Annotated in this window: 119 protein-coding genes, 1 other RNA gene, 2 pseudogenes and 1 riboswitch (2 of these 123 running past the window's edge); of the genes and pseudogenes, 43 read left to right on the forward strand and 79 right to left on the reverse strand. The window is 68.4% G+C overall.

The window, feature by feature from the left end:
- The 8 genes from BW733_RS02475 to BW733_RS02510 all read left to right on the forward strand — a co-directional run.
- A protein-coding gene (locus BW733_RS02475) for an integrase catalytic domain-containing protein (RefSeq protein ID WP_152024495.1) crosses the window boundary here: on the forward strand, nt 1–708 show its 3' portion. Its footprint begins 549 nt before the window's first position; 708 of the gene's 1,257 nt are visible here — the last part of the coding sequence; its start codon lies off the left edge, out of view; the stop codon is at nt 706–708.
- Between the two features lie 193 nt (nt 709–901).
- Nucleotides 902–2,305 carry an FAD-dependent oxidoreductase gene (locus BW733_RS02480; RefSeq protein ID WP_077347606.1) on the forward strand — a complete coding sequence of 468 codons (1,404 nt, stop codon included), beginning with the start codon at nt 902–904 and terminating at the stop codon, nt 2,303–2,305.
- A gap of 53 nt (nt 2,306–2,358) precedes the next feature.
- Nucleotides 2,359–4,215: a 2-oxoglutarate dehydrogenase, E2 component, dihydrolipoamide succinyltransferase gene (gene sucB / locus BW733_RS02485; RefSeq protein WP_077347608.1), complete on the forward strand. Its 1,857-nt coding sequence runs from the start codon at nt 2,359–2,361 to the stop codon at nt 4,213–4,215.
- A gap of 106 nt (nt 4,216–4,321) precedes the next feature.
- Nucleotides 4,322–5,053, forward strand: a complete 732-nt coding sequence (locus tag BW733_RS02490) for a DUF554 domain-containing protein (RefSeq protein WP_152024531.1) — start codon at nt 4,322–4,324, stop codon at nt 5,051–5,053.
- Nucleotides 5,054–5,060: 7 nt separating this feature from the next.
- Entirely contained in the window at nt 5,061–5,738 is a 678-nt protein-coding gene (gene lipB / locus BW733_RS02495; protein ID WP_152024532.1) for a lipoyl(octanoyl) transferase LipB, read from the forward strand.
- Between the two features lie 34 nt (nt 5,739–5,772).
- On the forward strand, nt 5,773–6,711 hold the full coding sequence (gene lipA, locus BW733_RS02500) for a lipoyl synthase (protein WP_077347610.1): 939 nt from the start codon (nt 5,773–5,775) through the stop codon (nt 6,709–6,711).
- Between the two features lie 12 nt (nt 6,712–6,723).
- Nucleotides 6,724–7,497: a DUF4191 domain-containing protein gene (locus BW733_RS02505; protein WP_077347612.1), complete on the forward strand. Its 774-nt coding sequence runs from the start codon at nt 6,724–6,726 to the stop codon at nt 7,495–7,497.
- Nucleotides 7,498–7,500: 3 nt separating this feature from the next.
- Nucleotides 7,501–9,261 (forward strand): ABC-F family ATP-binding cassette domain-containing protein, encoded by a 1,761-nt coding sequence (locus BW733_RS02510; protein ID WP_077347614.1) that lies wholly within the window; start codon nt 7,501–7,503, stop codon nt 9,259–9,261.
- Nucleotides 9,262–9,418: 157 nt separating this feature from the next.
- Here BW733_RS02510 and BW733_RS02515 read toward each other — a convergent pair whose 3' ends face one another.
- Nucleotides 9,419–10,699 carry a glutaminase gene (locus BW733_RS02515; RefSeq protein ID WP_077347616.1) on the reverse strand — a complete coding sequence of 427 codons (1,281 nt, stop codon included), beginning with the start codon at nt 10,697–10,699 and terminating at the stop codon, nt 9,419–9,421.
- A 355-nt stretch (nt 10,700–11,054) separates the two neighbouring features.
- Here BW733_RS02515 and BW733_RS02520 point away from each other — a divergent pair, with 355 nt between their 5' ends.
- Nucleotides 11,055–11,255, forward strand: coding sequence for a hypothetical protein (locus BW733_RS02520; protein WP_077347618.1), 201 nt, complete (start codon nt 11,055–11,057; stop codon nt 11,253–11,255).
- Between the two features lie 14 nt (nt 11,256–11,269).
- Here BW733_RS02520 and BW733_RS02525 read toward each other — a convergent pair whose 3' ends face one another.
- Entirely contained in the window at nt 11,270–12,079 is an 810-nt protein-coding gene (locus tag BW733_RS02525; RefSeq protein WP_077347620.1) for an aldo/keto reductase, read from the reverse strand.
- 61 nt (nt 12,080–12,140) lie between these two features.
- Here BW733_RS02525 and BW733_RS02530 point away from each other — a divergent pair, with 61 nt between their 5' ends.
- Nucleotides 12,141–13,283 carry an AAA family ATPase gene (locus BW733_RS02530; RefSeq protein ID WP_077347622.1) on the forward strand — a complete coding sequence of 381 codons (1,143 nt, stop codon included), beginning with the start codon at nt 12,141–12,143 and terminating at the stop codon, nt 13,281–13,283.
- Here BW733_RS02530 and BW733_RS02535 read toward each other — a convergent pair.
- Nucleotides 13,280–13,711, reverse strand: a complete 432-nt coding sequence (locus BW733_RS02535; protein WP_237268363.1) for an RDD family protein — start codon at nt 13,709–13,711, stop codon at nt 13,280–13,282. The genes BW733_RS02530 and BW733_RS02535 overlap by 4 nt on opposite strands.
- A gap of 209 nt (nt 13,712–13,920) precedes the next feature.
- On the opposite strand from BW733_RS02535, the gene BW733_RS02540 reads away from it, so the two are divergent.
- The 4 genes from BW733_RS02540 (at nt 13,921) to BW733_RS02555 (ending at nt 20,165) form a co-directional block, all read left to right on the forward strand.
- On the forward strand, nt 13,921–15,288 hold the full coding sequence (locus BW733_RS02540; protein WP_077347626.1) for a dicarboxylate/amino acid:cation symporter: 1,368 nt from the start codon (nt 13,921–13,923) through the stop codon (nt 15,286–15,288).
- A 148-nt stretch (nt 15,289–15,436) separates the two neighbouring features.
- On the forward strand, nt 15,437–16,858 hold the full coding sequence (gene glnA, locus BW733_RS02545) for a type I glutamate--ammonia ligase (protein ID WP_077347628.1): 1,422 nt from the start codon (nt 15,437–15,439) through the stop codon (nt 16,856–16,858).
- A 123-nt stretch (nt 16,859–16,981) separates the two neighbouring features.
- Nucleotides 16,982–19,135: an MMPL family transporter gene (locus BW733_RS02550; RefSeq protein ID WP_077347631.1), complete on the forward strand. Its 2,154-nt coding sequence runs from the start codon at nt 16,982–16,984 to the stop codon at nt 19,133–19,135.
- 58 nt (nt 19,136–19,193) lie between these two features.
- Entirely contained in the window at nt 19,194–20,165 is a 972-nt protein-coding gene (locus tag BW733_RS02555; RefSeq protein WP_152024533.1) for an MDR family oxidoreductase, read from the forward strand.
- On the opposite strand, the gene BW733_RS18135 is transcribed toward BW733_RS02555, so the two are convergent.
- The 3 genes from BW733_RS18135 to BW733_RS02560 are packed head-to-tail and all read right to left on the reverse strand — an operon-like array spanning nt 20,166 to nt 20,727.
- Nucleotides 20,166–20,315, reverse strand: a complete 150-nt coding sequence (locus BW733_RS18135; RefSeq protein WP_161490108.1) for a hypothetical protein — start codon at nt 20,313–20,315, stop codon at nt 20,166–20,168. It abuts the gene before it with no gap.
- Entirely contained in the window at nt 20,312–20,455 is a 144-nt protein-coding gene (locus BW733_RS18140; protein ID WP_161490109.1) for a hypothetical protein, read from the reverse strand. The genes BW733_RS18135 and BW733_RS18140 overlap by 4 nt, the downstream gene beginning before the upstream one ends.
- Nucleotides 20,452–20,727, reverse strand: coding sequence for a hypothetical protein (locus BW733_RS02560; RefSeq protein ID WP_077347633.1), 276 nt, complete (start codon nt 20,725–20,727; stop codon nt 20,452–20,454). Before BW733_RS02560 ends, BW733_RS18140 begins: the two co-directional genes overlap by 4 nt.
- 129 nt (nt 20,728–20,856) lie before the next feature.
- On the opposite strand from BW733_RS02560, the gene BW733_RS02565 reads away from it, so the two are divergent.
- Both BW733_RS02565 and BW733_RS02570 read left to right on the forward strand, forming a co-directional pair.
- Complete coding sequence (locus tag BW733_RS02565; protein ID WP_077347635.1) at nt 20,857–21,282, forward strand: Fur family transcriptional regulator; 426 nt, start codon at nt 20,857–20,859, stop codon at nt 21,280–21,282.
- A gap of 5 nt (nt 21,283–21,287) precedes the next feature.
- Entirely contained in the window at nt 21,288–22,769 is a 1,482-nt protein-coding gene (locus tag BW733_RS02570) for a catalase (RefSeq protein WP_269466371.1), read from the forward strand.
- A 53-nt stretch (nt 22,770–22,822) separates the two neighbouring features.
- Here BW733_RS02570 and BW733_RS18540 read toward each other — a convergent pair whose 3' ends face one another.
- From BW733_RS18540 to BW733_RS02585, 3 genes are all read right to left on the reverse strand, one after another.
- Nucleotides 22,823–23,809, reverse strand: coding sequence for an ABC transporter substrate-binding protein (locus BW733_RS18540; RefSeq protein ID WP_077347637.1), 987 nt, complete (start codon nt 23,807–23,809; stop codon nt 22,823–22,825).
- On the reverse strand, nt 23,806–24,630 hold the full coding sequence (locus tag BW733_RS02580; RefSeq protein ID WP_077347639.1) for an ABC transporter permease: 825 nt from the start codon (nt 24,628–24,630) through the stop codon (nt 23,806–23,808). Before BW733_RS02580 ends, BW733_RS18540 begins: the two co-directional genes overlap by 4 nt.
- Before the next feature lie 88 nt (nt 24,631–24,718).
- A riboswitch (FMN riboswitch) is annotated at nt 24,719–24,849 on the reverse strand.
- 48 nt (nt 24,850–24,897) lie between these two features.
- Nucleotides 24,898–27,807, reverse strand: coding sequence for a bifunctional [glutamine synthetase] adenylyltransferase/[glutamine synthetase]-adenylyl-L-tyrosine phosphorylase (locus BW733_RS02585; RefSeq protein WP_077347641.1), 2,910 nt, complete (start codon nt 27,805–27,807; stop codon nt 24,898–24,900).
- Between the two features lie 37 nt (nt 27,808–27,844).
- Between BW733_RS02585 and BW733_RS02590 the strand changes: the two genes are divergently transcribed.
- Nucleotides 27,845–28,267 (forward strand): sterol carrier family protein, encoded by a 423-nt coding sequence (locus tag BW733_RS02590; RefSeq protein WP_077347643.1) that lies wholly within the window; start codon nt 27,845–27,847, stop codon nt 28,265–28,267.
- Here BW733_RS02590 and BW733_RS02595 read toward each other — a convergent pair.
- Nucleotides 28,260–29,552: a glutamine synthetase family protein gene (locus BW733_RS02595; protein WP_077347645.1), complete on the reverse strand. Its 1,293-nt coding sequence runs from the start codon at nt 29,550–29,552 to the stop codon at nt 28,260–28,262. The two genes, BW733_RS02590 and BW733_RS02595, sit on opposite strands and share 8 nt — an antisense overlap.
- 110 nt (nt 29,553–29,662) lie before the next feature.
- Between BW733_RS02595 and BW733_RS02600 the strand changes: the two genes are divergently transcribed.
- Genes BW733_RS02600 through BW733_RS02625 form a run of 6 tightly spaced genes read left to right on the forward strand, consistent with a single transcriptional unit; the run spans nt 29,663 to nt 34,644 of the window.
- Nucleotides 29,663–30,496, forward strand: coding sequence for a DUF2510 domain-containing protein (locus BW733_RS02600; protein WP_077347647.1), 834 nt, complete (start codon nt 29,663–29,665; stop codon nt 30,494–30,496).
- 53 nt (nt 30,497–30,549) lie between these two features.
- Nucleotides 30,550–31,392: a DUF2510 domain-containing protein gene (locus BW733_RS02605; RefSeq protein WP_077347649.1), complete on the forward strand. Its 843-nt coding sequence runs from the start codon at nt 30,550–30,552 to the stop codon at nt 31,390–31,392.
- 55 nt (nt 31,393–31,447) lie between these two features.
- A complete protein-coding gene (gene map, locus BW733_RS02610) occupies nt 31,448–32,296 on the forward strand; it encodes a type I methionyl aminopeptidase (RefSeq protein WP_077347651.1) in 849 nt (282 codons plus the stop codon).
- Between the two features lie 50 nt (nt 32,297–32,346).
- Complete coding sequence (locus tag BW733_RS02615) at nt 32,347–32,868, forward strand: SigE family RNA polymerase sigma factor (protein ID WP_077347653.1); 522 nt, start codon at nt 32,347–32,349, stop codon at nt 32,866–32,868.
- Nucleotides 32,865–33,794, forward strand: coding sequence for a hypothetical protein (locus BW733_RS02620; RefSeq protein WP_077347655.1), 930 nt, complete (start codon nt 32,865–32,867; stop codon nt 33,792–33,794). The genes BW733_RS02615 and BW733_RS02620 overlap by 4 nt, the downstream gene beginning before the upstream one ends.
- Before the next feature lie 46 nt (nt 33,795–33,840).
- The gene (locus BW733_RS02625) at nt 33,841–34,644 is read left to right on the forward strand and encodes a transglutaminase-like domain-containing protein (protein WP_077347657.1); all 804 of its coding nucleotides are present in this window, start codon (nt 33,841–33,843) and stop codon (nt 34,642–34,644) included.
- 3 nt (nt 34,645–34,647) lie between these two features.
- Here the strand turns inward: BW733_RS02625 and BW733_RS02630 are convergent, their stop codons facing one another.
- From BW733_RS02630 to BW733_RS02640, 3 genes are all read right to left on the reverse strand, one after another.
- Nucleotides 34,648–35,598 (reverse strand): transglutaminase family protein, encoded by a 951-nt coding sequence (locus tag BW733_RS02630; protein WP_077347659.1) that lies wholly within the window; start codon nt 35,596–35,598, stop codon nt 34,648–34,650.
- Complete coding sequence (locus BW733_RS02635; RefSeq protein ID WP_077347661.1) at nt 35,595–38,081, reverse strand: circularly permuted type 2 ATP-grasp protein; 2,487 nt, start codon at nt 38,079–38,081, stop codon at nt 35,595–35,597. Before BW733_RS02635 ends, BW733_RS02630 begins: the two co-directional genes overlap by 4 nt.
- Nucleotides 38,082–38,197: 116 nt before the next feature.
- The gene (locus BW733_RS02640; RefSeq protein WP_152024495.1) at nt 38,198–39,454 is read right to left on the reverse strand and encodes an integrase catalytic domain-containing protein; all 1,257 of its coding nucleotides are present in this window, start codon (nt 39,452–39,454) and stop codon (nt 38,198–38,200) included.
- A 157-nt stretch (nt 39,455–39,611) separates the two neighbouring features.
- Between BW733_RS02640 and rnpB the strand changes: the two genes are divergently transcribed.
- From rnpB to BW733_RS19860, 3 genes are all read left to right on the forward strand, one after another.
- Nucleotides 39,612–39,975, forward strand: an RNA gene (gene rnpB / locus BW733_RS02650) — RNase P RNA component class A.
- A 67-nt stretch (nt 39,976–40,042) separates the two neighbouring features.
- Entirely contained in the window at nt 40,043–40,936 is an 894-nt protein-coding gene (locus BW733_RS02655; protein ID WP_077347663.1) for a hypothetical protein, read from the forward strand.
- Nucleotides 40,937–41,223: 287 nt separating this feature from the next.
- Nucleotides 41,224–41,469, forward strand: coding sequence for a VOC family protein (locus tag BW733_RS19860; RefSeq protein WP_335755094.1), 246 nt, complete (start codon nt 41,224–41,226; stop codon nt 41,467–41,469).
- On the opposite strand, the gene BW733_RS02665 is transcribed toward BW733_RS19860, so the two are convergent.
- Nucleotides 41,402–42,715, reverse strand: a complete 1,314-nt coding sequence (locus BW733_RS02665; protein WP_077347665.1) for a DUF222 domain-containing protein — start codon at nt 42,713–42,715, stop codon at nt 41,402–41,404. The two genes, BW733_RS19860 and BW733_RS02665, sit on opposite strands and share 68 nt — an antisense overlap.
- 237 nt (nt 42,716–42,952) lie before the next feature.
- Here BW733_RS02665 and BW733_RS02670 point away from each other — a divergent pair, with 237 nt between their 5' ends.
- Nucleotides 42,953–44,161, forward strand: a complete 1,209-nt coding sequence (locus tag BW733_RS02670) for an IS110 family RNA-guided transposase (RefSeq protein ID WP_202970148.1) — start codon at nt 42,953–42,955, stop codon at nt 44,159–44,161.
- 116 nt (nt 44,162–44,277) lie between these two features.
- On the opposite strand, the gene BW733_RS18780 is transcribed toward BW733_RS02670, so the two are convergent.
- The 9 genes from BW733_RS18780 to rplM form a co-directional block, all read right to left on the reverse strand.
- Nucleotides 44,278–44,649, reverse strand: coding sequence for a hypothetical protein (locus BW733_RS18780; protein WP_202970385.1), 372 nt, complete (start codon nt 44,647–44,649; stop codon nt 44,278–44,280).
- On the reverse strand, nt 44,565–44,807 hold the full coding sequence (locus BW733_RS19960) for an SDR family NAD(P)-dependent oxidoreductase (RefSeq protein ID WP_202970264.1): 243 nt from the start codon (nt 44,805–44,807) through the stop codon (nt 44,565–44,567). The genes BW733_RS18780 and BW733_RS19960 overlap by 85 nt, the downstream gene beginning before the upstream one ends.
- Before the next feature lie 317 nt (nt 44,808–45,124).
- Entirely contained in the window at nt 45,125–45,496 is a 372-nt protein-coding gene (locus BW733_RS18145; RefSeq protein WP_077347667.1) for a hypothetical protein, read from the reverse strand.
- Entirely contained in the window at nt 45,493–46,185 is a 693-nt protein-coding gene (locus tag BW733_RS02685; protein ID WP_077347669.1) for an ankyrin repeat domain-containing protein, read from the reverse strand. The genes BW733_RS18145 and BW733_RS02685 overlap by 4 nt, the downstream gene beginning before the upstream one ends.
- A gap of 13 nt (nt 46,186–46,198) precedes the next feature.
- Entirely contained in the window at nt 46,199–47,635 is a 1,437-nt protein-coding gene (locus BW733_RS02690) for an RNB domain-containing ribonuclease (protein WP_077347671.1), read from the reverse strand.
- Between the two features lies 1 nt (nt 47,636).
- Nucleotides 47,637–48,377 (reverse strand): zinc ribbon domain-containing protein, encoded by a 741-nt coding sequence (locus BW733_RS02695; RefSeq protein ID WP_077347673.1) that lies wholly within the window; start codon nt 48,375–48,377, stop codon nt 47,637–47,639.
- A gap of 63 nt (nt 48,378–48,440) precedes the next feature.
- Nucleotides 48,441–49,793, reverse strand: coding sequence for a phosphoglucosamine mutase (gene glmM / locus BW733_RS02700; protein ID WP_077347675.1), 1,353 nt, complete (start codon nt 49,791–49,793; stop codon nt 48,441–48,443).
- 105 nt (nt 49,794–49,898) lie between these two features.
- Nucleotides 49,899–50,420, reverse strand: a complete 522-nt coding sequence (gene rpsI / locus BW733_RS02705) for a 30S ribosomal protein S9 (protein ID WP_077347677.1) — start codon at nt 50,418–50,420, stop codon at nt 49,899–49,901.
- Between the two features lie 11 nt (nt 50,421–50,431).
- On the reverse strand, nt 50,432–50,875 hold the full coding sequence (gene rplM, locus BW733_RS02710) for a 50S ribosomal protein L13 (protein WP_077347679.1): 444 nt from the start codon (nt 50,873–50,875) through the stop codon (nt 50,432–50,434).
- 210 nt (nt 50,876–51,085) lie between these two features.
- Between rplM and BW733_RS02715 the strand changes: the two genes are divergently transcribed.
- Entirely contained in the window at nt 51,086–53,167 is a 2,082-nt protein-coding gene (locus BW733_RS02715) for an elongation factor G-like protein EF-G2 (RefSeq protein WP_077347681.1), read from the forward strand.
- Here BW733_RS02715 and coaBC read toward each other — a convergent pair.
- Nucleotides 53,128–54,354: a bifunctional phosphopantothenoylcysteine decarboxylase/phosphopantothenate--cysteine ligase CoaBC gene (coaBC, locus tag BW733_RS02720; RefSeq protein ID WP_077347683.1), complete on the reverse strand. Its 1,227-nt coding sequence runs from the start codon at nt 54,352–54,354 to the stop codon at nt 53,128–53,130. The genes BW733_RS02715 and coaBC overlap by 40 nt on opposite strands.
- Before the next feature lie 62 nt (nt 54,355–54,416).
- Between coaBC and BW733_RS02725 the strand changes: the two genes are divergently transcribed.
- Nucleotides 54,417–55,115: an NRDE family protein gene (locus tag BW733_RS02725; RefSeq protein ID WP_077347685.1), complete on the forward strand. Its 699-nt coding sequence runs from the start codon at nt 54,417–54,419 to the stop codon at nt 55,113–55,115.
- A 9-nt stretch (nt 55,116–55,124) separates the two neighbouring features.
- On the opposite strand, the gene BW733_RS02730 is transcribed toward BW733_RS02725, so the two are convergent.
- Nucleotides 55,125–55,508, reverse strand: coding sequence for a YccF domain-containing protein (locus BW733_RS02730; protein WP_077347687.1), 384 nt, complete (start codon nt 55,506–55,508; stop codon nt 55,125–55,127).
- Nucleotides 55,509–55,624: 116 nt separating this feature from the next.
- Here BW733_RS02730 and trmB point away from each other — a divergent pair, with 116 nt between their 5' ends.
- The 4 genes from trmB (at nt 55,625) to BW733_RS02750 (ending at nt 58,498) form a co-directional block, all read left to right on the forward strand.
- On the forward strand, nt 55,625–56,356 hold the full coding sequence (trmB, locus tag BW733_RS02735; RefSeq protein WP_077347689.1) for a tRNA (guanosine(46)-N7)-methyltransferase TrmB: 732 nt from the start codon (nt 55,625–55,627) through the stop codon (nt 56,354–56,356).
- Complete coding sequence (truA, locus tag BW733_RS02740; RefSeq protein WP_077347692.1) at nt 56,340–57,149, forward strand: tRNA pseudouridine(38-40) synthase TruA; 810 nt, start codon at nt 56,340–56,342, stop codon at nt 57,147–57,149. Before trmB ends, truA begins: the two co-directional genes overlap by 17 nt.
- The gene (locus BW733_RS02745; protein WP_077347694.1) at nt 57,146–57,742 is read left to right on the forward strand and encodes a class I SAM-dependent methyltransferase; all 597 of its coding nucleotides are present in this window, start codon (nt 57,146–57,148) and stop codon (nt 57,740–57,742) included. The genes truA and BW733_RS02745 overlap by 4 nt, the downstream gene beginning before the upstream one ends.
- A 144-nt stretch (nt 57,743–57,886) precedes the next feature.
- Entirely contained in the window at nt 57,887–58,498 is a 612-nt protein-coding gene (locus tag BW733_RS02750; RefSeq protein WP_077347696.1) for a superoxide dismutase, read from the forward strand.
- A 70-nt stretch (nt 58,499–58,568) separates the two neighbouring features.
- Here the strand turns inward: BW733_RS02750 and BW733_RS02755 are convergent, their stop codons facing one another.
- The 21 genes and pseudogenes from BW733_RS02755 to infA all read right to left on the reverse strand — a co-directional run bounded on the left by BW733_RS02755 (nt 58,569) and on the right by infA (nt 74,547).
- Nucleotides 58,569–60,479, reverse strand: a complete 1,911-nt coding sequence (locus BW733_RS02755) for an acyltransferase family protein (protein ID WP_077347698.1) — start codon at nt 60,477–60,479, stop codon at nt 58,569–58,571.
- Nucleotides 60,476–61,429 (reverse strand): acyltransferase family protein, encoded by a 954-nt coding sequence (locus BW733_RS19965; RefSeq protein ID WP_418361329.1) that lies wholly within the window; start codon nt 61,427–61,429, stop codon nt 60,476–60,478. The genes BW733_RS02755 and BW733_RS19965 overlap by 4 nt, the downstream gene beginning before the upstream one ends.
- A complete protein-coding gene (locus BW733_RS18155) occupies nt 61,357–61,971 on the reverse strand; it encodes an arylamine N-acetyltransferase (protein WP_161490111.1) in 615 nt (204 codons plus the stop codon). The genes BW733_RS19965 and BW733_RS18155 overlap by 73 nt, the downstream gene beginning before the upstream one ends.
- Complete coding sequence (locus BW733_RS02765; RefSeq protein ID WP_077347701.1) at nt 61,968–63,113, reverse strand: glycosyltransferase; 1,146 nt, start codon at nt 63,111–63,113, stop codon at nt 61,968–61,970. Before BW733_RS02765 ends, BW733_RS18155 begins: the two co-directional genes overlap by 4 nt.
- A gap of 82 nt (nt 63,114–63,195) precedes the next feature.
- A complete protein-coding gene (locus tag BW733_RS19665) occupies nt 63,196–63,486 on the reverse strand; it encodes an ABC transporter permease subunit (protein WP_250638007.1) in 291 nt (96 codons plus the stop codon).
- Nucleotides 63,487–63,532: 46 nt separating this feature from the next.
- Nucleotides 63,533–64,219 (reverse strand): annotated as a pseudogene (locus BW733_RS19865) (ABC transporter permease subunit); the annotation flags it as partial.
- Nucleotides 64,216–64,569 (reverse strand): ABC transporter permease subunit, encoded by a 354-nt coding sequence (locus BW733_RS19970; RefSeq protein ID WP_418361340.1) that lies wholly within the window; start codon nt 64,567–64,569, stop codon nt 64,216–64,218. The gene BW733_RS19970 and the pseudogene BW733_RS19865, both read right to left, overlap by 4 nt.
- Nucleotides 64,570–64,809: 240 nt before the next feature.
- Nucleotides 64,810–65,070: pseudogene (locus BW733_RS19975) on the reverse strand (sugar ABC transporter ATP-binding protein); the annotation flags it as partial.
- 249 nt (nt 65,071–65,319) lie between these two features.
- Nucleotides 65,320–65,733 (reverse strand): LacI family DNA-binding transcriptional regulator, encoded by a 414-nt coding sequence (locus BW733_RS18800; RefSeq protein ID WP_202970267.1) that lies wholly within the window; start codon nt 65,731–65,733, stop codon nt 65,320–65,322.
- A 46-nt stretch (nt 65,734–65,779) separates the two neighbouring features.
- On the reverse strand, nt 65,780–66,571 hold the full coding sequence (locus tag BW733_RS02785) for an ABC transporter ATP-binding protein (protein WP_077347703.1): 792 nt from the start codon (nt 66,569–66,571) through the stop codon (nt 65,780–65,782).
- On the reverse strand, nt 66,572–67,474 hold the full coding sequence (locus tag BW733_RS02790; RefSeq protein ID WP_077347705.1) for an ABC transporter permease: 903 nt from the start codon (nt 67,472–67,474) through the stop codon (nt 66,572–66,574). It abuts the gene before it with no gap.
- An 11-nt stretch (nt 67,475–67,485) separates the two neighbouring features.
- Nucleotides 67,486–68,484 (reverse strand): ABC transporter substrate-binding protein, encoded by a 999-nt coding sequence (locus BW733_RS02795; protein WP_077347707.1) that lies wholly within the window; start codon nt 68,482–68,484, stop codon nt 67,486–67,488.
- Between the two features lie 75 nt (nt 68,485–68,559).
- A complete protein-coding gene (locus BW733_RS02800; RefSeq protein WP_077347709.1) occupies nt 68,560–69,552 on the reverse strand; it encodes an ABC transporter substrate-binding protein in 993 nt (330 codons plus the stop codon).
- A gap of 124 nt (nt 69,553–69,676) precedes the next feature.
- Complete coding sequence (rplQ, locus tag BW733_RS02805) at nt 69,677–70,225, reverse strand: 50S ribosomal protein L17 (protein ID WP_077347711.1); 549 nt, start codon at nt 70,223–70,225, stop codon at nt 69,677–69,679.
- 40 nt (nt 70,226–70,265) lie between these two features.
- Nucleotides 70,266–71,285, reverse strand: a complete 1,020-nt coding sequence (locus BW733_RS02810; RefSeq protein WP_077347713.1) for a DNA-directed RNA polymerase subunit alpha — start codon at nt 71,283–71,285, stop codon at nt 70,266–70,268.
- A 117-nt stretch (nt 71,286–71,402) separates the two neighbouring features.
- Entirely contained in the window at nt 71,403–72,008 is a 606-nt protein-coding gene (rpsD, locus tag BW733_RS02815; protein WP_077347715.1) for a 30S ribosomal protein S4, read from the reverse strand.
- A gap of 27 nt (nt 72,009–72,035) precedes the next feature.
- Nucleotides 72,036–72,443 carry a 30S ribosomal protein S11 gene (rpsK, locus tag BW733_RS02820; protein ID WP_077347717.1) on the reverse strand — a complete coding sequence of 136 codons (408 nt, stop codon included), beginning with the start codon at nt 72,441–72,443 and terminating at the stop codon, nt 72,036–72,038.
- 43 nt (nt 72,444–72,486) lie between these two features.
- The gene (gene rpsM, locus BW733_RS02825) at nt 72,487–72,861 is read right to left on the reverse strand and encodes a 30S ribosomal protein S13 (protein WP_077347719.1); all 375 of its coding nucleotides are present in this window, start codon (nt 72,859–72,861) and stop codon (nt 72,487–72,489) included.
- 253 nt (nt 72,862–73,114) lie between these two features.
- The gene (rpmJ, locus tag BW733_RS02830) at nt 73,115–73,228 is read right to left on the reverse strand and encodes a 50S ribosomal protein L36 (RefSeq protein ID WP_073187875.1); all 114 of its coding nucleotides are present in this window, start codon (nt 73,226–73,228) and stop codon (nt 73,115–73,117) included.
- A 143-nt stretch (nt 73,229–73,371) separates the two neighbouring features.
- Nucleotides 73,372–74,181, reverse strand: coding sequence for a family 20 glycosylhydrolase (locus BW733_RS02835; protein WP_077347721.1), 810 nt, complete (start codon nt 74,179–74,181; stop codon nt 73,372–73,374).
- A gap of 144 nt (nt 74,182–74,325) precedes the next feature.
- Nucleotides 74,326–74,547 carry a translation initiation factor IF-1 gene (infA, locus tag BW733_RS02840; protein WP_068749455.1) on the reverse strand — a complete coding sequence of 74 codons (222 nt, stop codon included), beginning with the start codon at nt 74,545–74,547 and terminating at the stop codon, nt 74,326–74,328.
- Nucleotides 74,548–74,746: 199 nt separating this feature from the next.
- On the opposite strand from infA, the gene BW733_RS02850 reads away from it, so the two are divergent.
- Together BW733_RS02850 and BW733_RS02855 are read left to right on the forward strand one after the other, a co-directional pair.
- Nucleotides 74,747–76,003, forward strand: a complete 1,257-nt coding sequence (locus tag BW733_RS02850) for an integrase catalytic domain-containing protein (RefSeq protein WP_152024495.1) — start codon at nt 74,747–74,749, stop codon at nt 76,001–76,003.
- 131 nt (nt 76,004–76,134) lie between these two features.
- Nucleotides 76,135–76,416 (forward strand): YciI family protein, encoded by a 282-nt coding sequence (locus BW733_RS02855; protein WP_077347723.1) that lies wholly within the window; start codon nt 76,135–76,137, stop codon nt 76,414–76,416.
- A gap of 1 nt (nt 76,417) precedes the next feature.
- On the opposite strand, the gene BW733_RS02860 is transcribed toward BW733_RS02855, so the two are convergent.
- Nucleotides 76,418–79,573: a GH36-type glycosyl hydrolase domain-containing protein gene (locus tag BW733_RS02860; RefSeq protein ID WP_077347725.1), complete on the reverse strand. Its 3,156-nt coding sequence runs from the start codon at nt 79,571–79,573 to the stop codon at nt 76,418–76,420.
- A 112-nt stretch (nt 79,574–79,685) separates the two neighbouring features.
- On the opposite strand from BW733_RS02860, the gene BW733_RS02865 reads away from it, so the two are divergent.
- The 6 genes from BW733_RS02865 (at nt 79,686) to BW733_RS02890 (ending at nt 87,391) form a co-directional block, all read left to right on the forward strand.
- Nucleotides 79,686–80,675, forward strand: a complete 990-nt coding sequence (locus BW733_RS02865; protein WP_077347727.1) for a LacI family DNA-binding transcriptional regulator — start codon at nt 79,686–79,688, stop codon at nt 80,673–80,675.
- A 170-nt stretch (nt 80,676–80,845) separates the two neighbouring features.
- Entirely contained in the window at nt 80,846–82,138 is a 1,293-nt protein-coding gene (locus tag BW733_RS02870; RefSeq protein ID WP_077347729.1) for a sugar ABC transporter substrate-binding protein, read from the forward strand.
- 2 nt (nt 82,139–82,140) lie between these two features.
- The gene (locus BW733_RS02875) at nt 82,141–83,088 is read left to right on the forward strand and encodes a carbohydrate ABC transporter permease (protein WP_077347731.1); all 948 of its coding nucleotides are present in this window, start codon (nt 82,141–82,143) and stop codon (nt 83,086–83,088) included.
- Nucleotides 83,089–83,091: 3 nt separating this feature from the next.
- Nucleotides 83,092–83,922: a carbohydrate ABC transporter permease gene (locus BW733_RS02880; RefSeq protein WP_077347733.1), complete on the forward strand. Its 831-nt coding sequence runs from the start codon at nt 83,092–83,094 to the stop codon at nt 83,920–83,922.
- Between the two features lie 20 nt (nt 83,923–83,942).
- Entirely contained in the window at nt 83,943–85,481 is a 1,539-nt protein-coding gene (locus BW733_RS02885) for a glucoamylase family protein (protein ID WP_077347735.1), read from the forward strand.
- Nucleotides 85,482–85,582: 101 nt separating this feature from the next.
- Nucleotides 85,583–87,391 carry a glycoside hydrolase family 3 protein gene (locus BW733_RS02890; protein WP_077347737.1) on the forward strand — a complete coding sequence of 603 codons (1,809 nt, stop codon included), beginning with the start codon at nt 85,583–85,585 and terminating at the stop codon, nt 87,389–87,391.
- Here BW733_RS02890 and BW733_RS02895 read toward each other — a convergent pair.
- The 17 genes from BW733_RS02895 to BW733_RS02975 all read right to left on the reverse strand — a co-directional run bounded on the left by BW733_RS02895 (nt 87,388) and on the right by BW733_RS02975 (nt 100,835).
- Nucleotides 87,388–88,563, reverse strand: a complete 1,176-nt coding sequence (locus BW733_RS02895; RefSeq protein ID WP_077347739.1) for a neutral zinc metallopeptidase — start codon at nt 88,561–88,563, stop codon at nt 87,388–87,390. The genes BW733_RS02890 and BW733_RS02895 overlap by 4 nt on opposite strands.
- 10 nt (nt 88,564–88,573) lie before the next feature.
- A complete protein-coding gene (locus BW733_RS02900) occupies nt 88,574–89,530 on the reverse strand; it encodes a neutral zinc metallopeptidase (protein ID WP_161490112.1) in 957 nt (318 codons plus the stop codon).
- A gap of 284 nt (nt 89,531–89,814) precedes the next feature.
- Complete coding sequence (locus BW733_RS02905) at nt 89,815–90,177, reverse strand: DUF1707 SHOCT-like domain-containing protein (protein WP_161490113.1); 363 nt, start codon at nt 90,175–90,177, stop codon at nt 89,815–89,817.
- A gap of 21 nt (nt 90,178–90,198) precedes the next feature.
- Nucleotides 90,199–91,020 carry a type I methionyl aminopeptidase gene (gene map, locus BW733_RS02910; protein WP_077347745.1) on the reverse strand — a complete coding sequence of 274 codons (822 nt, stop codon included), beginning with the start codon at nt 91,018–91,020 and terminating at the stop codon, nt 90,199–90,201.
- A 9-nt stretch (nt 91,021–91,029) separates the two neighbouring features.
- Entirely contained in the window at nt 91,030–91,605 is a 576-nt protein-coding gene (locus tag BW733_RS02915; RefSeq protein ID WP_077347747.1) for an adenylate kinase, read from the reverse strand.
- Nucleotides 91,602–92,915, reverse strand: a complete 1,314-nt coding sequence (gene secY / locus BW733_RS02920) for a preprotein translocase subunit SecY (protein WP_077347749.1) — start codon at nt 92,913–92,915, stop codon at nt 91,602–91,604. The genes BW733_RS02915 and secY overlap by 4 nt, the downstream gene beginning before the upstream one ends.
- A gap of 180 nt (nt 92,916–93,095) precedes the next feature.
- Nucleotides 93,096–93,536 (reverse strand): 50S ribosomal protein L15, encoded by a 441-nt coding sequence (gene rplO / locus BW733_RS02925; protein ID WP_077347751.1) that lies wholly within the window; start codon nt 93,534–93,536, stop codon nt 93,096–93,098.
- Between the two features lie 2 nt (nt 93,537–93,538).
- Nucleotides 93,539–93,721, reverse strand: coding sequence for a 50S ribosomal protein L30 (gene rpmD / locus BW733_RS02930; protein ID WP_077347753.1), 183 nt, complete (start codon nt 93,719–93,721; stop codon nt 93,539–93,541).
- On the reverse strand, nt 93,721–94,320 hold the full coding sequence (gene rpsE / locus BW733_RS02935) for a 30S ribosomal protein S5 (protein WP_077347755.1): 600 nt from the start codon (nt 94,318–94,320) through the stop codon (nt 93,721–93,723). Before rpsE ends, rpmD begins: the two co-directional genes overlap by 1 nt.
- Nucleotides 94,321–94,340: 20 nt before the next feature.
- Nucleotides 94,341–94,724 carry a 50S ribosomal protein L18 gene (rplR, locus tag BW733_RS02940; protein ID WP_077347757.1) on the reverse strand — a complete coding sequence of 128 codons (384 nt, stop codon included), beginning with the start codon at nt 94,722–94,724 and terminating at the stop codon, nt 94,341–94,343.
- Nucleotides 94,724–95,266, reverse strand: coding sequence for a 50S ribosomal protein L6 (rplF, locus tag BW733_RS02945; RefSeq protein ID WP_077347759.1), 543 nt, complete (start codon nt 95,264–95,266; stop codon nt 94,724–94,726). The genes rplR and rplF overlap by 1 nt, the downstream gene beginning before the upstream one ends.
- Before the next feature lie 27 nt (nt 95,267–95,293).
- Nucleotides 95,294–95,698, reverse strand: a complete 405-nt coding sequence (gene rpsH, locus BW733_RS02950) for a 30S ribosomal protein S8 (protein WP_077347761.1) — start codon at nt 95,696–95,698, stop codon at nt 95,294–95,296.
- Between the two features lie 75 nt (nt 95,699–95,773).
- Nucleotides 95,774–95,959, reverse strand: a complete 186-nt coding sequence (locus BW733_RS02955) for a type Z 30S ribosomal protein S14 (RefSeq protein WP_077347763.1) — start codon at nt 95,957–95,959, stop codon at nt 95,774–95,776.
- Between the two features lie 12 nt (nt 95,960–95,971).
- On the reverse strand, nt 95,972–96,598 hold the full coding sequence (gene rplE / locus BW733_RS02960) for a 50S ribosomal protein L5 (protein ID WP_077347765.1): 627 nt from the start codon (nt 96,596–96,598) through the stop codon (nt 95,972–95,974).
- Entirely contained in the window at nt 96,598–96,969 is a 372-nt protein-coding gene (rplX, locus tag BW733_RS02965; RefSeq protein ID WP_077347767.1) for a 50S ribosomal protein L24, read from the reverse strand. The genes rplE and rplX overlap by 1 nt, the downstream gene beginning before the upstream one ends.
- 1 nt (nt 96,970) lies before the next feature.
- Nucleotides 96,971–97,339 (reverse strand): 50S ribosomal protein L14, encoded by a 369-nt coding sequence (gene rplN, locus BW733_RS02970; RefSeq protein WP_077347769.1) that lies wholly within the window; start codon nt 97,337–97,339, stop codon nt 96,971–96,973.
- Between the two features lie 214 nt (nt 97,340–97,553).
- On the reverse strand, nt 97,554–100,835 hold the full coding sequence (locus BW733_RS02975) for an ABC transporter ATP-binding protein/permease (protein WP_077352659.1): 3,282 nt from the start codon (nt 100,833–100,835) through the stop codon (nt 97,554–97,556).
- 155 nt (nt 100,836–100,990) lie between these two features.
- Here BW733_RS02975 and BW733_RS02980 point away from each other — a divergent pair, with 155 nt between their 5' ends.
- Nucleotides 100,991–101,380, forward strand: a complete 390-nt coding sequence (locus BW733_RS02980; RefSeq protein ID WP_077347771.1) for a phage holin family protein — start codon at nt 100,991–100,993, stop codon at nt 101,378–101,380.
- A 2-nt stretch (nt 101,381–101,382) separates the two neighbouring features.
- Here the strand turns inward: BW733_RS02980 and BW733_RS19750 are convergent, their stop codons facing one another.
- A complete protein-coding gene (locus BW733_RS19750; RefSeq protein WP_257787457.1) occupies nt 101,383–101,511 on the reverse strand; it encodes a hypothetical protein in 129 nt (42 codons plus the stop codon).
- Between BW733_RS19750 and BW733_RS18160 the strand changes: the two genes are divergently transcribed.
- Nucleotides 101,498–101,647: a hypothetical protein gene (locus BW733_RS18160; RefSeq protein ID WP_161490114.1), complete on the forward strand. Its 150-nt coding sequence runs from the start codon at nt 101,498–101,500 to the stop codon at nt 101,645–101,647. The two genes, BW733_RS19750 and BW733_RS18160, sit on opposite strands and share 14 nt — an antisense overlap.
- Before the next feature lie 95 nt (nt 101,648–101,742).
- Here the strand turns inward: BW733_RS18160 and rpsQ are convergent, their stop codons facing one another.
- The 14 genes from rpsQ to pflB all read right to left on the reverse strand — a co-directional run.
- Complete coding sequence (gene rpsQ / locus BW733_RS02990) at nt 101,743–102,021, reverse strand: 30S ribosomal protein S17 (RefSeq protein WP_077347775.1); 279 nt, start codon at nt 102,019–102,021, stop codon at nt 101,743–101,745.
- 2 nt (nt 102,022–102,023) lie between these two features.
- Nucleotides 102,024–102,257 carry a 50S ribosomal protein L29 gene (gene rpmC, locus BW733_RS02995; protein ID WP_077347777.1) on the reverse strand — a complete coding sequence of 78 codons (234 nt, stop codon included), beginning with the start codon at nt 102,255–102,257 and terminating at the stop codon, nt 102,024–102,026.
- Nucleotides 102,257–102,676: a 50S ribosomal protein L16 gene (gene rplP / locus BW733_RS03000; protein ID WP_077347779.1), complete on the reverse strand. Its 420-nt coding sequence runs from the start codon at nt 102,674–102,676 to the stop codon at nt 102,257–102,259. The genes rpmC and rplP overlap by 1 nt, the downstream gene beginning before the upstream one ends.
- A gap of 3 nt (nt 102,677–102,679) precedes the next feature.
- On the reverse strand, nt 102,680–103,489 hold the full coding sequence (gene rpsC, locus BW733_RS03005; protein ID WP_077347781.1) for a 30S ribosomal protein S3: 810 nt from the start codon (nt 103,487–103,489) through the stop codon (nt 102,680–102,682).
- 2 nt (nt 103,490–103,491) lie between these two features.
- Nucleotides 103,492–103,893 carry a 50S ribosomal protein L22 gene (rplV, locus tag BW733_RS03010; RefSeq protein ID WP_077347783.1) on the reverse strand — a complete coding sequence of 134 codons (402 nt, stop codon included), beginning with the start codon at nt 103,891–103,893 and terminating at the stop codon, nt 103,492–103,494.
- A 27-nt stretch (nt 103,894–103,920) separates the two neighbouring features.
- A complete protein-coding gene (gene rpsS / locus BW733_RS03015) occupies nt 103,921–104,202 on the reverse strand; it encodes a 30S ribosomal protein S19 (protein ID WP_077347785.1) in 282 nt (93 codons plus the stop codon).
- An 18-nt stretch (nt 104,203–104,220) separates the two neighbouring features.
- On the reverse strand, nt 104,221–105,057 hold the full coding sequence (rplB, locus tag BW733_RS03020) for a 50S ribosomal protein L2 (protein ID WP_077347787.1): 837 nt from the start codon (nt 105,055–105,057) through the stop codon (nt 104,221–104,223).
- Between the two features lie 33 nt (nt 105,058–105,090).
- Nucleotides 105,091–105,402 (reverse strand): 50S ribosomal protein L23, encoded by a 312-nt coding sequence (gene rplW, locus BW733_RS03025; protein ID WP_077347789.1) that lies wholly within the window; start codon nt 105,400–105,402, stop codon nt 105,091–105,093.
- On the reverse strand, nt 105,399–106,340 hold the full coding sequence (rplD, locus tag BW733_RS03030; RefSeq protein ID WP_077347791.1) for a 50S ribosomal protein L4, sunset domain variant: 942 nt from the start codon (nt 106,338–106,340) through the stop codon (nt 105,399–105,401). The genes rplW and rplD overlap by 4 nt, the downstream gene beginning before the upstream one ends.
- Nucleotides 106,337–106,993 (reverse strand): 50S ribosomal protein L3, encoded by a 657-nt coding sequence (gene rplC / locus BW733_RS03035; protein ID WP_077347793.1) that lies wholly within the window; start codon nt 106,991–106,993, stop codon nt 106,337–106,339. The genes rplD and rplC overlap by 4 nt, the downstream gene beginning before the upstream one ends.
- Before the next feature lie 11 nt (nt 106,994–107,004).
- Nucleotides 107,005–107,316 carry a 30S ribosomal protein S10 gene (gene rpsJ, locus BW733_RS03040; RefSeq protein WP_015071250.1) on the reverse strand — a complete coding sequence of 104 codons (312 nt, stop codon included), beginning with the start codon at nt 107,314–107,316 and terminating at the stop codon, nt 107,005–107,007.
- 308 nt (nt 107,317–107,624) lie between these two features.
- On the reverse strand, nt 107,625–108,308 hold the full coding sequence (locus BW733_RS03045) for a hypothetical protein (RefSeq protein WP_077347795.1): 684 nt from the start codon (nt 108,306–108,308) through the stop codon (nt 107,625–107,627).
- 54 nt (nt 108,309–108,362) lie between these two features.
- On the reverse strand, nt 108,363–109,229 hold the full coding sequence (pflA, locus tag BW733_RS03050; protein WP_237268277.1) for a pyruvate formate-lyase-activating protein: 867 nt from the start codon (nt 109,227–109,229) through the stop codon (nt 108,363–108,365).
- Nucleotide 109,230: 1 nt separating this feature from the next.
- On the reverse strand, nt 109,231–110,337 hold the 3' end of the coding sequence (pflB, locus tag BW733_RS03055; protein ID WP_077347797.1) for a formate C-acetyltransferase. The gene runs 1,164 nt beyond the window's last position; the window shows 1,107 of its 2,271 coding nt (coding positions 1,165–2,271); its start codon lies beyond the right edge, outside the window; the stop codon is at nt 109,231–109,233.

Consider the following 110,337-nt stretch of genomic DNA (forward strand, 5'->3'; position numbering starts at 1 on the left):
GACACCGTGGCCCACTGCGGCCCCACGCTGAAGGGCGAGTTCGCCCGCAGCGTGAACTTCACCGACATGCACACCGGCTGGAGCTTCACCTACTCCATCCGCAACAACGCCCACCTCCACATCCGGACCGCGTTCGACCACTTCATCGCCCAGGTCCCGTTCGCGGTCACCGGGATCGATTGTGACAACGGCTCGGAGTTCATCAACCACGACCTGATCGGCTGGGCCGGCCAACGAGAGGTGTTCTTCACCCGGTCGCGGCCTTACAAGAAAAACGATCAAGCCACCATCGAATCGAAGAACAACCACCTCGTGCGCCGCTACGGCTTCTACCACCGCTACGACACCGCCACCGAACTCGCGTTACTCAACCAGCTATGGCCGCTGGTCAACGACCGGCTCAACTTCTTCACCCCCACGAAGAAACCCGAAGGCTGGGCCACCGACACCGTAGGGCGCCGCAAACGCCTCTACGACAAGCCACGCTCCCCCTACCAGAGGCTCCTGGCCGCCGGGGTCCTCAACCCCGCCCAGGAAACAGAACTAGCCGCCTACAAGGCCACCCTCAAACCCGTCGCAATGCAACGACGCATCACCGAGATCCAACAGGAGCTCACCCGACTCGCAGGCCGAAAGACAGCCCGTCTCGAACAACACATCGCATGGAAGGCACCCGACCCCGCCGGCCTCAAAACCCGGGCCAGCTAACCCTTGTTTTCGCGGGGAAAAATATCTGAGGTAAGGCCTACCATTTCGCGGGGACTTGACAGTGAGGTACCACGGCCTCGGCGTGTCGTCTCATCAGGTGGCGACGGGCAAACGCTCAAGTTGGGGCGGCTTTCGCGTCCTGCCTGCTGGTCCACGGGCCGCACCCGCTGCCGGTGGGTGCGAGACTTGACCCATGACCAGCACCTTCGACGTCGCCATCCTCGGCGCCGGTTCTGCCGGCTACGCCTGCGCCCTACGCGCCGCCCAGCTCGGCCTGTCGGTTGCCCTCGTCGACGACTCCCCCCTCGGCGGCACGTGCCTGCACCGCGGCTGCATCCCCACCAAGGCCTGGCTGCAGGCCGCGAAGGTCAGGCGCACCGTCGCGAAGGCGGGATCGTTCGGGATCGGTGCCGAACTCACCGGGGTCGACGCCAAAGGGGTGCGCGACTATGCGGACGCGACGGTCGCCGGCCTGCACCGTGGCCTCAGCTCGCTGATCGCCTCGCGCGGAATCACGGTGATCACCGAGCGCGGCTCCCTCGTTCCAGACGACGGCCGCGGCCCCGGCATCGAGACCGGGGCGATCGTGCACCGGGCGAAGGCCGTGGTGCTCGCCACGGGGGCTGCCCCGATCACGCTCGGCCTGCCCGTCGACGGCCACAGGATCATCACGAGCGAGGAGGCGCTGCGACTGGAGGACCTCCCCAGCAGGGCGGTGGTCCTGGGCGGCGGGGTGATCGGCGTCGAGTTCGCCTCCATGTGGGCCGACCTCGGCGTCGAGGTGACCCTCGTCGAGGCCACCGACCGGCTGCTCCCCGCGGAGGAGCCTGGGCATTCGAGGATCCTCACGAAGGAACTGTCGCGGCGCGGCGTCACGGTGCTGCTCGGCAGCACCGTCACGGCGGCGGAGGCACGCGAGGACGGGGTGGCCGTGACGATCGGAGACGAGGAGGTCAGCGCCGACCTGCTGCTCGTCGCCGTCGGGCGAAGGCCCGTCACCGAAGGGCTCAGGCTCGAGGCGGCCGGGGTCTCGGTGAGCGCGGGCGGGCACGTCGCGGTCGACGCCAACCTGCAGACCGCGGCGCGCGGCGTCTACGCGGCGGGCGACCTGGTCGCCGGGCCACAGCTCGCGCACCGCGGCTACGCCCACGGCCTCCACATCGCCGAGCGCGTCGCGCAACTGCGGGGACGCCCCTCCAACGCCACCGAGCTGCCGAGGGACAGCGACATCGCGAGGGTGACCTATTGCTCCCCACAGCTCGCCTCGGTCGGGCTGACCGCGCAACAGGCCGGCCCGGACGCCGAGGTCGTCGACTACCACCTCACCGGCAACGGCAGGGCGCAGATCCTGAAGGGTGCCGGTGGGCGCGAGTCCGGCGTGGTCCGGCTGATCCGCAGGCCGGGCGGCGAGATCGTCGGCGTGCACCTGATCGGAGACGACGTCTCCGAACTGATCTCCGAGGGCGCGCTCCTCGTCGGCTGGCAGGCCGCCCCGGAGGACCTCTCCTCGATCGTGCATCCGCATCCAAGCCTCAGTGAGGCGATCGCCGAGGCGAACTGGGCCCTGGCGGGACGCCCGCTGCACATGCACCGCTGATTCACCTATAGGCTGGGCCACATTCAAGTGGTCAGCGAAGGAGCAATACTCACATGTCAACCGAAGTCACCCTCCCGGCACTGGGCGAATCCGTCACGGAGGGCACCATTTCCCGCTGGTTGAAGGCGGTCGGAGACACTGTCGAGGCCGACGAGCCCTTGCTCGAGGTCTCAACCGACAAGGTCGACACCGAGATTCCCAGCCCGGCAGCGGGCACCCTGCTCGAGATCCGGTTCAATGAGGACGACGTGGCCGAGGTCGGCGCGGTGCTCGCCGTCATCGGCGACGCGGACGAGTCCGGCGGCGCTACAGCCCCCACCGAGGTCGCAACCGAGGCTGAAGAGGCCGCGGCCGACGAGGCCTCCGACGCCTCCGAGGCCGAGGTGAAGCCTGCCCCGCAGCAGCAGGCCGAAGAGGCCGCAGAGCCGCAGGCCGAGGCCCCCAGGCAGGACGCTCCCACCGGTGCCGCAGCCTCCTCGGGTGTCGAGGTGACGCTGCCCGCGCTCGGCGAGTCGGTCACCGAGGGCACCATCTCCCGCTGGCTCAAGGAGGTGGGCGACACGGTCGAGGCCGACGAGCCGCTGCTAGAGGTCTCCACCGACAAGGTCGACACCGAGATCCCCTCCCCCGCCGCAGGCACCCTCCTCGAGGTCCGGTTCAAGGAGGACGACGTCGCCGAGGTCGGCGCAGTGCTCGCCGTCATCGGCGACGCGGCCGCCGCTGAGGAGGCAGCTCCCACCCCCGAGCCCGAGCCCGAGGTCGCCGCTGAGCCGGCACCCGAGCAGGCCCCCGCACCCAAGCCGGAGCCGGAGCCCGAGCCCGAGCCCGCCGCTGCTCCCGAGACCACCCCCGTCGCGAAGGCCGAGGCCCAGTCCGCTCCTTCCCCGGCCCCCGCGGCCGAGCCGAAGGCCCACTCCTCCGCGGTTGAGGACGCGGTCGCGCGTCGCGCAGCCGAGGCCTCCGGCGACGGCACCTACGTGACGCCGCTGGTGCGCAAGCTGGCCAAGGAGCACGGCGTCGACCTGACCTCGCTCAAGGGCACCGGCGTCGGTGGTCGCATCCGCAAGCAGGACGTCATCGAGGCCGCCGAGAAGGCCAAGCAGGCCCCCGCCCCGAAGGCGGAGGCTCCGGCGAAGGCTGAGGCTCCCGCTCCCGCGCAGGCGGCACCGTCGCCCGAGGCCCAGGCCGTGCGTGGCACCACGGAGAAGCTGACCCGTCTGCGCAAGACCATCGCCGCCCGCATGGTCGAGTCGCTGCAGGTCTCGGCCCAGCTCACCGCGACGGTCGAGGTGGACGTGACGGCGATCAGCCACCTGCGAGCCCAGGCAAAGGACGACTTCAAGAAGCGCGAGGGCGCCTCCCTGTCGTACCTGCCCTTCATCACGATGGCGGCGGTCGAGTCGCTCAAGCAGTTCCCGATCGTCAATGCCACCATCGACACCGAGGCCGGGACCGTCACCTACGCCGACGCCGAGAACATCGGCATCGCCGTCGACACCGAGAAGGGCCTGCTCGTCCCGGTGATCAAGAACGCGGGCGACCTCAACCTGGCCGGCCTCGCCAAGAAGATCGGCGACCTTGCCGCCCGCACCCGGGCGAGCAAGGTGGCACCCGACGAGCTGTCCGGTGGCACGTTCACCATCACCAACTACGGCTCGGCTGGCACGCTGTTCGACACGCCGATCGTCAACCAGCCCCAAGTCGCCATCCTCGGCACCGGCGCGCTCGTGAAGCGCCCCGTCGTCGCGGAGGACCGCTTCGGCACCGAGTCCATCGCCATCCGGCACATGATGTATCTGTCGATGAGCTACGACCACCGCCTGATCGACGGTGCGCTCGCCGCCCGCTTCCTCTCGGCCGTCAAGGCCCGCCTCGAGGAGGGCGACTTCGGCAGCGAACTCGGGCTCTGACCTGATCGCGGCGACGGCCCCGGGGACCTCGGTTCCCGGGGCCGTTCCACGTCTCACCGACGGCACACCAGCGGGCCCGCGGTGACGGATCTGGTTGGATGCTCGCGTGACCGTCGGCATGGGAACCATCGTCAACGTCGCCACGGTGGTGGTGGGCGCGGGCCTCGGAATCGTGCTCGGCAACAGGATCCCGGCGCGGACGAAGGAGACCGTGACCTCTGTGCTCGGCCTCTTCACGCTGGTGATCGGCGGCACCTCGGTCGTCTCGATGAACAGTGCCGCCCTGCGTGAGGAGGTCGGCTCGTTCGCGATGATCGTCGTGCTCGCCTCGCTCCTCGTCGGGGCGGTGGTCGGCTCGGGGGTGCGGATTGAGGACCGGCTCGAGCAGGGGGCGACCTGGCTGCGGGGCAGGTTCCGTGGCGCTGGCGACTCGGCGCGGTTCGTGGACGGCCTCGTGACCTCCACCCTCGTCTTCTGCATCGGCCCGCTCGCCATCCTCGGCTCCATCTCGGACGGGCTCGGCCGCGGCGCCGACCAGCTGTACGTGAAGGCGATCCTCGACGGCTTCGCCGCCATGGCCTTCGCTTCGACGCTCGGCTGGGGTGTGCTCGCCTCGGCGCTGGCGGTCGCCCTGATCCAGGGCTCGATGACGGCGCTGGGCTACTTCGCCGGAGACGTGCTGAGCGTCGCGCAGATCGACGCGCTGACCGCGGCGGGAGGCGTGATCCTGCTCGCGCTCGGCCTCAGGCTGCTCGGGGTCAAGCAGATCCCGGTCGGGGACCTTCTGCCCGCCCTGCTGCTCGCCCCCGCGCTCGTCCCGCTCGCCGCGCTCGTCTAGGAGTAGCATCGCGGACGTGCTGACGTTCGAGTACCGCGGTCTTGACGCGAACCCCCATCTCAGCGACTACCAGGAGACCTGGGACCACCAACGCGAGGTGCACGCCGGGGTCGCCGACGGCGCCCGCGAAGACCTGGCGATCTACGTCGAACACTGCCCCGTCTACACCGCCGGACGACGCACGAAGCCCTCGGACCTCCCTGCGGACGGCACGCCCGTCGTCGCCGTCGACCGTGGCGGCGAGATCACCTACCACGGGCCTGGCCAACTGGTCGGCTACCCGATCATCCGACTGGCGGAGGGCGTGGGCGTCGTGGACTACGTGCGCGCCCTTGAGGCTGCGGTGATCGCGCTGCTCGACGGCTACGGGATCGACTCCGGCCGGGTCGAGGGCCGCACCGGGGTGTGGCTCGCCGCCACCGACACCCTCCCGGAGCGCAAGATCTGCGCGATCGGCGTCCGCGTCGCCCGACGCACCACGATGCACGGCTTCGCGCTGAACGTGCAGAGCTCGGCGGAACGGTTCGGCAACATCGTGCCGTGCGGCATCTCGGATGCGGGCGTGACCTCGATCGTCGAGGAACTGCCAGGCACCTGGACCGTCGCAGGGGTCGCGCACGACCTCGAGCCCCATCTCGCCCTTGCACTGGCGCCCCTGCGAGCGGCGGAGAGCGCTTCGGCTTAGGGTCCACCCGTGGTCAGTGGGTACACTCGGCCGGGTGACAGCAGTGCAGCCTGACGGACGACGCCTCCTGCGCGTCGAAGCGAAGAACGCCCAGACCCCCATCGAGCGCAAACCGAGCTGGATCAAGACCACCGCGAAGATGGGTCCCAACTACAAGGACCTGCAGAACATCGTCTCCAGCGGCGACCTGCACACGGTGTGCCAGGAGGCTGGCTGCCCCAACATCTACGAATGCTGGGAGGACCGCGAGTCCACCTTCCTGATCGGCGGAGACAAGTGCACCCGTCGCTGCGACTTCTGCCAGATCGAGTCGGCAAAGCCCGAGGGCTACGATCCGGCCGAGCCGATGCGCGTAGCGGCCTCCGTGAAGAAGATGGGGCTGCGCTACGCGACGATCACCGGTGTGTGCCGCGACGACCTCGAGGACGAGGGGGCCTGGCTCTACGCAGAGACCATCCGCCAGATCCATTCGGCGAACCCCGGCGTCGGGGTCGAGATGCTCGCCCCCGACTTCACAGGCAAGCGCGAACTGCTCCAGCAGCTCTTCGACGCACGCCCAGAGGTGTTCGCACACAACGTCGAGACCGTCCCGCGGATCTTCAAGCGGATCCGCCCCGGCTTCCGCTACGCCCGCTCACTCGACGTGCTGACCATGTCGCGCGAGGAGGGCCTGGTCACCAAGTCGAACCTGATCCTCGGCATGGGCGAGACCCGCGAGGAGATCTCCCAGGCCCTGCAGGACCTCTACGACGCGGGCACCGAACTGATCACCATCACGCAGTACCTCCGCCCCAACCCGACCCTCCACCCCATCGACCGCTGGGTCACGCCCCAGGAGTTCGAGGAGCTGGATCAGGAGGCGCGGGAGATCGGATATTCTGGCGTGTTGTCCGGCCCTCTCGTGCGCTCCTCGTACCGTGCGGGTCGCCTGTACCGCACGGCGATGGACGCCCGTCAGAAGAACGAGAACTGAGAAAAACGAGCAATGGCAAAGTCCGAACGCGCTAAAGCCCTCGAGGCGAAGCAGAAGGCCGACGCAAAGGCCCTGAAGGAGCTCAAGAAGAGTTCAACGAACCCGTCCGACTGGGGCCGGTGGCGTCAACTCGTCGAGACCTACAAGGTCACGGCCGAGCATGACAAGGCGCTGCCGTGGCTGATGATCGGCGCCTTCGTGGTGCCCTTCGCGCTCGTGCTCACCCTCGGCCTGATCTTCGCGGGCGGCAGCATCCTCAGCGTCATCATGTGGATCGTGCTTGCCCTCTCGGTCGGCTTCCTCGGCGCCATGGCCGTGTTCGCGCTGCGCGCCCGCGCCGCCGTCTACAAGCGCTTCGAGGGCCAGGCCGGTTCCGGCGAGGTCGCCCTCGGCATGCTGCCCAAGAAGTGGACCTCCGAGCCCGTGATCGCCTTCACCCGCGAGCAGGACGTCATCCACCGCACCATCGGCCCCACCGGGCTGATCCTGATCGGCGAGGGCGAGCCCAACCGGCTCCGCCCGCTGCTGACGAAGGAACGCAAGCGCCACGAGCAGGTCGCCTACGGGGTCGACGTGCGCGTGATCATGATGGGAGACAAGGAGGGCCAGGTGCCCCTCGACCAGCTCGCCTCCCACATCAAGAAGCTCCCGAAGACGCTCAGCGACGACAAGATCGCCGAGGTCAAGAAGCGCCTCACCGCGCTCGGCACCCAGCGCACCCGGATGCCGATCCCCAAGGGCCCGATGTCCACAAAGGGCGCCCGGGCCTCCATGCGCGGCCGCTGATCCGTGGCGAACCTCGTCAACCTCGAGTCCGTCACGCACGGGTTCGGGACCCGCATCCTGCTCGACGACGTCTCGCTCGGCCTCGGCGCCGGTGACGTGATCGGCGTGGTCGGCCGCAACGGCGACGGCAAGACCACCCTCCTGCGGATCCTGACCGGCGACCTGGTGCCGGACAGCGGCCGGGTGACCATCGCCAATAACGCCTCGATCGGTGTGCTCAGCCAGGCGAACGTCGGCGACGACACGCAGACGGTCCGCGAGTGGATCGTCGACGGGGAGCCCGACCACGTCTGGGCGGCCGACGCGGGTCGTCGCGGGGTCGTCGAGGCTCTGCTCCCCGGCTTCGACCTCGACCGCAGGCTCGAGACCCTCTCCGGAGGCGAGCGACGCCGGGTCGGGCTCGTCGCCGTGCTGCTCGCCCCGCACGATCTGATCGTGCTCGACGAGCCGACCAACCATCTCGACGTCGAAGCGATCGCCTTCCTCGCCGAGTACATCCAGGGCCGCATCCGCGCCGGTCTCGCGATGCTGGTGGTCAGCCACGACCGCTGGTTCCTCGATGCGGTCTGCAACCGCATCTGGGAGGTGCACGACGGCGTCGTCGACCCGTACGACGGCGGCTACGCGGCCTACGTCCTGGCAAGGGTGGAGCGGCAGCGCCAGGCCGCAGCCAATGAGGCCCGACGCAGGAACCTCGCCACGAAGGAGCTCGCCTGGCTGCGCCGAGGCGCGCCCGCGCGCACCTCGAAGCCCAAGTTCCGGATCGAGGCGGCCAACGTCCTGATCGCGGGCGAGCCCGAGCCGCGCGACAAGTTCGCCCTGCAGCAGTTCTCCGTCACCCGCCTCGGCAAGGACGTCTTCGACCTGACCAACGTGGACTACCGGATCGAGGATCGCACCCTGCTCGACCGGCTGACCTGGTCGATCGGACCCGGAGACCGGATCGGGCTGGTCGGCGTCAACGGCGCAGGAAAGACCACCCTGCTCGACCTGCTCGCGGACAACCGCGAGCCAGACGGCGGGAAGATCAAGCGAGGCAAGACGCTGCGCCTCGGCTACCTCTCACAGACCGTCGGCGAACTCGATGACTCCGACCGGGTGCTCGCCTCCGTCCAGCGGCTCAAGGAGGAGACGAAGCTCGCCACCGGCCGCGAGGCGAGCTCCTCCTCCCTGCTGGAGGAGTTCGGGTTCACCGGCGACAAGCTGGTCGCCCGGATCGGCGACCTGTCGGGCGGTGAGCGGCGCAGGCTCCAGTTCCTGCGCCTGCTGCTCAGCGAGCCGAACGTGTTGATCCTCGACGAGCCGACCAACGACCTGGACATCGACACGCTCAACGTGATCGAGGACTACCTCGACGGCTGGCCGGGGACCCTGATCGTGGTCAGCCACGACCGCTACTTCCTGGAGCGGATCACCGACTACACCTACGCCATGCTCGGCGACGGCTCGGTCGCCCTGCTCCCCGGCGGGGTCGACGAGTACCTCGAGCGTCGGGCCGCTGCCAAGGCCTCGGCAAGCGCGACCCAACAGGCCCCGGCCACGGCGCCCAGGTCGGACGCAGCCACCCAGCGGCAGCGGAAGAAGGATCTGGCCCGCATCGAGGGCCAGCTCGAGAAGGTCACGAAGGAGATCGACTCGCTGCACGCCGAGATGGCCGACGCCGCCGCCGACTTCGAGCGGCTCGGCACCCTCGACTCAAGGCTCCGCGACGCCGAGGCCCGTCTCGCCGAGCTGGAAGAGGCCTGGCTGGAGGCCGCCGAATAGGCCAGGACGACCGGGTCGTGGGCTGTGGCCGTGGCGGCGACACACGCCGCCTGTGGGGAGCAACCATGGCCAAGCTCTACACCCTGCGGCGACCTCGGAGGTAACCGCAACGCCCGCATCTACGGGCGGCCCGACTGTCCAGCCGCGCTCGAGCTGCTCAGCTCTGACCTGGAAGCTGGCCGACGGACTCGACGACCGTGACCCTTCCACCGTCGCCCGGCTCGGGGTCGTCGATGATCCGCTCGGGGTCGACCAGGAACACCTCGCGGCCGTCGAGGGTCAGCCGGCGGACGACCTCGAGCAGCATCCTGCGCGCCGCGTCGTCGACCGAGTGGACAAGGGTCAGGTCGAACGCAACGTTCGGGGTGTCTACGGCGGTCTCGATGGCCTCCCGCACGGCCCGCTCGGCGCCCGAGAACCGGATCCCGCCCTGCAGCTCGATCACCCGCACGGCGTCGTCGCCCTCCCCCAGCACCCGGTTCGACCGGACGACCTCGAGGCCGGGCGCGGAGACCTCCATCAGGTGCATGCCCATGTCGGTGGAGAAGCGTTCGAAGAGCGAGACCCCCCGCACGCTGTTTCCGTGCCGGTCGAGCCGCGGCGAGAAGGTGGCGATGCCCAGCTGCCCTGGCAGCGCTCCGATCAGGCCACCCGCGACCCCGCTCTTGGCCGGGATGCCGACCTGGGTGGCCCAGTCCCCTGCCGCGTCGTACATGCCGCACGTCGACATCACGCTCAGCACCTGACGCACGACCGGTGCCGGGACCACCTGCTCGCCCGTGACCGGCTGGACCCCGCGGTTGGCGAGGGTCGCCGCCATCACGGCGAGGTCGGCGGTCGTGACAAGCAGCGAACACTGGCGGGTGTAGCCCTCGACCACCGCGACCGGGTCCTCCTCGAGGATGTCGTGGCTGCGCAGCATGTAGGCGAACGCGAGGTTGCGGTTGGCCGTTTCCATCTCCGAGGAGAACACGGCCTCGTCGACCTCGAGCCGTCGGCCGACGAAGGCGGAGAGGCCGTCGACGATCCGGGCGAGCCGGGCGGCAGGGTCGAGCCCCTTCTTCCCGGCAAGGGTGTGAGCGGCGATCGCACCTGCGTTGATCATCGGGTTGAGCGGCCGGCCCGTGTCGTCCTCGAGTGAGAGTTCATTGAACGCGTCTCCCGAAGGTTCGACGCCCACCTTCTCCAGCACCGCGTCGAGGCCGCGGTCGGCGATGGCGAGCGCGTAGACGAAGGGCTTCGAGATCGACTGGATGGTGAACGCGACCTCCGCGTCGCCTGCAGAGTACGTCTCCCCGTCGGCGGTGGCGAAGACGGCGGCCAGGCGCCCGGGGTCGGCGGAAGCGAGTTCCGGGATGTAGCCGGCGAGCTCACCGGAGTCGTCGTCACGCACCCCGTCGAGCGCCTCGGTCAGGTAGTCAGTAATGGGTGAGCGCATCGGCTTCCTCTCCGATCGGCCGTTGACTCCCGATTCAACCACGGCTCGGCCGATAACCGCAGGCCGGACGCATGGGTGCCCACTTCGTCACACTCGGAGGCGGCGGCTTCTCGATGGCGCAATCACCCCATGATCACCAGCACGGCCCGAGCTGACGCCGCCATCGCCGTGTCCCTCCTCTGCCTGCCGCGCTCAGCGGCTGCGCCGCCGTAGACGGCATGCTGCACAAGCAGGAGACCCGACGTCCGCGGAAAAAGCGGCCTTCGACGCGGGAACCAAGACGTCGGCCGACTGGCTGCGTGCCGACTCGACGGACACCACCGAGCGGCGCACGAGCGACAATTCCGGGGTCGCCGTGATCGTGCTGACCTCGAAGTCGGAGCTCCCCGACACCTGCGCGGAGCGACGCTCGGCACCCACCCTGAACATCGACGGCGCGCCCGACATCTACGGCCAGAAGAACACCGCGGCGCACGTGTGCGGCGACTGGACCGTGAGGAAGGCAAGCGACGGCTGGTACGGCTGGACGCCCAACGCCGAGGACAAGGCCGGCTGAGCTCCGGCGGCCTTTCAGTCCCTGTCGTCGGGGTGCGTTCCGGTGCGCTCGCCCGTCTCGAGGCGTGCGATGGCCGCCATGTCGGCGTCGGTCAGGTCGAAGCCGTAGACGTCGAGGTTCTCGCGCAGCCGCTCCGGGTTTGTCGACTTCGGGATCAGCGCGCCACCGAGTTGCAGGTGCCAGCGGATGATCACCTGCGCGGGCGAGACGCCCAGCCGGTCGGCGATCTGCCCGATCGTCGGGTCGGCGAGCAGCCTGCCCCTGCCGAGCGGGCTCCAGGCCTGCGTGATGATGTCGTTGGCGTCGTGGAAGGCGCGCAGTTCGTGCTGCGGCAGCCACGGATGCGACTCGACCTGGTTGATGGCCGGCACGACACCCGTCTCGTCGATGATCCGGCGCAGGTGTTCCTCGGTGAAGTTCGACACCCCGATGGTGCGCACCCGGCCCGCGTCGCGCAGTTCGATCAACCCGCGCCACGCATCGACGTACTGGTCCCGCTTGGCGCGGGGCCAGTGGATCATGTAGACGTCCACGTTCGTGCCGAGCGCCTTCTCCGTCGCGTCGAACGAGCGCATGACCGCGTCGCGCGACATCTCGTCGTCGCCCCAGAACTTCGAGGTCACGGTCAACTGCCCCCGGTCGACCCGCCGCAGCCCCGCCCCGACCTGCGGCTCGTTGTGGTAGAACTCGGCGCCGTCGACCAGGCGGTAGCCCGCCTCGACGCCTGCCACGATCACGTCCTCGGTCACCTCGGGGTCGACCTTGTAGAGGCCGAAGCCGATCGCGGGCAGCGGGTGGGAGTCGTTGAGCAGCAGATCGTCCATGCCCCCGATTCTGCCAGGCTCTGCCCCTGAGCTGTCCGTGGCCGCGGTTAGGTTGGTTGTCATGTATCGAACCCTCGCCGTCTCCGGCTACCGCTCCCTGCGCGACGTGGTGGTCCCGCTCGGAAAGGTCACGGTCGTCACCGGACGCAACGGAGCGGGCAAGTCGAGCCTGTACCGCGCGCTGCGCCTGCTCGCCGGCTGTGCCCTCGACGACACGATCGGCTCGCTCGCCCGCGAGGGTGGGCTCGACTCGGTGCTGTGGGCGGGCCCGGAGTCCCTCGCAGGGGCACGCCGCACAGGAGAGGTCCAGGGCACGGTGCGCTCCGGACCGATCTCGCTGCGGCTCGGGATCGGCGGCGACGGCTACTCCTACCTGATCGATCTTGGGCTGCCTCAGCCGAGCCACAGCGTCTTCTGCCGGGACCCGGAGATCAAGCGCGAGGCCGTCTGGGCAGGACCGATCATGCGCAGCGCGACTCTGGTCGCCCGCCGCAAGGGTGCCCGGGTCGAGGTGCGAGACGAGGGCCCGTGGCAGGAACTCCACTTCCAACTGCCCTCACACCGCTCGATGCTCGCGGACGTGCCGGAGGCGCGGGCCCTGCGCGACGACCTCGGCGCGTGGCGCTTCTACGACGCCCTCCGCACCGACCTCGGCGCCCCCGCAAGGCAGCCGAGCGTCGGCACCCGCACGTGGGCGATGGCCAGCGACGGCTCCGACGTGGCCGCCGCTCTGCAGACCATCGTCGAACGCGGGAAGGAGCCGGTTGACGAACTCATCGACGACGCCTTCCCGGGGTCGCGGTTCAGCGTCAGCGCGTCGACGGGGCTGTTCGACGTCACGCTCGTCCAGCCCGGCATGCTGCGACCGCTCGCCAGCGCGGAGCTCTCCGACGGGACGCTCAGATACCTGATGTGGATCGCGGCGCTGTGCGCCCCCGCCCGGCCGCCCCTGATGGCGATCAACGAGCCCGAGAACAGCCTGCATCCCTCGCTGATCGAGCCTCTTGCACGGCTGATCGCGCACGCGGCCCACGACACCCAGATCGTGCTGGTCACCCACTCCGATCCGCTGATCGAGGCGCTGGGGGCGGCCGTTGACGCCGACGACCTGTCCACCGTCGAGTTGGTCAAGGATCTCGGCGAGACGCTCGTCGAGGGGCAGGGCCTGCTGACGAAGCCCCGCTGGGAATGGGGTAAGCGCTAGGCGGAGGGCTCGCGGCGGCGGCTCACCACGACGGTGCCGAGCAACAGGTCGGTCAGCGCGCGCCGCTCGGGCCCGACCACAAGCGCGGGGATCACCAGGCACTTCATAGCGGTCCTGGCGAACGGTCGCCACCAGCCGAGCGGACCGCCGTCCAGCCGGACGATGCCGATCCGGGCGATCAGCTGGCCGAAGGAGGCACCGGTGAGAGCCGTCAGGACGCTGGCCTCGACGAAGTAGACCGCCATGATCATGAACGACTTCCAGCCGGAGCCGGTCATCACGTCCATCCCGAAGAGTCCGATCGCCACGATCATCGACGCGGCCCAGTCGCCGATCATGGCGCCGATCCGGGCGCGCCAGGTGGCGAGGGAACCGGGCCCCTTCTCGGGCAGCCCGATGCTCTCTCCCGGGTAGCGCTCAACAGTCACGTCCGACACGTCGGTGAGCCTACCAGCGCGGTCGGATTCAGCCCGTGGTGAACCCGGCGGGATCGATGCGACTCCCCGCCGCACGGTGTGCAAGGCTGTCGCACATGGAGCACTTCTACGGTCGACCCTGGGTCGATCTCAGGCGTCAGGCCAGCGCCATGTGTCGTCGCTGACCGCCTCGCCCGACCCCTCCTCCAGAAAGAACCTCCATGTCACAGACCACTCGTGAGCGCTCCGCCACGCCCGAATCCGGCCAGGAAAGGCCGAAGCCCTTCTACTCCAAGCTGTCCTTCCAGATCGTCGTCGGCCTGATCGCCGGGCTCGTGCTCGGCTTCATCGCCGTCGCGATCGGCAAGGTCGGCGAGGACGAGCCGAACTGGCTCACCACCGTGCTGACCGAGGTCGGCCGCGCCTACGTCTCGCTGCTGACGGTGCTCGTGATCCCGCTCGTGGTGACCGCCGTCATCTCCTCTGTCGCCCGCCTGCGCGAGGTGGCCAACGCGGCGAGGCTCGCCGTGCAGACCCTGATCTGGTTCGCGGTCACGGCGCTCGCCTCCGTCGTCGTCGGCATCGCCGTCGGCCTGATCTCGAAGCCCTGGCTGACCGCCGGGGTCAGCGCCGACGCCGCGAAGGACCCTTCCAACGTGGGCCAGTGGACGTCGTTCCTGACCGGGCTGGTCCCGTCGAACATCTTCGGCCTCAGCGTCAAGGTGACCGAGACCGACGCGGGCGCGATCACAGCGAGCCCCAGCTTCTCCATCCTGCAGATCCTGCTGATCTCCATCGCGCTCGGCGTCGCGGCGCTGAAGGTCGGGCCGAAGGCCGACACCTTCGTGTCGTTCGCCGAGTCGGCGCTGGCCGTCGTCCAGAAGGTCCTGTGGTGGATCATCCGCCTCGCCCCGATCGGCACCGCCGCACTGATCGGCAAGGCCATCGTCACCTACGGCTGGAGCTCGCTCGCCTCGCTCGGCGTCTTCGTGCTCGCCCTCTACGCCGGCCTGCTCGTCGTCTGGCTCGTCGTCTACCCCGCGGTGCTCAAGGCGAACGGGCTCGGCGTCGGCCAGTTCTACCGCAACGTGTGGCCGGTCATCTCGCTCGGCTTCGTCACGCGTTCGTCGATGGGCGTCATGCCCGTCACGCAGGAGGTCACCGAGAAGAACCTCGGCGTGCCCCGCGGCTACGCCTCGTTCGCCGTCCCGCTCGGCGCGACGACGAAGATGGACGGCTGCGCCGCGGTCTTCCCCGCGCTGGCAGCGATCTTCATCGCCCAGTTCTACGGCATCGAGCTGAACGTGACCCACTATCTGCTGATCGCCTTCGTGGCCGTGATCGGCTCGGCGGCGACCGCTGGCACGACGGGGGCAACCGTCATGCTGACCCTGACCCTCTCCACGCTCGGCCTGCCGCTGGCAGGTGTCGGCCTGCTGCTGGCCGTCGAGCCGATCGTCGACATGGGCCGCACCGCGCTCAACGTCACCGGCCAGGCACTCGTCCCGACCATCGTCGCGAAGCGGGAGGGCGTGCTCGACCGCGAGGTCTACGACGCGAAACCCTCCTTCTCGGGTGTGCCCGCCTGATCCGCGCGAATCCAGTCTCGGCCCCGCCTGACCACCCGGTCGGCGGGGCCGAAGTGTGTAACGTGGCTGAAACGAACGCGCAACTGCGGGGCAATGCCGCCCAGATAGCGTGTCCGCAGAGTTCAACCACTATGGAGGGTCACCCGCAATGTTCCAAGGCGCAGACGATCTCTTGGCCTACATCAAGGAAGAGGGCATCGAGACCATCGACGTCCGCTTCTGCGACCTGCCGGGCGTAATGCAACACTTCACCGTTCCTGCCTCGGCCTTCGGCCAGGAGGTCTTCGAGGACGGCCTGAACTTCGACGGTTCGTCGATCACGGGCTTCCAGAAGATCCACGAGTCGGACATGTCCCTCTTCCCCGACCCGACCACCGCGTACGTGGACGCGTTCCGCAAGTCGAAGACGCTCAACGTCAACTTCTTCGTGCACGACCCGCTGACCAAGGAGCCGTACTCGCGCGACCCGCGCAACATCGCACGCAAGGCGATGGCGTACCTCTCCTCCACCGGCATCGGCGACACCGCCTACTTCGCGCCTGAGGCCGAGTTCTACGTGTTCGACGACATCCGCTTCGACACCTCCGCGAACAGCTCGTACTACCACATCGACTCCGAGGCGGGTGCCTGGAACACCGGCCGCGTCGAGGACGGCGGCAACCGGGGCTACAAGGTCAAGTACAAGGGCGGTTACTTCCCGGTCGCCCCCGTCGACCACTTCGGTGACCTGCGCGACGACATCGTGCGCCACATGGAGCAGGCGGGCCTCGAGGTCGAGCGCGCCCACCACGAGGTCGGCACCGCCGGTCAGGCCGAGATCAACTGGCGCTTCGACGAGCTGCTCAAGGCCGCCGACGACGTGATGAAGTTCAAGTACCTGGTGAAGAACACCGCCTGGGAGGCGGGCAAGACCGCCACCTTCATGCCGAAGCCGATCTTCGGAGACAACGGCTCCGGCATGCACTGCCACCAGTCGATCTGGGAGAACGGGCAGCCCCTGTTCTACGACGAGAACGGCTACGCGGGGCTCAGCGACATGGCCCGCTGGTACATCGGCGGCCTGCTCAAGCACGCCCCCGCACTGCTCGCCTTCACCAACCCCTCGGTGAACTCGTACCACCGCCTGGTGCCCGGCTTCGAGGCCCCGGTCAACCTGGTCTACTCGCAGCGCAACCGTTCGGCCTGCATCCGGATCCCGATCACCGGCTCGAACCCGAAGGCCAAGCGCATCGAGTTCCGCTGCCCCGACCCGTCGTCGAACCCGTACCTGGCCTTCTCCGCCATGCTGCTTGCCGGCCTGGACGGCATCCAGAACCGGATCGAGCCGATGGCCCCGATCGACAAGGACCTCTACGAGCTGCCCCCGGACGAGCACGCCGAGGTTCCCACCGTCCCCGGCAACCTCGCAGCGGTCCTCGACGCCCTCGAGGCCGACCACGAGTTCCTGCTCGCCGGTGACGTGTTCACCCCCGACCTGATCGAGACGTGGATCGAGCTCAAGCGTGCCGAGATCCAGGCGATCGCCATGCGCCCGCACCCCTACGAGTTCGAGCTCTACTACGCGATCTGACCGACCGGTCCGAGCCGACCCCGGCGCCCCGTCTGCGGGCGCCGGGGTCGGCCCCTTATCACGCGTGATTTACGACACATCCCCGTCTACTTGAACGATCACACATGCCATAGACTGCAGCGCATGGCTAAATCCAGGGCGGCACGCATCCTGATCCCCGTCGCGCTGATCCTGGTCTGGCTGGTCGGAGCCGGAATCGGTGGGCCCTACTTCGGCAGGGTGAGCGAGGTCGCGCAGAACGACCGGTCGGCCTTCCTGCCCTCGAGCGCCGAGGCCACCATCGTCGGGGAGCGCTACCTGGACTTCGTCGGTGACGATCAGGTGCCAGCCATCGCCATCTTCGCCAGCGAGGAGAAGCTCACCGAGCAGCAACTGGGCGAGCTCGGCGCCCTCGCCGAGGCCTCGGGTGACCTGGAGGGCGTCGTCTCGGCCTCCCCCATCATCCCGTCCCAGGACGGGCTCGCGGCGCAGACCTTCATCGGCATCGACCCGGCGTCGGAGCTGGCCGACACCGTCGAGGCTATCCGCGCCGACATCTCCGCCGACCTTCCCGATGGGATCACCTTCCACGTCACCGGCCCGGCCGGCTTCTCCGCCGACCTGGTCGAGGCCTTCGGCGGCATCGACGGCCTCCTCCTGATCGTTGCCCTCGGCCTCGTGCTCGTCATCCTGCTGGTGGTCTACCGCGCGGTGATCCTTCCGTTCGCGGTGCTGATGACCTCCATGTTCGCCCTGTGCGTCGCGCTGCTGGTCAACTGGTGGCTGGCCAAGTTCGAGATCCTGACGCTGACCGGTCAGACGCAGGGCATCCTCTTCATCCTCGTGATCGGTGCCGCCACCGACTACTCCCTGCTCTACACGGCGCGCTACGCCGAGGAGCTCAAGCGCAACGAGTCGAAGGGCGCGGCCACGAAGGCGGCCATCAAGGGCGTCATCGAGCCGATCCTCGCCTCGGGCGGAACCGTCATCGCAGGCCTGCTCTGCCTGCTGCTGAGCGACCTCGGCTCGAACCGCTCGCTCGGCCCCGTCGCCGCCATCGGCATCGTCTTCGCGATGCTCTCGGCGCTCACGCTGCTGCCGAGCCTGCTCTACCTGCTCGGCCGCACCGCCTACTGGCCTCGGCGCCCCCTCTTCGAGCCTGGGCGCTCCGAGGATGAGCAGGTCCAGTCGGGGATCTACGCGAAGACCGGCGCCTTCGTCGCCCGCCGCCCCCGGACGGTGTGGATCGTGTGCACCATCCTGCTCGCGGCCGGCGCGGCATTCGCGCCTACTCTCAAGGCCGACGGCGTCGACACCAGCGAGTTCGTGCGCGGCCCCTCCGACGCGCGCGACGGCCAGGCGGTGCTCGGCGAGCACTTCCCCGGCGGCTCCGGTGCCCCCGCCTACGTGCTGACCCCCGAGGCCGAACTGAAGAACGTGGCAGACAAGCTGCTCGCCAACGACGGCGTCGCCTCCGTCAGCGTCGTGGCCGCCGACTCCCCCTCGGGTTCCGCGGCCGTGACCGCCGAGGGCATCCAGCCGCTCGGGCCCCCCGGAACCCCGGCCCCGGAGCCGACGGTCAGCGAGGGCGAGGTCATGCTGCTCGCCACGCTGACCGACGCCCCCGACAGCGACGCCGCGATCGACACCGTGCTCGACCTGCGTGGGGAACTCTCCGGCACCGCGGAGATCGGCGGCACGACGGCCACCGACCTGGACACCCGCACCGCCTCCGAGCACGACCGCAACCTGATCATCCCGCTCGTGCTCGTGGTGATCCTGGTCATCCTGATCTTCCTGCTGCGCTCGATCCTCGCCCCGGTGCTGCTGATCGCGACCACCGCGCTCAGCTTCGGCACCGCCATGGGCACCGCTGCGCTGGTGTTCAACCACGTGTTCGACTTCCCCGGCGCCGACCCCTCCGTCCCGCTGTACGGCTTCGTGTTCCTGGTGGCGCTTGGCATCGACTACAACATCTTCCTGATGACCCGCGTGCGGGAGGAGGCGCTCGAGCACGGCACCCGCGAGGGCGTACTGCGGGGTCTCGCCGTCACCGGTGGCGTGATCACCTCGGCGGGCCTCGTGCTGGCGGCGACCTTCGCGGCGCTCGCCGTCATCCCGATCCTGTTCCTGCTGCAGCTGGCCTTCATCGTCGCCTTCGGCGTGCTGCTCGACACCTTCATCGTGCGCACGCTGCTGGTGCCCGCCCTCGTCTACGACATCGGCCCGGCAGTGTGGTGGCCGTCGAAGCTGAGCAAGGTCACGGGCGAGAAGCCGCGCCACGCGGCCACGGACTGACCACCCGGGGCCCCGCCCCCGGGTGGGGCCACCCGCGCCGGGGCGTAAGCTGATCCACATGATCCAAGGCATTGTGGTGCGAGAGTCCGGCGTCGAGCTGGAGCAGTTTGACGAGTCCTTCCTGGGCGAGGGCGACGTCGTGGTCGACGTCGCCTACTCCGACCTGAACTACAAGGACGCGCTCGCCGTCACCGGTCGACCCGGTGTCGTGCGCACCACCCCGCTGATCGCAGGCATCGACCTCGTCGGCACCGTCGCCGAGTCCGACGACCCACGCTGGAGCGTGGGTGACTGGATCGTGCTGAACGGCGCAGGCCTCTCAGAGACCCGCAACGGCGGCTACTCGACGAGGGCTCGGATCGACGGCAAGCTGGCCGTCGCGCTGCCCGACGGCCTGTCCCCTGAGGCTGTCGCCTCGCTCGGCACTGCCGGCTACACCGCCGCCCTTTCGGTGATGCGGATCGTGATGGAGGGCGTCAACCCCGGCGATGGGCCCGTGCTCGTCACCGGTGCGACGGGTGGCGTCGGCTCCATCGCCACCATGCTGCTCGCCGCCGCAGGCTTCGAGGTCGCGGCGTCGACCGGACGCCTCGAGCGCTTCGGTGACTACCTGACCTCGCTCGGCGCCTCCCAGCTGGTCCCGCGGGCGGAGCTCGAGGGCGCAGGCAAGCCGCTGCAGAAGGCGCAGTACGCCGCTGTCGTCGACTCCGTGGGTGGAGAGGTGCTCGCCAACGCCATCGCGCGAACGCTCCCCAACGGCACCGTGACAGCCTGCGGGCTCGCGGGCTCGCACAAGCTCCCCTCCAGCGTGATGCCCTTCATCCTGCGCGGCGTCACCCTCGCCGGGATCGACTCGGTGTGGGCGCCGCTCGAGGACAGGGCCGACGCCTGGCGTCTGCTGGCCAAGGGTGTCGACACTACCCAGCTCGAGCTCATGACGTCGCGGATCGCGCTCGACGAGGTGATCGCCGCCGGTCAGCAACTGCTCGACGGTGAGCGCCACGGCCGCACCCTCGTCACGCTCTCCTGATCAGTCGGTGACGTTGCGGTAGCGGTAGGCCCCGCTGGTGTAGGCGTGGCTGCCCCACGTTCTCGTGCGCTCAACTGCGCGCGGCGGGGGCTCCTCGATCGTGTAGAACTGCGTCTTCGAGTCGTCGACCCACCCGGCGAAGATCATCACGTGCCCGGCGGCCCCTGCTGTGCCGCCCCCGCCCCGCCGCCGGGGCTCATCGAGGCGGAGAATCCACGGACCCCGCCCGCGGCATCGTCGAATGCGCCCGCGGCCTTTGCCCACGAAGCGGCGTCGAAGCTGATCGTCACTGCTGCTCCTCCATCTCGCGCACGAGGGATCTCAACTGGTCTCCGGTCAGGGCGGGCATGGTCGGCTGTGGTGCCTGCCGCAGAGCCGCCGCCTGCGCATCGAGCGCCGCGTTGGCCGCCTCGGTGAGCGCCTCCTGGAGGTCGTAATGCTGGGCCAGCGCCCTCCAGACGGGGCTGATCGTCACCTCTGTGACGGTGGCGCCCGTGAGTTCGACCTGAATGGCCGCGTTCGCCGACGAGCCGACCACCGGCGCGTTGCTGATGTGTTCCATGCCGACTCCCTCCGGACGCAACACTATGGCTGGCCCAGTTCATCACCACGCCCCGACAAGCACCCTCATCGCTAACTGGAGTAGTTCGTTTACTGGAAAAATACCAGATAACCGGCTAGGGTGGCGGGCATGGAGAAGGACTGGAACCACGACCTGCGAGACGCCGGTCTGCGCGTCACCGCCGGCCGGGTCGCCGTCCTGAGCGAGCTCGACGCCCACCCGCACAGCGGCGTCACCGAGCTCGCGGAGGCCGTCCGGTCGCGCATCGGCAGCACCTCGCTGCAGGCCGTCTACGACACGCTCTCCGCGCTGCACCGCTCCGGCCTGATCCGACGGGTCGAGCCGGCAGGCCAGCCGCCGCGCTACGAGATCCAGCACGGAGACAACCACCACCACCTGATGTGCCGTTCGTGCGCAGCGATGTTCGACGTCGCCTGCTCGGTCGGCCACTCCCCCTGTTTGTCCCCCAGTGACGCCCGGGGCTTCGTCGTCGACGAGGCCGAGGTCATCTACTGGGGGCTGTGTGCACAGTGCAACGAATCCCACGAGAGGTAGATCACATGAGCAACCGCGAAACCATGGGCGAACAGCAGCCCATCGGCGTCTCGACCCGACTGAACGGCGCGCCGGCCGAGTCCGATGCGCATTCGCTGACTGTCGGCAATGACGGCCCGATCGTGCTGCACGACGTCCACCTGGTCGAGCAGCTCGCCCACTTCAACCGCGAGCGGGTGCCGGAGCGCACCCCGCACGCGAAGGGCTCCGGCGCCTTCGGAACCTTCACCGTCACCAACGACGTGACCGCCTACACCAAGGCCGCCCCGTTCCAGCCGGGCGCTGAGACGAAGATGGTCGCGCGCTTCTCCACCGTCGCGGGTGAGCAGGGCTCCCCCGACACGTGGCGCGACGTGCGCGGCTTCTCGACGCGCTTCTACTCCACCGAGGGCAACCTGGACATCGTCGGCAACAACACCCCCGTGTTCTTCCTGCGCGACCCCATGAAGTTCCCCCACTTCATCCGCTCGCAGAAGCGACTCCCGTCCTCCGGCCTGCGCGACAACAACATGCAGTGGGACTTCTGGACCGCCTCGCCCGAGTCGGCCCACCAGGTGACCTACCTCATGGGTGACCGCGGCCTTCCGAAGTCCTGGCGACACATGCACGGCTTCTCCTCGCACACCTACATGTGGATCAACGCGGCGGGCGAGAAGCACTGGGTGAAGTACCACTTCCGCACGAACCAAGGCGAGGAGAACCTGACCGCGGCCGAGGCCGAGAAGATCGCAGGGGCCGACGCCGACTACCACCGTCGCGACCTGCATGAGGCCATCGAGCGCGGGGAGTTCCCGTCCTGGACCCTCCACGTCCAGGTGATGGCCTATGCGGACGCCGAGGACTACCGGTTCAACCCGTTCGACCTGACCAAGACCTGGTCGCAGAAGGACTACCCGCTGATCGAGGTGGGCGTCATGGAGCTGAACAAGAACCCGGACAACTTCTACGCACAGATCGAGCAGGCTGCCTTCTCGCCGTCGAACATCATCCCCGGAACCGGCATCTCTCCCGACAAGATGCTGATGGCCCGAGTCTTCGCCTACCCGGACGCGCACCGGGCGAGGATCGGCTCGAACTTCCACCAGCTGCCCGTTAACCAGCCGGTGACGAAGGAGTTCAACAACTACGCCGAGCAGGGGCACATGCAGTACCACCACACCGGTGACGCCCCCGTGTACGCCCCGAACAGCTACGGCCGGATGTTCTCCGAGGCCCAGGGCGTGGCCGAGGACGGCTGGGAGTCCGACGGCGCCCTCGTGCGCTCGGCCGCGACCCTGCACGCCGAGGACGACGACTTCGGCCAGGCGGGAACGCTGGTGCGGGAGGTCTTCGACGACGAGCAGCGCGACCGCTTCGTCGAGACGGTCTCCGGCCAGCTCCTCGGCGGACTGACCCCCGAGGTGCTGGAGCGCGCCTTCCAGTACTGGAAGAACGTCGACGAGACGATCGGCCAGCGCATCGAGGACGCGGTCCGCGCGGCGGGCTGACCCCGAAGCAGAAGAGGCGGTGGTCCCCCCGGGGGCCGCCGCCTCTTCGCGTCTCACAGGGAGATGTAGGGCGCCTCAGGCGGGGCCTCGATGATGCCCGCCTCGGTCAGGAACTCACCCATCCGCGCGAAGGCCGCCTCGTCGACGGAGACGTCGACCTTCCCGTCGCGCAGCCACATCTGCGTCGTGGCCTCGAGCACCTTGGCGGCCGCCTCGCGCTGCGTGGCGTCGGAGAGGGCGGGCACCTGCTTCGCCGTCGCCTCAAGCGCCGCCTGCGGGTCGTCGATCACCGCCTGCTGTGCCTCGGCCATCGCGTCGGCCATCCGCTTGAGGCTCGCATCCTCGAGTGCGCCGCCCCTGGTGATCAGGCTGGGCCCGACAAGGCTCGGCTCGCTCTCGCTGGTCACCGGAAGCGCGAGCGGCGTGCCACCCCTCAGCTGCAGCTGCACGAGCTCGTTGTTGATGAACCCGACGATGAAGTCGACCTTCCCGGCCTCGAGGGCACTGAGCGCCGTGTAGCCGATGTCCTGCAGTGTGACCTGCTGCTCCGTCAGCCCGGAGCGGTGGATGGCGCACAGCGCCGCGTAGTAGCTGGAGCCAAAGTGGCCGGGGATGCCGAGCGTGCGTCCTTCGAGGACGGTGAGCGGCTCGGGGGGAAGGGTGAGGGTGCCGTCGAGGCCGATCACGTTGAGCGGGTAGGTCTGGTACGACGTGGCGAAGGTGCGCAGGTCGTTGCCTCCTGCAGCCGCGACCATCGCCTCGTCTGCGGAGGCGAACACGACCTGTTCGCCGCCGCGAAGCAGGGCGCCGAACACGTCCTCCTGTTCTCCGTGGTGGCGTAGCGTCACGTCGAGGCCGTTGTCGGCGAAGATGCCGCGGTCGACGCCGAGGTAGAAGGCGCTGAACTGGACGTTGGGGATGTAGGTGAGGCCGACGGTGACCTTCCCGCCCTGCTCTCCGCCGCTCGTGCCGCAGGCGGCGAGGCCCACCGCGGCGCCGGCCGCCAGCCCGCCGAGCAGGAAACCGCGTCGGTCGATCATGAGGATTCTCCTTGGAGTCGGTTGACGGCGGCACGCTCCAGCAGCGTGACGAGGCCGTGCAGGATGAGGGCTGAGATGGAGACCCAGGCGACGACGGCGAAGACGCCCGCCGTGTCGGCCGCATCCCGGGAAAGGGTGAGCAGGGTGCCCATTCCGGTGCCGCCCATGACGAGTTCACCCACGACGGCGCCCGTCATGGCGAGCACGACCCCTCCGCGCACCCCTGCGAGGATCGCGGGAGCGGCCATGGGTGCCTCGATGTGGACGAGCCGCTGCCAGCCGCTCGCCCCGTCGAGCATCGCATTCTCGACCACGCGCATGTCGAGCGAGCGGAGTCCCACGACGGTGGTGGTGACGATCGGGAAGAACGCGACGATGGCGCACAGGACGGCGATGGGGACGGTCCCGTAGCCGATCCACAGCACGAGCAGCGGGGCGATCGCGACGAGTGGGACGGTCTGGGACAGCGCGACGAACGGCTCGACCACCGCGGCGAGCACCCGTGAATGGGCGATGCACACACCGAGCGGGAGTGCCACGAGCACCGCGATGACGGCGCCGAGCACGGCCGCGGTGAGGGTGGGTGCGAGGTAGCGCCAGGCGACCCCGGTGGCCGCCTGGTCAAGCATGCGGCCGAGCACCTCGCCAGGGCCGGGAAGCAGGTACGGGCCGATCAGGCCGGCGGCCGTCACCGCCCACCAGATGCCGACGATCAGCGACGCGGCGGCCAGCGCAGGCATCCAGCGGCCCTTCAGGGGTCGGGTGCGCGCCGTGTAGGCGGACCACAGCCCCAGGTGGGAGAGGCGCTGACGCCGGTTCATGGAACCCCGTTTCCATCCATGGCTCCGGGGCGGTCGCGACAACACCGCCGTCCAAGATGCGTGCGCACGCGCACGCCACGGCAGTGGCGCCGTGTTCCTCCCATCCAGACTCTCACTGTCGGTCTCGGAATTTCACCGAGTCAACCCTTCGGCCATGAGGCCTGGGGGGTCGCGGACTGTCACCGCCGGTTCGGACTTACACCGACCCCGGAACACGTTTGGCCACAGATTAGCACGCACCGACAGCCCGGCTCCCGCCGCGCCAGGTCAGGTCCAGAACAGCTCCTCGGTGACCTCGTGCGCCCTGCGCAGCAGGCGGCGGGTCTCGTCGTCGAGCCGTGAGGCCTGCCCCGTCGGATAGCCGAGGACGTCGGCGATCGCCGCGAGCTCGCGAGCGTCGGCAGGCATCGAGTCGCTCGCCCTCCCCCGTACAAGCATCATGGCGTCGCGCAGCTCGCTCGCTCGCCGCCAGGCCCCGGCCAGCCGACTCGCCTGCTGGGCGGTGACCAGGTCGAGCTCGGCGAGCGCGTCGAGCGCCGCCATGGTTGAAGGGGTGCGCAGCTCGACGTGTGCGTGCGCATGCTGGAGTTGGAGCAGCTGGACGGTCCATTCGACGTCGGAGAGGCCGCCGGGGCCGAGCTTGAGGTGCCTGTCCCGGGCAACCCCGCGCGGGATGCGTTCCTTCTCCATCCTGGCCTTCAGCTTGCGGATCTCGACCACCTGCTGCTGCGTCAGCCCACCGTCGCGATAGCGGAACCGGTCGGTGCTCTCCAGCACCCGGCCGGCCAGCTCCCGGTTACCCGCGCCCGGCCGGGCACGGAGCAGCATCTGCGCCTCCCAGGTGGAGGCCCACTTGTCGTAGTAGGCGATGTAGGAACCGACTGTGCGCACCTGCGGTCCGCCCTTTCCCTCCGGGCGCAGGTCGCTGTCGATCACCAGCGCGGGGTCGGGTCCAGGCTTGCCGACGATCTCCGCGGCGCGCCGCACGAGCGAGGTCGCCTTCGTGATCTCCTCCGGCTCGACGCCGTCCGGCACGACGAACATGCAGTCGGCGTCCGAGGAGTAGCTCATCTCGTAGCCTCCCCATCTTCCGAGCGCGATCACGCCGACATCGCAGGCGTCGATCTCGCGGCGGGCGAGGAACAGCCCCGCGTCGATGGTGGCCGAGGCCAGGTCGCTCAGCGCGGTGCCGACCGCAGTGAGGTCGGCGAGGCCGAGCACGTCTGCGAGCGCGATGCGGCAGAGCTCGGAGCGGCGAAGGGCACGGACCGAGGCGATCGCCTTGTCCAGGTCGTCGTGGCGCGAGGCGGCCCGCTGCATGGAGGTGGCGAGTTCCTGGGCCGAGCGGGGGCGCAACTCCTCGTTGCTGCCGAGCATCCGGATCATGTCCGGTGCGCGACTCAGCAGGTCGACCACGTAGCGGCTCGACGAGGCGATGCGGGCGAGCCGGTGCGCCATGTAGCCGTCGTCGCGCAGCGCCCGCAGGTACCAGGAGGCGGTGCCGAGCGCCTCGGAGAGCTGGCGGAAGGCGAGCAGCCCGAAGTCGGGGTTCGGACCTTCCGCGAACCAGCCGAGCATCGCGGGGAGCAGCTGGCGTTGGATCTCTGCTGCCCGGTCGGTGCTCCTGGTGAGGGCCTGGATGTGGCCCAGTGCCGCCTGCGGATCCTTGAACCCGAGGGCCCGCATCCGCGTCTTCGCCGCGTCGGCGGTGAGCTTGAGCCCATCGGTCGAGACGGCGCTGACCGCCTCGAGCAGCGGGGAGAAGAAGATGCGCTGCTGCAGGGCACGCACCTTGCGGGTCGAGTCGCGCCACTGCTTCATCAGGTCGTCGGCCTGGGTGCCCATCGAGCGGGCGATCTGGCTCAGCGCCGCGTCCTCGTCCGGGAGCACGTGGGTGCGGCGCAGCCTGCGCAGTTGCACGCGGTGCTCGAGGACGCGCTGGAAGCGGTAGGCATCTGCCATCTGGGCGCCGTCGCTGCGGCCGATGTAGCCGCTGTCGACCAGTTCCCTCAGCCCTTCGAAGGTGCCGCGCACCCGGATCCGGTCGTCCGCCCTGCCGTGCACGAGCTGGAGGAGCTGGACGGAGAACTCTGTGTCGCGCAGGCCGCCCTTGCCGAGTTTGATCTCGCGGTCGGCCTGCTTGCTCGGGATCAGCGAGATCACCCTCTCGCGCATCGCCCGCGCCTCGGACAGGAACTCCTGGCGCTCCCCTGCCTTCCAGACCATCGGCCACACGAGCTCGACGAAGGCCTCCCCCAGTTGCCGGTCGCCCGCCGCCGGGCGCGCCTTGAGCATGGCCTGGAACTCCCAGTTCTTCGCCCACTTCTCGTAGTAGACGCGGGCGCTGTCGAGGGTGCGCACGAGCGGGCCCGCCTTCCCCTCGGGGCGCAGCGCGGCGTCCACCTGGAAGATGGTGCCCTCGGCGGTGTGCGCCGAGCAGATCCTGGCCTGGGCCGCGGCCAGGCGTGCTGCGACCTGCATGGCGCGTTCGGTGTCGGCGCCGTCGACGGGTTCGGCGATGTAGACAACGTCGACGTCGGAGATGTAGTTGAGCTCCCGCGCCCCCGTCTTGCCCATGGCGAGCACGGCGATGCGGACGAGCTCGGAGTCGGCGACCTCGGCCCGGGCGTAGGCGAGCGAGATCTCGAGCACGGCGTCTGCGACCGCAGCGAGTTCGGCCGCGATGTCGTCGACGATGGTCGCCGGGTCGGAGGCACCCAGGTCGCGCGCTGCGATCTCGGTCAGCGCGATCCGGTTGGCGAGGCGCAGCGCATCCGCCCCGTCGGAGGGGACGCCGTCGACGAGGCCGACCCGGTCGGCGAAGAAGTTCAACCACCCCTCGGGGCCGCGGGCCCGCGGCTCCTCGCGGAGTGCGACGACCTCTGCCGGGTGCCGGACGAGGGTCTGGGCGAGCACGGAGGAGCCGCCGAGCACGAGCAGCAGGCGCCGCAGCCACGCCTCGTCGGCGATCACCTCGTCGAAGACCGGGTCGGCGGAGATGCGTTCGAGGCTGTCGAGCGCCTGGTCGCGGTCGGCGACCCCAGCGAAGAGGGCGAGATCGACCGGCGGCTCCTCACCGATCCTGCTCTGCCAGCGTTCCCAGACGCGCGCGGCGGACGTGGCCGACTCGAAGCCTCTGCGGGCGAACTCGGCGGTCGGGGACGTGTACCTGCTCACCCGGCCACAGTATCGCTCCGGCTATCCTTGCCAGGTCATGTTCAAGCCATCACCCAAGGTCGTCGCCGCGCTGCGCGGCAGGATCGACGACGCCTCCCTCGACGCGGAGCTGGCCCGGAAGCGTCCCGACCTCACCTCGCTGCTGCTGCGCGTGGCCCGCGACGAGGACGGCGACCTCGGCAGGGAGCTGACCGCCGCCGTCTGCCGGGCCGGCTGCGCCCTGCTCGGGGAGCGCCATCCAGGGGCGAGCATCGAGGTGCGGGTGCCGCCGTTCGCGGCCGTCCAGATCGGCTTCGGCAGCGGTCCGCGGCACACGCGCGGAACCCCACCAAATGTCGTGGAGTTCGAGCCGCAGACGTTCATCGACCTCGCGGTCGGCCGGACGGCGTGGGCGGCGGCGCCGAAGCGCGCGAGCGGCGTCCACGCGGATGAGGCTGAGGCGGCCTTCCCGCTCACATGACGCGGATGTGGCGCTCCAGTTCCCACGGGGTGACCTGGCGGCGGTAGGCCGCGAACTCCTCGCGCTTGTTGCGCAGGAAATACTCGTAGACGTGCTCGCCGAGGGTCTCGGCCACGAGCTCCGACTCCTCCATCAGGCGCACCGCCTCGTCGAGGTTGTGCGGAAGCTCGCGCACGCCGAGCGCCTTGCGCTCCCGGTCGCTGAGCCGCGACACCTCGTTCTCGCTCTCCTCGGGCAGCGGGTACTCCTCCTCGATGCCCTTGAGGCCTGCGTTGAGCAGGACGGCGTAGGCGAGGTAGGGATTGACGGCGGAGTCGACGGCGCGGTATTCGATCCGCGCCGAGGACGTCTTGCCGGGCGTGAACTGCGGGATCCTGACCAGCGCGGACCGGTCGGCGCGGCCCCAGCACGCGAACTGCGGTGCCTCGGACCCGGAGACCAGTCGCTTGTACGAGTTGACCCACTGGTTGGTCACGGCCGTGATCTCCGGCGCGTGGCGCAGCAGGCCGGCGATGAAGTGCTTCGCCGTCTTCGAGAGGTTGTACTCGTCCGAGGCGTCGTAGAAGGCGTTGGTGTCACCCTCGAACAGCGACATGTGGGTGTGCATGCCGCTTCCCGCGAACTCGGAGAACGGCTTCGGCATGAACGTGGCGTGGATGCCCTGGCTGACGGCGACCTCACGGACCACGACGCGAAACGTCATCACGTTGTCTGCCATGGTCAGAGCGTCGGCGTAGCGCAGGTCGATCTCGTGCTGGCCCGGCGCCGCCTCGTGGTGGCTGAACTCGACCGAGATGCCCATCTGCTCGAGCATGGTGATCGCGTCGCGGCGGAAGTCGGTCCCGTCGCCGAGCGTCGTGTGGTCGAAGTAGCCGCCCTCGTCGAGGGGCTCCGGAGGCAGCAGGTTGCGCAGCAGAAAGAACTCGATCTCGGGATGGATGTAGTAGGTGAACCCCATGTCGCTCGCCTTCTGCATCGCGCGCTTGAGCACGAAGCGGGGGTCGGCGTAGCTCGGGGACCCGTCGGGCAGCTTGATGTCGCAGAACATGCGCGCCGTCGAGCGGCCCGCCTGGCGCCACGGGAGCACCTGATAGGACGAGGGATCGGGATGGGCGACCATGTCGGACTCGTAGACGCGGGCGAAGCCTTCGATGGCGGAGCCATCGAACCCGACACCCTCCGCGATCGCCCCTTCGACCTCCGCAGGCGCGATCGCCACGGACTTCAGCGAGCCGAGCACATCGGTGAACCAGAGCCGCACGAACCGGATGCCGCGCTCCTCCATCGAGCGGAGGACGAACTCAGTCTGCCTATCCATGCCCGCAAGTGTGCCCGCCGGATGTTACAACCGCGTGACGACCGGAGCGTGAGACGAGGTCAACCTAGACTTGCCCCATGGCTCAGCCCGGCTGGTATCCCGACCCCGAAGGCGGCCCGACCCCGCGCTGGTGGGACGGCCGTTCCTGGGCACCACGACCTCACGGCTCCGGGCAGCCTCCGAAGGGACGCGGAGGCCTCATCATCGGCCTCGCGATCGGCGTCGTGTTCGTCGGCCTCCTGGCGGGGTTGCTGATCCTGCGTCCGTGGGACGGCACCGCCCCCGTCGGCACGGACACCCGCACCGCCCGGCCGACCGGGACGCAGTGGGACGAGCGCAAGACCTCCCCCGATCCCGACGAGGAGGGCTCCGAGCGCCCCTGCCCCATGGCCGAGGGGGACGACTTCGTGCGCGGAAGGGGCAACACGTTCACCTCGAGCGGGATGAGCTTCGACGGCGTGAGCGGATGGGAGGACTCGCTCGGCTGGTCGCTCGACTTCGCGACGCAGCGCACCGGCCAGGAGCAGTGGGTCGCCGAGGGCTGGGTCGCCGCGATCGCCATGGGCGGCCTCGACGTCGACGAGTACTCCTCCGATCCGCGCACCGCCGCGTCCCAGGTGGCCGACTGCATGTCGAGCTGGGTCTACGAGGGGCTGCTCGGCCGCAGCGAGCTGACCGACGACCGCGCCTACACGACAAGCGACGGCGTCGCGGGCTGGCTGCTGGAGTACAACTACTGGAACAACGACGACGTCGAGCTCGAGAACATCGAAGGCGACGTGGTGGTCTTCCTCGTGCTCGACACCGGCGACCCGCAGCGGCTGACCATCTTCCACTCGCAGGTCCCGATCGGCGACGATGCCCTGGCCACGAAGGTCGATGCGGCCCAGTCCTCGCTGCGTCGCGCCTAGCCGTGCGTGTCGCGTGCCGGGGCGGCGCTCCCACCGTCACCTAAACTGGCCCCATGGCACAGCCGGGTTGGTACGCAGATCCCACGGCGCCTGACGGTCGCAGGTACTGGGACGGTCAGCGCTGGATCGACCCGACCCCGCAGAAGAAGACGCCGGCCACCTGGTTGTGGCTGGGGATCGCGCTCGTCGTGGTTGCGAGCATCGTCGCCGCACTGATCCTGTGGCCCAGTGCCGGGAACCCCTTCGCAGCCACGCCCGAGGACACCCGCACCGCCCGACCGACCGGCACCCAGTGGGACGAGCGCCAGCCGTCGGAGACGCCGACTCCCACCCCCGTCGAGACGGGCTTCGGCGAACCGATCGACTGCCCCACCGCCGAAAGTTCGCCGCGCAGTGAGGTGAGAGACGGGAGGCTGTCGAGCGCGGGCCTGTCCATCGAGGCGCCGCGCGGCGAATGGACCGACTCTCCGGCCTACATCGACTGGATGCACGACGACAACTCGATGATCCGCTCGATCGCTCCCGGCTGGATCAGCAACGTGAACCTCGGCTACATCAAGGTCTCCGACGGCTTCTCCGACTCGCTGCCGCAGGCGGCCGAACAGTTCATCACCTGCATGGCCTCCTCCGGCATGTTCGAGAGCTTCGAGAAGCGCGAGGTGCTGCGCAACGAGGACTTCAGCGTCTCCGGCAGGATCGGCTGGCGGCTGACCTCGAACATCTACGTCAGCAACCAGCGCCACAACAACATCGAGGGCGACACCGTCGATGTCGTGCTCGTGCCGACCGAAGACAAGGACAAGATCGCCGTCTACGTCACCTGCGCGACGATCGACCTGAGGGACAATCAGGAAGAGACGAACCAGATGCTGCAGTCCCTGCGCTGGGACGGCTGACGACGGCGCTTCACCGCTGGGTGCTCCGCACACCGCAGCACTAGACTTGGGCCTCGTGAACCCAGTGACCGCGTACGACATCACCCCCATCCGCGACGTCCCCCGCTCCATCCGACGCCCCGAGTACGTGGGCCGTCCGGCGCCCGAGCGCTACACAGGCTCGGATGTGCAGAGCGACGAGGTGATCGAGAGGATGCGCGTCGCGGGTCGGATCGCGCACAGCGCGATGATGGAGGCGTCGAAGGCGATCGCCCCCGGAGTCACCACCGATGAACTCGACCGCGTGGCACACGAGTACATGCTCGATCACGGCGCCTATCCGTCGACGCTCGGCTACCGCGGGTTCCCCAAGTCGATCTGCACCTCCGTCAACGAGGTGATCTGCCACGGCATCCCCGACCTGCGTCCGCTCGAGGACGGCGACCTGGTCAAGATCGACTGCACGGCCTTCATCGACGGGGTGCACGGCGACAACTGCGGCACCTTCTTCTGCGGAGACGTCGACGAGGAGTCGCGGCTGCTCGCGGAGCGCACCCAGGAGGCGATGAACCGCGCCATCCGCGCGGTGAAGCCAGGCAGGCCGATCTCGGTGATCGGGCGCGTGATCGAGGCCTACGCGAAGCGCTTCGGCTACGGCGTGGTGCGCGACTACACCGGCCACGGCGTGCACACCGCCTTCCACTCCGGACTCGTGATCCTGCACTACGACGAGCCGCGCCTCAACACGGTGCTGCAGCCGGGCATGACGTTCACCATCGAGCCGATGCTCACCCTCGGCTCCGCCGAGACCGAGCAGTGGGACGACGACTGGACGGTCGTGACCGTCGACGGTTCTCGCTGCGCCCAGTTCGAGCAGTCGCTGGTGGTCACCCCCGACGGCGCCGAGGTGCTGACCGCCCCCTGAGCGGACAATTCCTCTCAACCAACCGGGGAGGGGAACCCGTAGTGGTGGGTATGAAAGGCACAGATGCAGACGAGGCGTTCAACGGCTTCGTCACCGCACACTCACCGGCCCTGCGCCGCACGGCGTACCTGCTGACCGGGTCGACGTCCGCGGCCGAGGACCTGCTGCAGGACGCGCTGGTCAAGCTGTGGCTCGCCTGGCACCGGGTGGAGGCATCCACCGCGAGCGCCTACACACGTCGGATCATGGTCAACCTGGCCACCGACCGTTGGCGGCGCAGGCGTTACGCGACGGTCCCCGTCGAGGAGGCCGAACGCTTCGCCGACCAGGGCGCCGCCCGCACCTTCGAGGCGAGCGAGGACCGCGCGTTCATCGTCGGCCAGCTCGCCCAGCTGTCTGCGAAGGAGCGCGCCATCGTGGTCCTGCGCTACTACCACGACCTCGCCGAGGCAGACGTCGCGGAAGCGGTCGGCTGCTCGGTCGGCACGGTCAAGTCCACCTGTTCCCGCGCGCTGGCCCGCATCCGTACCCGTGCCGAGGCCGCGCTGATCACCTCGAGGAGCACCTCATGACCCCCATGGATGAGAACGAACTGCGCCGCGAACTCGCGCAGGTCACCGTCCCGCAGCGTGACGACTCCGCCCTCACGGCCTCCGTCATCGCACGTGGACGCGGAATCAAGCGCCGAAGGGGCATCGTGGCCGCCCTGGCCGTCGCCCTCGTTGCGGTCGGCGGCATCGGGCTTGGCGTCTCGCTGATGCCCGGCGAGACGACCGCCCCGGCCACGGCGTCGCCTTCGCCCGCCCCGTCGCAGACGCAGGCCCCGACTGTGCAGTCGCCGTCGCTGCCTGCACCTTCCGCGTCGGCAAGTCCCAGCCCGACGGCGCCGGCCTTCACCCCCGTCTGGACCGACCCGGGAAAGCTGCCCGGCCAGATCGGGGACCTCGGCGGCTGGGTGCTCCCCCTCGACTCGCATGAGCCGGCGATCGCGGAGGAGAGCCTCGAGGCGCAGGACACCGAGGTGTTCTGCCTCCAGCAGCCGTTGACCTTCCCCGCCCTGACCCAGCTGACGGGTGGCCACACGATGGTGCTGAATGCGCCGACGTCGGTCGAGTGGCAGACGGTGCTGATCTTCCGCGACGAGGCCTCGGCGGTCGAGTTCATGACCCAGCTGAGGGAGCAGGGACAGGCCTGCCTCGATGCGGGGATCACCGAGCCGACCGTTGCCGATGGCATCGCTTATCGATCGGTCCCGACCTTCCGTGAACTGGAGGATCTGGGAGACGAGGGCATCGTGCTCGGCGGTTACTCGGAGGTCTCGCACGACGATCAGCGCAGTTGGGGGCTCGCCCCTGATGCCTCCGCGGGCTTCTGGGCACGGGAGGGCAACGTGGTCGGCGCCGCCTTCCTCGGCGGCGAGGCGGCTGGCGACATGGCGGTCAACGAGACCATCGGCAAGGAGCTCTTGGCGAACCTCGAGCAGATCCTCGAGGGCTGAGCCACCTGGGGCGACGGCGGTGCGCCGCAGCGGCTAGCCTGTTGCGGTGCACCGCCGACTCGTCTCAAGCAACCTCCGGATCCAGGTCTCCGCGACGGCCCAGCTCGTCTTCTCCGTGGCAGTCAGTGCCGAACATGAACCGGCGCAGGAACGACTCAGCCTCACGGTCGACGGGGACCCGATCGACGTCGAGGAGCTCCTTGCACCCAACGGTGGGCGGCTGCACCGCGCGGTGAACGTACCGGTCGGCCAGCTGATCGTCGACTACGCGGCGACGATCGACGGCCAGGCGCCGCCCGCGCCGCTGCAGGGCATCGACGAGGTGCTCTACACGCGCCCCTCGCGCTACTGCGACTCCGACCGGTTGGCCGCCCTCAGCGGCGCCCACTTCGACGGCCTCGAGGGAAGTGCGCTGGTGTCTGCGGTGCGGGCCTGGGTGCACGACAAGATCGCCTACCGCTCCGGGTCCAGCCGCGGCGTCGACGGCGCGCTCGACACGTATATTGCCCGCGCGGGCGTGTGCCGCGACTTCTCGCATCTGGCGATCGCCTTCCTGCGCGCCAGGAACGTTGCGGCCCGGTTCGTGTCGGTCTACGCACCGGGGCTGAAGCCGATGGACTTCCACGCCGTCACCGAGGTCTGGCTCGACGGGGCCTGGCAGCTGTTCGACGCGACCGGCCTCGCCCCGCGGCAGGCGATGGTGCGGATCTGCACCGGGCGCGACGCCGCGGACACGGCCTTCATGACCACGTTGGGCGGCCGCACCCAGCTCGAGTCGGTCCGCGTGGAAGCACAGATCGACGGGGACCTGCCGAGCGACGACGGCCTCGGGCTGAGCCTGCTGAGCTGAGGCTCAGAGCTCGAGGTCGAGCGTCTGCATCCGCGGCAGCCGGTCGCCGTCCATCTGCACCACGTCGACCCCGACGTCGAGCCGCGAGGTGACCGCCTCGGTCACGACGATCCCGCGCAGCGGGCTGACGTCGGCGAAGTCCCTCCCCCATGCCGTGACCAGGTAGCGCGAGTCGGCGAACTTGCCGTTGGTCGGGTCGATGTCGATCCAGGACCCGTTGGGCGCGAGCACCGAGATCCAGGCGTGGGAGGCGTCGGAGCCCTCCAGCTTCTCCTTGCCGGGAGGGGCGATGGTCTCGATGTAGCCCGACACGTAGCGGGCCGGGATGCCGAGGCTGCGCAGCACGGCGATGCCGAGATGCGCGAAGTCCTGGCAGACGCCCGCGCGCAGGTCGAGCAGTTCGTCGACGGTGGTCCGCACGGACGTGGCGCCTGGCCGGTAGGCGAAGTCGCGCCGGATCCCGCGGGTGAGCTCGCTGATGGCCTGGCCGAAGCCGAGGTCGGGGTCGAGGATGGTGTCGCTGTAGGAGGCGAGCCGGGGCGGCGCGGTCACGTGTCTGCTCGGCAGGCCGTAGACGGCGCGGTCGAGCCGCAGCGCCGGATTGCCGGCGATGGCCCGCGTGGCGGAGGCGAGGCTCCACGTGTCGAGCAGGTCGACGTCCACCTCCGGCCAGGCGACGTCGATCACCGCCTCCTTCACCACCTCGAACTGGGTGTGCGGGTAGTGGATCTCGAAGTAGTGGCTGAGGTTGCCGAACCGGTCGACGTGCTCGGTGTGCAGCAGCGGCTCGGGGAGGATGCCCGCGCCGTGGGCGACGACGCGCTGGCTAGGTGTCTCCCGCGGGCTGAGGAATCCCCGCTCGTGGCACATGGTGACAGCGTCGGAGTAGAAGTAGCTGGTGCGGTGCTTGAGGAAGTAGCGACGAGCCGTCAGGTTCTCCGGTAGCTGCCTCACGACGACTCGCCTCCGTCCGACCAGCCGCTGAGGATGGCCCGCCTCGGCGCGCTGCGGGTGAGATGGGTGCGGCTGAGCTCGTCCGCGATGCCGCGCAGCTCCTTCCTGATCTGCGCGAGGGTCGGCGCGAGGCTGCGGTCGATGACATGCCCCGCGAGGTCGGTCTCGCGGACCGAGTCGGCGAGACTCTCGACCCGACCGGCGAGCCCGTCGTCGCCGAGCAGGAGCAGGTCGTCGCCGAGCCGGTCGAGCTGGAAGGCCACGGCGCGCGGGTTGCTGCGGTCGGAGACGAGCAGCTGGGTGGCGGCGACGGTCGGCTTGCGGTGGGACTGGCCCGCCGCCGAGCGCCTGCGCTGCGTGATGAGGGACTCCCCCGCGTCGAGGACGGCGTCGACGAGCTGGTTCTCGACGACGGCGGCGTGGTCGGCGCCAAGGGTGGCCTCGACGAGGCCGAGCATCCGCTGGGCGCGCTCGAGCCGCAGGCCTGCGTCGAGGAAGGCCCAGGTGGCGTCGCGGGTGAGGCTTTCGGCCTGGATGCCCGCCAGGGCGAGGGTGCCGTCGATCAGGTCGTCGAGGACGCCCGCGAGGTCGCGCCGCCGTGCCGCATCGCCGACCCGGTCGTCGAGCTGGGCCAGCACGTGCCAGAGATCCCCGGACATCAGGTCGGGCACCTCGTGCGCCGCAGCGCTCAGCCGTCGGAGGCTGTGGGCGACCGAGCCGCGCTGGTCCGCCTCGGTGATCGCGGTGCGGATGCGCTTGTGGGCGACGGGCAGGTCGTCGACGCCGAGGTCGAGGCCCGTGATCTGCTGCCCTGCGCGCAGCATGGCCGCGAGCACCTGTGCCCCGCGGGAGGCCGGGCGGCGTCCGTGGTCGCGCGCGAGGTCGAGGCAGAGGCGCAGCAGCCGGATGGTGGAGTCGGCGCGCTCGGTGTAGCGGCCGAGCCAGACCAGGTTGTCGGCGACTCGCGGCGCGATGGACGCGCGCCCGGCCGCGACGACCCCTCCGTCGAAGCTGGTGGCCCAGGTCTCAGCGGCATCCTCGGGGTCGAGCACCCAGACGTCCTTGGCGATGGCGTCCGCGTCGTTGCTGATGGTGAAGCGGTCATCGGGGGCGACCCTGGCCAGGCCGCCCGGAAGGAACTCGTGGCCGCGGTCGACGCTGACGCCGAAGGTGCGCAGCACGATCCGCCGTGGGACGAGGCCGTCGTCGGTCACGACCGGGGCGGTGGAGAGGTGGACCGGCTCCTGCCCGCACCAAGCCCACGGTTCCGCCGCGATCCGAGCCCGCAGGTCGGCCCGGGTGGCGTCGTCGAGTTCCCGACCGGGCAGCGGGGCGATTCGTCGGGTGCGGTCGATCGGCTTGATCAGCAGGTCGTCGAGGTTGGCGAGCACATGGCCGCGGGCGGCGTCGTCGCCGCACCACCACGTCTGCGCCGAGGGCAGGAGGAGGTCTTCGCCGAGCAGTTGGCGGGCGAGGGTCGGCAGCAGGCCGAGCAGGGCCGGGTTCTCGAGCACTCCGCTGCCGATCGGGTTGACGGTGGCGACGTTGCCGAGCCGGGCGGCCTCCAGCAGGCCTGCGAGGCCGAGCTGGGAGTCGCTGCGGAACTCGAGCGGGTCGATCAGTTCGGAGGCCACGCGGCGCAGGATGACGTCGACGAGTTCGCGCCCGTCGGGCGAGTTGATCCAGACCTGGCCGTCGCGCAGCACGAGATCCTCCGCCTCGACGAGCGCGTAGCCGAGCAGGGTGGCGATGAAGCCCTGCTCGTAGGCGGTGGCATCGGAGGCGCCCGACCACATCAGCACACCCCTCGGCGTGTGTCCGTCGCGGGGTGCAAGCTGCTGGAGCGCGGCGCGCATGGCGGAGAAGTAGCTACGCAGACGGGCGGGCCGGGCGTCGTGGTGGAGATCGCCCATGATGCGCGAGGTGATCCGACGGTTGGCCATGGCGTAGCCGGCGCCCGCCGGGGTGCCGGTGCGATCACCGAGCACGGTCCACTCCCCCGTCGAGGAACGACCGAGGTCGGTTGCGACGAGCGGGAGCCAGGTCTCACCAGGAACGGGGATCCCGCACGCCTGGTGCAGGAACTCCTGATGCCCCCACACGATCTCTGCAGGGATCGCGCCCGAGGAGAGCAGCCGCTGGTCGCCGTAGATGTCGGCGAGCACGAGGGAGAGCAGCCGAGCGCGCTGGGCGAGGCCAGCCTCGAGCCGGTCCCACTCCTGGGCGGTGAGGATCACGGGCAGCGGGTCGATGATCCAGCGCCTGCCCGACTCCCCGCCGTAGAGGATGCCCTCGTCCCGGACGAGGTCTGCCATCTCCGCCCGAGCCACTACGAGGCCGTCGAGGCCGAGCGCCTCCATCGTCGCGGCGAGCGGCTCCTGGTCCGGACGGAGCCCGGACGTCGAGGTGAGCTCGTCCCAGTGCGCGGTGAGCCTGGCGCGGTAGGCGGCCAGCTCGTTGGTCGCGGTCGCCTCGGCAGTCACGGCGACAACCCTACTGCCGCCCGGCCGGGCACTCCACCGACTCGTGGTACCTCACTGTCAAGTCCCCGCGAAATGGTAGGCCTTACCTCAGATATTTTTCCCCGCGAAAACAAGGGTTAGCTGGCCCGGGTTTTGAGGCCGGCGGGGTCGGGTGCCTTCCATGCGATGTGTTGTTCGAGACGGGCTGTCTTTCGGCCTGCGAGTCGGGTGAGCTCCTGTTGGATCTCGGTGATGCGTCGTTGCATTGCGACGGGTTTGAGGGTGGCCTTGTAGGCGGCTAGTTCTGTTTCCTGGGCGGGGTTGAGGACCCCGGCGGCCAGGAGCCTCTGGTAGGGGGAGCGTGGCTTGTCGTAGAGGCGTTTGCGGCGCCCTACGGTGTCGGTGGCCCAGCCTTCGGGTTTCTTCGTGGGGGTGAAGAAGTTGAGCCGGTCGTTGACCAGCGGCCATAGCTGGTTGAGTAACGCGAGTTCGGTGGCGGTGTCGTAGCGGTGGTAGAAGCCGTAGCGGCGCACGAGGTGGTTGTTCTTCGATTCGATGGTGGCTTGATCGTTTTTCTTGTAAGGCCGCGACCGGGTGAAGAACACCTCTCGTTGGCCGGCCCAGCCGATCAGGTCGTGGTTGATGAACTCCGAGCCGTTGTCACAATCGATCCCGGTGACCGCGAACGGGACCTGGGCGATGAAGTGGTCGAACGCGGTCCGGATGTGGAGGTGGGCGTTGTTGCGGATGGAGTAGGTGAAGCTCCAGCCGGTGTGCATGTCGGTGAAGTTCACGCTGCGGGCGAACTCGCCCTTCAGCGTGGGGCCGCAGTGGGCCACGGTGTCGACTTCGAAGAACCCGGGTTCGGCTTCGACCTCGTCACCGGCTTTACGCACGGTGATCGAGTTTCGTAGCAGGCTGCCGGGCTTGGTGGCGGTCTTTCCTCGGATCGGGTCCTTCGCCCGCGCCGGTGCGAGGTACCGGTCGATCGTGGCCGCCGACATCGATTCCAGCTCGGCCCTGACCTCGGCGCTGTAACGGTCCTGGCTAGGCACCAGTTCGCCTTCGGCTTCCATCGCATCGATCAGATCGCTCATGGATGCGGCGAGGTACTGCCCGCAGCTGCCCCCCGAGGCCGCCCATACCCGCTGCAGGATCAGCCTGGCGTCGTAGGAGTACTTACACGCCTTGGTCTTGCGCCGATCGATCACCGCGACCGTCGCGGTGGCCCGTCCCGGGGCCTGTTTCAACCGGGCCACCAACTGCTGGCGGGCATGGTCACGGTTCCAGCCGGTGATCTCGACCACGTGGTCGAGGATCTGGGACTTGCCCTTCTTCGGGGCCGCGGCATAGGCCTTGGCGTACTTCTTCGTGATCTCGACTCGGGCTGCCATCGACAGCTTCTCTCCAACCTCCACACCCCATCGTGGCCGGTCACTGTTTCCCGGGGAAAAGTATGTGAGGTACGGCCCCTTCGTTCGCGGGGACTATGTATGAGTGTCGTCGCGACTTAGCGCCGCCGGGCACCGTAGGTCTACAATCGACGATGGACGAGACGGCCAGATGATCGCGGCTGGAGACAGCTGAGGAAAGTCCGGACTCCACAGAGCAGGGTGGTGGGTAACGCCCACCCGGGGTGACCCGCGGGAAAGTGCCACAGAAAACAGACCGCCTGGCGACAGGCAAGGGTGAAACGGTGGTGTAAGAGACCACCAGCACCCCAGGTGACTGGGGTGGCTAGGTAAACCCCACTCGGAGCAAGACCAAGAAGGTCGACCCTCGGGTCGGCCGCGGACGCCGCCTGAGCGCTGCTCGCGCGAGGCGCCCGGGTAGGTTGCATGAGCCCGTCGGCGACGGCGGGTCGAGATAGATGATCATCCGTCGACAGAATCCGGCTTACCGGCCGTCTCGTCCCCCAACTCTGGTCGTCCACTTCCATGGCGCCGCAACTGGCCGTGCCGACTGGCGTTAGCCTGGTCCTCATGCAGGATCCCGTTCCCTTCGCCGAGCTGGCCGACGCCAGTCTCGTGCTGGAACGCGAGTATCTGGGCGGAACCGCAGGGACCTCCGCCGATGATCCTCTTGCCTCGCTCCTCCCGGTAGGTAATCAGGGAGGCTTCCGCTACAAGGGCAGTCCCGCTCAGGGGACGGTTCAGTTGCTCGTGCTCTACACCTCTGGAACCGAAACAGACTGGCCCGACACGATCGATCCTGAGACCGGAGACTTCACCTACTACGGGGACAACCGACAGGCGGGTTCACTGCTCCACGAGACCCGCAGGAAAGGCAACCTGCTGCTCCGTGACATCTTTGAGTGGTCCCGCGGCGGCCCAGAGGATCGGGAGCGCATCCCTGTCATCCTTCTCTTTGAGAAGTCCGGGCGAGGCCGCGCGGTCCGGTTCCGCGGACTGCTAGTGCCCGGATCGCCGCGCTTGACCTCCGAGGAGGAACTCGTAGCGATCTGGCGCACAACACGCGATCATCGCTTCCAGAACTACAGGGCACACTTCACGATCCTGAATGAGGCTGTCGTGAGCCGTGCATGGATCGACCAGATCCTCGCGGGCGACCCCCTCGGCCGAGATTGTCCCGGGGCGTGGCGCCGCTGGGTACAGGCCAGAATCTTCGATCCGCTGGAGGCGCCACGGACAGTCGTCATTCCGACAAAGGACGAGCAATACCCTGCAACTGCTGCGTTCCCCCTCCTCGAGGCTGTCCATCAGCACTTCTCGGCGCGACCCGTGGCTTTCGAACACTTCGCCGCAGACCTCTGGGTCCACTCCGACCCCCATGTGGAGTCGATCGACGTGACCCGCCCGACCCGCGACGGAGGCCGCGATGCGGTAGGGACCTACCGGATAGGCCGCCGAGGTTGAGTCGGCGGCGCTTGAGGCAGAAGGCCGGGTCAGCGAGATCGAGGCTGTCACAGCCGTCGACCGGTCCTTCGAAGACCACGACTACAGCCCACGCCCTGAAGAGCACGCTGCTCCACGCAAGCAGGTGACGTGACGCAATCACCCGGCCTCTGGCGGTAGCGGCAACCGGTACATCGGCTGAGCGGCACGTGTGGGCGTCGAAGGCATGAAGGCCACCAGGATCACCACGGATCTTGCGGTCGACGACATCGGGGCCGCCCGATCCGCGCGACGAGACCGCGCCGGTGATGCCCGTGGGGTCCCTGCACGTCGACGACGTCGAGGCGTTCTACGAGCAGGCGGCGGCCCTCGGGCTGCAGATCGTGCACCCACTGACCACGGAGGCCTGGGGCGTGCGGAGGTTCTTCGTGCAGGCGCCCAAAGGGAATGTCTTCAACATCGTGGCCCTAGCCCGGACGAGCCGGACTATTCGAGGGAGCGGGTTCCGGACGGCGAGACCTCGTATCGGTATCCCAGCGGGCTTTCCCACATGATCTGGTCGATGGCCGCCTGCCTCGAGCGCCAGACGCCTGCCGTCTTTGCCCGGTGCGCCCGCCTGCTGAGCGGTGCGAGATTGCCGAGCCGGGTCTGGCCGCGCCGGCCGGGCAGGTACGGGACCGTGTGGTCGAGGTCGAACCGCTCGGCGCGGAGGTCTGAGTAGGGGAACAGCTCGTGGCGCAGCGCGTAACACACTGCACGCCGCAGCCCTGCGCTCGGCACGTAGCCGTCCTCCGCTGGGACGTTCGCCAGGTCGATCACCGGCCGCACGGTCACGTCCGCGTCTCCGAGCAGTTCCGTGAGGAGGCCGGTCGTGATCCAGCCGGCCTGCTCGACGCGGGCCAGGCCGGTTAGCCTGCCAACGGCATCGGAGTGGACGTGCACGGCGACGCTCACCTTCGGCCGCAGCCTGGAAAGCGGGGTGGTGACCGTGCCGCACAGCTCGCCAGGGCAGCCGTGCCGCTCGCCGTGCGCCTCGGAGCCCTCGGGCGGCAGTTCGGGCTGCGCGGCGCGCTGGAGCAGCGCAAGCGCCCGGGCCGGCTGGGCGAGGATGCCGAGCGCCTTGGCGCGCCGCTGGTCCTTCGTCAGACCAGGGTGGTCGCCCTCGATCACCTCGGCCATCCGCTCGACGGAGGCGTCGAGGTGGCGGGCGTCGAGCACGTCGAGGCGGCCGGTGAGATTCATCACGCCGTCCGAGAGTCCCCAGACGAACACGCCCCGGTCCTCCCGCGCTTTGCGCTCCTTCTCAGCCGCCGCCTCCAGGTCGGCCTCCTTGACGAGCTTGTCCAGGAGGTTGAACGACGCGGTCCAGCCGAGGCCTCCCTGGCGGAGGAACCATTCCTGAGTCACCCGCTCGGCGGCCGCCTGGCTCAGTGCGCCGCACCTCACGGCCGCCCGGAGGGCGCGGTCGGCGTCGATCTGGCAGCGCCGCACCGCCGCGAACAGCCCGGGGTGGCGATGCTTCAGGTTGAGCGCCTCGACGACCCGGTGGCCCGCCGCGGCGGGGGTGCAGCGGAGCAGTCCCGCCAGTTCGAGCATCAGGTACTCGGACACCCGAGGTGTGCCCTCCCCGCCGATCTGGATGCGGCGCTCGGCGAGCACCTCCAGCAGGTCCTCCGCGTCGACACGGTAGGCCTCGGCGAACTCACAGAGGCTGGACAGGAGGCCCGCCTCGGCGACCCGGCGCAGCGTCACGGCCGAGCGGAGGTCCTCCGCCAGTTCCCGCTGCGCCGTTGCTTCCATGACTCAACGCTACGGACACGGTCCGACATACATGATGGTAGGCGTCTTGGGGAGTCGTGACCCTGCCTCTGACTGGTGCCCTGCTGGGCTACCGACAAATTGATCCGTCCGGCTCTCCAAGGCATGGGTGACGACCGCCCGGCCATGACCTAATACGAGCCTGATCACGAGTCCGGTGTATGTCCTGTCTGACCAGACGGCCGTCACTCGACCCATCCCAGCGTTCAGGAGTAGGCCATGACCATCATGACAAATCCCGGCGACCATGTCGCCGGCATCGATTCACACAAGGACACCATCCACATCGCGGTGATCACCGCCACCGGCATCGAGGTCGCCGACCACGAGTTCGACACCACCACCGCGGGATACCGTCAGGCAGTGGCCTGGCTGGTCGCTCACGGCCCGATCACCGCTGTCGGCGTGGAAGGAACCTCCAGCTACGGGGTCGGGATCACCGCCACCTTGCGCCGCAACGGGATCGGTGTCGTCGAGGTCAACCGCACCCGCCCCGCCGAACGGCGCAAACAAGGCAAGACCGACCGGCTCGATGCCTACCGCGCTGCCCGGGCAGTCCTGTCCGGTGAGGCCACCACCGCCCCCAAGCACGACACCATCGAGCCCTTACGGGCGCTGGTGATCACCCGCCGCAGCGCGAACAAGGCCCTTCAGGCCTGCTGGCGTCAGATCAACAGTGTCCTGGTCAACGCCAGCCCCCGACTCCGCGACAAATACCGTGAACTGGGCCGCGACAAGCTTGTCGACCAGTTGGCCAGCACCCGCCCCGACCAGATCAAAGACCTCCACGACGCCACCAGCCTGCGTGCCCTGCGTAGCCTCGCCCGACGTCACCAGTTCCTCCGCGCAGAGCTCGATGACCTCGATACGCAACTCGACGAGCACACCACCGCCCGCAACCCAGGCCTGCGCGCTATCCACGGTATCGGCCCGGCACTGGCAGCGATCTTGCTGATCACCGCCGGTGACAACCCCGACCGGCTACGCAGCCAAGCATCCTTCGCTGCCCTCTGCGGCACCAGCCCCATCCCCGTCTCCTCCGGCAAAACCCAACGCCACCGCCTCTCCCGCGGAGGCGACCGGCAAGCCAACTGGGCACTGCACCAAGCGATCAAAGTCCGCATGTCCCAGGACCAACGTACCCGCGACTACCGCGACCGCCACCTCGCCACTGGCAAGACACTCGCAGCCGTCTACCGCAGCCTCAAACGCGCCCTCGTCAGAGAAGTCTTCAAAGCCCTCACGGGCCACTGCGAGATCCCCAACTACACCGACCTCAGACCAGCCCGACAAGCCAAGAACCTCACCCTCACCAACGCCGCCGAAGCCTGCCACACCTGGCCAGCACGCATCTCCGAAATAGAACTCGGCAAACGCCGAGACGACAACCTCGCCCACCGCTACCGCGAATGGCTCACCGCCGCTTGACACCACATAGGAGCATCATTTTTCGCAGCAGAACGGCCCGCTGACCAGGAATTTCTCCCGAGAACTCCCGACATTGCGGCCACAGACTCCTCCGCCGCCGTCGGGGAACCGCTCGATCATCTGCGGGACCCAGACACCTCGAACTGCACCGTTCCCACCCTCGATGCCTGCCCGAAGTCGCAGAACTCGGCGAGACACCCCCGCTGGTTGGCATCTTCGCCCTCGTCACGCTCGCCGTAGGACTCCCTTCGAGGTGCTGCGTGCTCACCCCAGCGACGAGAGTCGGGGTCGCGCCGGTAGTCCTCGATCCGTGCCTCCAGGACCGCCTCGAGTTGGGCGGGGGCGTCGTCCCCGACCACGAGCCGCAGCCGACCGTCTGCCCGGTCTGCGACGTGGGCGAGGATCACGGCCGCGACCTCGTCGGGTGTCGCACCGCCGCCGGTGCCATCGGAGTCGACCGGCCACGGCACCTCTTCGGTACCGAGCACCTCACGGCGGAGCCGGTCGTAGCCCGCATGCCCGGCAGCACGGCCCGGGTGAGCCAGAGCGCTCCGAAGAGGTCGGTGTCGATGATCGCGCGCGCCCCGTCCTCCGCGACCTCCTCGACGGCCCCGACGAGCCCGTAGCCGGCGTTGTTGACCAGCACGTCGACCGGTCCGACCTCCCCCAGCAGGGCGAAGGCGCCCGCACGGTCGCGACGACCCGGTGGCCGGCCGCGAGAGCCGCCTCCGTGAGGGCGCGGCCGAGGCCGACGGACCCGACCCGCTGACGATGGAGGGCATCACCGCGGAGACGGGAGCCGGAAAGCAGACCCTCTACCGGTCGTGGCCCGGCATCACGGCCCTGATTTCGACGCGCTGCTTGCGGAGTCAGCGGCACAAGCCGATGCCGCAGGCCGGGCACCGGGCGAGGTCATCGACGCCATCGTCGAACTCCTGGCCCTGTCGAGCGCACCCTCGCGGATCAGCGGTCGTAGACGGGCTCCCCCAGCGGCGCCTGGGCGGGGTTGGCCAGCACCCAGGTCACCGAGAGCTTCGTCAGCTCATCGATCGCCTTCCTGTCCATGCGGCCTCCGCGCAGCGTCGCGATCGCCGCGTCCGCCTTCTTCCTCGCCGAGTCGGTGAGGACGTTGCCGGAGCGGGTGTGCGCATCGAACGCGTCCAGCATCGCCTCGTGATCCGAGTCCCAGTTCGCCCCTGCGTTGCGCAGCAACTCGTCGCCCACCCGGCCGATGATCCGGATCACCTCTCCCTGCACCGTCCCGGCAGGGCCTCCCGCGGGGACGAGCAGGTCCCACAGCTCCGCGTAGCGCTTGTGCCACGTCTTCTCGGTCACGGTGATCGGATCGTCCGGCCCGAGGACCCGCGGCGGTTCCGGCTTCTCGACGCCGAGCAGCTCGAGGACCTCCTCGAGCGCCGCGACCGAGGCAGCAAGGTCACCGTTGCGCAGCTGCCACTTCCTTGCCTGGCGCAGCGTTGACCGCAGATGCCCCACCGGTCGCTCCCCCAGCCGCGCTCCGGTCTCCAGCAGCCGACGCACGACGCGGAGGGCCCGCTCCCCCCGTGCTCGGTCACGCCGAAGGCGGCGCAGTCGAGGGCGTTGTCGCCCCTGTAGCCGAACGAGTTCCTCGGATCGGCACCGGCGTCCAGCAGGACCTCGACGCTCTCCAGGTCGAGCTGCTTCGCGGCCACCTGCAAAGCCGTCTCGCCGCTCGACGGATGGGCGTCGACCGTTGCCCCCCGCTGGATGAGCAGGGCGACGATCCGGGGGCTGCGGTGACCTGCCCGCGTGGCCAGCGGTGCCTTCTGGAAGCGGCTCAGCGCCTCGAGATCGGCACCGTGGTCGAGCAGCCAGGTGGCCCCGGCAAGATCGACGGCCCGCATCGAAATGGCGGGCTCCTCGGAGTAGCCGCCCCGGGCGTTCACGTCGACGGTGGAGAAGATCTCCTCGAGTTCGGCGACGGTGTAGGGCTCGCGGACGCGCTTGTCGAAGCCATCGGGAAGCCGGTCTGCCTTGCCGTTCATGTCTGGCCTCGCCTCAGCGTCCCGTCCTGGAGAGCTCGACCCTTCCCTCGACCACGTCGACCTTGTCGATGCGGACCTCGATTTCGGTGCCGACCTCGTCCTGCTTCGCCTTGACCCGCAGTTCGACCGCGGGGTCCGCGATCTGGACTGTTCCCTGGGAGTTCTTCGGGTTCACGTCGGTGATCACGCCTGTGAACACCTCGCCGACCCGCGAAGAGAGCACGAGGGCCTCGGTGAGGTCGATCACGCCGCGCTCGTAGGCGTTGGCGCTGCGGCCCGCCTCGGCCATCTCCTCCGGCAGGACGTCAAGGCCCTCCGTCGCCCAGGCGGGCAGGGGAAGGCCGTTGATCAGCGCGTGGCAGATCTCCAGGACGTAACGGTCGACGAGGCGGCGCAGCGGGGCCGTGGTGTGCGCGTAAGGCGCGGCGAGCGCGCTGTGCTCGAGGTTGCCGTCGGGCAGTTCCCCGTTGAACGCGACGTAGCCCGCACCGCGGAACAGCATGGTGCACTTGGTCAGCACGGCCAGCTCGGCCGGGACGTCGGGCGAGAGCGAGCGGACGAAGTCCGGGTAGCTCATCCCCTTCGGCCACTCGACGCCGAGGGTGCGGGCGGAGCGGCGCAGCTTGTCGATCGACCACTTCTCCGCAGGGGGAAGCGTGCGCAGGATGCCGACCTTGCCCTTGAGCATCACGTCTGCTGCGGTGAACCCGGTCAGCAGCGAGATCTGCGCGTTCCAGTTCTCCACCGGGACGAGAGCGCGGAACTCGAGGTCCCAGGTGCCGTCGTGCTGGACGATCTCCTGTTCCGGAAGATTCAGCGAGACGCCGCCGCGTTCGATCTCCAGCTGCTCGCGCAGCCTGCCGACCTCCGGCAGCAGCTCGATGCTGCGGTGTGCCGTGCCCGCGTCGAGATCGGCCTGCACCTGCTCGTAGCTCAGCTTGGCGTGGTTGAGCACCATCGCCCGGGTGAGGGCCACGTCGACCAGTTCGCCCCTCGCGTCGAGCCGCAGCTCCCACAGCATCGCCGGGCGTGGCACGGAGTCAGCCAGCAGCGACGCCGCCCCCTCGCTCAGCACCGGCGGGTGCAGCGGAACGCGTGCGCTCGGGGCGTACTTGGTCTGGCCCCTCCGGTGCGTCTCCGCCTCGAGAGCGGTGCCCGGCTGGACGAAGTGGCCGACGTCGGAGATGGCGTAGCGGACGAGGAAACTGTCCCCGTCGCGTTCGATCTGCAGGGCCTGGTCGAGATCGGTCGAGCTGGCCGGGTCGATCGTCACGAACTCGATGTCGGTGCGGTCGACGTGGTCGTGCACCGGCAGCTCAGCGGCGAGCTCTGCCTCCTGCAGCACGTCCGCCGGGAACTCGTGGGGCAGTCCCAGCTTGTCCTGCAGCAGGGCGAGGCCCTCGCGCAGGTCGTGCGGGACCTCGGGTACCTCTACCCGGGTGGCCGGCATGTCACAGCCCCGATTCCGGCGTGCGGACCAGGATCCGATCGCATTCGGTGCAACGCAGGACCTGGTTCGCGGGGGCCCGCTTGTAGGAGTCGAGGTCGGCGATGGTCAGCTGGAGCTGGCAGCCCCCGCAGCGGCCCGCGCGCAGGGCTGCCGCGCCGAGCCCGGAGGTGGCGCGCAGCTTCTCGTAGACGCCCATCAGATCGGCCGGGATCTTCGCGGCGATCGGGCCGCGGGTGGCGACCAGATCGGCCGACTCCTGACGCAGCTTCTCGACGGCGGCGTCGCGGGCCGCGACCTCGTCGCGCAGCCGGGTCTCGACCTCGGCCTTCTGCCCCGCGATCTTGTCGCGGTGTGCGGTGGCCTCCTCGAGGCGCCCCATCACCTCGAGCTGCGCGTCCTCGAGCTCGGAGATGCGCCGCGTCAGGTGCGCCACCTCGTCGTTCAGGGAGCGCAGCGTCTTCGGGTCGCTGATGGACCCGTCCTCGACCCGCTTCTGGTCCCGCTCGAGGCGCGCCTTGACGGGCACGAGGTCGCCCTCGGCCTTGCGCACCGCGACCCCCAGGTCGTCGACCTCGATGTTGGAGGCGATCAGCTCGTCCGTGACCCCCTTGCGCGCCTCCATCAGCGAGGCGATGGCCTTGTGGTGCGGGAGGTTGCGGGCCGCGTGCTGCACCCGTGCCACCTCCGAGTCGAGATCGGCGAGGGTGAGCAGTGTCTGTTGAACCGCGGGTTCGGCGAGCATCAGCAATCCTTTATCCAGTTGGGGGTGGGACAACCCTAGCGCCACCGGGCGAGGCAGCTGCCCTCAGAGGGCGAGCCGCGACTTGACCTTGCTCGCCAACTGCTCGGCAAGAGCCCGGGCCTGGTCCTGGGTGGGGGCCTCGACCATGACGCGGACGACGGGCTCGGTGCCGGAGGGGCGCAGCAGCACGCGGCCGGTGTTGCCGAGCTCCTGCGCGGCCGCGGTGACGGCGCTCGCCACCTCGTTGTCGATGCCCGCGCGGAGCTTGTCCACCCCACGCACGTTGATCACGACCTGGGGCAGCACCTCCATGACGGTGGCGAGCTCCTTCATCGAGCGGCCCGTCGCGAGCATCCTGGCGGCAAGATGCAGACCTGTCAGCGTCCCGTCTCCGGTGTTGGCGAACTCCGAGATGATCACGTGGCCCGACTGTTCGCCGCCGAGCGCGAAGCCGTTGGCGTTCATCGACTCGAGAACGTAGCGGTCGCCGACCTTGGTCTGGTCGACGCGGATGCCGTGCTCGCGCATGGCGTTGGTCAGCCCGAGGTTGCTCATCACGGTCGCGACGAGGGTGTCGGAGTGGAGGCGGTGCTCCTCCTTCATGGCGACGGCGAGGATCGCGAGGATCTTGTCTCCGTCGACGAGGTTGCCCTCGCCGTCCACGGCGAGACAGCGGTCGGCGTCGCCGTCGAGCGCGATGCCGAGGTCGGCGCCCTCGGAGACCACGCGGGCCATCACGTCACCCATGTGGGTGGAGCCGGCGCCGTCGTTGATGTTGAGGCCGTCCGGTTCGGCGTGGATCGGGATGATCTGGGCGCCGAGCGAGGCGAAGGCCTCGACCGCCGTGCGGGAGGCGGCACCGTTGGCGCAGTCGACGACGACCTTGAGACCCTTAAGCGATGCGCCCTCCCCCAGCGAGGCGACGAGGTGCGTCACGTAGCCCTCGACGGCGTTCAGGTCGGTGCGCACGCGGCCGACCGCGCGGCCGATGGGGCGGTCCCACGCCTCGCCCATGCGCGCCTCGATCGCGTCCTCGAGGTAGTCGTCGAGCTTGACGCCGCCCTTGGAGAAGAACTTGATGCCGTTGTCCGGCATGGGGTTGTGCGAGGCGGAGATCATGACACCGAGGTCGGCGTCCATCTCGTTGACCAGGAAGGCGACGGCGGGGGTGGGCAGCACACCGAGCCGGACCACGTCCACGCCTGCCGAGGCAAGTCCGGCGACCACCGCGGCCTCCAGGAACTCGCCGCTGGCTCGCGGGTCGCGTCCCACGAGCGCCGTCGGACGATGGCCGGAGAAGGCCCCGGCCTCACCGAGGATGTGCGCCGCCGCGACCGAGAGGTCGAGGGCGAGCTCTGCGGTCAGTTCATCATTCGCGACGCCACGGACGCCGTCGGTACCAAATAGTCGTGCCACGCAGGACACCCTATCCGAAACGCTCGACACCACTGAGCGGACGCACGCCCCCAGGGGAAGACGAAAACGCCCACCCCCGCAGGGATGGGCGTTTCGAGGCAGCGATCAGCGCTTGCTGTACTGCGGAGCCTTACGGGCCTTCTTGAGACCGGCCTTCTTGCGCTCGATGACGCGGGCGTCACGGGTGAGCATGCCTGCCTTCTTCAGCGCGGCGCGCGAGGCCTCGGCGTCGACCTCGTTCAGCGCACGGGCGACACCCAGACGAAGCGCACCGGCCTGGCCGGTGATGCCGCCGCCGTCGATGCGGGCGATGACGTCGTAGGAACCGGCGACACCGGCGACCACGAAGGGATCGCTCACGTGCTGCTGGTGCACCTTGTTCGGGAAGTACTCCTCGAGGGTGCGGCCGTTGATCTTCCACGAGCCGGAGCCCGGGACGATGCGGACGCGGGCGACGGCCTCCTTGCGGCGGCCGGTGCCGTAGCCGGGAGCCACGACGGCCGGGCGGACCTCGGCGCCTGCAGCGGCGGCCGGGTTCGAGTCGGAGCGGTACGCGATCTCGCGGTCCTGCTCGTCAACGAAAGGCGTGATCTCTTCGGCGACGGTCTCTTCGACAATCTCGGTCATCTGATTCTCACTCACTGGGCGATCTGGGTGATCTCGTAGGGCTGCGGCTTCTGCGCAGTGTGCGGGTGCTCCGGGCCGGCGTAGACCTTGAGCTTGCCCATGAGCTGACGGCTCAGCTTGTTCTTGGGCAGCATGCCCCACACGGCGCGCTCGACGGCCTTGCGCGGATCCTTCTCGAGGAGCTCGCCGATCGAGATGGACTTGAGTCCACCCGGGCGACCCGAGTGCGAGTAGCGCATCGACTGCGTGGCCTTGTTGCCGGTGACGGCAATCTTGGAGGCGTTGACGATGACGACGAAGTCACCACCGTCGACGTGGGGGGCGAAGGTGGCCTTGTGCTTGCCCCGGAGCAGGGTCGCAGCGGCCACGGCGAGACGACCGAGGACAATGTCCTCGGCGTCGATCACATGCCAGTTCCGGGCGATTTCGCCTGGCTTCGGGGTGTACGTAGACACGGAGGCAGACCAACTTCCATTCAATGTGAAACCTGTGCAATGCGGCGGCGGCGACGACTCGAAGTCGCACAAGCCACACCGCGCGCAACAGCTACCTAGCTTAGGACGGCAGAGCCCTCAGCGCAAAATCGAGGACGCCACCGAGGCAGCCAGCCCAGCTTACCCGGGGGTGCCCGTCCGGACCAATGCGACGGGGACTAACGTATCGTCATGGCCTCAAAGACGAGTCCCCGGATCGCCGTGACGTCCCCCGACGATGTACGCAACGTCGTCCTCGTTGGCGCGAGCGGCTCGGGAAAGACGACCCTGTTCGAACACCTGCTGCGCGCCCGGATCGACGGCTACCGCGGAGAGAAGGACACCCCCGAGCGGGGAGCCTCCCTCACCCTCGCGTCGATCCCCGCGAACGACGTCCAGATCAACCTGCTCGACGCGCCGGGTCACCCGGACTTCGTGGGCGAGTTGAGAGCCGGGCTCCGCGCCGCCGACGCCGCCATCTTCGTGATCCCCGCCGGTGACGACATCGACCCGACCACCGTCGCGCTCTGGGAGGAGTGCGATCAGGTCTCCATGCCGAGGATCATCGCGATCACCAAGCTCGACCAGGGAAGGGCGAGCTTCGACGACATGGTCGCGGCCTGCGTCTCCACCCTCGGCGAGGGCGTCATCCCCGCGCTGATCCCGCTGACGGTCGACGGCGCGAACGTCGGAAACCTCTCCCTGTTGAACAAGCGCGCGCACGACTACTCGGGCGGGACCCGCGTCTCGCGCGACTCGACACCGGAGGAACTGGCGCTGATCGACGAGCTGCGCGCGCCGCTGCTCGAGGCGATCATCACCGAGGTGCAGGACGACGACCTGATGGAGCGCTACCTGGAGGGCGAGGAGATCGCCGTCGAGGAGGCGCACGCCTCCCTGCTCAGGGCGGTCACCGGAGCCCGCTTCTTCCCGCTGCTTCCCGCGCACACCACGAGCGACAAGGGCACCGAGGAACTGCTGCGCTGGATCGAGAAGGGCTTCCCGCCGCCGACCCTGCACCCCGTTCCCTCCACCACGACCCCGAACGGCGCGACGCTGCCGCCCGTCACCTGCGACCCAGACGGGCCGCTCGTCGCCCAGGTGATCCGCACCACCTCCGACAACTACTCGGGCCGCACCGCCCTCGTGCGGGTGTTCTCGGGTCAGCTCAAGGGCGATGATGTCGTGCGCGTCTCAGGACACCGCGAGCTCTTCGGGGCAGACGCCGATCCTCTCCATCCGGACCATGACGATGAGGAACGCGTCGGCCCCCTCTCTGCCCCCGCCGGGCTCGAGTTCGCGCCGCTGCAGCGTGCCATCGCGGGCGAGATCGTGCTGGTCAGCCGGCTCTCGAGGGCCGAGACCGGCGACACGCTGTCCGAGGTCGAACGCCCCGCGCTCGTCGAACCGTGGGAGCTGCCGCGCCCGCTGCTCCCGATCGCCCTGAAGGCGACCACCCGCGGCGACTCCGACAAGCTCACCGGCGCGCTGCACCGCCTCTCCCTCGAGGACGCCAGCGTCCGGCTCGAACGCAACGCCGAGACCGAGCAGCAGATCCTGTGGGTGATGGGCCAGGCCCAGAAGGACCTCGCCCTGACCCACCTGACCGAGAAGCTCGGCCTCAAGGTGGTCGAGGAGCCGGTGAGGGTCGCGATGCGCGAGACCTTCCTCGGACCGGTCAAGGGCCTCGGCCGCAACGTGAAGCAGTCGGGCGGCCACGGGCAGTACGCCGTGTGCAACATCGAGGTCACCCCGCTCGAGCGGGGCGCCGGGTTCGAGTTCGTCGACAAGGTCGTCGGCGGGGCCGTGCCGCGCGCCTACATCGCATCCGTGGAGAAGGGCGTCGTCCAGCAGATGGCCCAGGGCACCCGGTTCGGGGTGCCGACGGTGGACCTGCGGGTGACGCTCTACGACGGGAAGGCCCACTCCGTCGACTCCTCGGACATGGCCTTCCAGGTCGCCGGGCAGTTGGCGCTGCGCGACGCGGCGGACAAGGGGAAGGTCGGGCTGCTCGAACCGATCGACAAGGTCGTGGTCAGCGTCGCCGACGCCCACCTCGGCGCGGTGCTCACCGACCTCGGCTCGCGCAGGGCGCAGGTGCTCGGCAGCGACCTCGACGGAGTCGGCCACGCGAGCGTCGAGGCGCTCGTGCCGCAGATCGAGCTGGTCAGCTACCCGGTCGACCTGCGCGGCCTCGCCCAGGGCACGGGCTCATTCACCCGCGCGTTCCACGGTTACGAGCTGATGCCCGAGGAGCTCTGGCCCGAGCGGTAGGAGACGACGGCGTCCAGCAGCGCATCGGCGACCGCGCGCTTGGACCCGGCCGCGTCGGCGACCACCTCGTCGGTCCTGTCGAGGACGATGAGGTGGTTGTCGGTGGCCTCGAACCCCTTCGTCCAGCCGACCTCGTTGACGGCGAGCAGGTCGGCCCCCTTGCGACGGAGCTTCCTGCGCCCGCGCTCCAGCAGTTCCTCCCCCGTGCCCGTCTCGGCGGCGAAGCCGACGATGGTCTGTCCCTCGCGGCGGCGCTCGACCAGCCCCTTCAGGATGTCGGCGTTCTCGACGAGCGAGAGGCTGGGGATGCCGCCGTCCTCCTTCGTCAACTTGCCCTGCGAGACCTCCGCGACCCGGAAGTCGGCGACGGCCGCCGACATCACTACGACGTCGGCCTCGGCGGCGAGTCGGTCCATGGCCTCCCCCAGTTCGGCCGCGGTGCCGACCGTCGTGACCTCGACACCCCTTCCAGCGTCGGCCAGAACGGCGGACTCGATGTTCGCCGCAGCGAGCAGGACCCTCGCCCCGCGCTCAGCCGCGGCCGCGGCCACCGCGACGCCCTGTCTTCCGCTCGACCGGTTCCCGAGGTAGCGGACCGGGTCGATCGGTTCGCGGGTGCCGCCCGCCGACACCGCGAAGGTGAGCCCCTCCAGGTCCCTGGTCAGAGCGAGCAGCTCGTCGATCCGGGCCTGGATTGCCTCTGGCTCGCTCATCCGGCCCGGGCCCGAGTCGCCGCCGGTGAGCGGGCCGTCCTCGGGACCGATCACGTGCACACCCCTCGCGCGCAGGGTCTCCAGGTTCGCGACGGTGGCCGGGTGGCGCCACATCTCGGTGTGCATCGCCGGGGCGACAAGGACCGTCGCCTGGGTGGCGAGCAGCGTGGTGCCGAGCAGGTCGGAGGCGAGACCGGCCGCCATGGAGGCGAGCGTGTTGGCGGTGGCCGGGGCCACCACGACGAGGTCGGCCTGCTGGCCGAGCGCCACGTGCCGCACGCGTGGCACGTCGTCGTGCACGGAGGTGGTGACCGAGTTACGGCTGATCGACTCCCAGGTCGGCAGTCCGACGAACCGCAGCGCGTCCTCCGTCGGCACCACGTGCACGTCGTGCCCGGCGCCGATCAGCAGCCGGACCAGGTGCACGCTCTTGTAGGCGGCGATGCCGCCCGTGACTCCCACCACGATGAACATGGCCTCGATTGTTCCACCAACCGACGGGGAGGGGCGCTCCGCGACGGTTATAGGCTTCCGGCATGTGCACCGTCGTGATCCGAGTACCAGAGCCGGACCGCGGTGACGTCCGCATCCTCGCCGTCCGCGATGAGGACCCCGGCCGCCCCTGGCTCCCGCTCGGGGCCTGGTGGCCGGAGCATCCGGAGGTCGAGGGCGTGATGGATCAGCTTGCGGGTGGCGCCTGGCTCGCCCACGACGACCGTCGGCTCGCGGTGCTGCTGAACCGGGCGGGAGGCACCGACCTGGAGGTGCCCACCTCGCGCGGCTCGCTGGTGACGGGTTCCCTGACGGGCGTGCCCATGCCCGATCCCCTGACCACGCTCGGCTTCAACCTGGTCGAGGCCTCGGCCGAGGGCGTCCGCGTCACCTCGTGGGACGGCGGAACGCCCCGGGTCACCGATCTGGCGCCCGGCACCCACATGATCGCCCACGAGGACGTCGACGATCCGAGGACCGCGCGGGTCGCGGCGTGGCTCGACGAGTTCGCCGCGACCCCGACCGAAGGCGAGCGATGGTGGGAGGGCTGGATCGACGTGCTGCGCGGCACCACCGCCGTCGAAGCGGCCGACGACCGCGCCATCGTGCGCGACAACCGTGCGCACGGCTTCCCGACGTTGAGCCTCCTGCTCGCGGTGGCGAGCATCGGGCCGGGCGGCGTCACGGCCGAGATGGCCACCCTTGACGAACCTGGCGTCTGGAACGAGCCGAAGCTGCCCTGACGCGGGAGCTCACCAGACGCTGCCGTTGTTGACGATGCGCTTGCCGAACGGGAAGCAGGTCACGGGGATCATCTTGATGCTCACCCAGGCGTTGGCGATGCCGATCACCGTCAGGGTCTGCGCGAGGGCAGCACCGACGTGGATGAGCGCGAGCCACCAGCCGGCGATGAGGAACCAGATGCCGTTCATGATGGCCGACCCGGCTCCGGCGCCGGGCTTCGGCTCGACCGTCTTGCCGAAGGGCCACAGCACGTAGCGCGCCATCCGGAAGGAGGCGACTCCGACGGGGATCGTGACGATGAGGATGCAGGCGAGGATGCCCGCGATGAAGTAGCCGAGGGCGAGCCAGAAGCCGCCGAAGATCACCCAGATCAGATTGAGCACGGTCCGCATGGAAAAAGGTCCCTTCCTAGGGGGGTGTTGCACCCTCCAGTCTAGAAGGGCGCCCCAACGCGTGGCGGCGCGGCGCCGGTTCTGCCACGCGGGCCCGCCCCCACTACCCTGAAGGGATGGACCCACTGCCCCCACGCCTGCGCCGCGACGTCGTCAGCTTCGTGCGCCGCAGCACCCGCATGAACGAGTCCCAGCAGAAGGCCTGGGAGCGGCTCGGCGGGCGGTTCGTGATCGACGTCGAGCGGGGCGAGATGTCCACCGCCGTCGCGGACGGGGCGCGCATCGACTGGGACGAGGCCTTCGGCCGCACCGCGCCGCTGATCGTCGAGATCGGCTCAGGTGGCGGCGACTCGCTCGTGCCGATGGCCGCGGGCCGCCCCGAGGCGAACATCGTGGCCTTCGAGGTCTTCGAGCCGGCCGTCGCCTCGACGCTCGGCAGGATCGGGCGCGAGGGCATCGACAACGTGCGCGTGGTCGTCGCCGACGGCGCGCAGGCGCTCGCGAAGCTGTTCGACGACGGCAGCGTCTCCGAGCTGTGGACCTTCTTCGCCGACCCGTGGCACAAGGCCCGCCACCACAAGCGTCGCCTCGTCAGCGGCGGATTCGCCGACGTGGTCGCGGCGAAACTGGCCCCCGGCGGCGTGTGGCGGCTGGCCACCGACTGGGAGGACTACGCGCTCTGGATGCGCGACGAACTGGACGACCATCCCCTGCTGACCAACGTGCACGACGGCTGGGCCCCCCGCCTGGCCGAGCGCCCCGTCACGAAGTACGAGGCGAAGGGGCTCGCCGCCGGGCGCACCATCCACGACCTCACCTACCGGAGGGTCGATGCGGCTCAGGATTGACCTCGCCTACGACGGCACCGACTTCCACGGCTGGGCGCTCCAGCCGGGGCTGCGCACCGTCCAGGGGGTGCTGGAGCCGTGGATCGGCCAGGTGCTCCGGCTTCCCTCGGCCCCGAGCCTCGTGGTCGCGGGGCGCACCGACGCGGGCGTCCATGCGAGGGCGCAGGTCTGCCACGTCGACCTCGGCCTGGAGGCCGACCCCTCACCCGAACTGCGCAGGCGGCTGGAGCGGGTCCTGCCCCACGACATCGCCATCAAGGCGGTCGCACCCGCCCCGGAGGGGTTCGACGCGCGCTTCTCCGCGAGCTGGAGACGCTACTGCTTCCGGGTCAGCGACGCGGGCCAGTTCCACGATCCCCTGCTGCGCGGGCATGTCGCGCGGCTCCCGTTCCCGCTCGATCTCGACGCTCTGAACGCGGCCTTCTCCACCGTGACAGGGCTGCGCGACTTCGCCCCGTTCTGCAAGCCGCGCGAGGGCGCGACAACCATCCGCGAACTGCGCGAGCTGAGCGCCTGGCGCCGCGAGGACGGCGTCGTCGAGATCTGGCTGCAGGCAGACGCCTTCTGCCATTCCATGGTGCGCTCCCTCGTCGGAGCGCTCACCGCGGTCGGAGGGGGACGAAGGACGCTCGCCTGGCTCGAGGAGGTCGCCGCCCACCCACGGCGTCACTCGGACGTGCTCGTGATGCCCGCTAACGGGCTGACCCTCGAGGCCGTCGGCTATCCGGAGGACCATCTGCTCGCCGAGCGCGCCGAGCAGGCACGAAGCGTGAGAACCCTGGAGGACGCGTGAGCCATTACTTCCACACCCCCGAAGACCCGCTCGTCACGCACGAGTTCACGGCGACCATTTTCGGACGGGAGCTCACTTTCACCGCCGCGTCGGGGGTCTTCTCCGGCAACCGGCTCGATCTGGGCACCTCCGTGCTGCTGCGCGAGGTGGACCCGCCGGTGGCGGGGCACGTGCTGGATCTCGGTTGCGGCGTCGGAACGATCGCGGTCGGGCTGGCGCTCGCCAGCCCCGAGGTCTGTGTCGACGCCGTCGACGTCAACGGCCGCGCCGTCGAGCTGACCACCCTGAACGCCGCCCGGCACAAGGTCGCCGACCGGGTCCGCGCCATGGCCCCCGACGAGGTGCGACCGGAGACGCTCTACGACGAGATCTGGTCGAACCCGCCGATCCGGATCGGCAAGGACGCCCTGCACGATCTCCTGCGCACCTGGCTCGCCCGGCTGCGGCCAGGCGGTGCAGCCTATCTCGTCGTCGGCCGTCACCTGGGCGGCGACTCCCTGCAGCGTTGGCTCGGTGACCAGCGATATCCGACGCAGCGCATCGCCTCGGCCAAGGGCTTCCGGGTGCTGCGCGCGACCCGGCCCGCCGATTGAGGCCCACACCCCGGGCACAGGGGCAAACTTCTTCGCAGAGGGCGAACCCGGTCTGGAAAGTTGAACCGGGAACTATCGGCTGGGCATAGGATGGGAGACGTCAGCGCGCCTGACGGCGCGAGTCTTCCAGAGAAGGAGTCAGCAATGACTTACACCCTCCCCGATCTGCCCTACGACTACAACGCCCTCGCGCCCTCCATCTCTCCGGAGATCATGGAGCTGCACCACGACAAGCACCACGCCGCCTACGTGAAGGGCGCCAACGACGCGCTCGAGCAGCTCCAGGCCGCCCGTGAGAAGGGCGACCTGGCGGCGGTGAACAAGCTGGCGAAGGATCTGGCCTTCCACCTCGGCGGCCACATCAACCACTCGGTCTTCTGGAAGAACATGTCGCCCGACGGCGGCGGCGAGCCCACCGGTGACGTCGCCGAGGCCATCGGCGAGTTCTTCGGCTCGTTCGACGGCTTCAAGAAGCAGTTCAACGCCGTGGCCAACGGGATCCAGGGCTCGGGCTGGTCCATGCTCGTGTGGGACACCCTCGGCCAGCGCCTCAACATCAACCAGCTCTTCGATCAGCAGGGCAACCTGCCCGTCGGCCAGCTGCCGATCCTGCAGCTCGACATGTGGGAGCACGCCTTCTACCTGCAGTACAAGAACGTCAAGGGCGACTACGTCAACGCCTGGTGGGATGTCGTCAACTGGGACGATGTCGCACAGCGCCTCGCCGCCGCGAAGGCTGCCGGCGTCTCCTACTGAGTCGCCGCTCGCTGAGCGTCCAACCGCGAAGGGCCCCGGGAGTCTCCCGGGGCCCTTCGCCGTTCCCGGGCTAGCCGGCCGCCGTGAGGACGCTCTGGAGCACCTTCTCGGCGACGATCGGCCCGTAGGGGTCCATGGCGATGTGGCTGCCGTCGGGGCGCAGCACGGTGCCGTCGGGTTGCTCGTCGTCGCAGGTGGCGGGCACGACGGCTGCGGTCGGTTCGAGGTCGTCGCACAGCAGTGGGTCGAGCCGGAACGTCCGCACGCGATCATCGCTGGCCGCCAGGTCGACGATGAGCTGGTTCCATCGCCTCCGGTACTCGTCATGGTTGAGCATCAGGTCGTAGAGGGGGTGGCAGTCCTCCGGTGTGCACCTGGCGGCCAACGCCCCGCCGGGGCGTTCGGTCTGCCCGATGACGAGGACGGCTCCGGTGGAGGTGAGCCGCTCGACGCTGGCGTCGAGGTCCTGCTTCAGCGCCACCCAGAACTCCTCCTGGTCGGGACCGACGATCCTCCCGTCGAGCCAGCGCTGATGGATCTCGTAACGCGACCACCAGAACACGACGTCGGGTCGGTCCGCCTCCAGTTTCCCGAGCTGGATGTCGGCGACCATCGTGCAGTCCCCCGCCCCCTCGTGGTCGGGCTTGAGATACTCCTGCAACTCGATGGACAGAGGCGGGCAGCCTCCGCGGGAGGCGTTGTCGATGGCCATGCCCTGCTTCGTGGCGGCCTCGTCGAGGGCCTCCATCAGACGGAAGGGCACCGAGTCGCCGACCACGACGAGGGTCTTGTCCCTCGGGGCGTTCGGCGCGTGTCGAATCGCGGTGGACCAGGTGAGCGTCACCGCCATGATCAGAGCCACGGCGACGAGGACCCTGCGCGGGGTGCGAGAGTCGGCCGCGCCGGATCGGCTCCTCGCCTCGTCCAGCACGGCGTCGGCCGTCGGCCTGCCGAAGGGATCGATCGTGACGTGGAGGCCGTCCTCGCGCAGCAGCTTCCCGTTGCTCTGGTGGTCGTCGCAGGCGGCAGGTCGACGCGGGTCGACCGGCTCAGGGCTGTTGCACAGGAGCGGGTCCATCCGGAAGGTGCGCACGCGCGGGTCGTCCGCGGCGATCCGCTCGATCACGGCGTTCCAGCGGCGGCGGTACTCGTCGTGGTTCAGCGCGTAGTCGTCGAGCGGGAAACACTCCTCGTCGCCGACGGGGCACTTGGCGAGCAGGCCGATCCCCGGCCGCTCGGCCTGGGCGATGACGACGGTGGCTCCGTCGCGGGCCAGCCGGTCGACGGTGGCGCGGGCCTCAGCCTCCTGGATCTCCCAGAACTCCTCCTGCTCGGGGGCGATCATGCGGCCCTCGTACCACCGCTGGTGGGTCTCGTAGCGCGACCACCAGAACACGATCTCCGGGTCGTGGCGCCCGATCAGCGAGTGCTGGAGTCCGCGCAGCGGCCTGCAGTCCCCCGGTCCTTCGTGGGGCGGTTTGTCATACTCCTGCAGCTCGACGGCAAGCGGGGTGCAGCCGCCGCGTGCCGCGCTGTCGACCGCCCATCCCTTCGCCTTCGCCGCTGCATCGAGCGAGCCCATCAGTTTCAGCGGAACGGAGTCGCCTGTCACGACGATCCACCTGTGTTCCGGGGTCACGCCCTGCGTGGCCCGCAGCGCGAACGACCAGCCGAGCACGACGGCCATCACGAGGGCGACCGCCCCGACGGTGCGGCGCGGCGTGAACCAGGCGGCGAGTCTGCCACGACGGATCGGCTGTTCGACGAGGTGGTAGGAGGCGACCGCCGAGGCGAGGGTGCCTGCCAGCGCGATCCCCGCGGGGAGGGGCTTGAAGACGCCGTGGGTGAGGTCCAGCCACACGGCCCACGGCCAGTGCCACAGGTAGAGACCGTAGGAGATGCGCCCGAGATAGGCCATCGGCGCCCAGCTGAGGAACTGCGACAGCGCGGTGCTCGGGCCGCAGATGAGCGCCGCGATCACGCAGACGACGCTGAGGCTGAGTAGCAGCGCCCCCGCCGTAGAAGTAGAAGCCGCTCGGTCCGGTCAGGAAGGGCAGCACGGCCACGGCGACCACCCCGCCTGCCGTCGCGAGGAGCCGGTGCCGCGCCCCGATGGCCTCCCGCAACGCCGGGTTCGTGACAAGGACCGCGAGCAGCGCCCCGAGCAGGGGCTCGAACGCCTTGGTGTCTGTTCCCATGTACGAGCGGTCGGCGCCCGCCGGGTCGTAGAGCACACCGAGCGCGACGACGGAGGCGAGGATGAGCACGAGGGTCAGGGCGAGGAGCGGCTTCGTCACGGCGACGCGGCGCCGCACGAGCAGCGCGACCAGCCCGATCAGCAACGGCCACGCGAAATAGAACTGCTCCTCCACGGCGAGCGACCACATGTGCAGCAGCGGGGTGGATGTCGCGTCCGAGGAGAAGTAGGTGTTGGCCTGCATGAAGTGCCAGTTGGCCAAGGTAGACAGACGTCCACGCCGTGTCGTCTGCGAGCGCCGTGCGGCGGTAGTAGGGCGCGAGGAGCGTGGCGTAGGTCAGCACGGCGAGCAGGACGAGGGTCCCCGCGGGGAGCAGCCGTTGGAACCTGCGCTGCCAGAAGCGGGCGAACTTCGGCCGGCCGTGCTTGGCGGTGTCGGCGAGCAGTCCAGCGGTGATCAGGTAGCCGGAGAGCACGAAGAACACGTCCACCCCGGCGAACCCGGACCTCAGTCCGAGGACGGCCAGATGGAACGCGATGACGAGCCCGACGGCGATGGTGCGCAACCCGTCGAGGCTGGGCACATAGGTGACCTTCTGGCTGGACTGCACCCGATGGACCCTACCGGTGTGACCGGTCTCCCGCGACCGGCCTGAAGGGTTCAGGCGTCCTCTGCCGCCTTTGCTCCGTACACCCAGGGGGCGACATCGCGCCCGGAGAGCCAGGCCCGCCACACCTCGAGCACCACGAACGGGATCAGCGCGGCCCCGACCGCCCAGCGCGTGACGGTTCGCAGCGGAAGTTCCGCGGTGACCGGAACGAAGGGCAGCCTCCCCACCCTGCTGACCGGGCTCGAGGCGCAGGCGTCGCGCTCGCGTCCGTCGATGGTCACCTTCACCCAGCTGTGGCCGCTCAGCCACCAGGGGTGGCCGAAGCCGCGGACCCGGGCCGCATGAACGAGCCGGGTCTGGAACCCGAGGCCGCGCAGCACCTCGGACAGCACGGTGTTGTACTGGTGCGACCAGCCCCGGTGTGAGCGCAGGGAACGCGCAGGCGACTCCGCCAGGTGCCACAGCGAATGGGTCGGGTACGTCTCGGCGACCGTCAACACCGCCTCGTCCGCCAGCTCACGCCCGCTCAGGCCGGTTCGTCTGCAGCGCTCGATCAGCCCCTCCACCGTGTCCGGTGCGTCGACGTGGTCAGGCGGCGGCGCCATCACCCAGACGGGGATGAGCGCGGCGCCGAGCAGGACGGGCAGCCCCCAGCGCAGTTTCATCTGGCGTTCCTTCGGTTGTGTCGGACGAATCCTCCAAGCGAGCGGTACGGCACCTCGTCGGCGAGCCCCGCGTGCACCCCGAGCATCTGCTCGATGGTCCGGCGCCACGGATAGCGCTCGGCCCTCGCGCGAGCGGCGGCGCGCAGGTCGGGGCCGAGCCGCGGCAGCAGCGACTCGACGGCGTCGGCAAGCGCCGCCGGGTTCGGATCACCGGATGCGCCGCTTGTGACGTCGACGAGTTCGTGGGCGCCACCGCGGTTGGAAGTGACCACCGGGGTGCCACAGGCCAGGGCCTCGAGAACGGCCAGGCCGAAGGTCTCGGCCGGGCACACCGAGAGGGAGATGTCGGCGGCGGCGATCCGCCGTGCCACCTCGTCGCGGCCGGCGACGAAGCCCTGGAAGAAGACCGGCGCGTCTCCCGCCGCCCTCTGCAGCTCCGCCCGGTCGGGGCCGGTGCCATAGAGGTCGAGGCGCACCCTGTGCCCGCGCCGGTGCAGTTCGACGACCGTCTCGACGGCCAACTGGGGGCTCTTCTCGTGCGAGAGGCGTCCGACGTAGCAGAACTTGAGCACGCCGTCGTCCACCGGCTCCCCCACCCGGGGATTGAAGGTCTCGAGGTCGACGCCGAGCGGGACCAGTTCGAGCTCCGCTCCCGTGTTGTCGAACTCGTCTGCCGCGAACCGGCTGGTCACCACGACGGTGTCGAAGGCATTGGCGAGCCGACGGTTCAGGCCACCGACCACCGCTTCCACGCCGAACGAGCGCCTGGCCCACATGGCGAGCATGTCGGAGAGCCGCTCATGGCTGAACAGGACCGAGCCGACGCTGCGCTTCTGTGCCCACCTCGCCGCAGGCGAGAGGGTCCACTTGTCGGAGACCTCGATGCTGGTGGGGCGGAACCGGTCGAGCACATCGAGCACGCGCCACGGCTGGAAGATCATCCGGTACTGGTCGGTGACCTTCGGGGCCCTCACCGAGACGAGGATGCCCGCCTCGGTCTCGACGATCTCGTCGCGGGCGCCCGGCGAGACGAAGATGCGCGTGTGCCCGGCGTCGACATATCCCTTGCCGAGGGTCTCGATGACGACCTTCATGCCGCCCGAGGTGGGGCCGACGAAGTTGGCCAACTGGGCGATCCGCATGGGCCCATTCAACCAGAGCCCGGAACGTGGCGCCGGGGGCGGAGCCGCCCTCCCCACCCCCGACACGTCTGTGTTCGCCCGGTCACTCCCGCTGCTTGGCGAGCACCGCCCGCTGCAGCAGGACGAAGATCAGCAGGATGCCGCCGGTGATGATCGTGGTGGCCTCGGGGGGCACGCTGCCGTCACGGGTGATCAGCACATTCATCAGGCCGAGCACAAGGGCGCCGACCACGGAACCGAGCACATAGCCGACGCCGCCGGTCAGCAGCGTGCCGCCGATCACGGTCGCCGCGATCGCATCCAGCTCCCAGCCGACGCCCGTGATGTTCTGCGCGATGCCGAGCCGCGTGGTGTAGACCCACTGCGGCCACACCGGCGAGAAGGCCGCTGATCACGTAGACCCACATCTTCGTCGCGTGCACCGGCAGGCCCATCAGCGCGGCGGACTGCTCCGAGCCGCCGATGGCGTAGACGGTGCGCCCCATCCTGGTGCGGGCGAGCATGAACACCGCGACGATGACGACGACGACGGCGATGAGGACGCCTGGGGTGATCACGAGGTCGTTGACCTTCGGCCCGTCGATCAGTTTCCACCGCGTCGCGAGCACCCGGATCGAGCTCTCGTCGGGTAGCCGCTCGGGAACCGTCGAGAGCATCGAGGCGAGGGCCCTCGCGAGGAACATCATCGAGAGGGTGGCGATGAACGGCTGTACGTTGAAGTACTGGATCAGGATCCCCGAGAAGAGCCCGAACAGGCCTCCGACGGCGATCATCAACACGATCACAAGCCACCCGTTCCACCCGGCGTTGATCAGCATCACGCCTGCCACCGAGGTGAAGGCGATGACGGCGCCGACCGAGAGGTCGATGCCGCCTGTGATGATCACGAAGGTGAGGCCGACGGCGAGGATGATCAGGTGGGCGTTGTTGATCAGCAGGTTGGAGGCCGTGTTCATCTGGACGATGCGGCCGTAGGCCACCTCGCCGTAGATGATCATCCCGACAAAGATCACGAACGCCGCGAGCATCGGGAGCAGGTCGAGGCGGAGCTTCGCCCGCTCGAGGAGCGAGCCCCGCTCGATACGTGCGTTGGTTGCGACGCTCATGCTGCGGCCACCTCTTCCTTCTGCTGGGCGGTGGGTGCTGCCGGGGCCGACCTCCGCTTGAATGCGCTGCGGATCCGGTCCGACTGGAGCAGACACAGCACCACGATCACGATGGCGTTGAAGGCCGGGGTCGCGGAGGACGAGACGCCGAGGAACACGACGGTCTTGTCGAGGGTGGCGATCAGCAGCGCGCCGATGGTGGCCCCCGTGATGTTGAACTTGCCTCCGGCGAGGGAGGTGCCGCCGATCACAACCGCGAGGATCGCGTCCATCTCGAGTTGGTCACCGGTGCGGGAGACGTCGACGGTCATCACGCTTGCGGTCGCGAAGATGCCAGCGATCCCCGCCATCAGGGCGCTGATCGCGTAGACGGCGAGCAGCAGACCGCGTCGGTTGACACCCACGATCCGGTCGCTGAGGCGCACGACCTCCTCCAGTTCGGACGAGATGAACACAACGCTCACACCCTCCGAGGCGAGTTCGAGCACCCGCTCCTGGATCTCGGCCTTCGCCCCGATGTCGATGCCGCGGGTGGACTCGTCGAGGATCAGGATCTGCGGCCTTGTCGCGAGCCAGCGACCGAGCAGCACCTTCTGCTGGTTGCCACCCGAGAGCTTGCTGATCGGCAGCTCGGGGTCGGTGGGGCGCACGTAGAGCTCGGAGATGTACTTCGCGACGATCTCGTCGGTCTCCTTACGTGGCAGCGGGCGCGCCCAGCCACGCTTGGCCTGGACACCGAGAATGATGTTCTCGCGCACGCTCAGGTCGCGGATGATGCCCTCGTCGCGCCTGTTCTCGGAGGAGAAGGCGATGCGGTGCCTCAGCCCCGCGGCGGGCGTCTTGACGTCGACGGCGGTGCCCTCGAGTTCGACCGACCCTGTCTCGGGCCGGTCGGCGCCGTAGACGAGCCGCGAACAGGATCGCGACGCCCTCGTCGCGCAGCCTGCGCATCACGGTGAACAACTGTTCCACCTCGGCCGAGTCGAGGCTGGAGGTGGGCTCGTCGAGGATCAGCACCTTCGCGTTGGTGACCATGGAGCGGCTGATCGCGACCAACTGCTGCGCCGCGAGGGAGAGCGACTTGAGCGGCGCCCTCGGGTTCAGGTGCCCGAGACCCTACTTCTGCAGCGCCTCGCGCGCCTGTTCGTGGGTGGCCCTCCAGTTGATGCCGAGCAGGCGGTCATGGACTGGTCGTCCGAGCGAAGGCTCACGGAGGTGACGGAATAGTCTTCGGCTCCGGCGGCCAGCTCGATCCCGCGCAGAGTGCTGCTCGGACCCCATGCCGTCGACGCCTCGACGAGCACCCCGATGCGGCGATTGCGTTGCGTAGCGAGGGCCCGGGCGGCGCTGTTGGGCCGGTAGTTGAGTTCCTCGATCACCTGCAGCACGCGCTGGCGCGTGTCTGGACGGATGTTCGGGTGATTTTTGAGGACGCGCGAAACGGTCATGTGGGACACGCCCGCGACCGAGGCCACGTGCCGGATGTTCGGTCGCTCGGGCGGGTTATCTGTCACCTTCGCCTCCTCCAAGGGGAAGCATAGCGCCGCGCGTCGCGGTGACTCAGTCGAGAAGTGTGCGGTCGGAGAGGCTGGCGCCCTTGATCTTGGAGAACTCCTCCAGCAGGGCCTCGGCAGTGATGGAACGCTTGGCCGCCTCGTCGACCTCGAGCACGATGCGCCCCTCGTGCATCATGATCAGCCGGTTGCCCAGCTCGATCGCCTGGTGCATGTTGTGCGTGACCATGAGTGCGGTCAGGTTGTGCCGGGCGACGGCCTCCCCCGTCAGCCGGGTGATCAGCTCGGCGCGCGAAGGGTCGAGGGCCGCCGTGTGCTCGTCGAGCAGCAGGATGGAGGGCTGCGCGTAGGTGGCCATCAGCAGGCTGAGCGCCTGGCGCTGCCCACCCGAGAGCATGCCGACGCGCATCTGGAGCCGATTCTCGAGTCCGAGTTCGAGCGTGGCGAGCGCCTCCCGGTACACTTCGCGACCGGCGCGCGTGACCGCCATGCCGAGCCCGCGGCCCTGCCCGCGGCGGAAGGCGATGGCGAGGTTCTCCTCGATGGTCAGGTGCGGGGACGTGCCCGCCATCGGGTCCTGGAAGACACGGGCGACCCAGGCGGCGCGCTTGTGTTCCGGGGACTTCGTCACGTCCTTGCCGTCGATGACGACGCAGCCGCCGTCGGTCGGGTAGCGCCCCGAGATGACGTTGAGCATGGTGGACTTGCCCGCCCCGTTGGAACCGATCACCGTGACGAAGTCGCCCTCGTTGAGCGTGAGGCTCAGCTGGTCGAGGGCCACCCGCTCGTTGACGGTGCCTGGGAAGAAGCGCTTGGTCACCTGGTCGAGGCTGAGCATCTACTTGGCTCCTTCTGCGATCGCGTTGGCCTGCCTGCGGCGGATCCGGATCCGCTTCAGCGGGCCCCACTGCGGCAGCACGAGGGCGAGCACGACGAGGACCGCCGAGATCAGCTTCATGTCGTTGGGGTTGAAGCCCACCGAGATCGCCGCCTGGATGACGCCGCGGTAGATGATCGAGCCGAGCGCGGCAGCGACGACGGCCTGCCACACCGCCGTCATGCCGAAGATGGCCTGGCCGACGATCACGGAGGCGAGACCCGCCACGATCAGGCCGATGCCCATGGAGATGTCGGCGAAGCCGCTGTACTGGGCGACCAGCGTTCCGCAGAAGGCGACGAGACCGTTGGAGATCATCAGGCCGACGATCTTCGTCAAGCCTGTGTTGATGCCCTGCGAACGGGCCATCAGCTCGTTGTCGCCAGTGGCACGCAGCGCGACGCCGTACTGGGTGCCGAGGAACCAGTAGACCAGCGCGCACACCACCGCGACGGCGAGCGCGAAGAAGGCCACCGAGACCCAGGTGCCGAGCAGCCCGTCCGCCCGCAGGCCGCTGAAGAGAGTCTCCTGGCGCAGCAGCGGCACGTTGGCCTTGTTGCCCATGATCCGCAGGTTGATCGAGTACAACGCGATCTGCGTGATGATGCCTGCCAGGAGGGGGTTGATCTTGCCCCACACGTGGAGCAGGCCGGTCACGGCGCCGGCGATCATGCCGGCGACCGTGCCCGCGATCATCGCAACCCACACCGGGATGCCCGACACGATCATGATGGCGCAGGTGGCCGCCCCGGTCGTGAACGAGCCGTCCACCGTCAGGTCCGGGAAGTCGAGGACCCGGTACGTGAGGTAGACGCCCAACGCCATCACGGCGTAGAGGAGTCCCAGTTCGAGTGCGATCGTCATGTGTGGTCTTTCTAGAACTGCTTGGTCGCGCGGGAGACGATGCCCTCCGCGAGCGTGAAGCCCTGCTTCTCGGCAGCGGCCGGGTTGACGAAGAGGTCGAACTCCTTCTGGGTCTCGACCGGGAACTCGGAGGCCTGCGCGCCCTCGAGCAGCTTCAGCATGATGGCGGCGGCGTCCTTGCCCTGCTGGGTGTAGTTCACCGAGAGGCCGGCTGCCGCGCCACGCTCCATGGTCGACTCGTCCGAGGCGAACACCGGGGTCTTCTTCTGCTCAGCGATCTGGATCAGCGACTCCGCGGCCGAGACGACCGTGTTGTCGGTGGGGATCAGGTAGGCGTCGACGTCGAGCGACTCGGCCGCCTGGGAGACCTCGGACGAGTTGGTGACAGTTGCGCCCTTGACCTCGAGGCCGAGCTCGCTTGCGGCCTTCTCGGCCTCGCTGAACTGCACCTCGGAGTTGACCTCGCCCGAGGAGTAGACGATGCCGACGGTCTTGGCCTCCGGCAGGGCCTCCTTGATCAGCTCGAGCTGCTCCTTCATCGGGTTCAGGTCGGAGACCCCGGTGACGTTGGCGTCGGGGGCGTCCCACGAGGGGACGAGCCCGGCGGCGACGGGATCGGTGACCGCGCCGAAGACGATCGGCTTGTCCTGGATCACGTTGGCCAGCGCCTGGGCCGTGGGCGTGGCGATGGCGAGGTAGCCGTCGTTGTCCGAGGAGGCGAAGCCGTTGGCGATGTTGGTCAGCGTCGACTGGTCACCCTGGGCGTTCTGCTCGTCGTAGACGACCTCGACGCCCGCCTCCTCGAGGGCCTCCTTGAACCCGGCGGCGACGGCGTCGAGCGCGGGATGGGTCTGGATCAGGGCGATGCCGATCTTGTAGGACTTGTCCCCGCCCTGCGCATCACCGCTTGCCCCGGCGTCGGGGCTTGAGGTTCCGGTGGCGGCGTTGCCACCGCAGGCGGTGAGGGCAAGGGCGGCGAGAGCGCCGATGGCGACGGCCTTGAGCTTCATGCTGATTCTCCTTGAGCGGGGTTGGCGGTGACAGCCTAGGTTCTCGGGGCGGGCGCGAGGCGCGCCGTCCACGGGTCAGTACGTCTTCGCCGCCTGCTCGACGACCGTGCCGGGGATCTCCACACCCATCCGCTCCGCGGCCTCCGGGTTGACCGCGAGCTCGAGGCCCTCCTGGAGCTGGACGGGCGTCGTCGCCGGGTCGCCGCCCTCGAGGATGTCGACGATGATGCCTGCGGTCTGGATCCCCTGCGCCTTGTAGTCGGTCGCCAGGGCCGCCGCGGCGCCTCGCTCGACGGAGTCGGCATCGGAGGTGACGAGCAGCCGACCGTTGGCCTCTGCGACCTGGATCATGGACTCGATGGCCGACACGACGGTGTTGTCCACGAGCACGAAGTAGGCGTCGACGTCGAGGGACTCTGCCGCCTGCTGCACCTCGGACGAGTTCGTGACGGTGGCGGTCTTCACCTCGATGCCCAGCTCGCTGCCCGCCTCGATCGCGCGCTCGGCCTGGACCTGGGCGTTGACCTCGGCCGACGAGTAGACGATGCCGACGGTCATTACGTCGGGAAGGATGTCCTTGATCACGGCGAGCTGCTGGTCGGTCGGCAGCTGATCGCTCGTGCCTGTGACGTTGCCACCTGGCGCCTCCATCGACTCGACGAGGCCGGCGGCGACTGGGTCGGTGACGGAGGCGAAGACGATGGGGCGCTTCTGCTCGACCTGGGCGAGCGCCTGCGCGGGCGGGGTGGCGATGGCCACGAAGAGGTCGTTGTCGGAGCTTGCGTAGGTGTTGGCGATGTTGACGAGCGTCGCCTGATCGCCCTGCGGGTTCTGCAGGTCGATGGTGAGGTTGTCGCCCTCCGTATAGCCGGCCTCGGCGAGCCCTTCGACGATGCCCTCGTAGACGAGGTCGAGCGACGGGTGCGAGACGATGGTCACGGCCCCGATCTTCACGTCCCGCTTGCCGTTGTCTGCGGGGGCGCTGGTTTCGGTGGGGCTCTGGGCCCCGCAGGCTGCCACGGACAGGGCAACCGCGACCACGGCGCCCGTCACGAATCGACGCAACATCTCACACTTCCTTCTCACGGGTGGTCCCCAACTCTAGTGCCGTGCCCGCGGGCTGGTTCTCCACCTGCCCGGCACCGGACACAGAAAAACGGACCCCCGTTTCCGGGGGTCCGTCCTTCTCAGGTCACTTGGACTCTTCGGTCTCCTCGACCGTCTCGTCCGCCTTGGCCTCATCGGCCTGCTCGGCCTTCGTCTCGTCGGCCTTTGGCTCCTCGACCTTCTCAGCCTGGGCCTTCTCGGGCTTCGGCTCGGCCTTGGCCGGCTTGGCCTTGGGGCTCACGGCCTCGGTGATGATCTCGATCACGGCCATGGGGGCGTTGTCGCCCTTGCGGGGGCCGATCTTGGTGATGCGGGTGTAGCCACCCTCACGACCCTCGAGCGTCGGGGCGATCTCGTCGAACAGCTTCTTGACGAGCTTGTCCTTGGCCTTCACGCGCTCACCCTCGACCTGCTTGACCTCGAAGAGGGTGGCGAGGACGAGACGGCGAGCGTGCAGGTCGCCGCGCTTGGCCTTGGTGAGCACCTTCTCGGCGAAGGGCTGCACGCGGCGGGCCTTCGTCTCGGTGGTGGTGATCCGGCCGTGCTCGATGAGCTGGCTGGTCAGGTTGCGCAGGATGATGCGCTCGTGGGTCGGGCTACCGCCCAGACGAGCGCCCTTGGTTGGCTTGGGCATGAGTGTTGATCTCCGTGGGTGTTAAGAGTGCGGTGGGCGGTCAGTACTGCTCGGTCTCGGCGAAGTCCGTGTCGTCGGAATCCTCGTCGTAACGCTCGATCGCCTGCAGCGGGTCGAAGCCCGGGTGCGAGTCGCGCAGGGCGAGGCCGAGGCCCGCGAGGGTCTCCTTGACCTCGTCGATCGACTTGGAGCCGAAGTTGCGAATGTCGAGCAGGTCCTCTTCGCTGCGGGCGACGAGCTCACCCACGGTGTGGATGCCCTCACGCTTGAGGCAGTTGTAGGAACGCACCGACAGCTCGAGGTCCTCGACGGGAAGGTTCAGCGACTCGGCGATCTGCTCGTCCACCGGGGACGGGCCGATCTCGATGCCCTCAGCGTCGACGTTGAGCTCGCGGGCGAGCCCGAAGAGCTCGACCAGCGTGCGACCGGCCGAAGCGACGGCGTCGCGGGGGGCGATCGACGGCTTGGTCTCGACGTCGATGATCAGACGGTCGAAGTCGGTGCGCTGCGCGACACGGGTGGCCTCGACCTTGTAGGTGACCTTCAGCACGGGCGAGTAGATCGAGTCGACCGGGATGCGGCCGATCTCGGCGTCGGGGTTCTTGTTCTGAACGCTCGACACGTAACCGCGGCCGCGCTCGACCACCAGTTCCATCTCCAGCTTGCCGTTGTCGTTGAGGGTCGCGATGTGCAGCTCCGGGTTGTGGATCTCCACACCGGCCGGGGGCTGGATGTCACCGGCGGTGACCGCGCCGGCGCCAGCCTTGCGCAGGTACATCACCACGGGCTCGTCCTCCTCGGACGACAGAACGAGGCCCTTCAGGTTGAGGATGATCTCGGTGACGTCCTCGACGACGCCCTCCAGGGTGGAGAACTCGTGCTGGTTGCCCTCGATCTTGATGCTGGTCACTGCAGCGCCCGGGATGGACGACAGCAGGGTGCGACGCAGCGAGTTGCCAAGCGTGTAGCCGAAGCCCGGCTCCAGCGGCTCGATGATGAACCGCGAACGGAAGTCGGAGACGACCTCCTCGGAGAGGGTCGGGCGCTGTGCGATGAGCATGAACTTTCCTTCCCGCGCCAACCGCTATTTGATGACGCGAATGTGAGGTGACGGCCGCGTGGGTGCGGCCGCCGGATGTCGCGGGGCAGACACTGCCCGCCCCGCGACCTCGGTGGATTACTTCGAGTAGAGCTCGACGATCATCTGCTCCTGGACGTCGATCGCGATCTGCTCGCGGACGGGGAGCTGGTGCACGAGGATGCGCATCCGGTTCGGACGGGCCTCGAGCCAAGCGGGGACCGCACGCTCGCCGTGGGTCTCACGGGCGATCACGAACGGCGTCATGTTCATCGACTTCTCGGCGACGTCGATGATGTCGTGAGCACGCACCCGGTAGGAGGGGATGTTCACGCGCTGACCGTTGACGAGGAAGTGGCCGTGCACGACGAGCTGACGGGCCTGGCGACGCGTGGCGGCGAATCCTGCGCGGTAGACCACGTTGTCGAGACGGGACTCGAGGATCTGCAGCAGATGGTCACCGGTCTTGCCCGGTGAGCGGTCGGCCTCTTCGTAGTAGCGACGGAACTGCTTCTCGAGCACGCCGTACGCGTAGCGAGCCTTCTGCTTCTCCTTGAGCTGCAGCGAGTATTCGGAGTCCTTCGTGCGGCCGCGGCCGTGCACACCCGGGGGGTACGGACGGCGCTCGAAGGCCTTGTCGTTGCCGACGAGGTCGGTCCCGAGACGACGGGACTTCTTGGTCATTGGGCCGGTGTAACGAGCCATGGTTCTAGTCCTTTCCTATCCCGGCGATCAGACGCGACGGCGCTTGGGCGGGCGGGTGCCGTTGTGGGGCACGGGGGTGACGTCCGAGATGGCGCCGACCTCGAGGCCGACAGCGCCCAGCGAACGGATCGCGGTCTCACGGCCGGAGCCGGGACCCTTGACAAACACGTCGACGCGCTTCATGCCGTGCTCCATGGCGCGGCGACCAGCGGCCTCGGCGGCCATCTGGGCAGCGAACGGGGTCGACTTGCGGGAGCCCTTGAAACCGACGGTGCCGGCAGAGGCCCACGAGATCACCGCACCGGAGGGATCGGTGATCGAGATGATGGTGTTGTTGAAGGTGCTCTTGATGTGCGCCTGGCCGACGAGCACATTCTTCTTCTCCTTGCGGCGCACCTTGGTCTTGGCGGCCGCCTTGCGGCTTGCAGTAGCCATAAAGTCTTTCTCCTTGAGTCCTTAAGAGGCGCTCACCCGAGGGTCAGCGTGCCTTCTTCTTGCCAGCGACGGCCTTCTTCTTGCCCTTGCGGGTGCGCGCGTTGGTACGCGTGCGCTGACCACGGACCGGGAGACCACTGCGGTGGCGACGGCCCTGGTAGCAGCCGATCTCGACCTTGCGGCGGATGTCGGCGGCAACGGAGCGACGGAGGTCACCCTCGATCTCGTAGTTGCCCACGATGTGGTCGCGCAGCGCGACGAGCTGGTCGTCGGTGAGCTGGTGGACTCGAAGATCGCCGCTCACTCCGGTGGCGGCGAGGGTCTCGGCGGCGCGGGTCTTGCCCATGCCGAAAATGTAGGTGAGTGCAACCTCAAGGCGCTTGTCGCGCGGGAGGTCAACACCAACGAGGCGTGCCATCAGGCGGTACCTTTCCATGTATGTCGGTCCTGGCTCTCTGAGCCCGGTCTTGGACCGCGAAGGTGTGTGGCGTGACGCGTCCCCGCCGCCTGTGGCACCGCTCTTCGGGTGCCGACGGGGCCTTGGCCTTCGTCCAAGGGTGGAACTCCCTCACGGGAGCCTTGCTGTCACGTTGCTTCAGTTGTGTCGGCGGGGCGGGGACCAGACCCTTTCCGCAATGATCTGCAAACGCCTTGGCAGGCGCAGCCGGGGATCAGCCCTGACGCTGCTTGTGCCGCGGGTTCTCGCAGATCACCATCACACGACCGTGCCGGCGGATGACCTTGCACTTGTCGCAGATCGTCTTGACGCTCGGCTGAACCTTCATTCGAGCAACCTTTCAATCGGCGACTGGGAGCACGCTGAGGGGCGCCCCAATCGGATGGTGAGTGGCCGACCGTGTGTCGAGCGCACGCGAGCGCGCCCGCACATAGGCGACCGAGGGTCAACTCTACGCGAGGCGACGCCAGATCACCAAACCCCGTTCGCTAGCGGAGGGCGAGCGAGAACACGGCGAGGTGGTACCTGCCGCCTGGTCGGAACCGGGAAGGGTGAGCGTCGCGATCGTGCGGGTCGGATCGGCCGGGATCTCGTGGAGGTAGACGTAGGTCGTCCGGTTGATCCGGGTCCCGTTTCCGAAGTTGTGGTGGGATCGCTGATCCGGAACTCCTCCGACGTGCCGTGGGTGTAGGCCACCCGCCCCGTTCCCGAGGCCGGTCCCAGGGCGCCTGTCGTCAGGAGGCCCACCGCCTCCGCCGCGGCGTCGACCCGGATCGTCTGCCCGTCGGCCAGCAGCGCATGGGGGCCGTCCTCGTCCGGTCTGGCGAACTGGAACCCGCCCCGTTCGACGGTGCCGCCTGGTTCGACACCCTGAGCGGTGAGTGCCCAGCTCTTCTGGGTGCCACCCGTCGGGTACCCGTCGGTGCCGATGTGGAAGCGCGGCCCCGAGAACCAGGTCAGGAATTCGTCCAGCAGCTCCTTCGTCCGGCCGAAGGTCTCCTGCTTCGTGACGTTGACCGTGAAGGTGTTGACGCCTCCCATCGCCGCACACTCCCAGCCGAGCTCCGGCCAGTAGGCGGTCAGGACCGTCGCGCGTCCTGACCGGTCGTTCTCGGGCAGGATCTCGATGCCGTAGCGGGCGGCCTCCGCCTCGATCCGCGCGATGTCGTCCTTCGTATAGGACTCCTCGGGCGCCAGCCCTGCGAACTTGGGGCTGTCGAGGCGGAACCCGTTCCACCCGGTGAGGTGCAGATGCAGGGTGTCGAACTTCAGCCACACCATCTCGCGGATCAGCTGCTCCGATCTTGGGGACCGGGTGAGAGTAGGCACGAATTTCGCCGTGAAACACGACAGATACCGTTGTCGCGCAGCAAAAAGCGCGCCCCTCCCCTCTCGGGATGGGCGCGCCGGCGGGTGCCTCGTCTGTTACTTGTGACGGTAGACGATGCGGCCGCGGGTCAGGTCGTAGGGCGACAGCTCGACGACGACGCGGTCGGCAGGCAGGATGCGGATGTAGTGCTGACGCATCTTGCCGCTGATCGTGGTGAGGACCTTGTGGCCGTTGGCCAGCTCCACGCGGAACATCGCGTTGGGCAGGGCCTCGACCACGGTGCCCTCGAGCTCGAGGGCTCCTTCTTTCTTCGCCATGTACTCTCATTCTTTCTCGCTCCGGCGGGCGCCGGATGATACTCCAATCGTCCATTTTACGCTTGTTCAGCGCCCGAGCCAAATGGCCGACGACACTCATACATAGTCCCCGCGAACGAAGGGGCCGTACCTCACATACTTTTCCCCGGGAAACAGTGACCGGCCACGATGGGGTGTGGAGGTTGGAGAGAAGCTGTCGATGGCAGCCCGAGTCGAGATCACGAAGAAGTACGCCAAGGCCTATGCCGCGGCCCCGAAGAAGGGCAAGTCCCAGATCCTCGACCACGTGGTCGAGATCACCGGCTGGAACCGTGACCATGCCCGCCAGCAGTTGGTGGCCCGGTTGAAACAGGCCCCGGGACGGGCCACCGCGACGGTCGCGGTGATCGATCGGCGCAAGACCAAGGCGTGTAAGTACTCCTACGACGCCAGGCTGATCCTGCAGCGGGTATGGGCGGCCTCGGGGGGCAGCTGCGGGCAGTACCTCGCCGCATCCATGAGCGATCTGATCGATGCGATGGAAGCCGAAGGCGAACTGGTGCCTAGCCAGGACCGTTACAGCGCCGAGGTCAGGGCCGAGCTGGAATCGATGTCGGCGGCCACGATCGACCGGTACCTCGCACCGGCGCGGGCGAAGGACCCGATCCGAGGAAAGACCGCCACCAAGCCCGGCAGCCTGCTACGAAACTCGATCACCGTGCGTAAAGCCGGTGACGAGGTCGAAGCCGAACCCGGGTTCTTCGAAGTCGACACCGTGGCCCACTGCGGCCCCACGCTGAAGGGCGAGTTCGCCCGCAGCGTGAACTTCACCGACATGCACACCGGCTGGAGCTTCACCTACTCCATCCGCAACAACGCCCACCTCCACATCCGGACCGCGTTCGACCACTTCATCGCCCAGGTCCCGTTCGCGGTCACCGGGATCGATTGTGACAACGGCTCGGAGTTCATCAACCACGACCTGATCGGCTGGGCCGGCCAACGAGAGGTGTTCTTCACCCGGTCGCGGCCTTACAAGAAAAACGATCAAGCCACCATCGAATCGAAGAACAACCACCTCGTGCGCCGCTACGGCTTCTACCACCGCTACGACACCGCCACCGAACTCGCGTTACTCAACCAGCTATGGCCGCTGGTCAACGACCGGCTCAACTTCTTCACCCCCACGAAGAAACCCGAAGGCTGGGCCACCGACACCGTAGGGCGCCGCAAACGCCTCTACGACAAGCCACGCTCCCCCTACCAGAGGCTCCTGGCCGCCGGGGTCCTCAACCCCGCCCAGGAAACAGAACTAGCCGCCTACAAGGCCACCCTCAAACCCGTCGCAATGCAACGACGCATCACCGAGATCCAACAGGAGCTCACCCGACTCGCAGGCCGAAAGACAGCCCGTCTCGAACAACACATCGCATGGAAGGCACCCGACCCCGCCGGCCTCAAAACCCGGGCCAGCTAACCCTTGTTTTCGCGGGGAAAAATATCTGAGGTAAGGCCTACCATTTCGCGGGGACTTGACAGTGAGGTACCACGACGGCGGCTCCCGCAGGCCGCCTCCACCCGATCCGAGCGAGGCTCTAGCCTGAGCGCATGAGCTACTTCGCCGTGCACTACCGCTACGTCCAGGACGCCGACGCGCTCGATCTCGTGCGCCCCCGTCACCGTGAGTACCTCGCCTCCCTTGTCGGGGACACCCTCGTGGCGAGCGGCCCCTACCCGGAGGCGGCGGTGCCGAGCGCCCTGCTGATCTTCAACGCGGAGAGCAGGGACCGGATCGTCGGCCAACTCAACGCCGACCCCTTCTGGCGGGAGGGGCTGATCGCCGAGCGCGTCATCGAACCGTGGAACCCGGTGATCGGCTCCCTGGCCTGACTCAGGCCGTGACGATCCTCAGCGTGGTCACGTCCCTGAGGTCCCCGGCGCTGACCGCCACCCCGGGCTCGCGGTAGGGATTGCTGAGCGGCCGCGTGTCGAGCGGCCGGCCGTCGGCCTCCACCGCTGTCACGCCGTGACCGAGCGGTCCTGTCTCGATCTCGAGCCGGAGCCGGTCTCCGAGCACGGGTACCGTCGCCTCGAGCCGCCCGAGGCCCGGGTCGATCACCGGGTCGATCTCGACCTCGACGCCAGCGTGGCGCAGGCCGAGCATCCGCTGGGTCAGCACCTCGAGGAACAGACCCGGCCCCGACGAGTAGACGCGCCAGCCCCCTTCGAGCGCGACCTCGCCTGAGCGGACACGGTCGTAGTGCGCGGCCGCCTCGTAGCGGTCGGCGAACGCCGCGTCGGAGCTCGACGCATAGGTGTTGGACTGGCGCGGCGCGGCGCTCGGCACCAGCTGATCGACGCCGACGGGAACGGCGAGCGCGAGCGCACGCAGCAGCTCCACGCCATCGCCGTGCCTCGCGAGGGCCTCGGCGTAGCGCAGGTGGGCGTGCATGTACATCAGGCCGATCTCGCGACCGAAGAAGCTCGCCGCCTCGGCCCGTTGGAAGGTCCGCATCGGTCCCCCGCGGTAGGCAACGGGACGGTCGAACAGGCGGACCCCGTCCGGCCCGGTGAGGTGCTCGGCGATCAGGGCCAGGTGGTCACGCGCCTCGTCGGGGGTGAGCAGATCCCCGGAGATGGCGTGGATCATGGGCAGCACCGAGTAGGTCAGCCCCGTGGAACGGTCGCGGGGATGGATCAACGGCGAGAAGTCGCCAGCATCGTCGACCACGGCGTACCCGGCGAGGACACCGTCGATCAGGAGGTGCCTGCGCAGGTCGGCCGCCGTCGCCTCGGCGAGCGCGCCTGCCCGCTCCCCCTCGGAAGATCCGCCGCCGAGCCCCGACGCGAGCCGGGTCAGCGCCTCGTTCTGCAGGACCGCCGTCCAGGTGGAGACCATCGCGTCGGCCAATTGAGGATCGGCTGGCTGCAGCGAGTCATTCCAGTCCCCATGCCCGTACGCGGGAAGCGCCGTCCCCGCGACGAGGGTCGCCTCGATCGCGTCGAGCGCCCGGGCCACATGGGCGGTCACGGTGCCCGTCGATCCGGGCACCCCGTCCCCGGTGAACGGGACCAGCTCGTCGAGCACCGTGCGGTCGCCCGTCGCCTCCAGGTACTGCCCGAGGGCGAGCAGCGGCCAGTAGACGACGTCGCCATGCGAGTCGGTCACGACGTCGCGCCGGAAGCCGGGAAGGAAGTCGAAGGCCTGGGGCCAGTCTCCGCGCTCGTGCTGTGCGCGGAAGACGGTGAGCAGCAACTCGCGCCAGGCGTCGTGCTCACCCCAGGCCCGCAGCAGGCCGATCGGGCCCTGGGCGACGTCGCGGGTTCCCCAGGCCCCTCCTGTGTGCTGCTCCAGGCCCCTCGGCGAGAGGTAGTGCACGAGCGCGTCGTGGGCGAACCAGGCGAGCATCGCGTCGATCCTGGAGACCAGCTCGGCCGACCCACCCTCGGCGCCGACGCTCAGCGCCTCGCGCGCCGATTCCCAACCCGGCCCGCGCCGGGCAGGCGTCCCCGCCCCCGCCGTCCTCGGGCGCAGCCTGAGCCGCCAGTGATTGGTAGCCGCGACGCGCACGGTGAGGACCGGCTCGCCGCGGGTCTCCCCGTCGGAGAAGAGGGCCTCGTCACCCGCGACCCGCGCCCCATCCGGCGGCTCGACCTCGAGCCAGGAGCCGCTCGCTGCGGCGAGCGCGGCCGGGGGCGCCGTGACGCTCACCTCGCTGCCCGACACCTCGACGACACCGAGCTGTCCGGGCGCGCCGTGCCAGTCGAAGGCCAGAATCACGAGGGCGGGCACGGGGTCCCCCTGGAGAGTGGCCACCTCGACGTCGACCGATCCGTCCGGTCGTGGTCCACGCGTGTGCACCCGGACCATCCGCTCTGCCAGGGCGTAGAACCAGGTGGCCGAGTCCAGGTCTGACAGCCATCCGGACGGCGTGCCGAGCAGTTGCCAGCCCGCGCCGACGTCGACGGCGATCCGCAGACCGTGGATCCGTCCGATGCCGAGCGGGGTCTCGGGCGCGGCGAGGATCCTCCCGAGTGCGGCGTGGCCGTGCGTCAGGTGGGAGCAGAAACCGCCGTCCATCCAGACGGTGCACGTCACGTCGGCAGCGTCCGGGGTGAGCCGACCGAAGGGCCTCAGGATCTGGCCGTGGGGTCGCAGCACGGCGCGCTGCTTGGCCGCCGTGACGAGGTGCGCGCCGCCCCCGGTGAACCACGCCACGTCCTCACCGTCGGTGCGCTCGACGTGATGACGTGCCCCTGGAACGAGCCGCTCGAGCTCATCGGACGTGAGGTCCCGCGCCACGACGGGCGGGGCTCCCCGACCGACGAGGCTCGCCGGATCCTGGGTGACGATCTGGCGCGGCTCCCCGGAGGGGGTGAGGCCGTCGGCGAGTGCGGCGTCGGCCTGGCTGGTCGCCTCGGGATGATCCTCGACGAGGAGCACGAAGCAGCCGCCGCGCCAACTCTCGCCCGGGCCGAGCCGGACCGTTGCGCTCTGCAGGATGGCGGCCGCATGCTCTCCCTGGAGTCGGCGGCTCGGCAGGTCGCGGCGAAGCCCCGGCCAAGCTGCACCCTCGGCCAGTCCACGTCCGGTGAGCTGGGTCACGTCGGTTGCCCAGCCGCTCGCGCCGGTCCAGGAGCCGACCAGCGCCCACGGGTTCGTCTTCCCCGGCAGGTTCTGGCGCACGGCGACCGCGGTGCCGCGCTCCCCCAGGTCGACGGGGGTCAGGTCGAGGTACTGGCTCGGATACAGCCGGTTGGCGGCGAGCACCTCGTCGGGCGTGAGTGCCGGGTCCTCCACGAACACGAGGTCGAAGACCGCATCGTCGCTTGCCTCGTTCGTGACGATCACCTCCGTCGACCAACCCTCGCGGCCCTCGAGTCCGGTGCGCAGCAGTCGCCAGGCCAGTTGACCGACCTTTCCCGCCGGTGTGCCGCTCAGCACGTTGGGTTCCCATCCGTCGGGCAGTCGCAGCCGCAGCCACACGCCGGCCACCTTGTCCTCAAGCAGGCTCGCCGGATGCAGCAGTGCAGTCGTGGTGCTCATCGCCAAACTGTAAGCGCTTACCTTTGAGGAGTGCAATGATCTGGACGAGAGCGCAATAGGCTCGGGGAACCTTCCCGTCACCACGGGGGGCACAGAGAGGAATGCCGCAGACATGGCCCGCAGACACACGATCTATGAGGTCGCCGCGGCCGCGGGCGTCTCCATCGCGACCGTCTCACGGGTGCTCACCAAGCCCGATGTCGTCTCCCCCGCGACAAGGGAGAAGGTCATGCTGGCCGTCGAAGAGTTGAGCTACGTCCCGACAGGCGCGGCGCGCTCACTTGCCGCTCGAAGCAACGAGGCGTTCGGTCTCGCCCTTCCGGAACTCGGGGGCCCCTACTACGCGGAACTGCTCAGCGGGTTCGAGGCGGCTGCGGCCGAGCGCGGCGCCAGCGTCATGGTGGTCCTCACCCGCGGCAAGGCTCACGCGGACAAGGCGGTCCGACGGCTGGCCGGCCGGGTCGACGCCCTCGCCGTCATGGGCGGGGTCGAGATCTCCGAGTCAACCCTCGAGACGCTGCGCAGGAAGGTCCCGCTCGTGGTCATCGCAGGCGGTGCGACAGAGGAGTCCTTCTCCACGGAGAACGTGGCGAGCGCCCGCGAACTCACCGGACATCTGCTCGACGAACACTCCCGCACGGCGCTGCGCTTCGTCGGCGACCCCGAAAGGGCCCCGGACGTCGATGAACGGCACCGGGGATTCGTCGCCGCCCACGCCGACCGGGGGCTCGAGCCCGCGCCCCCCATCCGCTGCGAGACCCTCGAGTCGGAGGGCGAGCGCATCGCCGACGCCGTCCTTGCCTGCGAGCTGGCCGCCGACGCCCTGGTCTGCGCGAACGACGAACTGGCCCTGGCACTGCAGCGCACGCTCATGCGGGGCGGCCTCTCCGTCCCTGAAGACGTCTCCGTCACGGGCTGGGACGACATGATGGCGGCCCGCTACGTGACGCCCGGCCTCACCACCGTCCGCCAGCCCGTGCGCGAACTCGGCGCGCTTGTCGTCCAGCGGATCGAACAGCTGCTCGGCGGCGACGGGGCCTCGACGCTCGAGCGACGCCTCCCCACGACGGTCGTGCTGCGACAGTCGTGCGGCTGCGCCTGAGAGGCGGATCCGGCAGAACCCTTGCGCTTGATCCCTGCGCACTGTACGGTCCCATGTAAGCGCTTACGTAAGCGCATACACGACCGGTCGAGGCTCAATGGCGTCCCTCAGGTGCGAAGGCATCCGGAAATCGCGACGGGGCTCTGACCAGACTTTCAGGAGGAGAGACCATGCGTCTGAGTCACAAGTTGGTCGCGCTGGCGGCCGGAACCGCACTTGTTCTCACCGGGTGCGGTCGCGACGAGGGCACCCCGGGCGATAACGGTGGCAGCCCCGCCGGGGAGGCAGTCAACACCGCGGCTGCCAAGGGCACCCTCGAGGTGTGGGCGATGGGTGCCGAGGGCGAGAAGCTGCCCGAACTCGTCAAGGAGTTCACCGCTGCGCACCCGGACATCAAGGTCAACGTGACCCCCGTCCCCTGGGACTCGGCTCACGACAAGTTCGTCAACTCGATCACCGCGGGCACGACGCCCGACGTGGCGATGGTCGGCACCACCTGGATGGGCGAGTTCGTCGGCATGGACGCCCTCGACCCGACCCCCAGCTCGATCAAGCTCGACGGGTTCTTCCCGGGCGCGGTCGACACCACCATGGTCGACGGCACCTCCTACGCCGTCCCGTGGTACGTCGAGACCCGCATGGCCTACTACCGCACAGACGTCGCGGACAAGGCGGGAGTCACCGAGGTGCCGACCGACCAGGCCGGCTTCAAGGACATGGCCGCGAAGATGAAGCAGCAGGAGGGTTCCAAGTGGGGCATCAGCCTGCAGCCCGGCCGCACCGGATCCTGGCAGACCGTGCTGCCCTTCGCCTGGTCGAGGGGCGCGGAGATCGCGAGCGACGACGCCTACACGTTCGACACCCCCGAGATGGTGGCGGCGGTCGACTACTACGGGTCCTACTTCAAGGACGGCATCGCCGACCCGAACCCGCCGGAGGGCCAGACCGAGGCCGACTTCGTCAGCGGGGCCGTCCCGATGTTCATCTCCGGCCCGTGGATGATGAGCCTCGTCGAGGATCTGGCGGCCGAGGACGGCGACGACGCCTTCGCAGACAAGTACGACGTCGCCCCGATCCCCACCGCCAACGGCGCCGAGTCGGCCTCCTTCCTCGGCGGCTCGAACCTTGCCGTGTTCAAGGACACCGAGAGCCGCGACGCGGCCTGGACGCTCGTCGAATGGCTGAGCCAGCCCGAGACCCAGATCACGTGGTACGGCCTGACCAGCGACCTTCCCTCACTGCAGGCCGCCTGGGACGACGACACCCTCGCGAAGGACGAGAAGCTCGCCAAGTTCGGCGTCGCCCTCAAGACGGCGAAGGTGCCCCCGACGTTCCCCAGCTTCGAGCAGGTCATCGAGTCCTTCGACAACGAGATCGAGAAGGTCGCCAAGCAGGGACTCTCCGGGGCTGAGGCCATGAAGGCCGTCCAGGCGCAGGCCGACTCGATCGGCACCGGACAGTAACCATGTCCACGCCTACTGCGGCCACGACGCCGCAGGAGGCAGCCGTCCCCACCCGAACCTCCCGTACCGGCGGCGCCCGGCTGGAGGAACGGGCGGGGTGGCTGCTCACCCTGCCCTTCCTCCTGCTGTTCGTCGTGTTCACGGCATGGCCCGTGATCCAGTCGGTGTTCTTCTCCTTCACCGACATCAGGAACAAGGACCTGCGCACCCCGTTCGCGGTGGACTTCGTCTGGTTCGAGCAGTACGCAAAGGCCTTCGCCGATCCGATCTTCCGTCAGGCTGCCTTCAACACCGGCTACTTCGTGGTGGTCGGCGTCCCGCTCACCATCATCGTCGCGCTGGCCGCCGCGATCGCGCTCAACAGCGGGATCTCGCGCTTCCGCGCCTTCTTCCGGCTCGGCTTCTACACGCCGGTGATCACCTCGATCGTCGCGGTGGCTGTCGTGTGGCGCTTCCTGCTCCACCCCGACAGCGGCCTGGTCAACACGGTCCTCGGCTGGGTCGGGATCGACGGGCCGAACTGGCTCGGCTCGACCACCTGGTCGATGCCCTCGCTGATCGCGATGGCGGTGTGGCGCAACTTCGGCACAGGCATGATCATCTTCCTCGCCGGCCTGCAGGCGGTTCCCACCCAGCTGCTCGAGGCGTCCGCGATCGACGGGGCGAACGCCTGGCAGCGCTTCCTCAACGTGGTGCTTCCGATCATCCGCCCGACCGTGCTGTTCGTCATGGTGACCACCACCATCGGCTACCTGCAGTTCTTCGAGGAGCCGTTCGTGATGACGAAGGGCGGCCCGCTCAACTCGACCATCTCGGCCTCGATGTACACCTACCAGCAGTTCAGCTTCGGCAACTACGGGTTCGCGGCCGCGCTCAGCTACCTGATCTTCATCGTGATCGCGATCATCACCGCGATCCAGTTCAAGTTCCTGTCGGAGAAGGGGGACTGAGCCATGTTCCAGGACAACGGACTGCGCCGCCGCTGGTGGCTGTACCTCATCCTGAGCGTCGCGCTGATCGTCGTGGTGACGCCCTTCGTGTGGATGGTGCTCGGCGCGTTCAAGACCAGTTCGGAACTGCGGAAGGTGCCGCCGACGTGGCTTCCTGAGAATCCGACGCTCGAGAACTTCACCTCCCTGTTCAGCAGGCTCTCCTTCGACACCTACTTCCTCAACTCGACCCTCGTGGCCGTCGCGGTGACCGTTGGCAACCTGCTGTTCTGTTCGATGGTCGGCTACGCGCTCGCCATGCTGAACTTCCGGGGGAAGAAGCTCGTCTTCGGCCTGATCATGGCGACCCTGATGATTCCAGGCGTCGTCACCTTCGTTCCCCTGTTCGTGCTGGTGGCCAACATGGGGCTGGTCAACACCCTCCCCGGCCTGATCCTGCCGTTCCTCGTCGGCCCCTTCGGCGTGTTCCTGATGCGGCAGTTCATCATGGGGCTGCCGAAGGACCTCGTCGAGGCGGCGAGGATCGACGGCGCGGGAGAACTGAAGATCTTCGCCCGGATCATCCTGCCCCTGCTCGGCCCGGCGATGGCGACGCTCGGCATCCTGACCTTCCTCGGCAGCTGGAACAACTTCCTGTGGCCGCTTGTGGTCGCGCAGACCAACGACACCTACACCCTTCCTGTCGCCCTCGCCCTCTACTCGACGGGGCAGAACCAGACCGAGTACGGGCTCCTGATGGCAGGCGCGACCGTCGTCGTGCTTCCGGTGCTCGTGGTCTTCCTGATTTTCCAGCGGCGCTTCATCCAGGGAATCGCCACCACAGGAATCAAGTAACCCTGCCAGAAGGAGGCAGCATGTCCAGCCCATTCCAGATCAGCAGAAGAACCGCGCTCGCAGGCGGCGTCACCGCCGCGGCGCTTGCGAGCCTTCCGGGGTTCGCCTCGGCCGACCCACGCCACCCCGTTCCGGTACCGGAGGGGACCGACCGCGCAACGCTCATGCGGTGGGCGAAGGACACGTGGCGCTCGATGGTCGCGATGACCGATCCCCGCACCGGGCTCATCTCCGACAACATCACGGGCGATCTCAGGACCAACGCCCACTACACCTCCCCCACCAACCTGGGCGGCTACCTGTGGAGCACGCTCGTCGCGCGCGACCTCAGGATCATCACGCCCGGGGAGGCGAACAACCGGATCCGGCAGACGCTGCGGACTCTCCGCACGATGGAACACCACGACGGTGCGGGCATGTTCTTCAACTGGTACGACCCGCGCGACGGATCCGTCGTGCACGAGTGGCCCGACGACGGCAACCCGGTCGTGCCGTTCGTCAGCAGCATCGACGCCGCCTGGCTCGGCGCCGCGCTGCTCGTCGTCCGCAACGGTGACCGTGGCACCTCGAAGCTGGCGGGCGAACTGTTCGCCAGGATGCGCTTCGACGTCTTCGCCGACCCGACCTTCTCCAAGCCCTATCTCAACTACGGCGGCTACTACCTTGAGGAGCCGACGAGGCTGACCAGCCCTCCCCCGACGATCGCGCGCGACCTGATCGGCGAGGGCCGCGAGGTCTGGTACACCCGCGACCACCACTACGACACGATCGTCTCCGAGACGAGGATCACCACCTACCTCGGTATCGCGAAGCGCCAGATCCCGCCGGAGTCGTACTACCAGGCGTGGCGCACCTTCCCGCCGGACTGGGACTGGCAGGAGTCCATCCCTGTCGGCGAATGGCACACCTATCTCGGGGTCGACGTCTACGAGGGCGCCTACGACTACCTCGGCCGCCTGACGGTGCCGGGCTGGGGCGGCTCGATGTTCGAGGAGCTGATGCCGAACGTGTTCGTCCCCGAGGAGGACTGGGCGCCGAACTCGTGGGGCAGGAATCATCCCCGCCACGTCGCGGTGCAGCGGGAGCACGGCCTCCGGGAGTACGGCTACTGGGGCTTCTCCCCGGCCAGCCATCCGGCGGGAGGGTACAGCGAGTGGGGCGTCGACGCGCTCGGCCTGAACCCCGAGGGCTACTTCTCCGACGTCGAGCGCACGGACTACAGCGCCCGCACGAACCCCGATCCGGTCTTCGGTGACGGCGTCGTGACGCCGCACGCGGCCTTCCTCGCGATGATGCACGATCCCGCAGGGTCGTTCACCAACCTCGCGAAGATCGAACGGGACTTCGACGCCTACGGACCGGGAGGCTTCTACGACGCCGTCGCCACCGGCTCCGGACAGGTCGCCCGAAGGCACCTGTCGCTCGATCAGGCGATGATCCTCGGTGCCCTCGGCAACGTCCTCACGGGCGGGAACCTGCGGCGCTACTTCGTCAAGGGCGAGGTCGAGGCGCACCTGCGCCACGTCATCGAGCCAGAGGAGTTCGCCCCCGTCGGCTGATCGGATCCCGGGCCGGTGGAACCTCGCCACCGGCCCGGGCACCCTGCCACCGTCGGGCCCGGACGCCCCGGAGCCCGCCACCTTCCACGATTGGATCCGCCGTGCTCACCCAGCGCATCACACCCGACGGCCTCGCCTACCGCGACCTCAACGGCAACTCCCGGCTCGACCCCTACGAGGATCCCCGCCTCGACGTCGACGAACGGGTCTCCGACCTGATCGGCAGGCTCAGCCTGCCCGAGAAGATCGGCCTGATGTTCCACACCGTCATCGAGGCCGGAGCGGACGGATCGGTGCTCGCCGGGCCGGGCGCCATCTCCAAGTCCGGGACGGCCGAGGTCGTCACCTCGAAGCTGCTCAACCACTTCAACGTGCACCACCTCGGGGAGCCACGCGCGGCGGCGCGATGGTACAACGCCGTCCAGGCGCTGGCGGAGACGACACCGCACGGCATCCCCGTCACGATCTCGAGCGATCCGCGGCATTCCTTCGCCGAGAACGCGGGCGCCAGCTTCTCCGCGGGCAGCTTCTCCCAGTGGCCCGAGATGCTGGGGCTCGCGGCCCTGCGCGACCCGGGCCTCGTGCGACGCTTCGCCGACACCGCGCGCCGCGAGTACCTCGCCGTCGGCATCCGGGCCGCGCTCCACCCGACGCTGGATCTGGCGACCGAACCCCGGTGGGCGAGGCAGGCACAGACCTTCGGCCAGGACCCCGCCCTCGTCGCCGAGCTCGGCACCGCCTACATCGAGGGCATGCAGGGTCCATGCCTGGGTCGCGACTCCGTCGCCTGCACCGCCAAGCACTTCCCCGGTGGCGGCGCGGTCAAGGACGGTGAGGACTCCCACTTCCCCTACGGCGCGGAGGCGGTCTACCCCAGCGGTAGCCAGGAGGCCCACCTCTCGCCCTTCCCCGCAGCCATCGCCGCAGGGGTCAGCGCCGTGATGCCGTACTACTCCAAGCCGATCGGCCTGACGCTGCGCGGGATCGAGGCGGACGAGGTGGGCTTCGGCTACAACCGGGCGATCATCACCGACCTGCTGCGCGGCGAGCTCGGCTTCGGTGGTGTCGTGCTCTCCGACTGGGAACTGGTAAACGACAACCACGTCGGCGACCAGGTGCTGCCCGCCCGTGCCTGGGGGGTCGAGGATCTCGACCCGGCCGGTCGGATGCAGTTGCTGCTCGAGGCGGGGTGTGACCAGTTGGGTGGCGAGGAGTGCGTCGAGATCCTCGCCGGCCTCGTCGCGGACGGCCGGGTCAGCGAGGCGAGGATCGACGAGTCGGTCGGGCGCCTGCTCCGGGTCAAGTTCGAACTCGGCCTGTTCGACGATCCCTATGTGGATGAGGAGAAGGCCGCAGAAGTGCTGGGCGAGCGGGCCTCGCACGCCGAGGGTCTTCGCGCGCAGTCGGCGTCGGTCACCGTGTTGAAGGGAAGCCTTCCCGTCACCGCTGGCAGGGTCTACGTCGAGGGGCTTGACCGGGCGGCAGCGTCACGGCTCGGCGAGGTGGTCGACCGCCCCGAGGACGCCGACGTGGCGGTGATCCGTCTGCAGGCACCCTTCGAACCCCGCGACGACCTGTTTCTCGAGTCATGGTTCCATCAGGGATCGCTCGACTTCCCCCCGGGTCTCGCCTGGCGCCTGGCCAGGATCGCTCGTCACTGCAGGCTCGTCCTCGACGTCTTCCTCGACCGGCCCGCCGTCGTGACCGGGCTGCTGGAGGTCGCCGACGTGCTCGTCGCCGACTACGGCACGAGCGACGAGGCGCTGGTCGATGCGCTCACCGGTGAGGTCGAGGCCGTCGGAAGGCTGCCCTTCGACCTTCCGCGGTCGATGGACGACGTGCGGGCGCACCCCGAGGACCGGGTCGGCATCGAGGACCCGCTGTTTCCCGCGGGCTTCCGCGCCAGCTAGTCGACGTCGGCCGAGGCGGCGGTCCAGGTGTTGCAGTTGCCGAGGGTCCCCGAGTACAGGCCCCGGATGCCCCAGTACGCGTTTGAGTCCTTCGAGCCGTGGATGCCGTCCTCGATCAGCGCCCGCAGGAAGGGCTCGAACTCCTCGAACTTGCGCTCGTCGATGTCGACCGAGGTGTCGTGCGAAAGGGACGCATAGCCCCAGCAGGTGGCCTGCAACTCGATCCGCCTGGCCGTCTCGTTGTCCGCGCCGACCGCGTACTCGGCGTGGAACAGGCCTGCCTTCGCCTGCAGGTGGTGGCCGTACTCGTGCCCCGCGACGTCCTTGGTGCCGAAGTCGACCCAGCTCGCCCCGTTGAGGGCGTCCTCACCGAAGTAGATGGCGCCGCCCTGGGCCGAGCAGTACAGCGCGGGGGCCGCCACCTCACCGCAGGGGGTGTCGACGCTTCTTCCCTCGTAGAAGTAGATCGGGATCTCGCTCGAGTCGTAGCCGAGCTCTTCCAGGATCGGGCGGTAGGCCGCCTGCAGGCAGTCCATCTGTGCGGTGGCGATCCGTTCCAGGTCGGTCAGGTTCGCGGCCAGCTCGAGGTCGGGGCACCCGTCGATCACCGGCACCTCCATGGCGTACAGAGGGCTCTGCTGCAGCGTCATCCATTCGGGGTCGGTCGAGTCGGGTGGGAGCAGGGCGTCCCACTGGCGCTCCGGGAGGCCCTCCGGCTGGACGGTGGTGGGCTCCCCGCTGACCTCGTCCGGGTCGAGCGGTTCCGGGCTCGGCTCCTCGGGCGGCGTCACCACAGGCTCCGAGGGTCGCTCGGTGCGCACCGACTCCGCCTCGGTGACCGCGCGGTAGACCTGCGCTCCGATCACGAGGCACACGACAACGGCGAAGATCACGAACAACACCCCACCGAAGCCGGAGCGCTTCTTCGGCGGCCTCCACTGGGGTGGAGGGTAACCCGGCTGGAATCCCTGCTGGAAGCCCGGTGGCTGCTGATAGCCCTGCTGCTGATAGCCCTGCTGCTGCAACCCCTGCTGGGGGCCGGGGGCCCGCCAGGGCTGCCCCCACTGCGCGGGAGCCTGCGGGTTCTGCCACCCCTGCGGCTGGTTCCAGCCCTGTCCGGGACGGTTCCACTGGGGGTGTCCCTGCGGTCCGGGCCAGTTGCCCTGCGTCACGCGTTCCTCCTCATGAAACGTCCTCGGCCGTGGCGACCCACGTGTTGCAGTCGCCAACGGTCTTCGCGTAGAGCCCTCGGGTGCCCCAGCTCGTCAGCGAGGCCCGCGAACCGTGAACCCCGTCCTCGCGCATGGTCTCCAGGCGCTGGTTCCAGGATGCCAGGTCGGCCTCGTCGAACTCGAACGACCGGTTGTGCCAGGTCTGCATCGCCGACCAGCACGTCGCCTGCAGTTCGGCGCGGCGCTCGCTCTCGCTGTCGCCTCCGAGGCTCAGCTTCGTCGCGGTGATCCCTGCGAGCTTCTGGAGGTGGTGCCCGTACTCGTGGTTGACCATCTCGTTGATCGAAAGGTCCCAGGCCGTGGCCATCTCGAAGTGCTCCTGCCCGAAGTACACCTTCCCCTCCCCCGCCGAACAGTAGAAGGCCGGGGCCGACAGGTATCCGCACTCGCTGTTCGAGCCGCTTCCCGGGTAGAACAGCACCTCCGGTTCGGTCACCGACCAGCCGAGCTGCTCGTAGACGGGGACCCAGGCTGCGTGCAGGCACGACCACTGGGCGCTGACGGCGGCCTTCCACTCCTCCTCGGTCGGCGTCGTCGCCGGCTCCGGGCATCCGGTGAGCGTCACTGGCGGCAGGGCGTCGAGCGGGGTGACCTGGGCGGCGTACAGCGGCGAGTCAGGGTCGGGGGCAGGCAGCGCGGGCCACGTCATGGGTGGCAGCTCCCATGAGCGCGCGCCGGGATCGGCGGCGACGGTGACGCTCGGCACGGTTGTCGGCGAGGGTGTGGGGGTCGGCCGCGGCGAGGGCGTCCAGGTCCGCTCCATCGACGGCGTGGGCGTCGGCGCGACGGTCGGGGTGCTCGGCGGTGGCTCGACGCTCTCCCGGCCGCGCCTGTCGGCCACGACGAGCCCGACTGTGATCACGGCGGCGACGACCAGCACCGCGGTGGCGAGGATGCCGACGCGCATCGCGACGGTCGGGCCCGGCTCCGGGGGTGCAGGCTGCCAGGCGAGTCGCTGGTGCGAGGAGGGGGGCGGAGGGACCCAGGCGGGCGGCCTGCCCGGCGGGTTCTGCGGCGGAGCGCCCCACTGGATACCCGAGACGGGCGGGGGCGCGTTGGGCGGCGGTGGCCGGTCCAGAGAGGGTCCGGGAGCCGCCGGAGGGGGTGCATCATCGGCCTGGTGCGACCAGTTCTGCATCGCTGAGCCTCCTAACCCTCCGTCCAGCAGGGTTACCTTACCTGCTCACAGGATCAGAAGATCAGGACGGCGACGAGGATCGCGATGATCGCGATCAGCACCACGCCGACGCCCGCGACCGCCAACCCCATGGGGGCGAGGTTGCGCGACTGGGTGACCTCGCCGGCGGGCAGGTTGCCCTGCTGCACGATGGCCGGGGTGTTGTCCGCCGCCGCGGGCAGCTGCTCGATCACCGGCACCAGGTCACCCAGGGAGCGCGCCGCGTAGACAACATCCATCGCCTCGGCGTACTGGTCGTGGGTGATCCTGCCGTCTGCGAAGGCCGCGTTGAGGCGCTGGGTCAACGACTCGCGTTCGGCATCATCGACGGTGTCGGCGGAACGTTGCAGGTACTTGGAACTCGGGGGCAGCGCCATGCCACCCATCATAGGTCAGCGTCAGTCAGCCAGCGGAGCGAAGTTCGCGCCGAGCAGCGAGGCCCCGCCGTCGGGCTCCGTGAGCACCCATGCCCCGCCGGGGGTGACGGCGACGGTGTTCTCCCAGTGCGATCCACGGGAGCCGTCGCGGCTGACCACCGTCCAGTCGTCGTCGAGTTCGAGGGTCTGGTGCGTGCCGGTGGTGAGCATCGGCTCGATGGCGATCGCCATGCCTGGCCGGAGCCGGGGCGTCGGCCGCGGCCGGTACCAGTTCGGCACGTCGGGACTCATGTGCATCTCGGTGCCGATGCCGTGCCCGGTGTACTCGCGCAGCGTCCCGTAGCGCACAGGCAGCGACTTGACGTAGCCCTCGATGGCCTTTGATACGTCGCCGACCCGGCTGCCCTCGTGCGTGGTGCGCGCGCCCGCCCAGAAGGCCTGCCTGGTCGCCTCGATCAGGGCGACGTCTGCCGGGTCGGGGGTGCCGACGATGATCGTGCGGGCCGCGTCTGCGTGCCAGCCCTTCACGATGGCGCCGAAGTCGATGGAGACGACGTCACCGTCGGCGAGCACCCGCTCGCCAGGGATGCCGTGGACGAGTTCGTCGTTGACGGAGATGCAGGCGACGCCCGGGAACGGCGTGCCGTACTCGGCCCCGTAGCCGAGGAACGACGAGGTGGCCCCGTTGGCTGCCAGGATCTCGCGGCCGATCGCGTCGAGCTCCCGGGTGGTCACGCCTACCGCAGCGGCGCCGCACATCGCCTCGAGACCCTTCGCGACGACGAGCCCTGCGGCCCGCATCAGGCGGATCTCGTCGCTCGACTTGATCTCGATGTGGCTCATGCCGGGGGCTCAGGCCTTGACGTGGGCGTCGACCAGGTCGAACATGCGCTGGCGCACGTCCTCGACGGTTCCGGTGCCCTCCACCTCGACCAGGAGGCCGCCGCGCTCATAGTGGGACAGCAGCGGCGCCGTCTGGCCGGCGTAGACCTCCATCCGGCGACGGATGGTGTCCTCGTTGTCGTCGGCGCGGCCCTCGATCTCGGCGCGGTCGAGCAGTCGCTGCACCAGCGCCTCCGGCTCCACCATCAGGGACACGACGGCGTCGAGCTTCTCGCCGCGCTCGGAGAGGTAGCGGTCGAGGAAGTGCACCTGGTGCATGGTCCGCGGGAAGCCGTCGAGCAGGAAGCCCGGCTCGCAGTCGGGCTCCGCGAGCCGTGAGGCGACGATCTCCTCGGTCACATCGTCGGGGACGTACTCGCCCGCGTCGATGATCGCCTTCACCTTGACGCCGAGCGGCGTCTGGTTCTTGATGTTGTACCGGAAGATCTCACCGGTGGAGATCGCCGGTACGCCGTAGCGCTCGGCCAAGGCAGTCGCCTGCGTGCCCTTCCCGGCACCAGGCGCTCCCATGATCAGAAGTTTCACTTCAGGAAGCCCTCGTAGTTGCGTTGCTGGAGCTGGCTCTCGATCTTCTTGACCGTGTCAAGACCGACGCCGACGATGATCAGGATCGAGGTGCCGCCGAATGGGAAGTTCTGCTGCGCGCCGACGGCCATGAATGCGATGGTCGGGATCAGGGCGATCACGGCCAGGTACAGGGAGCCCGGGGCGGTCAGGCGCGACAGAACGTACGAGAGGTACCGCTCGGTGGGCTTGCCTGGGCGGATGCCTGGGATGAAGCCGCCGTACTTCTTCATGTTGTCCGCGACCTCTTCAGGGTTGAAGGTGATGGACACGTAGAAGTAGGAGAAGGCGATGATGAGGACGAACTGCACGAGGCTGTAGACCCAGGAGTAGACCCCGGTGCCGGTGAAGTTCGCGGTGATCCACTGCGACACGGCGCCCTCGGGCCGGAAGGTCGCGTAGAGGACAGGGAGGTACATGATCGACGAGGCGAAAATGACCGGGATGACGCCGGACTGGTTGACCTTCAGCGGGATGTAGGTGGTGGAACCACCGACGAGGCGACGGCCGACCATGCGCTTGGCGTACTGGACGGGGATGCGACGCTGACCCTGCTCGACAAAGATGATGCCGAGCATCACGAGCAGGCCGATGCCGATCACGACGAAGAACAGCACCCAGCCGGTGACGCCGGGATGGCCCTGCTTGATGGACCAGAGGCCGGCGGGGAAGCTGGCGGCGATCTGGGTGAAGATCATGATCGACATGCCGTTGCCGACGCCGCGCTCGGTGATGAGCTCACCCATCCACATGATGATCGCGGTGCCCGCAGTCATGATGAGGATCATGGTGATCAGCGGGAACAGCTCCTGCGAGTAGAGGATGCCGTCACAGCCCTGCAGGAGCTGGCCGGTGCGAGCCATGGTGACGAACGCGGTGGCGTTGAGCACGGCGAGGACCAGCGTCAGGTAGCGCGTGTACTCGGTGATCTTGGCGGTGCCGGAGGCACCCTCCTTCTTCAGCGCCTCGAGGCGCGGGATCACGACGGTGAGCAGCTGCAGGATGATCGAGCTCGTGATGTAGGGCATGATGCCGAGCGCGAAGATGGTCAGCTGCAGCAGCGCGCCACCCGAGAACAGGTTCACGATGTTGTAGATGCCTGCCTGGTCGCCGGTGCTGGCGATCGCGACACACTGGTCGATCCTGGCCATGTTCACGTTCGGCGTCGGGATCGACGAGCCAAGTCGGAACACGGCGACGATGCCCAACGTGAAGAGGAGCTTCTTGCGAAGGTCCGGTGTCTTCAACGCGTTAGCGAGAGCGGAGAGCATCCAAGACTACTTTCGACTAGTGACATGACACGGCGACGTGCGAGGCACGGCAACCACCGCAGCCTACCAAGCACTCCCCCACCACCAAAACTCCCTTCCCAGTCTCAGTGAGCGCCGGACGGGCGGGCATGCGAAAGGGTGGGGCCGGAGAACCGGACCCACCCCTTCAGATCTTGCTGATCAGATCGCGTTGGCGGAACCGCCAGCGGCCTCCAGCTTCTCCTTTGCGGAGTTGGAGAACGCGTTGGCGCTCACCTTCAGCGCGACGGACACGTCACCGGTGCCGAGCACCTTGACGAGCGAACCGTCACGCACGGCGCCGGCCTCCACGAGGTCGGCGACGGTGACGTCGCCACCCTTCGGGAAGAGCTCGGCGATGCGACCGACGTTGACGACCTGGTATTCCACCCGGAACGGGTTCTTGAAGCCCTTGAGCTTCGGCAGGCGCATGTGGATCGGCATCTGGCCGCCCTCGAAGTTCTGAGGAACGTTCTTGCGCGCGCCGGTGCCCTTGGTACCGCGACCCGCGGTCTTACCCTTCGAACCCTCACCACGGCCGACACGAGTCTTCTCGGTCTTGGCGCCGGGGGCGGGACGCAGATGGTGCAGCTTGAGCGACATGGTCACTTCACCTCTTCCACGGTAACGAGATGGGCAACCGTGCGGATCATGCCACGGACCTCGGGACGGTCCTCGCGCGTCACGGTGTCACCGATCCGCTTGAGGCCGAGGGTACGCAGCGTGTCACGCTGGTACTGCTTGCCGCCCACCCCAGACTTTGACTGGGTGATCTTGAGCTCTGCCATTACTTGGCCACCTCTTCCTTTGCTGCGCGCAGCAGGGCGGCGGGGGCCACGTCTTCGACGGGCAGACCGCGACGCTGAGCGACAGCCTCGGGGGTCTCGAGCTGCTTGAGCGCGTCAACGGTGGCGTGCACCACGTTGATGGCGTTCGAGGAACCGAGCGACTTCGACAGGACGTCGTGGACGCCGGCGCACTCGAGCACCGCACGCGCGGAGCCGCCTGCGATGACACCGGTACCGGGCGAAGCCGGACGCAGCAGCACGACGCCGCCGGCCTTCTCACCTTCGACCGAGTGCGGGATGGTGCGCTGGATCAGCGGAACGCGGAAGAAGTGCTTCTTGGCCTCTTCAACGCCCTTGGCGATGGCGGCCGGCACCTCCTTCGCCTTGCCGTAGCCGATGCCGACCATACCCTCGCCGTCGCCGACGACGACCAGCGCGGTGAAGCTGAAGCGACGACCACCCTGGACGACCTTGGCGACGCGGTTGATGCTCACCACGCGCTCGAGGTACTTGCTTTCTTCCTTCTGAGCCTGGCCACGACGATCGTCACGGCCACGACGCTCACCCGCGCCGGAACGGCGCTGCTGGGTTTCACTCATCGTGAATTCCTTTCGTCGTGTTAGAAGCCGAGCCCGGCCTCGCGGGCGGCGTCGGCCAGGGCCGCGATCCGCCCGTGGTACTTGTTACCTGCACGGTCGAAGACGACCTGCTCGACACCGGCGGCCTTGGCACGCTCGGCGATCATGGAACCGACCTTGCGGGCCTTCTCCGACTTGTCTCCGTCGGCCGAACGCAGGTCGGCCTCCATCGTCGAGGCGGAGGCGAGCGTCTTGCCCTGCTTGTCGTCGATCACCTGAACGAACAGGTGGCGCGACGAGCGGGTGACGACAAGGCGGGGACGGTCGGCCGAGCCGTTGATCTTCTTGCGTGCACGCAGCTGACGACGTGCGCGTGAAGCGGTCTTCGGAGCAAGCGACTTGGTGTGCTTGATCGAGATGGCCATTACTTACCAGCCTTTCCAGCCTTGCGGCGGACGTGCTCGCCCGCGTAGCGGACGCCCTTGCCCTTGTACGGCTCGGGCTTGCGAATCTTGCGGATGTTGGCCGCGGTCTCGCCGACAAGCTGCTTGTCGATGCCCTTGACCGAGAAACGGGTGGGGGTCTCGACAATGAACTCGATGCCCTCAGGCGCGTCCACGATCACCGGGTGCGAGAAGCCGAGCGCGAACTCGAGCTGCTTCGGACCCTTGGAGATCACGCGGTAACCGACGCCGACGATCTCGAGCTTCTTCTCGTAGCCCTCGGTGACGCCGAGCATCATGTTGTTGACAAGGGTGCGGGTCAGGCCGTGCAGCGAACGCGACTCGCGCTCGTCGTTCGGGCGCGAAACCTGCAGCTGGCCGTCTTCGCCCTTGGCGATGGTGATCGGCTCAGCGACGGTGAGCGTCAGGGTGCCCTTCGGGCCCTTGACGTCGACCTTCTGGCCGTCGAGCTTGACGTCCACACCGGACGGAATGGCGATGGGGAGCCTGCCAATTCGTGACATTTTGTGTTTCTCCTTACCTTCGCCGGATCACCAGACGTAGGCGAGCACTTCGCCGCCCACGGACTTGGACTTGGCGTCGCGGTCAGTCAGCAGACCGTGCGACGTCGAGATGATCGCGATGCCGAGGCCGTTGAGCACCTTGGGGAGCTCGTTGGACTTCGCGTAGACGCGAAGGCCCGGCTTGCTGATGCGGCGGATGCCGACTATCGAGCGCTCGCGCGACTCGCCGTACTTGAGCGTCAGCTTCAGAACCTTGCCGACCTGACCCTCGACCTCGGTGAGCTCGTAATCGGCGATGTAGCCGTTGGCCTTGAGGATCTCGGCGATACCGACCTTGATCTTCGATGACGGCATGGACGTGGAATCCAGGAACGCCTGGTTGGCGTTGCGCAGACGCGTGAGCATGTCTGCGATCGGATCAGTCATCGTCATGACTTGTTGCCTCTTTTCTTACACCGGTTTCCGGAACCCGGACCTGGTGTCAGTTGAATGGAATGCGGGGTCGGGTCACCAGGACGACTTGGTCACACCGGGGAGTTCCCCAGCGTGGGCCATGTCGCGCAGGCAGATGCGGCACAGACCGAACTTGCGGTAGACCGAGTGGGGTCGACCGCACTTCTGGCAGCGCGTGTAGGCGCGCACACCGAACTTCGGCTTGCGGGACTGCTTGACCTTGAGTGCTGTCTTAGCCATGGACTAATCGCCTCACTTCTTCTTCTTGGCGTAGTAAGCGGGGCCGCGCTTGGCCTTCTGCTTCTTCGGGTCGTCGACAGCCTTGAAGGGGAAGCCGAGGTGCTTGAGCAGCGCGCGACCCTCCTCGTCGTTGTCGGCGGAGGTGACGAACGTGATGTCCATGCCGCGCACGCGGTCGATCTTGTCCTGATCGATCTCAAGGAACACGACCTGCTCGGACAGACCGAAGGTGTAGTTGCCGTTGCCGTCGAACTGGCGGCCGTTGAGGCCACGGAAGTCGCGGATACGCGGCAGCGCCAGCGTCAGGAGACGGTCGGCGAACTCCCACATGCGATCGCCACGCAGCGTGACGTGACAGCCGATGGGCTGGCCCTCACGCAGCTTGAACTGTGCGATCGACTTGCGGGCCTTCGTGACCGACGGCTTCTGGCCGGTGATCGCGGTGAGGTCCTTGATCGCGCCCTCGATGATCTTCGAGTCGCGCGCAGCCTCGCCGACACCCATGTTGACCACGATCTTGGTGAGACCGGGGATCTGCATGACGTTGTCGTAGCTGAACTCTTCCTGCAGGGCAGGAACGATCGTCTCGCGGTACTTGGACTTGAGACGGGGCATCGTGGTGGTCGAGGTCTCGCTCATCAGATCTCCTCACCGGTCTTGCGGGCGATGCGCACGGAGCGCTCGGCCTTGTACTCGGAACCGTCGGGACGACGCTTGGTCACCTCGACGCGCTTGTAGCCGACACGGGTGGGAACTTCCTTGCCGTCGACCTTGACCACCAGCGAGACGTTGCTCACGTGGATCGGGGCCTCGACGTTGATGATCCCGCCCTCGACCTTGCGGCCGGTGGCGGTCTGCGACTCGCGGCGGTGCTTCTTGACCAGGTTCACGCCCTGGACGGTGACACGCTCGTTGGCCGGGTCGACGGAGATGACCTCTCCGGTCACACCCTTGTCCTTGCCCGAGATGACCAGAACGCGGTCACCCTTCTTGATGTTGAGGCCTGCCATGTCAGATCACCTCCGGTGCGAGCGAGACGATGCGCATGAAGCGCTTCTCGCGGAGCTCACGGGCGACGGGGCCGAAGATGCGGGTGCCGCGGGGCTCCCCGTCGCTCTTCAGGATGACAGCCGCGTTCTCGTCGAACTTGATGTAGGAACCGTCGGCGCGGCGACGCTCCTTCTTGGTGCGGACGACGACGGCCTTGACCACATCGCCCTTCTTCACGTTGCCGCCAGGGATGGCATCCTTGACGGTGGCGACAATGGTGTCACCGAGGTAGGCATAGCGACGCTTGGATCCACCGAGAACACGGATGCAGAGGATTTCCTTCGCACCAGTGTTGTCGGCGACCTTAAGCCGCGACTCCTGCTGGATCATTACTTCTCCTTGCTCCACCGGTTCCGATGAAAGGCCTTGTGGAACTAGAAACGAACCTCCTGGATTTTGCCAGAAGGCAACCCCCAGCTCGAGGGAGAGGGGGCCACGGTCGTCGCCCGGGAAAGGTCCCCCCGAAGGGGCACAGACCCAAGACAACTTGGACAGTCTATCCCACGGGACCTGAGCGGGAAAATCGCGGTGACAGGCGTCGGCGTCACTCGCTGCGCAGGGCCTCGACCGGGTCCTTGCGCGAGGCAGCCGAGGCAGGGATCAGGCCCGCGAGCGAGGTCAGCGCCATCGAGATAAGCACGAGCACGATCGCGGCCTGCCATGGCAGCCGGGCCACGTTCTCGATGTCGAAGTTCGAGTAGACGATGGCGTTGGCCGGGATGGTGAGCAGGAAGGTGATGCCGACGCCGAGCGCGCCGGCCACGAAGCCGACGATCAGGGTCTCGGCGTTGAAGACGCGCCGGATGTCGCGCTTGCTCGCGCCGATCGAGCGCAGGATGCCGATCTCCTTCTTGCGCTCGAGCACGGAGATGTAGGTGATCACGCCGATCATGATCGACGAGACGATCAGCGAGATCGCGACGAACGCGACGAGGACGTAGCTGACCATGTTGACGATGTCGGTGACCGATCCCATCAGCGCGCCGACCAGGTCGGTGTAGTTGATCACCTTGTCCTCGGCGCCGTCGGAGCGCATGCGCTCGTTGTACGAGTCGAGGATCTCGATGACGCGCCCCTTTCCCTCGAAGTCCACCGGGTAGATCTCGATGGTGGAGGGGTCGGCCGGGTCGGCGTAGCCGAGCTTGCGGAGGTTCGACTCCACCGAGTTGAGCTCGGTGGTGGCCATCGACATGAGCAGCTGGGTCAGCTCCTCCTGGTTCTTGTTCAGGGAGAAGGCCTCGGTGAAGGCATCCTCATCGATGCTCATGGCTTCGCTCATCTGCTCGGTGAGCTGGCTCATGGAGTCCTCGAGGGCCGCCGTGATCTGGGTCTGCAGTGCGTCACCGATCTGGCTGCTCACCTCCCCCATGTAGGTGGCCATCACCTCCTCCATGTACCCGGTGATGGCGCCCTGCAGTTGCGCCTCGAGGCTGGAGGTGTCGATCAGCCCCATGGCCTCGCTCTGGAGCGCCTGCCCCGCGTCGGAGGCGAGAAAGTCCTGCATGCCTGCCCCGACGTCGGCCACCTCGAGCCCGTTGGCGGTGGCGTGGGCGAGGTAGCCCGTGACGAACCGCGTGACGAGGCCCGGCTCAGCGGTGGGATCGGTCGCGGTGAGCAGCCGGGCCGCCTTGGGAGAGGCGAGGAAGGCTGGGAAGTTGGTCGCGGTGTCCGCAGGGTCGGCCCCCGCTGCCGTGGTGAAGTCCAGGTAGCCCTGGAGCAGCCCGGCCACCACCGCACCCGCCTGGCCCGCGTCGGCCTCGAGGTTGTCCGGTGGGCGCACGAGGGTGGTCAGGTCGATGTCGCCCATGACAGCGGAAAGGTCCAGCTCCGGCATCGCGGAGGGGTCGAGCTCGATCTCGGGCATCGAGAGGTCGTCGAGTCCGCCGAGGTCGAGCTGGAGCTTCGACTCGTCGAAGACGAACGCCTTCTCGATGGCCGCCTCGTCGACGGTGATCAGGGAGGCAAGGTCGAGTTCCTCCGGGTTGGCCTCGTCCTCGGCAAAGCTGCGGCCCGAGAAGACGTTCACGTCGCGGTGTTCGAGCTGGCTTCGCACGATCTCGGTCTCCGCCGCCCGCTCCATCAGCTGCCGGGTGAGCGCCGAGGTGTAGTAGATGCCGGGCCGCAGCACCGAGTTGTCCCCGTTGGGCTGGACGACCCCGACCACCCGCAACGTCTCCCCCGCCTCGACGAGGCTTCTCATGTGCGCGGCGTCGCCACTTCGGTCGGTCCAGACGCCGTACTGCTCGTCGTAGCGGTAGCGGTCGGTCGCGGCGATCAGGCGGAAGGTGACGTCCATCACCTCGTCGTAGCTGAAGCCGAGCGCCTCTTCAGGGGTGCTCACCTCCTCTTCGTTGACGACCTGCCTGACCATCTCGTCGAGTTCGGCGGAGTCGCGAAGGCCCATGGCGTAGAGCGCGAGGTCGGAGATGCCTGCGTTGTTGCTGAGCACGACGACGGTCTCATCGGGGCCGGTCGGCCAGCGGCCCGCCTTGACGTCGTACTGGGTGTCGACGAGGGAGAGGTCGTCGACGAGTTCGGAGAAGACGCTCGAGCTTCCCGCCGAGCCGAGCAGCGATCCCCCAGCCCCCGAGGGTGCGAGGCCGAGCGAGGACATGGTGGTGTCGGGGTTGACCTGGCGCACCCCGGCGCTGACGTCGGAGGCGAAGATCTGCGGCGTGACGTCATAGGAGTACTGGATCGAGTTGACCGATGAGTCGATCCCTCCCCCGTCGCCGTCGAGGTAGGTCTTCAGCGAGCGGAGGTCATTGGTGCCGATGCCGTCGAACATGGTGGAGAGCAGTTGCACCTCGTGCACGTCACCCTCGGGCGTGCTGCCTTCATCGGAGCCGCCGTCCATCAGCCCGGCAGAGGCGGCGAGCATCGAGCCGATGTCGAACCCCTGGCTCTCGATGGCGAGCGGGTACATCGAGAGGGTGTCCTCCTCGACCCCCTTGATGTAGGCGTTGACGCCGTTGGCGAGGGCGAGGATGGCGGCGATCCCGATGATGCCGATGCTGCCCGCGAACGACGTCATCAGGGTGCGACCCTTCTTCGTCATCAGGTTGTTGAACGACAGGGCGATCGCCGTCAGGAAGGACATCGAGGTGCGCCGTGCCTGCGATCTCTCCTCCTGGGCGGCGTCATCGGGGACGAACGGGTCGCTGTCTGAGGACACGACGCCGTCGCGAAGCTGCACGATCCGGGTCGCGTACTCCTCGGCCAGCTCCGGATTGTGGGTGACCATGATGACAAGCCGGTCCTGGGCGATGCTGGTCAGCAAGCCCATGATCTGGACGCTTGTGTGCGAGTCGAGCGCACCGGTCGGCTCGTCCGCGAGCAGGATCTCCGGGTCGTTGATCAGCGCGCGGGCGATGGCGACGCGCTGCATCTGCCCGCCTGACAGCTGGTTCGGTCGCTTGTGGACGTGGTCGCCGAGGCCCACCTGCTCGAGCGCCTCGACCGCCCGTCGCCTGCGTTCCGCGGGCGAGACGCCCGCGAGGGTGAGGGCCAGCTCGACGTTGGCGAGCACAGTCTGGTGCGGGATCAGGTTGTAGCTCTGGAAGACGAACCCGATCCGGTTGTTGCGGTAGGTGTCCCAGTCACGGTCGCGGTAGCGGGAGGTCTCCACGCCGTCGATGACGAGGTTTCCCGAGTCGTAGTGGTCGAGGCCGCCGACGACATTGAGCAGGGTGGTCTTGCCCGAACCGGAGGGACCGAGGATGGCCACGAACTCGTTGTCGCGGAAGCTGATCGACACGTCATCGAGCGCGATCTGCGTGAAGTCGCCCGTCGTGTAGGACTTGCGCACCTCGCTGAGTTGCAGCACCTGGTACCCCCTCTCTTCGGCTCGCGGGTCCGGGTCGGCTGAGCCCACGCAATCCTACGTCGGGCCCCCGGAGGCCAACGGTCGGGCCCCGGATGGGGGTTGACTCAGGGCCGTCCCCTGTGGTGCAGCCACTGGCCGGCTGGCATGCTGGACGCATGAAGTTCCTCACCAGGCTTATCGTCACCGCCATCGCCACCGCCGCCGCCGTCTGGCTCATCCCGGGCATCGATCTCACCGCGGCCGACACGAGCGACAAGGTGATCACGCTGCTCGTGGTCGCCCTGATCTTCGGAGTCGTCAACGCCATCGTCAAGCCCGTCGTCACGGTCGTGAGCACCTGCCTCGTCGTGCTGACGCTCGGGTTGTTCCTGCTCGTGATCAACGCCCTGATGCTGCTGCTTACCTCCTGGCTCTCGACCCAGTTCGGTCTCGGCTTCCACGTCGACGGTTTCTGGCCCGCCCTGTTCGGCTCGATCGTGATCTCGATCGTCGGCTCGCTGCTCGGCGGCCTGCTGAACGTCGACAAGGAGAAGTCGCGCAGCTGAGCTCAGCCCTTCACAGCCCCGCCGAGCCCGGCTCCGCTCAGGAACAGGCGCTGGAAGGCGAGGAAGAGCGCGACCGGCGTCAGGGTGGCGATGGAGGGCGGCGCGAGGAACACGCCGGTGCGCCAGGACATTCCGGCGAAGGCAAAGGCCGCGGTCGACGCGCTGCTCGCGCAGATCTCCGGCGCTGAGGCGCCGCCGAGGTCCGCCTCCCCGTCGAACTGGCCCGCCGTGGCTCCGTCGGGCTCGCCCCGACTGCCTGAGCCGTAGTGCTGCGGGGGTCCGGACTCGCGTCCACGAGCGTCAGCCCACGACACGACGAAGCGGCCCGCCCCTGAAAGGGACGGGCCGCTCGAAAAGGTGCCTTACTTGGCGCGCTCGATGATCTCGACCAGGCGCCAGCGCTTCTGCGCCGACAGCGGCCGGGTCTCCATCACGCGAACGCGGTCGCCGATGCCGGCTTCGTTGCTCTCGTCGTGGGCCTTCAGGCGCTCCGACTTGGTCATGACCTTGCCGTAGAGCGGGTGCTTCACGCGGTCTTCGACCAGCACGACGATCGTCTTGTCCATCTTGTCGGACACGACAACGCCCTGGAGGACCTTGCGACGGTTGCGCTCTTCAGTGGTGGTGATCTCTTCGCTCATGTTCACTTCTCCTCAACGGCGGGCTCGTCCACGATGCCGAGGTTGCGCTCCTGCAGCACGGTGTAGATGCGGGCGATGTCCTTACGCACGTTGCGCAGACGGCTGCTCGACTCCAGCTGGCCGGTGGCCGCCTGGAAGCGAAGACCGAACAGTTCCTCCTTCAGCTCAACGACCTTTGCGTTGAGCTGATCACGCGACAGACCACGAAGGTCGTGTGCGGCGAGAGACTTACTCATCAGTTGTCACCTGCTTCGCGCTTGATGAAGCGTGCCTTGAAGGGCAGCTTGTGGATGGCCAGACGCATTGCCTCGCGGGCAACGTCCTCGGGGACGCCGGAGAGCTCGAACAGGACGCGTCCGGGCTTGATGTTGGCGACCCACCACTCGGGCGAGCCCTTGCCGGAACCCATGCGGGTCTCGGCCGGCTTCTTGGTAAGGGGGCGGTCCGGGTACACGTTGATCCAGACCTTACCGCCACGCTTGATGTGACGGGTCATGGCGATACGGGCTGCCTCGATCTGACGGTTGGTCAGGTAGGAGGACTCCAGCGACTGGATGCCGTAGTCGCCGAAGGCCAGCTTCGTGCCGCCCTTGGCAGCGCCGTCCCGCTTGGGGTGGTGCTGCTTACGGAACTTAACTCGACGAGGAATCAGCATGACTTATGCTCCTGCGTTCTCAGTTGCGGGCGCAGCCGGGGCCTCGGCCTGGGCTGCGTCGGCGCGACGGCGACCGCCGCGCTCGGGACGATCTCCACGGTCACCGCGGGCCGGACGACGGCCCGGACGCTGACGACCGGACGGCGCGTTGTTGCGGGCGGCCTTCTGGGCTGCACGCTCGGCGCGGGTGCCTGCCACGTCTCCCTTGTAGATCCACACCTTGACGCCGATGCGGCCGAAGGTGGTGCGGGCCTCGTAGAAGCCGTAGTCGATGTCGGCGCGGAGGGTGTGCAGCGGCACCTGGCCGTCACGGTAACCCTCGGAGCGCGACATCTCCGCGCCGCCGAGACGACCGGAGCACTTGATGCGGATACCCTTGGCGCCCGCACGCATGGCGGTCTGCTGGGCCTTGCGCATGGCGCGACGGAAGGCGACACGGGCGCCGAGCTGCTCGGCGATGCCCTGGGCGACCAGCTGAGCGTCGATCTCGGGGTTCTTGACCTCGAGGATGTTCAGCTGAACCTGCTTCCCGGTGAGCTTCTCGAGCTCGGCGCGGACGCGCTCCGCCTCGGCGCCGTTGCGTCCGATGACGATGCCCGGGCGGGCGGCGTGCAGGAAGATGGTCACGCGCTCGGAGCGACGCTCGATCTCGATGGACGAGATGCCTGCGCGCTCGAGAGTCTTGGTCAGGTACTCACGGATCTTGACATCCTCACCGACGTACTGCGAGTACTGCTTGTCGCTGTACCAACGGGAGGTGTGGTCGGTGGTGATGCCGAGGCGGAAGCCGTTCGGGTTGATCTTCTGGCCCATTGTCAGGCTCCCTTCGTCTCGCGAGGTTCGACGACCACGGTGATGTGCGAGCCGCGCTTCAGGATGCGGCTGGCCGATCCCTTGGCCCGGGGGCGGATCCGTCGGAGGGTGACACCCTCGTCGACGAACGCCTTGGAAATGTACAGGTCATCAGCGCGCATGCCCTCTGCCGTCTCCGCGTTGGCCACGGCCGAGGCCACGACCTTGTAGACCGGCTCGGAAGCGGCCTGCGGGGCGAACTTGAGGGCGACAAGGGCGTCCTTGACGTCCATGCCGCGGACGAGGTCGATGACGCGACGAACCTTTGTGGGGCTCATGCGGACGTGACGCGCGATGGCGTACGAGCCGTCGCGATCGCCCAGGAGGGCCTCGCGACGACGGCTGTTGCCGTTCTCGTTGCTCATAGTTGAATCAGTTCCTTATCTCGCGCCTCAGCGGCGGCGGGCCTTCTTGTCGTCCTTCACGTGACCCTTGAAGGTACGCGTCGGAGCGAACTCGCCCAGCTTGTGACCGATCATGGACTCGGTGACGAACACCGGGACATGCTTGCGACCGTCGTGCACCGCGATGGTGTGCCCCAGCATGTCGGGGATGATCATCGAGCGGCGCGACCAGGTGCGGATGACGTTCTTGGTGCCCTTTTCGTTCTGAACTTCCACCTTCTTGAACAGGTGGTCGTCGACGAAGGGGCCCTTCTTCAGGCTGCGTGGCATTGTTCCTCAGGCTCCCTATCAGCGCTTCTTGCCGGTCTTGCGACGACGGACGATAAGACGGTTGCTCGCCTTGTTCTTGTCGCGGGTACGGCCCTCGGGCTTGCCCCACGGCGACACGGGGTGACGACCACCGGACGTGCGGCCCTCGCCACCACCGTGCGGGTGGTCGACGGGGTTCATCACGACACCGCGGACGGTCGGGCGGATGCCCTTCCAGCGGTTACGGCCGGCCTTGCCCCAGTTGATGTTCGACTGCTCGGCGTTGCCGACCGTGCCGATCGTGGCGCGGCAGCGGACGTCGACCATGCGCATCTCACCGGAGGGCAGACGCAGCGTGGCGTACTTGCCTTCACGGGCGACGAGCTGGATCGCGGACCCGGCCGAGCGGCCGAGCTTCGCACCGCCACCCGGACGCAGCTCCACGGCGTGGACCGTGGTGCCGACGGGGATCTGACGCAGTTCGAGGTTGTTGCCCGGCTTGATGTCGGAGCCCTCGCCCGCCGAGATGACGGTGCCCTGGGTCAGCCCGTTGGGGGCGATGATGTAGCGCTTCTCGCCGTCCGCGTAGTGCAGCAGCGCGATGCGGGCGGTGCGGTTGGGGTCGTACTCGATGTGAGCGACCTTCGCCGGCACGCCGTCCTTGTCGTAGCGCTTGAAATCGATGATGCGGTAGGCCTGCTTGTGGCCGCCGCCGATGTGGCGCGTGGTGATCCGGCCGGTGTTGTTACGACCGCCGGTCTTGGTCTTCGGTGCGAGCAGCGACTTCTCCGGAGTGGAGCGCGTGAGCTCGACGAAGTCGGACACGCTCGAGCCACGACGGCCCGGCGTAGTCGGCTTGTACTTACGGATACCCATGAGTCAAATTCCTTGCTTCTAAGAGGCTCCCGGTCAGCCGACCGGACCCCCGAAGATGTCGATGCTCTCGCCCTCGGCCAGGGTGATGATCGCACGCTTGGTGTCGGCCTTCTTGCCGTAGCCGTAGCGCGTACGACGACGCTTGCCCTGACGGTTGAGGGTGTTCACGGACGCGACCTTGACCCCGAAGATCTGCTCGATGGCGATCTTGATCTCGGTCTTGTTGGCGTCGGGAGCGACGACGAAGGTGTACTTGCCGTCGTCGAGCAGGTTGTAGCTCTTCTCGCTCACCACGGGACGCAGGATGACGTCGCGATGATCGCGGATCTTCAGCGCAGTCGTCACTTGTCCTTCTCCTCGTTGTTGTTGGCGACGGCCGGGACGAACCCGGCAGCCTCGGCGGCCTCGGTGCTGTTGAACCAGACCTCAGCCTTGGTGCGGCCGTACCAAGGCGACTCGGGCGTGTGGTACTTGCCGGAATCGGCGTTGCCCTTGATGTCGTAGCCGGCAGGCGGGTTGTCGCCGCGGTACTGGCCCTCGGCGGTCTCGGCCTCATCGGCCGGAGCCTCCTTGGCCGGAGCGGCCTTGGCGGCGGGAGCCTCGGCGGCGGCCTCAGACTCGGTGGCGACGGCCTTGACCGACTTACCGGTCGCGGGGCCGGCGACGAACGCGGCAAGCGCTGCCGAGGTGAACACGACCTTCTCGTTGACCAGCACGTCGTAGGTGTTGAGCTGGTCGACGGCGAGGGCGTGCACGGTGGCCGCGTTGCGCAGGCTCAGCCAGGCGACGTCCTCGAAGCGGTCGAGCACGACGAGCACCTTGCTGATGTCTCCGGCAACCTTGGTCAGGCTCTGGATCGCGGCCTTCGTCGAGGGCTGCTCGCCCGAGACGATCTCCGAGATCACGAACACCTGGCCGTCGCGGGCGCGGTCCGAGAGAGCGCCACGCAGAGCGGCGGCGATCATCTTCTTGGGGGTGCGCTGCGAGTAGTCACGCGGGGTCGGGCCGTGGACGACGCCACCGCCGGTCCAGATCGGCGAGCGACGCGAACCGTGACGTGCACGGCCGGTGCCCTTCTGGCGCCACGGCTTGATGCCACCGCCGCGGACCTCGCCGCGGGTCTTGGTGTCGTGCGTGCCCTGACGGGCGGCGGCCAGCTGGGCCACGACGACCTGGTGGATCAGGGGGATGTTGGTCTGCGCGTCGAACAGCTCCGCAGGCAGCTCGGCCTTGCCGGCCTTCTCGCCCTTGGCGTCGATCACGTCAACGGTCAGATCGCTCATGCTGCGTCACCCTTCTTAGCTGCGCTGCGGACGACGACGAGGGAACCGGTGTTGCCGGGGATGGCGCCGCGCACCAGCAGCAGGCCACGCTCCGCGTCGACGGCGTGAATCTTCAGGTTCTGGACGGTGACCTTGTCATTGCCCATGCGACCCGCCATGCGAAGGCCCTTGAAGACCCTGCCGGGGGTGGCGCAGCCACCGATGGAGCCGGGCGAGCGGTGCTTGCGGTGCACACCGTGCGAGGCGCGCAGGCCCTTGAAGCCGTGGCGCTTCATGACACCGGCGGTGCCCTTGCCCTTGGAGGTGCCGGTCACGTCGACGACGTCGCCGCCGGCGAAGACCTCGGCGGTCAGCTCCTGGCCCAGTTCGAACTCCGACGCATCAGCGGTGCGGAGCTCGACCAGGTGCTTACGGGGGGTGACGTCAGCCTTGGAGAAGTGACCAGCCTCAGGCTTGGTGACCTTCTTGGCCTTCACGGCACCGTAACCGAGCTGCACGGCGTTGTAGCCGTCGACCTCGGGGGTGCGGACCTGCGTCACGACGCAGGGACCGGCCTGGATGACCGTCACAGGGACGACCTTGTTGTTCTCGTCCCAGAGCTGGGTCATGCCGAGCTTGGTGCCCAGGATGCCCTTCACAATTCGTTCACTCATTTCAGCAGACCTCACGGAAGCTTGATCTCGATGTCAACACCGGCAGGCAGGTCGAGACGCATGAGCGAATCGACCGTCTTCGGCGTCGGATCGAGGATGTCGATCAGCCGCTTGTGCGTGCGCATCTCGAAATGCTCACGGCTGTCCTTGTACTTGTGGGGCGAACGGATAACGCAGAACACGTTCTTCTCCGTCGGCAGCGGCACCGGGCCGGCCACCTTCGCACCCGTGCGAGTCACGGTGTCGACGATCTTGCGCGCCGAGCTGTCGATGACCTCATGGTCATACGCCCGCAGCCTGATGCGGATCTTTTGTCCAGCCACAGTCGTTCCTTCTTCTCGTCCCTTTGGAAATTTCAAGTTCCTACGGGGTAAAACCCCTTGTCGCCCCGACCCCCGCGCTCGGGAGTGTCGCACTAGCCGCCGCACGTGAGTCCGCCTTCCTCTTGGCTTTCGCCGTGGACGGTGGCCTCATTCCGCGCCCGGGCAGAAGAGCCGCGCTCGTGGGGCGGCCAGGCGCTTCCACGCCTCGCACCCCTCGCGGAGCAACCGGTCCATTCTGGCACGAGCCCCGCCAGTGACCAAATCGAGGGGCCCGTTCCCCTCGGAACGGGCCCCCCAGGTCGGTGTGACTACTTCGTTGCCGCGACGAAGTCCTTGAGCGCCGCCTCGGCTGGCCCCGGCGTCTCCGAGCTGAACATGACGGCACCGTTCTCGTAGACGGCGAAACAGGAGGTCGAGATGATGCCCGAGTACTCGACGTCCGTGCACGTCATGCCGGCGCCGACCTTCCTGGGCTCCGGCACGTCCATGCCCTCGAAGTCGCTCGGGACTGCCGTGGGGTCGGGCATGTCGTCCGGATCGGCCTCGACCCGCATGGCGGTGACGGAGTCGCCGCCCTTCTCGTAGGTGTCGCCGAAGCTGATGCCGAGATCGTCCTCGGAGGGTTCGGTCTTCGACCAGCCGCCGAAGCTCGACGGGAGCGCCGGGACCTCCTTACCCGCGTACTGGCCTCCGCCGAAGATCCCAGGGGCGAAGAGCCACACGAGCACGCCGATCACGACGACCCCGAGCACCGCAACGGCGATCCACTGCCAGAGGCTGCTCTTGGGTGGCTGATTGAACTGCTGCTGGTTGTAGCCACCCTGCTGCTGGGTGTACGCACCGTTCTGGGGGCCGGGCTGGCCGTAACCCTGCTGCGGGTTGTACCCGCCCGGCTGCTGGCCGGGCTGACCGTAGCCCCCGTGGGGCTGCTGCGCCTGTGGGTAGCCTCCCCCCTGCGGGTTGAAGCCACCGGACTGCGGCGGATAGGTCATGTGCCCTCCTCGATCGACGCTTGGCACACTGTAACCGCCTGGCGGCCGGATCCGTCAGTAGGTCAGCAGGCTGCGGGAACGGAAGATCTCCCGGACCGCCTCGACGGCGTCGGCTTCCGGGGGCCGGGTGTCTGCGAGTTCGTAACGCATCCCGATCTCCGCCCACTTGTCCTGGCCCATCTGATGGAAGGGCAGCACCTCGACCCGTTCGACGTTGCCCAGGCCCGCCGCGTGGTCGGCCACGAGCGCGACGTTTGCGGGGTCGTCGGTCAGGCCCGGGACGAGCACGAAGCGGATCCACGTCGCGATGCCGAGCGCATCAAGCCGGTGCGCGAACTCGAGGGTGGGCGCGAGGTCGCGGCCGGTGACCCTCCGGTAGGTCTCCGGATCGCCCGACTTCACATCCAGCAGGACGAGGTCCACGTCCGCGAGCAGTTCGTCGCTCGCGTTGCGCCCGAGGAACCCGGAGGTGTCGATCGCGGTGTGGATGCCCATCGCCCGGGCACCGCGCAGGATCCGGGCCGCGAACGCCGGCTGCTGCAGCACCTCTCCGCCGGAGAGGGTGATGCCTCCCTTAGTGGCCAGGAAGACGCCGCGGTAACGACGGATCCTTGCCAGCAGGTCCTCGGCTCTCACGGGGACTCCACGGTTGGCGGACATCGTGTCCGGGTTGTGGCAGTAGAGACAGCGCAGCGGGCACCCGGCAAGGAAGGTCGTCATCCGGGTTCCCGGACCGTCGACGGCCGTGACGAGCTCCCAGGAGTGGACCGACCCGATCTCACCCAGGCGCTGCGCGGCCAGCAGCTCGGAGCGACCGAGGCCCTCGGCGACGGGGATGCCGCCGAGCATGGTCGCCCTCGTGGCGGGAGGGGTGGACGACCCGGAGCACCGCCCCGGGACGTCCAGCAGCGCCTCGCTCACGTCAGAGGGCCTCGTGGAAGGTCCGGGAGAGGACGTCGAGCTGCTGCTCGCGGGTCAGCTTCACGAAGTTGACCGCGTAGCCGCTGACGCGGATCGTGAGCTGCGGGTAGTTCTCCGGGTGTTCCATGGCGTCGATCAGCGTCTCGCGGTTCAGCACGTTGATGTTGGCGTGGTAGAGCCCCTCCGCCATGCCCGCGTCGAGGATGCCGACCAGGTTGTCGATCCGCTCCTGCTCGGTGCGACCGAGCGCGGTGGGGGTGATCGTGTTGGTGAGCGAGATGCCGTCGAGGGCGTCGTCGTAGGAGAGCTTTCCCACGCTCATCATGGAGGCGAGCATGCCGTGGGTGTCTGCACCGTTGGCCGGGTTGGCGCCGGGCGCGAACGGGGTGCCCGCCGCGTGTCCGGAGGGGAACGAGCCGGTGGCCTTGCCGTAGACGACGTTGGAGGTGATCGTCAGCACGGACTGGGTCGGGACGGCGTCGCGGTACAGCCTGATGCCGCGGATCTTGTCCATCACGGTGGACACGACGAGCTTCGCCAGCTCGTCTGCCCGGTCGTCGTCGTTGCCGTACTTCGGGAAGTCGCCCTCGGTGATGTAGTCGATCACGAGGCCGGACTCGTCGCGCACTGGGGTGACGGTGGCGTAGCGGATGGCGGAGAGTGAGTCGGCCACGATCGAGAGGCCTGCGATGCCGCAGCCCATGGTGCGCACGATCTCGTCGTCGTGCAGAGCCATCTCCATCGCCTCGTAGGCGTAGCGGTCATGGCTGTAGTGGATGATGTTGAGCGCCTCGACGTAGGTCTCGACCGCCCAGGTCAGCATCTTGTCGTAGGCGGCCCAGACGGTGTCGAAGTCGAGCGGCTGGTCACCCGTGAGCGGGGCGTAGCCTTCGACGATCTGCCTGCCAGACATCTCGTCGCGGCCACCGTTGATGGCGTACAGCAGCGCCTTCGCGGAGTTGAGCCGCGCCCCGAAGAACTGCATCTGCTTGCCGACCGCCATGGGCGAGACGCAGCAGGCGATGGCCGTGTCGTCGCCCCAGTGGCTGCGGATCTCTGCGTCGGACTCGTACTGGATCGCGGAGGTTTCGATCGAGATCAGCGAGCA

Origin of the sequence: Tessaracoccus flavescens (assembly GCF_001998865.1) — a bacterium.
GTDB classification, from domain to species: domain Bacteria; phylum Actinomycetota; class Actinomycetes; order Propionibacteriales; family Propionibacteriaceae; genus Arachnia; species Arachnia flavescens.

Bases quoted from the DNA above. Each gene is read 5' to 3' on its own strand.
- BW733_RS02480 (WP_077347606.1), top strand. From the start codon at position 902: ATGACCAGCACCTTCGACGTCGCCATCCTCGGCGCCGGTTCTGCCGGC.
- sucB (WP_077347608.1), top strand. From the start codon at position 2,359: ATGTCAACCGAAGTCACCCTCCCGGCACTGGGCGAATCCGTCACGGAG.
- BW733_RS02505 (WP_077347612.1), top strand. From the start codon at position 6,724: ATGGCAAAGTCCGAACGCGCTAAAGCCCTCGAGGCGAAGCAGAAGGCC.
- BW733_RS02515 (WP_077347616.1), bottom strand. From the start codon at position 10,699: ATGCGCTCACCCATTACTGACTACCTGACCGAGGCGCTCGACGGGGTG.
- BW733_RS02525 (WP_077347620.1), bottom strand. From the start codon at position 12,079: ATGGACGATCTGCTGCTCAACGACTCCCACCCGCTGCCCGCGATCGGC.
- BW733_RS02530 (WP_077347622.1), top strand. From the start codon at position 12,141: ATGTATCGAACCCTCGCCGTCTCCGGCTACCGCTCCCTGCGCGACGTG.
- BW733_RS02540 (WP_077347626.1), top strand. From the start codon at position 13,921: ATGTCACAGACCACTCGTGAGCGCTCCGCCACGCCCGAATCCGGCCAG.
- glnA (WP_077347628.1), top strand. From the start codon at position 15,437: ATGTTCCAAGGCGCAGACGATCTCTTGGCCTACATCAAGGAAGAGGGC.
- BW733_RS02550 (WP_077347631.1), top strand. From the start codon at position 16,982: ATGGCTAAATCCAGGGCGGCACGCATCCTGATCCCCGTCGCGCTGATC.
- BW733_RS02555 (WP_152024533.1), top strand. From the start codon at position 19,194: ATGATCCAAGGCATTGTGGTGCGAGAGTCCGGCGTCGAGCTGGAGCAG.
- BW733_RS02560 (WP_077347633.1), bottom strand. From the start codon at position 20,727: ATGGAACACATCAGCAACGCGCCGGTGGTCGGCTCGTCGGCGAACGCG.
- BW733_RS02565 (WP_077347635.1), top strand. From the start codon at position 20,857: ATGGAGAAGGACTGGAACCACGACCTGCGAGACGCCGGTCTGCGCGTC.
- BW733_RS02570 (WP_269466371.1), top strand. From the start codon at position 21,288: ATGAGCAACCGCGAAACCATGGGCGAACAGCAGCCCATCGGCGTCTCG.
- BW733_RS18540 (WP_077347637.1), bottom strand. From the start codon at position 23,809: ATGATCGACCGACGCGGTTTCCTGCTCGGCGGGCTGGCGGCCGGCGCC.
- BW733_RS02580 (WP_077347639.1), bottom strand. From the start codon at position 24,630: ATGAACCGGCGTCAGCGCCTCTCCCACCTGGGGCTGTGGTCCGCCTAC.
- BW733_RS02590 (WP_077347643.1), top strand. From the start codon at position 27,845: ATGTTCAAGCCATCACCCAAGGTCGTCGCCGCGCTGCGCGGCAGGATC.
- BW733_RS02595 (WP_077347645.1), bottom strand. From the start codon at position 29,552: ATGGAGGAGCGCGGCATCCGGTTCGTGCGGCTCTGGTTCACCGATGTG.
- BW733_RS02600 (WP_077347647.1), top strand. From the start codon at position 29,663: ATGGCTCAGCCCGGCTGGTATCCCGACCCCGAAGGCGGCCCGACCCCG.
- BW733_RS02605 (WP_077347649.1), top strand. From the start codon at position 30,550: ATGGCACAGCCGGGTTGGTACGCAGATCCCACGGCGCCTGACGGTCGC.
- BW733_RS02615 (WP_077347653.1), top strand. From the start codon at position 32,347: ATGAAAGGCACAGATGCAGACGAGGCGTTCAACGGCTTCGTCACCGCA.
- BW733_RS02620 (WP_077347655.1), top strand. From the start codon at position 32,865: ATGACCCCCATGGATGAGAACGAACTGCGCCGCGAACTCGCGCAGGTC.
- BW733_RS02640 (WP_152024495.1), bottom strand. From the start codon at position 39,454: ATGGCAGCCCGAGTCGAGATCACGAAGAAGTACGCCAAGGCCTATGCC.
- BW733_RS02655 (WP_077347663.1), top strand. From the start codon at position 40,043: ATGCAGGATCCCGTTCCCTTCGCCGAGCTGGCCGACGCCAGTCTCGTG.
- BW733_RS19860 (WP_335755094.1), top strand. From the start codon at position 41,224: ATGCCCGTGGGGTCCCTGCACGTCGACGACGTCGAGGCGTTCTACGAG.
- BW733_RS02665 (WP_077347665.1), bottom strand. From the start codon at position 42,715: ATGGAAGCAACGGCGCAGCGGGAACTGGCGGAGGACCTCCGCTCGGCC.
- BW733_RS02670 (WP_202970148.1), top strand. From the start codon at position 42,953: ATGACCATCATGACAAATCCCGGCGACCATGTCGCCGGCATCGATTCA.
- BW733_RS02685 (WP_077347669.1), bottom strand. From the start codon at position 46,185: ATGAACGGCAAGGCAGACCGGCTTCCCGATGGCTTCGACAAGCGCGTC.
- BW733_RS02690 (WP_077347671.1), bottom strand. From the start codon at position 47,635: ATGCCGGCCACCCGGGTAGAGGTACCCGAGGTCCCGCACGACCTGCGC.
- BW733_RS02695 (WP_077347673.1), bottom strand. From the start codon at position 48,377: ATGCTCGCCGAACCCGCGGTTCAACAGACACTGCTCACCCTCGCCGAT.
- rpsI (WP_077347677.1), bottom strand. From the start codon at position 50,420: ATGACCGAGATTGTCGAAGAGACCGTCGCCGAAGAGATCACGCCTTTC.
- BW733_RS02715 (WP_077347681.1), top strand. From the start codon at position 51,086: ATGGCCTCAAAGACGAGTCCCCGGATCGCCGTGACGTCCCCCGACGAT.
- coaBC (WP_077347683.1), bottom strand. From the start codon at position 54,354: ATGTTCATCGTGGTGGGAGTCACGGGCGGCATCGCCGCCTACAAGAGC.
- BW733_RS02725 (WP_077347685.1), top strand. From the start codon at position 54,417: ATGTGCACCGTCGTGATCCGAGTACCAGAGCCGGACCGCGGTGACGTC.
- BW733_RS02730 (WP_077347687.1), bottom strand. From the start codon at position 55,508: ATGCGGACCGTGCTCAATCTGATCTGGGTGATCTTCGGCGGCTTCTGG.
- trmB (WP_077347689.1), top strand. From the start codon at position 55,625: ATGGACCCACTGCCCCCACGCCTGCGCCGCGACGTCGTCAGCTTCGTG.
- truA (WP_077347692.1), top strand. From the start codon at position 56,340: ATGCGGCTCAGGATTGACCTCGCCTACGACGGCACCGACTTCCACGGC.
- BW733_RS02750 (WP_077347696.1), top strand. From the start codon at position 57,887: ATGACTTACACCCTCCCCGATCTGCCCTACGACTACAACGCCCTCGCG.
- BW733_RS18155 (WP_161490111.1), bottom strand. From the start codon at position 61,971: ATGAAACTGCGCTGGGGGCTGCCCGTCCTGCTCGGCGCCGCGCTCATC.
- BW733_RS02765 (WP_077347701.1), bottom strand. From the start codon at position 63,113: ATGCGGATCGCCCAGTTGGCCAACTTCGTCGGCCCCACCTCGGGCGGC.
- BW733_RS19970 (WP_418361340.1), bottom strand. From the start codon at position 64,569: ATGGCGGGGATCGCTGGCATCTTCGCGACCGCAAGCGTGATGACCGTC.
- BW733_RS02785 (WP_077347703.1), bottom strand. From the start codon at position 66,571: ATGCTCAGCCTCGACCAGGTGACCAAGCGCTTCTTCCCAGGCACCGTC.
- BW733_RS02790 (WP_077347705.1), bottom strand. From the start codon at position 67,474: ATGACGATCGCACTCGAACTGGGACTCCTCTACGCCGTGATGGCGTTG.
- BW733_RS02795 (WP_077347707.1), bottom strand. From the start codon at position 68,484: ATGAAGCTCAAGGCCGTCGCCATCGGCGCTCTCGCCGCCCTTGCCCTC.
- BW733_RS02800 (WP_077347709.1), bottom strand. From the start codon at position 69,552: ATGTTGCGTCGATTCGTGACGGGCGCCGTGGTCGCGGTTGCCCTGTCC.
- rplQ (WP_077347711.1), bottom strand. From the start codon at position 70,225: ATGCCCAAGCCAACCAAGGGCGCTCGTCTGGGCGGTAGCCCGACCCAC.
- BW733_RS02810 (WP_077347713.1), bottom strand. From the start codon at position 71,285: ATGCTCATCGCACAGCGCCCGACCCTCTCCGAGGAGGTCGTCTCCGAC.
- rpsD (WP_077347715.1), bottom strand. From the start codon at position 72,008: ATGGCTCGTTACACCGGCCCAATGACCAAGAAGTCCCGTCGTCTCGGG.
- rpsK (WP_077347717.1), bottom strand. From the start codon at position 72,443: ATGGCTACTGCAAGCCGCAAGGCGGCCGCCAAGACCAAGGTGCGCCGC.
- rpsM (WP_077347719.1), bottom strand. From the start codon at position 72,861: ATGGCACGCCTCGTTGGTGTTGACCTCCCGCGCGACAAGCGCCTTGAG.
- rpmJ (WP_073187875.1), bottom strand. From the start codon at position 73,228: ATGAAGGTTCAGCCGAGCGTCAAGACGATCTGCGACAAGTGCAAGGTC.
- BW733_RS02835 (WP_077347721.1), bottom strand. From the start codon at position 74,181: ATGGTGTGGCTGAAGTTCGACACCCTGCATCTGCACCTCACCGGGTGG.
- infA (WP_068749455.1), bottom strand. From the start codon at position 74,547: ATGGCGAAGAAAGAAGGAGCCCTCGAGCTCGAGGGCACCGTGGTCGAG.
- BW733_RS02850 (WP_152024495.1), top strand. From the start codon at position 74,747: ATGGCAGCCCGAGTCGAGATCACGAAGAAGTACGCCAAGGCCTATGCC.
- BW733_RS02855 (WP_077347723.1), top strand. From the start codon at position 76,135: ATGAGCTACTTCGCCGTGCACTACCGCTACGTCCAGGACGCCGACGCG.
- BW733_RS02860 (WP_077347725.1), bottom strand. From the start codon at position 79,573: ATGAGCACCACGACTGCACTGCTGCATCCGGCGAGCCTGCTTGAGGAC.
- BW733_RS02865 (WP_077347727.1), top strand. From the start codon at position 79,686: ATGGCCCGCAGACACACGATCTATGAGGTCGCCGCGGCCGCGGGCGTC.
- BW733_RS02870 (WP_077347729.1), top strand. From the start codon at position 80,846: ATGCGTCTGAGTCACAAGTTGGTCGCGCTGGCGGCCGGAACCGCACTT.
- BW733_RS02875 (WP_077347731.1), top strand. From the start codon at position 82,141: ATGTCCACGCCTACTGCGGCCACGACGCCGCAGGAGGCAGCCGTCCCC.
- BW733_RS02880 (WP_077347733.1), top strand. From the start codon at position 83,092: ATGTTCCAGGACAACGGACTGCGCCGCCGCTGGTGGCTGTACCTCATC.
- BW733_RS02885 (WP_077347735.1), top strand. From the start codon at position 83,943: ATGTCCAGCCCATTCCAGATCAGCAGAAGAACCGCGCTCGCAGGCGGC.
- BW733_RS02900 (WP_161490112.1), bottom strand. From the start codon at position 89,530: ATGCGCGTCGGCATCCTCGCCACCGCGGTGCTGGTCGTCGCCGCCGTG.
- BW733_RS02905 (WP_161490113.1), bottom strand. From the start codon at position 90,177: ATGGCGCTGCCCCCGAGTTCCAAGTACCTGCAACGTTCCGCCGACACC.
- map (WP_077347745.1), bottom strand. From the start codon at position 91,020: ATGAGCCACATCGAGATCAAGTCGAGCGACGAGATCCGCCTGATGCGG.
- secY (WP_077347749.1), bottom strand. From the start codon at position 92,915: ATGCTCTCCGCTCTCGCTAACGCGTTGAAGACACCGGACCTTCGCAAG.
- rplO (WP_077347751.1), bottom strand. From the start codon at position 93,536: ATGTCGCTCAAGCTGCACCATCTGCGTCCCGCCCCCGGCGCCAAGACC.
- rpmD (WP_077347753.1), bottom strand. From the start codon at position 93,721: ATGGCAGAGCTCAAGATCACCCAGTCAAAGTCTGGGGTGGGCGGCAAG.
- rpsE (WP_077347755.1), bottom strand. From the start codon at position 94,320: ATGAGTGAAACCCAGCAGCGCCGTTCCGGCGCGGGTGAGCGTCGTGGC.
- rplR (WP_077347757.1), bottom strand. From the start codon at position 94,724: ATGGCCATCTCGATCAAGCACACCAAGTCGCTTGCTCCGAAGACCGCT.
- rplF (WP_077347759.1), bottom strand. From the start codon at position 95,266: ATGTCACGAATTGGCAGGCTCCCCATCGCCATTCCGTCCGGTGTGGAC.
- rpsH (WP_077347761.1), bottom strand. From the start codon at position 95,698: ATGACGATGACTGATCCGATCGCAGACATGCTCACGCGTCTGCGCAAC.
- BW733_RS02955 (WP_077347763.1), bottom strand. From the start codon at position 95,959: ATGGCTAAGACAGCACTCAAGGTCAAGCAGTCCCGCAAGCCGAAGTTC.
- rplE (WP_077347765.1), bottom strand. From the start codon at position 96,598: ATGAGCGAGACCTCGACCACCACGATGCCCCGTCTCAAGTCCAAGTAC.
- rplX (WP_077347767.1), bottom strand. From the start codon at position 96,969: ATGGCAGGCCTCAACATCAAGAAGGGTGACCGCGTTCTGGTCATCTCG.
- rplN (WP_077347769.1), bottom strand. From the start codon at position 97,339: ATGATCCAGCAGGAGTCGCGGCTTAAGGTCGCCGACAACACTGGTGCG.
- BW733_RS02980 (WP_077347771.1), top strand. From the start codon at position 100,991: ATGAAGTTCCTCACCAGGCTTATCGTCACCGCCATCGCCACCGCCGCC.
- BW733_RS19750 (WP_257787457.1), bottom strand. From the start codon at position 101,511: ATGTCCTGGCGCACCGGCGTGTTCCTCGCGCCGCCCTCCATCGCCACC.
- rpsQ (WP_077347775.1), bottom strand. From the start codon at position 102,021: ATGAGCGAAGAGATCACCACCACTGAAGAGCGCAACCGTCGCAAGGTC.
- rpmC (WP_077347777.1), bottom strand. From the start codon at position 102,257: ATGAGTAAGTCTCTCGCCGCACACGACCTTCGTGGTCTGTCGCGTGAT.
- rplP (WP_077347779.1), bottom strand. From the start codon at position 102,676: ATGCTGATTCCTCGTCGAGTTAAGTTCCGTAAGCAGCACCACCCCAAG.
- rpsC (WP_077347781.1), bottom strand. From the start codon at position 103,489: ATGGGCCAGAAGATCAACCCGAACGGCTTCCGCCTCGGCATCACCACC.
- rplV (WP_077347783.1), bottom strand. From the start codon at position 103,893: ATGAGCAACGAGAACGGCAACAGCCGTCGTCGCGAGGCCCTCCTGGGC.
- rpsS (WP_077347785.1), bottom strand. From the start codon at position 104,202: ATGCCACGCAGCCTGAAGAAGGGCCCCTTCGTCGACGACCACCTGTTC.
- rplB (WP_077347787.1), bottom strand. From the start codon at position 105,057: ATGGGTATCCGTAAGTACAAGCCGACTACGCCGGGCCGTCGTGGCTCG.
- rplD (WP_077347791.1), bottom strand. From the start codon at position 106,340: ATGAGCGATCTGACCGTTGACGTGATCGACGCCAAGGGCGAGAAGGCC.
- rplC (WP_077347793.1), bottom strand. From the start codon at position 106,993: ATGAGTGAACGAATTGTGAAGGGCATCCTGGGCACCAAGCTCGGCATG.
- BW733_RS03045 (WP_077347795.1), bottom strand. From the start codon at position 108,308: ATGACCTATCCGCCGCAGTCCGGTGGCTTCAACCCGCAGGGGGGAGGC.